Below are 115343 nucleotides of genomic sequence, written 5' to 3' on the forward strand. Positions count from 1 at the left end.
ATCATCAAGGGGCTGCGTGCGCTCCGCGACAAACGCGCCAGCCTTCCCACCAAGAAGCATGGGAACATCCCGCTGTGACCGTCCCCAACGAGCCCGCCGAAAACAATTCGCCTGTTGCCCCCCTGCTGTCTGTTGTCAAAGGCCAGCCGACGGCCGAGGAACTGGCGGCACTGACCGCCGTCGTCCTTTCCCTGGGAGGCGGGGAGCCCGCACCCGCCGGCAAGCCGTCGGTGCGGCACTGGGTGCGCCGGCAGCAGCTCCGGCTGGCCCCCACGCCCGGGCCCGGGGCATGGAAGCGAAGCCGCGGCTGATCCCCGCCACTCCTCCAACCTCGGGCGGCGTGGGCCCAGCGGTCCCACATTCCGAAGCGTTAGTCTCGTGGTGTGACTACAGACACTGCTCCCGCCGCCCGCCCGAAAACCCGCATCGATGCCGTCGCGGATCATTACACGGACACGCTCATCCGGCTCAATCCGTCCTTCGCCACCACCCTCGGCGTGCCCGGACACGAGACCGAATACCAGGACTTCTCCCCCGCCGGCATCGCTGAGTTCGCGGAGGCTGCCCGGAAGGCCCTCACCGACCTTGAGGGACTCGAGCCCGAGGACGACGTCGACGCCGTCACCCTTGATGCCATGCAGGAGCGGCTGGGCCTGCAGCTGCTGATCCATGCCTCCGGCTGGGAGTACGCGGACCTGAACAACATCGCCTCCCCCGCCCAGGACATCCGTGCCATCTTCGATCTCATGCCCACGGAAACAGAGCAGGACTGGCGGCACATCGCCGGCCGCGCACTCAACGTTCCGGGAGCTATTGCCGGCTACATCAACTCCCTGCGGCAGGCGAGGGACGCCGGCCGGGTTTCCGCAGCGCGCCAGGTAAAAATAGTCATTGAGCAGACCACAAAGTACGCCGCGGAGGACGGCTTCTTCGCGAAGCTCGCGGCGGGAGCATCCACCGCCGCCGGGCCGCTGCCCGCCGCCGTTCAGGAAGAGCTCGACGCCGGGGCTGCCGCCGCCAGGAGCGCCTACGCCGGACTGGCCGGGTTCCTGCGGACCGAGCTGTTGCCCGCCGCGCCTGAAAAGGACGCCGTGGGCCGGGCCCGGTATGCGCTGGCCTCGCGTTCCTTCCTTGGCGCAACCGTGGACCTGGAGGAAACCTATTCCTGGGGCGTGGAGGAACTCGACCGCCTCATCGCCCAGCAGGAACAAGTGGCGCACACCATCAAGGCCGGTGCCACCATCGCCGAGGCCAAGGACATCCTGAACAATGATCCCGCGCGCCAGCTCAAGGGTAAGGAGGCGCTGCGGGAGTGGATGCAGGAACTCTCCGACAAAGCCGTGGCGGAGCTGGCCGGCGTCCATTTCGACATCCCGGACGTTATGAGGAAACTCGAGTGCCTCATCGCCCCCACAGATGAGGGCGGCATCTACTACACCGGCCCGTCGGACGACTTCAGCCGTCCCGGCCGCATGTGGTGGTCCGTCCCGGCCGGTGAGGATACCTTTACCACCTGGGCCGAGACCACCACGGTGTTCCATGAAGGCGTTCCCGGCCACCACCTCCAGGTGGCCACTGCCACCTACCGCCGCGAACTACTGAACAAATGGCGGCGGAACGTCTGCTGGACCTCCGGCCATGGCGAAGGCTGGGCACTCTATGCCGAGAAGCTGATGCAGGAACTGGGCTACCTGGACGATCCCGGTGACCACATGGGCATGCTGGACATGCAGCGGATGCGCGCCGCCCGCGTGGTGTTCGACATCGGCGTCCACCTCGAACTCGAAGTCCCCGAACGCTGGGGCTCCGGCACCTGGACTGCGGACAAGGGCTACGAGTTCCTGAAACAAAACCTCCCCATCAGCGAAGGACAGCTCAACTTCGAGTTCACCCGATACCTCGGCTGGCCAGGCCAGGCACCCTCCTACAAGGTAGGCCAGCGCCTCTGGGAACAGATCCGCGCAGAACTCGAAGCCCGTCCCGGCTTCGACCTGAAAGAGTTTCACACAAGGGCTTTGAACATCGGCTCAGTCGGCCTGGACACCCTGCGGCGGGCACTGCTCTGACCTTCACTGATTGGGCCCACGCCGGCAGGGTTCCCTGGCCGAGAGCTTGCGAGGTTAGGGGGCCGGTGGGGAGCACGCTGCCGGATGGGCCCCTTGTGTCCACTTTGGGAGACATTAACCACAGCGGGGGTGGGAATACTTAACAAAGCGCCTTCACACCCTTGATTTAACGGGGATTTTTTCCTGCTGCTGCAACTTTGGCCTCGTAATATTTCTCAATGTTCGTTCGCCGTGATATATAGCCGGGCCCTAACGTAATCGGGTGAGCACTCAAACCCGCCCCTCAGAATCCGCAGGAAAGACCGGCTTCCAGCTCCCCAAGTGGGCTGGCTCGTTCGGCTTCCAGATCATCGCCGCCCTCATCGTCGGGCTTGGCCTCGGCCTGCTGGCCAAGTACACCGGCAGCACCAAAGCCAGCCCCAATGGCCTCGGCGCCACACTGCAGACCATCGGGTCCAGCTATGTGTCCCTGCTGCAGACCGCCGTCGTGCCCCTGATCTTCACCGCTGTCGTCAGCTCCATCTCCAACCTCCGCCAGGTGTCCAACGCCGCCAAGCTCGCGTGGAACACCCTGCTGTGGTTCGCCATCACCTCCCTGATCGCCGTGCTGATCGGCATCGGCCTGGGTGTCCTGCTGCAGCCCGGCGCCAACACCGGCATCACCGAGGAAGCCAAGTACTCCGGCAAGTCCGGTGACTGGTGGGCCTTCCTGGTAGGCCTCTTCCCCAAAAACTTCCTCGGACTGGGTGCCAGCTCCACCGTTGCCGAGTCCGGCGCCGTCACCACCTCTGTCAGCTTCAACGTGCTCCAGATCCTGGTGATCGCCATCGCCGTCGGTGTTGCCGCACTCAAGGTGGGCAAGGCGGCCGAGCCGTTCCTGAACCTGAACGCCTCTGCACTGGCCGTCATCCAGAAGGTGCTGTGGTGGATCATCCGCATCGCACCGCTGGGTACCGTGGGCCTCATTGGCAACGCCGTGGCTGTTTACGGCTGGGACACCATCGGCTCGCTGGGCAAATTCACCTTCGCCATCTACGTAGGCCTGGCCCTGGTCCTCTTCGCGGTCTACCCCATCCTGGTCCGCACCCACGGACTGTCGGTCAGGCAGTACTTCTCCGGCGTGTGGCCCGCCGTCCAGCTGGCCTTCGTCTCCCGCTCCTCGGTGGGCACCCTGCCCCTGACCCAGCGCGTGACCGAACGCAGCCTCGGTGTCCCCCGCGGGTACGCTTCCTTCGCCGTGCCGCTGGGCGCCACCACCAAGATGGACGGCTGCGCGGCAATCTACCCCGCCATCTCCGCCATCTTCGTCGCACAGTTCTTCGGCATCCAGCTCGACTTCAGCCAGTACCTGCTCATCGCACTGGTGTCGGTCCTGGGCTCGGCCGCAACAGCCGGCACCACCGGCGCCGTCGTGATGCTCACGCTGACCCTGTCCACGCTGGGACTGCCGCTTGCCGGCGTCGGCCTGCTCCTCGCCATCGATCCCATCCTGGACATGGGCCGCACCGCGGTGAACGTCGCCGGCCAGGCGCTCGTCCCCACCATCGTGGCCAAGCGCCAGGGCATCCTGGACGAGGAGCTGTACAACGCACCCCGCAACGGCACCCCTTTTGCTGACGACACTGCGGACACCGCCGCTGCCGCCCCATCCGACGGAACCTCCACGGACACCACAGCGCGCGAACTGGCGGACGCGAAGGCCTAAGGGTCTTGCGCTCACTACTGCGGTAGAAAAAGTCCCCGGGAATTTTCCCGGGGACTTTTTCATGCCGTCAACAGGTCAGCGGCCGCCGCCGATGACGCCGTTTTCCACCGCCTTGGTCACGGCGTCAGCCTCGGCCTGCGTCAGCTTTCCGTCCGTCACGGCCTGGTCCAGCCGCGTTTTGAGGGCTGCGGCCTTCTCTGCCTGCTTCTCAGCGCGGAGCTCGGCCAAGGCTGCGCTGACCTTGGACTCCTCGATGCCCAGGGTTCCGGACAGTGATGTGGCCAAGGCTGCGTCGCGGGTGGCGGCATCGGGCTTCGTGCCTTCCGTGGGCGGGGTTGTGGGCTTGTTCGCTTCACGGAAGGCCTGCAGCGCCTCCGTCACTTTGGCTTCCTCCACCCCGAGCTTTTCCGCCAGCGCGGATGCCTGTGCGATGCCCCGCTCCCCACCGCGGCTGCCGTGCTTGCCCATGCCTCCTCCCGCGGTGCTGGTGCTCCCGTCCGCGGATGCGCTGGAGCTGGCACTGGGTGCGGGAGCCGGTGTTGTGGTGGCGGAGGCCATGCCGGCAACTCCGATTCCGCCAACAAGGGCCAGCGCCGTGGCTGACAGGCCGAGGGTCATTTTCTTTGTGCGTGACATTTTTGTGTCTCCTGGATCCGCCGTCGGTGACGGCTGCTGATGGTTCGCCTCTTCCGAGGCACCACCAGCATCCCGGCGCAGGTTCTGGAAGAGCTGTTCGGAACCTTTCATCCAGCTGTGAAAGTGGGCCGACAAAACTTGCCCACAGTGCAAATTTGCACATAGTGTAAGAGCGTGACCCCTTCCCTCAGCCCGGCGGCCCCCTCGCCCGCAAGCCCTTCCCGGCGCGAGTTGAACAAGGCTGCCACCCGGCAGGCAATCACCGACGCCGCCCTTTCGCTGCTGCGAAGCCATGGCCCCGGAAGCTTCACCGTGGAGGACATCGCCGATGCCGCGGGAATTTCCCGGCGCACCTTCTTCAATTACTTCAGCAGCACCGACGCCGCCCTCGCTTCGGTCACCCACGGTTTCCTGGACAACGCGATCCAGCAGTTTCGGCTCCGCCCGGCCGAGGAACCGATCCTGCAGTCGGCCCAGGCAGCCCTGATGGCCCTCGCAGATCCCATGACCGTTGCCCCGCTGGCCGAGCTGTTCACCCTCACCCAACAGAGCGCCCTGATGGCCCACTCGGAACTTGAAGCGTGGGACCACTGCCGGGAACAGATCACCGCGGTGGCCAGGGAACGCGCCACCGGAACGCCCGGCGCCGACGACGAGCTCTACCTCCGTGCCTTGGCGGGCTCCGTGATTTCCTGCGGCAAAGCGGCCATGGAAGTCTGGTTCGCCCGCCGCGGTGCCGACCTCGCACCGGCGTCGCTCGCCGAACTCCGGCAACTGCTGATCGACGCCATGGCGCTCCTGGGGTCCGGTTTCACGGCAGTTCAGCCCCCTACCTCTACCCGTTCAGACTCCCGTTCCTCCTGATCAGATCGGTTTCCCTTCATGGCACTGCTCCTTTACCGCCTGGGCAAGTTCTCCTACCGCCGCCGCTGGCTGGTCATCTCGCTGTGGCTGGCCATCCTCGTGGCCGTGGGTGGCTCGGCCGCTGCCTTCCACGGCACGCTGTCCAACAACTTCCAGATTCCGGGCACCGAAACCCAGCGCATCGCGGACAAGCTGAAGGAAGAGCTTCCCTCAGCATCCGGCGGCACCGCCACCATCGTTTTTGAAGCACCCGACGCCGGGTTCACCGCCGAAAGCCGCGCCGCAGTCACCAACGCGCTGAAGAAGCTTGAGACCGTCCCGGACGTCCGCGGCACGGTGGATCCATTCGCCACCCAAGCGCAGGTGGACCAGGCCGGACAGGCCATTACCGCTGGCGAACAGCAGCTTGCGGCGGGCCAGGCACAATTGGAGGCCTCCCGCGCCGAGCTGGACGCCGGCAAGGCGCAGCTTGCAGCCGCCGAACAGCAGCTGGCTGCAGGCGGCGCCCCGGCAGCCCTCATCGAGGCACAGCTTGGCGGGCAACAAGCTGCGCTCGCGGAAGGACAGGCAAAGCTCGACGCCGGCGCCCGGGAACTGGAAGCCAGCAAGGCGAAGCTGGAACTGGGCAAGCGCCAGGCAGAAGCTTCCTCGGCCATCCGGTTCGTCTCCGAGGACGGCCGCGCCGCCGTAGCGCAGGTGCAGTTCAGCACCTCCATCAACGGCCTGAGCCCCGACGTCCGCCAGCAGGTCCAGGACATCGCCCATGAGACCTCCGCAGCCGGCGTCACCGCCTACGCCAGCAAGGAAATCACCGAGGACATTTCGGAACTCTTCGGCGCCGCAGAGGTCATCGGCATCGCCGTCGCGGCCCTGGTGCTGATCATCATGCTGGGGACGCTGATCGCCGCCGGGCTGCCGCTGCTCATGGCAGTGGTGGGCGTCGGCGTGGGCGTCGGAATCACCTTCGCCCTCTCCGGCCTCTTCGACATGAGCTCCATCTCCCCCATGCTGGCCCTCATGCTGGGCCTGGCCGTGGGAATCGACTACTCACTGTTCATCGTCAACCGGCACCGGACGCAGCTCCTTGCCGGCATGGCACAGGAGGAATCGGTAGCCCGCGCCACCGGCACGTCAGGAAACGCGGTGGTTTTCGCGGGCCTCACGGTGATCATCGCCCTGGCCGCACTGGTAGTGCCGGGCCTGCCCTTCCTCGCCGTGATGGGCCTGGCCGCGGCCGGAACCGTAGCAGTGGCCGTACTGGTGGCCATCACGCTCACCCCGGCCATGCTGTCCCTGATTGGCCGCCGCATCATCTCCCGGCGCGCCTGGGTCAAAGCAGACGCCCACAATGCCCAACCTGGCCATGAAGCGGCCGATGAAGCCCAGGACCGCGAGCGCAGCACCCGCGGCTGGGGCGGCCTCGTCACCCGGCATCCCGTGCTGGCACTCCTGGCCGGTGTACTCCTCCTGGGCACCCTCGCGCTGCCCGCCACCCAACTGCAGCTTGCACTGCCCGACGGCGGTTCCGAGCCGGTGGACTCCGAGGCTTACCAGGCCTATGACCTCACGGCGCGGAGCTTCGGCGAAGGTGTCACCGGCCCCATCGTGGCCGTGGGGGAGTTCCCGGCGGATCTGGACGAGGCCCAGGCACAGGCGCTCCAGTACGACGTCGCAGACAAGCTCCGCGCCGTGGACAACGTCGTGGCCGCCGTACCGGTCGCCCTCAGTGACGACCGCCGCACCGCAGTCTTCCAGGTCATCCCCGAAGAAGGACCGGCCAGTGCCAGCACGGTCCAGGTGGTCTCGGAACTGCGCGGCCTCAACGACGAAATCCAGTCCGAGTACAACGTGGCGATGGGCCTGACGGGGCAGACTGCCGGGAACGTGGATGTCTCCACCAAGCTCGGTGACGCCCTGCCGCCCTACCTGGCGATCGTCGTCGGGCTTTCCCTGATCCTGCTGCTGCTGGTGTTCCGCTCCATCGTTGTCCCGCTGCTCGCAACGGGCGGATTCCTGCTCTCCCTCGCCGCTGCATTCGGCGCCGTGGTGGCCGTCTACCAGTGGGGCTGGCTGGGAGGCGTGTTCGACGTCGCCAACCCAGGCGCCGTCCTGAGCTTCCTGCCCATCATCCTGATCGGCGTGCTCTTTGGACTGGCCATGGACTACCAGGTGTTCATTGCCTCCGGAATGCGCGAAGCGTACATGCACGGTTCCTCGGCCAAGCAGGCGGTCCGGATGGGATTCAGGCATGCAGCAGCAGTGGTGACGGCGGCGGCGATCATTATGGTCAGTGTCTTCGCCGGCTTCATCTTCAGCCACCTCACCATGGTGCGGCCGCTTGGCTTCGCGATGGCGTTCGGCGTGCTGCTTGATGCCTTTGTGGTGCGCATGACCATCGTTCCTGCCGTGATGTACCTGCTGGGAGAGAAGTCCTGGTGGCTCCCCCGCTGGCTGGACCGGATCCTGCCGGACGTCGATGTGGAGGGCGCCAAGCTCAGCCGGCCCGAGGCGGCCCCGGCACCAAAGGCGCTGGTCCACTAGGCTGAAACTGTGGTCCGCCTGATTCTCGCTTCCCAGTCCCCCGCCCGTACCAAACTCCTCGCCGAGGCCGGCATCAAGCATACGGTCCTGGTGTCGGACGTCGATGAGGAGGCGGTCCAGGCGCGGTACGGCGTCACCGACCCGCACGACACCGCACTGCTGCTGGCCCGGGCGAAAGCGGAGGCTGTGGCGGCGCTGCCGGAAGCGGAGGGGGCGCTGGTACTCGGGTGCGACTCCGTCTTCGAATTTGACGGCGAGGCGCATGGCAAACCGTACACCGCCGCCGTCGCCCGTGAGCGCATGCTGCGGATGAGCGGCAACGCCGGAGTCCTGCATACGGGGCACTGGCTGGTGGACTGCCGCGATACAGACCCCGACGATGGCGCAGCCCCCGGCACGGGCGCCACCCTTGGGACGGTGGCATCGGCGGAGGTTTCCTTCCTGGACATGGATGCGGCGGAGATAGACGCCTACATCGCCACCGGTGAGCCGCTGCACTGCGCCGGGTCCTTCACCATCGATGGCCTCGGCGGGGCCTTCATCCGAAAGGTCGACGGCGACCCGCACGCCGTCGTCGGCCTTTCCGTCTCCACGCTCCGCGGTTTGCTCGCCCAGGCGCAGGTGCGCATCACTGAGCTCTGGCAGGCGGCATAAAGCGGGGTCAATTCGGGGCGTCTTGTAGCTTCCCTACAAAGCACGACCTCTTTACACGCGGATTCCGCAAGTAATATCGGCGGAACCCTCAAAACCGCGCTAGGCTCCCTGAAGGAAAGAAGGAGACGCCTTGTCAGCAAATTTGGAGCAGTCCGTACGTCCCACGCAGTCGACCCTCACAAAGGTGCTGATCGCCAACCGCGGTGAAATCGCGGTACGCATCATCCGCGCCGCCCGTGATGAAGGCATCGCCTCCGTTGCTGTCTACGCCGACGCAGACCGCGACGCGCTGCACGTCCGCCTTGCTGATGAGGCCTATGCGCTCGGCGGGAACACCGCTGCCGAGTCCTACCTGGTGATGGACAAGATCATCGATGCCGCGCGCCAGTCCGGTGCCGATGCCATCCACCCCGGCTACGGATTCCTGGCCGAAAACGCACAGTTCGCTGCCCGCGTGATCGAGGCCGGCATCACGTGGATCGGCCCGTCCCCGGAGGCCATCTCCGCCCTCGGCGACAAAGTCCAGGCCCGGCACATCGCAGAGAAGGTGGGCGCACCCCAGGTCCCCGGCACCGCGGACCCCGTCACGTCCGCCGAGGAAATCCTTGACTTCGTGGACCAGTACGGGCTGCCCGTGGCCATCAAGGCAGCCTTCGGCGGTGGCGGACGCGGCATCAAGGTGGCCCGCAGCCGCGACGAGATTCCCGAACTTTTTGAATCCGCTGTCCGTGAGGCCACCGCTGCCTTCGGCCGCGGCGAGTGCTTCATCGAGCGCTTCCTGGACGCGCCCCGCCACGTGGAAACCCAGTGCCTGGCGGACGCCCACGGCAACGTTGTGGTGGTCTCCACGCGCGACTGTTCGCTGCAGCGCCGCAACCAGAAGCTCGTGGAAGAGGCGCCCGCCCCGTTCCTTACCGAGGAGCAGAACCGCCGCCTGTACGAGTCCTCCAAGGCCATCTTGAAAGAGGCCGGTTACCTGGGCGCCGGCACCTGCGAGTTCCTGGTGGGCCAGGACGGCACCATCTCCTTCCTTGAGGTGAACACCCGCCTGCAGGTGGAGCACTGCGTTTCCGAGGAAGTCACCGGCATCGACCTGGTGCGTGAGCAGTTCCGCCTGGCCCGCGGCGAGGAACTCGGCTACGACGATCCCGAGGTTCGCGGCCACTCCTTTGAATTCCGGATCACCGGCGAAGACCCGGGCCGGAACTTCCTGCCGGCACCGGGCACGCTCCGGGTCCTGAAGAACCCCACCGGCCCTGGCATCCGCATCGACTCCGGGGTGGAGCAGGGCGACGTGATCAGCGGCAACTTCGATTCAATGCTGTCCAAGCTCATTGTGACGGGTGCCAGCCGGCCGCAGGCCCTGCAGCGGGCCCGCCGCGCCCTCGAAGAGATGGTGGTCGAGGGCATCCCGACGGTGATCCCGTTCGACCTTGCCGTGGTCTCGGACCCCGCATTCGCGCCAGCCGAGGGCCCCTTCAGCGTCCACACGCGCTGGATCGAGACCGAGTTCGTGAACAATCTCCCGGCCTGGACTCCGGACGGCGCCGGCACCGATGTGGACGCCGAAGAGCGGCAGCGCGTGGTGGTTGAAGTGGGCGGCAAACGCCTTGAGGTAGTACTCCCGGCCTCGCTCGGTTCCGTGGGAACCGGCTCGGCCGGCACTGCGCCCAAAGCAGGCAAGTCGAAGAAGCGCTCCCGCTCGGGCGGTACGGCAGCAGCGACCGGCAACGCGTTGACTTCCCCCATGCAGGGCACCATCGTCAAGGTGGCCGTGGCGGAGGGCGATGTTGTGGCCGAGGGAGACCTCGTTGTGGTCCTCGAAGCGATGAAGATGGAGCAGCCGCTGACGGCACACCGCTCCGGAACCATCACCGGCCTCACCGCCACACCCGGGGAAACGGTGTCAGCCGGCGCCGTCATTGCCACCATCGAAGACTAGCAAGCGCCGGAGGCCCCCATGCTCGCACCAAGTTTTGAAGAAGAAGTGGACCGCTACCATCTGGCCGTCCCTGAAATCACCAGGGGCAACCCCGGACCTGTCAAGGAACTGTACTCCCGGCTTCACGACGTGACGCTGGCGAACCCTTTCGGCGGCATTGCCCGCGGCTGGGCGCAGGTGGAAGCCCGGCTGGACCAGGCTGCCCGCCAGTTCCAGGACGGCGAGATGCTCGGGTTCGACACCATCACGTCCTACACCGCGCGTGACACTGCTTTCCTGGTGGAGACGGAACATTTCCGCGCGCGGCTGGACGGCGCCGCCGTCGCCGAGGAGTTCGCGCTCCGCGTGACCAGCGTCTTCCGCCGCGAGGAAGGGTACTGGAAGCTTGTGCACCGCCACGCTGATCCCGCTGCCCGGCCGCAGTCCCGCCGGTCCCTGAGCCAGCCCGCCAACAGCTGACAGGTTCTGCCGGAAAAGGCACACTTAGCAGATGTTGCCTTTCCTGCTCCTGGCGTCAAGGGCCGAAGACGCCGCCGCTGAGGACGAATACGCCGCCTATCTCCGCTACGGCGGACTGGAGCCCCAGGAGCTGCGGCGCATCAGGCTGGAGGCTGCTCCCCTGCCTGAGCTGGACCTCGCGGATTACTCGGGGGTGATTGTGGGCGGCAGCCCGTTCACGTCCAGCGACCCGCCCGAGCACAAGACTCCGACGCAGCACCGGGTGGAACGTGAATTGTCCGGCCTCCTGGACCAGGTAGTTGCCCGGGACTTTCCGTTCCTCGGTGCCTGCTATGGCGTTGGCACCCTCGGAACGCACCAGGGCGCCGTGATCGACAGAACCTTCGGAGAACCACTCGGCGCCGCAGAGATTGAGCTGACCGACGCGGGCCTGGAGGATCCAGTGCTGGCCGGCATGCCCAGGAGGTTTACCGCCTTCACGGGGCACAAGGAGGCCTGCACGGTCCTGCCGCCGCACGCCGTGCTGCTGGCCCGGTCCGCCGCCTGCCCGGTCCAGATGTTCCGCGTCCGCAGGAACCTTTACGCCACCCAGTTCCACCCGGAACTGGACGTGGACGGTCTCGTCACGAGGATCGACATCTACCGCCATGCCGGCTACTTTCCGCCGGAGTCGGCGGAGGAATTAATGGCGCAGGCCCGGCAGTTCACCGTCGCCGAGCCGATGAACATCCTGAAGAATTTCGTGGCCCATTACGCCTCGGGGACATAGAAATGCCCGGCGGGTCCGTAGACCACGCCGGGCATGTCTGATCAATCAAGGGCGATATGTCAGGCCACGTTGTTCTCGTAGTCCACGTCGCGGGTTTCCTTGCTCACGAACAGGGCGATGAGGGTCAGCACGGCCATGGCGGTCAGGTAAATCCCCACCAGTACCGGGCTGCCGTCCGCCAGTTCCCAAAGCGCCACGGCAATGAACGGAGCCACCGCTGCGCCCAGGATGCTGGAGAAGTTGTAGCTCACAGCCGATCCTGTGTAGCGGACGTTGGTGGGGAACAGCTCCGGCAGCAGCGCACCCATCGGCCCGAAGGTCAGGCCCATCAGGGAGAAGCCGATGACCAGCAGGGCCATGGTGCCAATGAATCCGCCGCTGAACAGCGGGACAAAGAGCAGGCCGAAGACGAAGATCCCGCCCGTGACCGCCAGAAGCATCTTGCGCCGGCCGTACTTCTCAGCCAGCGGTCCGGAGACCAGCGTGAAGATTCCGAAGAACACGACGCCGGCGATCAGCATCCACAGGAAGTCGTTCCGGGAGTAGCCCAGGCCGGGAACGAAGGCAGCCGCGGCGGCCTCGGTCATTGGCTTTCCGGCCTTCTCGGCGGCGGCCCTGGCAGCGTCGAGGCTGGAGGGGCGGGTGCCGTAGGTCAGGGTGAACGTGGTCATCAGGTAGAAGAGCACGTACGTGGCAAGCATGATGAACGTGCCAAGGATCAGCTGGCGCCAGCTCGTCTTGAACACCCGGCCCAGGGGCAGCTTAGCCACCTCGTTGGACTCAAGGACCTTGGTGAAGGCCGGGGTTTCGATCAGTTTCAGGCGGACGTAGAGGCCGATGATGACCATAACGGCGCTCAGCAGGAACGGCACGCGCCAGCCCCAGGACTGGAAGTCAGCCGGGGACAGTGCGTAGCTGAAGACCAGGAAGATCACGTTGGCGATGATGAAGCCGATGGGGGCGCCCAACTGCGGGAAGGTGCCGTAGATGGCGCGCTTGTTGGCCGGAGCGTTCTCCGTGGCCAGCAGCGCGGCGCCGCTCCATTCGCCACCCAGGGCCAGGCCCTGGGCGAACCGCATAACCACCAGCAGTGCCGGAGCCCAGAATCCCCAGCCAGGTACCAGCGCGGTGGGCAGGCAGCCGATCAGGAACGTGGCAATACCCATGGTCAGCAGGGATGCCACCAGGGTGCCCTTGCGGCCGAACTTGTCCCCAAAGTGTCCAAAAACGATGGAGCCCAGCGGGCGGGCAATAAATGCCACCCCAAAGACGGCAAAGGAGCTCAGGAGCTGGGTGGTTTCATTTTGGTTGGGGAAGAACAGCTGCGGGAAAACCAGTACGGCCGCCGTCGCATAGACATAGAAGTCGTAGAACTCAACCGTGGTGCCGATCAGGCTGGCGACGATCACGCGGCCGCGTGAGTTCACCGGCTGCGGCGGTCCGGGCACCGTGGAGGTATTGGGGGATGACATAGGTAAACGCTTTCGTGAGAACCGGCCAGGCCGCGCCTTCAGGCCCGGCTCGAAATAGTTAGAGTTCAATATTAGTTCCCGCGGTCCAGTGAATGGACGAAAGGTCCACTATCCGGACATGTGCCGTGCGTCTCACTGTGTGGCCTTCCCCCCTGCCTCACGTCCGTCCCGGGCCGCCGATAGGCAAATGTCACAGCGCGTTAACAAACATCGTCTGTCCGTGAAACGCGGTGTCCCTACCGTGGAGGAACAACATCCCCCCGAAGGAGGTACCCCGTGACTGTTGACCGCACCGCTGATGCCGGACCCGGCAATTCCCTTGATCTGGACGAAACCGCAAGGCCCGGAACCGCCGCATCCGCCAGCGCACAGCCCGGCTCTACCCGCACCACAGACGCACCCGTACTTGAATTCCGTCCCGGCCGCTGGATCGCCAACTGGGATGCCGAGAACAAGGAGCAGTGGGAATCCGCAGGCCGCACCATTGCGCGCCGTAACCTCAACTGGTCAATCTTCGCCGAGTTCCTCGGCTTCGTGGTGTGGCAGCTCTGGTCCATCGTGGTGGTCCAGCTGCCCGCTGCAGGCTTCAACTTCTCCACTTCCGAGATTTTCTGGCTGATCTCCATGCCCAGCCTGGTCGGTGCGACCCTGCGCATCCCCTACACCTTTATGGTCCCCCGCTTCGGCGGCCGCAACTGGACCATCGTTTCCGCCCTGCTCCTCCTGATCCCCTCCATCGGCCTGGCACTGTGCGTCTCCAACCCGGAAACCCCGTTCGGTGTCATGCTGCTCGTGGCGGCCCTCGCGGGCTTCGGTGGCGGAAACTTCGCCAGCTCCATGGCCAACATCACCTTCTTTTATCCCGCCCGGGAAAAGGGCTGGGCGCTGGGCCTGAACGCCGCCGGCGGCAACATGGGTGCCGCCGTCGCACAGCTCGCTGTCCCGATCGTGATCACCCTGCTGGCCGTAGGCACCGTCAACCTGCCCATGGCCGGCTGGATGTGGGTGCCGTTCATCCTGGTGGCCGCTTTCGGCGCCTGGAAGTTCATGGACAACCTCACCAGCGCCAAGGGTGACATCGCGGGTTCGGTGGCTGCGCTGAAGGAACCACACCTGTGGATCATGGCACTGCTGTACATCGGCACCTTCGGCTCCTTCATCGGCTTCGCCGGCGTGTTCCCCAAGCTCATCAAGGACTACTTCCCGGCTTTCTCCTCGATCGGAGTAGGCACCGTGGCGCTCTCGCTGGCCTTCCTCGGCCCGCTGGTCGGCTCCCTGGCACGGCCGTATGGCGGACGCATGGCCGACAGGATGGGCGGCGCACGCATGACCGTGGCTGCCTTCGCTTCCATGGCCATCATCACCCTCACCATGATCTGGACCCTGCCGCTGAAGAACTTCTGGCTCTTCCTTGTCCTCTTCCTGATGCTCTTCACCGCCAGCGGCTTCGGCAACGGCGCAACCTACCGGATGATCCCCATCATCTTCGCCACCTCCAGCCGGGCCGCGAAGACCGGAGCCAGCACCGTGCAGACCCAGCGGCTCGCGTCCTCCGCCCTCGGCCTCATCTCGGCCATCGGCGCTTACGGCGGCTTTGTCATCCCGCAGGTGCTGAACGCCTCCAACACCGCCAGCGGATCCTACACACCGGCCTTCTACGGATTCGTCGGGGCCTACGTCCTGATGCTGGTTGTCTGCTGGGCCTTCTACATCCGCAACGCCAACCGAAATGCGATGGGACACGTCTAACATGACCAAAAGCGCCGACACGCACTGCCCTTACTGCGCCCTGCAGTGCGCCATGACGCTCACGTCTCCAGCGGAACTGGCCCCGGCTTCCCAGCCGGGGTCAGTCCCCGTGTCAGCACCGCCGGCAGCCGGGAGGCCCGGCCTTGGGGCGCCCGCCAAGGCACTCCTCGAGGTGAGCGGCCGGGACTTTCCCACTAACCGCGGCGGCCTCTGCCGCAAGGGCTGGACCTCCGCCACCCTTTTGAACCACCCGGGCCGGATTACCGAACCACTCCTGAAGGGCGCCGACGGCGTCCACCGCCCCATCAGCTGGGACCAGGCCCTGGACCTTGCGGTGTCCGCCGTTAAGGACGCCCGCGCCCGCTACGGACGGGACTCAGTGGGCGTTTTCGGCGGCGGCGGCCTCACCAACGAAAAGGCCTACATGCTGGGCAAGTTCGCCCGGCTCGCCCTGGGAACCTCTCGCATCGACTACAACGGACGGTTCTGCATGTCCTCGGCTGCGGCCGCCGGGATGCGGGCCTTCGGTGTTGACCGCGGCCTGCCCTTCCCGCTCGAAGCCCTGGACACCGCCAGCACCATCCTGATGCTGGGTTCCAACGTGGCCGAAACCATGCCGCCCTTCGTCCAGCACCTGAAGGGAACGCGCGACGCCGGCGGGCTGGTCGTGGTGGATCCGCGCCGCTCAGCCACGGCTGCCTTTACCGCCGACGGCGGCGGCCTCCACCTCCAGCCCCTCCCTGGAACCGACCTCGCCCTCCTGCTGGGCATCTCCCACGTCGTCATCCACGAGAACCTGATGGACACCACCTTTCTTGAGGAACGCACCTCGGGCTACAGCGCCGTGGCCCGCAGTGTGAACTCCTTCTGGCCGGAACGGGTGCAGTCCATCACCGGTGTCCCGGCTGAACTCATCCGTGAAACCGCACGCCGGCTCGCTGAGGGTGCGCGAAAGGGCGGCAGCTACATCCTCACCGGCCGTGGCGTGGAGCAGCATGTGGACGGCACTGATACCGCCACGGCTGCCATCAACCTCAGCCTCCTGCTCGGCCTGCCCGGATCGGCCCGCAGCGGCTACGGCACCCTCACCGGCCAGGGCAACGGCCAGGGCGGCCGGGAGCACGGCCAGAAGGCGGACCAGCTCCCCGGCTACCGCAAGATCACCGATCCCGCCGCCCGCGCCCACGTAGCCAAGGTGTGGGGCGTTTCGGAAAACCTGATCCCCGGGCCCGGCCTGCCGGCAGTCCAACTGCTTCAGTCACTGGGTAAGCCCGACGGCGTCCGCTGCCTTTTCGTCCACGCCTCCAACATCGCGGTGGCCTCCCCTGACGCCAACGCTGTCATCAACGGCTTGCGCAGCCTGGACTTCCTGATGGTCTGCGACTTCTTTATGTCCGAGACTGCGGCTGAGGCAGACCTCATACTTCCCGTTCTGCAATGGGCAGAGGAGGAAGGCACGCTGACCAACCTCGAAGGCCGCGTCCTCCGCCGCCGCCGCGCCCTCACCCCGCCCGCCGGAGCCCGCAGCGAGCTCTGGATTATGGCACGGCTGGCTGAAGCCCTCGACGCCCCGTCCACGTACAGCGAAGACCCGGAAACAGTGTTCGAGGAACTCCGGCTCGCTTCAGCCGGCGGACTCGCAGACTACTCCGGCATCGACTACGCCATGCTGGACCGCGGCGAAGCGGCCTACTGGCCCTATCCGTCGGGCAGCAAGGGAACCCCAAGGCTATTCCAGGACAAGTTCGCCCACGCCGACGGCAAAGCCGTGATGACCCCGGTGACGCCCCGCCGCCGTCGTACTCCCGCCGGGACCCCCCTTGGGGACGCCACAGCTCCGGCCGCGAAAACCATGACCCTCATCACCGGCCGCCTCCTGGAGCACTACCAGTCCGGCGCGCAGACCCGCCGCGTGGCTGAACTGCTGGAGGCCCGGCCCGAGGCCAAGCTGCAGCTCCATCCTGCCGCCGCGGCCACCATGGGCATCACCGAAGGCGTCCTCGTCTCGGTGGCCAATGAGCGCGGCGAGGTGCTGTGCCGGGCTGAGCTCAGCACAGCAATCCGCACGGACACGGTCTTCCTGCCGTTCCACTTCCCGGAACTCGAGAGCGCCAACCGTCTCACCGAGGCCGCCACGGACCCCATCTCCGGGATGCCCGAATTCAAGTTCAACAAAGTGTGGGTCCGGCCGGCTGCCACCCCCGTTTCAACCAGCGTGCTTCAAACGACGGAGGCCTCATGAGCGAGCAAGTTGTCATCGTAGGATTCGGACCGGTGGCTGCCCGGCTGGTTGATGAACTCCTGCCTGCCGTCCGCAGCGGCTCCCTGAACCTCACGGTTGTGGGCGCGGAGGCGGAAGCCGCGTACAACCGCGTGCTGGTTGCCGACCTCGGCGTGGGGCGGACCACCGCGGACGCCCTGGCGCTTTCCGACCCCGACGCCCTGGCTGCCGAGGGCGTGGACGTCCGGCTTGGCGTACGGGTCCGCCGCGTGGACCGTGCCAGGCAGCAGGTCCTCCTGTCCGACGGTGCCGTGGCGCACTACGACCGGCTGGTTTTCGCCACCGGTTCGCGTCCGGTGATTCCCAACCTGACCGGCATCAACCCGGATCCCACCTCGCCGGTCCTCCCCGCGGGAGTTACTGCGCTCCGCGACCTCCGTGATGCTCAGGTGCTGCGCCAGGCTGTGGACGGCGGCAAACGGGTGGTGGTCCTGGGCGGCGGCGTGCTCGGGCTGGAGACGGCCCTGGCCGCTGCGGAAGAAGGCGCCACCGTCACGGTGGTCCACAACGGGCCCCACCCGCTGGGCCGGAACATCGACCGCGGCGGCGGCGCCGTCCTGGCTGCGAGCCTCCGGCGCTGCGGCGTCCGGATGGCCGGCAACGCACGCTCCACCGGGGTGGAGCACAACGGGACCGACGGCGGGTTCTCGGCCCTGCTGCTTGACGACGGCTCCGCGATCGACGGCGACCTCCTGGTCATCTCGTGCGGCGTCCGTCCCCGGACGGAACTGGCAGAGGGCTGCGGGCTCTCCACCTCCGCCGGGATCCTGGTGGACCACCGGCTGCGGGCCCACCACGAACCGCACATCTTCGCCATCGGCGACTGCGCCGAAGTCCGTTGCCCCGATCCGGACTGCGCGCAGTGCCGGAACGCCAAAGGCCCGTCCGGGCTGGTCGGACCCGGGTGGCGCCAGGCCGAATGGCTGGCCGAGTACCTCACGCTCCTGGCGTCCGCTGCTCCAGAGGCAGCAGAGCTGTTGCCGGAATTGCCGGCCGAGCAGGCCGGCGTCATTGTCCTGAAGGCACGCGGCATGAACATGGCTGTGGCTGGTGACAACACTGCTGAACCGTGGGACGAGGAGATCCTCACGGCCGGTGCCGTCAACGGCCGGCCCCGGCTGCAGATCGCCCAGTGGGCGGACCCGGAACACGGCCGCTATGTGAAGATGACCACCCGCGGCGGCGTCCTGGAGGGCATCGTGGCCGTGGGTATGCCGCGGACCGCGGCCGAGCTGGTCGGCCTGTTTGAACGCGGCGCGGAACTCCCCGCCGACAGGTCGCTGCTGCTCCGCCTCGACGGGCCGGACCAGCTCCCGGGTGCGGCTGCGGATCCCCAAGGAACCGTCTGCCGGTGTGCGGGCATCAGCGGGGCGGCCATCGCGGGCGCGGTGGAGGAAGGCTGCTCAACCGTGGCCGAGGTGTCCAAGGCCACCCGGGCCGGCACTGGCTGCGGCGGCTGCCACGAGGACATCAAGGGGCTGATCGAAAAACATTTTCAGGCGGTCTCAACTTCCTGAATAGCGCCCGGGAGTTGAGCCTGCCGAAATCCCGGAAGTTTCTAGGCCGGTGCCTTCGGGATCAGAATCCAGAGCGCGATGTAAACCAGCTCGCCGATCCCCACCAGGCCAAAGATCACGAAGCCCAGCCGCACCAGGAATTTGGGGAGACCAAACCGGGCGGACAACGCCGCGCAGACTCCGCCGATCATCTTGCCGCTGCGGGGACGTATGAGGGCTGTTGTCATGACCTGTTCCCCTAAGCTTCCGTGCCGGAAGCGCCGTTGGAGCTAAGTTCCCCGTTGGCTACCGCTTCCGCATAGCGGGTAAGGTCCGGTCCGGGCTGGAAGTCGACGAACTGGTCCTTCAGTTGCTCAAAAAGGAACTTGTACACCTCGTCCTTGTCCGCGTTGGACAAAGTGGATGCTGCCTCCCGGACCGCTTCCTGCAGGGCCCTGTCGGCGTCGAGCAGGATTTTCTCCCTTGCCTGCTCATTCCATGTGACGTCCTTCAGTTCCACGAACTTCTCCTTGCGTCGATGGCTGATGCAGGGACGGCCGGGAAATTCACGATGAAGTTCCCGGCCGGTCCTCTAGGGAGTCTATGCAGGTAATACGAGAGCGGTCCAGACTCCCGTGCAGGAACCTACAGGTGGACGTGCAGGCGCCGCGCGGCCTCTGAAATGGATCCGGTCAGGGACGGGTACACGGTGAAGGTGCTGGCAACATCGTCCACGTGCAGCTTTTGCTTGACGGCGATGGAGATCGGGAAGATCAGCTCGGAAGCGTTCGGCCCCACTACCACTCCTCCGATCACTGTGCCCGATCCCTTTCGGGCGAAGATCTTCACAAAGCCGTCCTTGTGGTTGCGCATCTTGGCGCGGGCGTTGCTGCGCAGGGAAAGCTTGACCACATCGCCCTGGTACTTGCCGGAGTCGATCTCCGCTTCGGACACCCCGACGTTGGCAATCTCCGGCGAGGTGAAGATGTTGGACGCCACCTGGTGCAGCTTGAGCGGGGTGACGGTGTCGCCCATAAAGTGGGCCACGGCGATGCGTCCCTGCATGGCCGCCACAGAGGCCAGCGGCAGCACCCCGGTGCAGTCACCCGCGGCGTAAATGTTCGGCGCCGAGGTCCGGGAAACGCCGTCCACCTTGATGTGGCCGCTCTCGCTGAGCGCCACGCCGGCCTCTTCGAGTCCGATGCCGGCGGTGTTGGGAATGGAGCCCAGGCACAGCAGGCAGTGGCTGCCGGTGACCTTGGAGCCGTCGCTGAGGGTGACCACCACGCCGTCGTCCGTCCGTTCCACGGCCTCCGCACGGGAGCGGGACAGGACCCGGACGCCGCGGCGCTCGAACACTTCCTCCAGCACTACTGCGGCGTCCACATCGGAGCCCGGGAGCACCCGGTCGCGGCTGGAAATCAGCGTGACCTTGGAGCCCAGGCCGTTGTACGCGGAGGCAAACTCGGCCCCGGTTACGCCCGAACCCACCACGATTAGGTCCTGGGGCAGCTCATCCAGGTCGTAAATCTGCGTCCAGTTCAGGATCCGGTCGCCGTCCGGGCGGGCGGTGGCAAGCTCGCGCGGATGGGCGCCTACCGCAAGGAGGATGGTGTCCGCCTCGACCGTCTCGGTGCCCTCGGCCGTGAGGACCTCGATGGTGTGGTCATCCAGGAGCCTGCCGGAGCCGGCGAGGATGCGCACGCCCTGCTGGACCAGGCCGTCGTGGATGTCCTTGGACTGGCTGCGCGCCAGGTTGAGGAGGCGGTGATTGATGTGTTTGAGGTCCGCGCGCATCACGGGCACGAAGTCGCCGCCGTCGACGTCGAACTTCACGCCCAGCTCCCCCGCCTCGGCGACGCGGGTCATCAGGTCCGCCGTGGCAATCAGCGTCTTCGACGGGACGACGTCGGTCAGCACGGCTGAGCCGCCCAGACCCGCCCGTTCGATGATCGTGACCTGCGCTCCGAGCGAGGCGGCCACCATGGCGGCTTCGTATCCGCCGGGACCACCTCCCAGGATTGCGATCCGGGGTGAGCTGAAATCTGGATGCGTAGTCACAATCAATCATTCTCCCGCATCCGCAGCCGGACCACCAAAGAAAACGTTCTCTGGCGGATCCGGCCAAAGGGTGGGCGCGCGCGGAGCGGCAGGATAACTTGTACCAGTGAGTACAACAGACTTCCTGAAGACCGATCCCTTTGCTGCCGCACGCGCCGCCGCCGAGTACATTGCCGAGGAAACAGGCGTGGACAGCCACGACGTTGCCCTCGTGCTTGGCTCCGGCTGGGGCGAGGCCGCCGACCTCATCGGCGAAACCACCGCCACCCTGTCCGCCGAGGAGGTCCCCGGCTTCCACGCTCCCGCTGTTGTTGGGCATGTGGGCACCATCCGCTCGGTGCTCACCAAGGAGGGCAAGCGGGCGCTGGTCCTGGGCGCGCGGACCCACTACTACGAGGGCAAGGGCGTCCGTGCCGTAGTGCACGGCATCAGGACGGCAGCAGCTGCCGGCTGCAGCACCCTGGTGCTTACCAATGGCTGCGGCGGGCTGAACGAAAACTGGGCTCCCGGGACGCCGGTGCTGATCAGCGATCACATCAACCTCACCGCCGCCTCACCCCTGGAGGGCGCCACGTTTGTTGACCTGACAGATCTCTACTCCGCCAGGATTCGTGGACTGGCCCGCGAAGTTGATGCCACCCTGGAGGAGGGTGTCTACGCCCAGTTCCCCGGCCCGCACTACGAGACGCCGGCCGAGGTGCAGTACGCCAAGCGCATCGGGGCCGACCTGGTGGGAATGTCCACGGCTTTGGAGGCCATCGCGGGACGCCACGCCGGGATGGAAGTCTTCGGTATCTCGCTGGTCACTAATCTTGCCGCCGGCATCAGCCCGCAGCCCCTCAGCCACGAGGAAGTCCTTGAGTCAGGACAGGCTGCAGGCCCGCGCATTTCCAAACTCCTTGCCGAAATCATCGCCAAACTCTGATCCGGCGCGAGGCCGCCACGCCCTTGTTGAGCCAGCCAGGCGGCGCGGCTTCAGAAGCAGGGCAGGGGCTGGGATTATGCCGTTTCGACGGCGGGCAGCAAGAGATCGGGAGCCAATGACGATAGCGTTATGCCCATGACGTCCTCCGATGCCGATTCCCGCCTGCTCACCGAAGCCCGCGAATGGGCTGCCCAGGACCCGGACGCGGAAACTTCGGCTTCCCTCCTGGAACTCGTCCGGCTCGTTGGAGAAGGCGCCCCGGCGGCCCGGCAGGAACTCGAAGACAGCTTCCGCGGGACACTGCAGTTCGGCACCGCAGGCTTGCGGGCGGCGCTGGGCCCCGGACCCAACCGGATGAACCGGGTGGTGGTGCGCCGGGCCGCGGCCGGTCTGGCGGACTTCCTCATCACGGCAGTGGGCGAGGCGTCGCCGGGGACCCGGCCGCGCGCCGTCGTCGGCTATGACGCCCGGTACAACTCGGATATCTTCGCTGAAGAAACCGCCGCCATCTTTACCGCGGCCGGAATAGAAACCTTCCTGATGCCGGCGGCGCTGCCCACTCCCCTGCTGGCTTACGCGGTGCGGGCCCTGGAGTGCGACGGCGGCGTAATGGTCACGGCCAGCCACAACCCGCCGCAGGACAACGGCTACAAAGTGTACCTCGGCCGCCATGCCATCACGGAAAGCGGCAACGGCGCGCAGATCGTGGCGCCTTATGACGAGCAGATCGCGGCCCGCATCAACGCGGTGGGGCCGGTGAAGTCCATTGTTCTTGCCTCCAGCGGCTGGACAGTGCTCGACGGGTCCCTGGCCGCGGGTTACGAGCAGGCCACCGCGGCATTGGTCCTTCCGGAGCGCTTCCCCGCCCGTGACCTGCGCATCGTCCTCACGCCGATGCACGGCGTGGGTGGCGAAACTGCGAAGGCGGTGCTGAAGGCGGCCGGCTTCACCGACGTTACGCTCGTGGCCGAGCAGGCCGAACCGGACCCGGACTTTCCCACCGTCAGTTTCCCGAACCCGGAAGAACCCGGAGCGCTTGACCTGGCGCTGGAAACGGCGGAACGGCTCGCCGCTGACATCGTCATTGCCAATGATCCCGACGCCGACAGGGCTGCGGTTGCGGCGAAGGATCCGGATACCGGTGCCTGGCGGATGCTCCGCGGAGACGAAGTTGGCGCGCTGCTGGGAGCCCACATCGCGGCGCGGCTGGCCGCAGCTGACGGTGATGACGGCGGCCGGGACAGCAACGGTGTGTTCGCGAATTCGATCGTGTCGTCACGGCTCCTGGCCCGGATCGCCGCGGCGGCAGGCTACGCGCATGTGGAAACACTGACAGGATTCAAATGGATTTCGCGGGTGCCCGGCCTGCTGTACGGCTATGAGGAAGCCCTGGGCTACTGCGTGGCGCCTGATGTTGTGAAGGACAAGGACGGCATCTCCGCGGCGGTGCTGATCGCGGAACTCGCGGCCGCCGCCAAGGCTGACGGTAAGACCATCTTTGACACCCTGGACGAGCTGTACCTGCAGCACGGCCTGCACGCCAGCGACCAGCTCAGCATCCGGGTGGCGGACCTGGGCCTCCTGGACGCCATGATGAACCGGCTCCGGGTCAGCCCGCCGGAATCCTTCGGGTCATCCGCGGTGGAGGTATTCACGGACCTGGCGGAGGGCAGCGGACAGCTTCCTCCCACCGACGGGCTCCTCTACCTCACAAGGGACCTCACCCGGGTGATCATCCGGCCCAGCGGCACCGAGCCCAAGCTCAAGTGCTACCTCGAAGTGATTCACCACGTAGGTACCGCGGCCGAACTGCCGGAAGCCCGGCTGGCAGCGCGGGCAGCGTTGGACGAGGTGCTGCAAGACGTCAGTGAGGCCCTGGGGCTGTAGCCCCGGGCACCCGCGCTAAAAACCTTCTAAAGCTCGATCTCGACGAAACCGTCGGTGATCCGGGTGTTGAAGGTTGCAAGGCTCAGGCCCGGGGTACTGAAGCATTCGCCGGTCTCCAGGTCGTAGACCTCTTTGTGCAGCGGTGAAGCGATGGTGGGACGGGCGCCCCGTGATCCGAGGATTCCCCGCGCCATCACGTGGGCGCCGGTGGCCGGGTCCTCGTGTGCCACCGCGAAAACTTCGTTGGGTCCGGTGCGGAAGAGTGCGATCTGTCGTCCCCCGACGAGGGCTGCTTCGCCCCAGGCCGGTTCCAGGTCATCCACCAGGCAGACGCGGTGCCAGCCGGCGCCGGTTACGGCCTCGTCGATGCCGGCTGCGAGTGCCCCAAGTTCCAGTGTTGCCGTCATGTCGGCCCCTCTCCCTGTGCGTGTAGTCCTTGCGATTGGCTGCCTCTGCGGCCGTTTTCCACGCTAGGCTCCCGGTGTTTCAACGGGGTGCAGTGAATGTGTCCAGCGCGTAAAAGACACCTCACGCCGCCGGAAACGCGTTCGTGATGCAGAAGTTAAGTTGACGAAACAATTGGGAAACTGAAGCGAAACTGCGTCTCCCTAGTCTGGATGGACAGCTCGACAGAGAAGGCTGCAGGAACACACTGCGGCCCATGCGAAAGGCCCACAGTGACCGAACAGACTTCAAGCACAGAGACTCCGCGCCGCATTGTCGTCGCCGGCGGCGGCCCCGCGGCCCACCGTTTTGCGGACGCAATGCATGCCCGTGGCCTCGATGGTTGGCATGTCACGGTCCTCACTGAGGAAGCCCACCTCCCCTACGACCGCGTGGCACTCAGCAAGGCCCTGACGGAAATGGACTACGACCTCACTCTCGGCGAGGCGAGCATGTGGGACCACGAGGCCATGTCCCTGAAGACCGGCGAGCGCGTCATCAAGATCAACCACGAAGCCAAGTACGTGGAGACCGCGGCGGGCAACGTCTTCGAATACGACGAACTTGTTGTCGCGACCGGTTCGAATGCCGCCCGCCTGCCGATCCCCGGCGCCGAGCACACACACGTCTACCGGACGCTGGAAGATGTCTGGGCCATCAACAAGGCCATTGCCGAACTCACCGGGAAGCTCGGACGCAAGGTCAACGCGGTCACCATCGGTGGAGGCCTTCTCGGGCTCGAGTCCGCGGCCGGCACGGAACAGCTGGGGGCCAACCCCATCGTCATCGACGGTTCCCAGTGGCTGATGGCCACCCAGCTCGACGAAGGCGCGGGCCAGGCAATGGGCCGGCTCATCAAGGCCAAGGGCTTCGAAGTCCACGGCGGCGTCTTCCCGTCGGAAGTCTTGACCGACGACGACGGACAGGTCACCGGCGTCCTGATGGCTGACGGCCGCGTCATCGACGCAGACCTCGTCATCGTCGCCATCGGCGTCCGCCCGCGCGACGAACTGTTCCGGGCGGCCGAAGGCGAGGAGCAGCTGTTCAGCCTCGGCCAGCGCGGCGGCGTGGTCATCAACGACTACTGCGCCACGGAAGTACCCGGCATCTGGGCCATCGGTGAAGTGGCAAACTACGGAGGCATGTGCCTGGGCCTGGTGGCCCCCGCCAACACCATGGCCGAGATCGTGGCCGACCGCCTGCACGGCGGCGACGCCACCTTCCCCGGCTTTGACACCGCCACGAAGCTGAAACTCTCCGGGGTGGACGTCGCCAGCTTCGGTGACGCCTTCGCCAAGACCGAGCACGCCCTGGAAATTGTCTACGCCGACCCCGCCCGCGGCGTTTACCAGAAGATCGTCACCACCGACGATGCCAAGACCCTCCTGGGCGGCATCTTCGTGGGCGACGCTTCACCGTACATGAGCCTGCGCCCGCTGCTGGGCCGCGAACTTCCCGCCGAGCCGGGTGCGTTCCTCAGTGCCGCGGGCGGCGGTGAAGCCCCCGAAACCGAGCTGCCGGACGATGCCACTCTCTGCTCCTGCAACAACGTCACCGCTGGCAGCATCCGCGACGCCATTAACGGCTGCGGTGCCTGCGAGGGCAACGCCCCGGTGCAGGAACTGGGCGAGCTGAAGGGCTGCACCCGGGCCGGCACCCAGTGCGGCTCCTGCGTTCCCATGCTCAAGAAGCTGCTGGAAACCGAGCTGACCAAGTCCGGCGTCGAGGTCTCCAAGGCCCTCTGCGAGCACATCGAACTGTCCCGCCAGGAACTCTTCGACGCCATCCGCGTCCTGGAGCTGACCTCCTTCGAGGAGATCATGGCCAAGTACGGCACTGGCGCGGGTTGCGACATCTGCAAGCCGACCATCGCCAACATCCTGGCCAGCCAGAACAGCGCGTACGTCCTTGACGCCGGCCGCGGAACCCTGCAGGACACGAACGATCGCGCCCTGGCCAACATGCAGAAGGACGGCACCTACTCGGTGGTCCCCCGCATCGCCGGCGGCGAGATCACCCCCAAGAAGCTGGGTGTCATCGCAGCCGTCGCCGAGAAGTACAACCTCTACACCAAGATCACCGGCGGCCAGCGGATCGACATGTTCGGGGCCCGCCTGGAGCAGTTGCCGGAGATCTGGAAGGAACTGGTGGACGCCGGCTTCGAATCCGGCCAGGCATACGGCAAGAGCCTGCGCACCGTGAAGTCCTGCGTCGGTTCCACCTGGTGCCGCTTCGGCGTCCAGGACTCGGTGGCCATGGCCATCCAGCTGGAACTGCGCTACCGCGGCCTCCGGAGCCCGCACAAGCTCAAGATGGGCGTCTCCGGCTGCGCCCGTGAATGCGCGGAGGCCCGCGGCAAGGACGTCGGCGTGATCGCCACCGCCGATGGCTGGAACCTGTACGTCGGCGGCAACGGCGGTGCCACCCCGGCCCACGCCCAGCTCCTCGCCAAGGACCTGGACGATGAGACGCTGATCAAGTACATCGACCGCTACTTCATGTACTACATCCGCACCGCGGACCGCCTGCAGCGCACCGCCCGCTGGCAGGAAGAGCTCGACGGCGGCATCAAGCATGTTGAGGACGTGGTGGTCAAGGACACCCTGGGCATCGCCGAGGACCTCGAGGCGGCCATGGCGAAGCACGTGGACACCTACATCGACGAGTGGGCGGACACCCTCAAGGACCCCGAGCGCCTGCGCCGGTTCCGCTCCTTTGTCAACGCCCCCGACCAGAAGGACGACTCCATCACCTTCGTCCCGGACGAGCGCGGCCAGATGCGCCCGGCTACTCCCGAGGAGAAGGGGAAGGTCCTGATCGGGGCTTCCATTCCCGTCCGGCCCACCAGCGAGAATGAGGTATAGGCATGCAGCTCAGCATTGATCTCACCGGCCGCGAGGTCCTGGTCACCGGCTCTGACCACGCCGCACGCCAGGCGGTCCGCCGCTACGAAGCCGCCGGCGCCGTCGTCTACCGCCTCAGCACCCCGCAGGGTGCCGGCCACGATGGCCCGCTCCCCGAGCGTCCCTTCCTGGTCGCCGCGGTCGACGACGGCCAGCCGGGCTGGGAGGCCCTGCTGGGCAGGTGCCGGGAAACCGGGATTCCGGTCGCCGCCGAGCCGGCGGCCGGACCAGTGGGCCACGTCACCCTCGTGGGTGGCGGCCCTGGAACAGCCGAGTTGCTCACCGTCGGTGCCGTCAACGCCCTCCGTGACGCCGACGTCGTCTTTTATGACCGCCTGGCCCCGTGCCAGGAGCTGGCGTCCCTGACCTCGGCCGAGCTGGTGGATGTGGGCAAGAAGCCCGGGCACCACAAAGTCAGCCAGGGCGACATCGAAAAGCTGATGGTGGAAAGTGCCCTCGCAGGCAACAACGTGGTCCGGCTCAAAGGCGGTGACCCTTACGTCTTTGGCCGCGGCGGGGAGGAAGTCGCTTCCTGCGTTGCTGCCGGGGTGCCCGTACGCGTCATCTCCGGCGTCACGAGTGCCATCTCCGTTCCGGCGGCCGCCGGAATCCCGGTCACGCACCGGGAAGTCAGCCACATGTTCACCGTGGTCTCCGGGCACGCCCCGCTGACCGAAAAGGAGCACGGCCACCTGGCGGGCCTGGGCGGGACCATCGTTGTCCTGATGGGCATCGGCACCCTCCACCAGCTCGCGGCCGGACTCCGCCGGGCAGGGATGCGCGCCGATATGCCCATGGCCGTTGTTGAACGCGGTTACCGGCCGGGGCAGCGCACCACTATCGCGGATCTTGGCACCATCACCACCGCAGCCGCCGGCTGCAGCAACCCGGCTGTGCTGGTCATCGGTGAGGTGGTTCGGGTGGCGGAAGCCAACCGCGGGCACGCTGAGGCCGCCGCCGACCTGGACAGGCTGGCGGCCTCGCTGCTGGGCTCGTGAAAGGATTGACCTCCATGACTGCACTTGCACCGGCCGAAACCCCGCAGGTTGAAGAAGCGCCCGACGCCACAGAAGCTCCGCTGGAGGGTTTCCGCATCGGTGTCACCTCGCACCGGCGCTCCCAGGACCTGATCGAGGCCCTGGAACGCCGCGGCGCGGAGGTGCTGCACGCTCCCGCACTGAAAATCGCTCCCGTGCAGGAGGACATGCGCCTTATCGAGGACACCAGGGCCATCATCGCGGCCAAGCCGGACCTCTGCATCGCCACCACCGCCTACGGCATGCGCCGCTGGTGTGAAGCCGCCGACTCCTTCGGGATCGGCGACGAGCTGCTGGAAACCCTGGGTGCCTGCCGGATGTTCGTGCGCGGCCCCAAAGCCCGCGGCGCGGTACGCGCGGCAGGGCTTGCCGACGTCGGAATTAGCAGCGACGAGACCACCGCAACACTGGTGGACATGCTGCTTGCCGAGGGCGTCCGGGGTAAGACCGTAGCCGTGCAGCTGCACGGCTACACCGATGTCCGGCAGCTGGAGCGCCTGCGCATGTCCGGCGCCAACGTCCTGACGGTCACGCCCTACCGCTGGGTGAAGCCCGACGGCGCGGACAGGCTTCCCCGCCTCATCGAGGCCGCGTGCAGCGGAAACCTGGACGTCCTGACCTTCACCAGTGCGCCCGCCGTCGACGCCATGTGGAGCACTGCCCATGAGATGGGTGTCTACAAACAGCTGATCGAAAGCCTGAAGACCAACGTCACTACCGCAGTGGTGGGGCCAGTCACGGCGCAGCCCCTGCTCGACGCCGGGGTGACGCCCCTGGTTCCGGAACGGTTCCGGATGGGCGCGCTCATCCGGCTTGTATGTGAGCACCTCGCCCTGAACCACGTCCGGCGGCTGGATACCAGGTCCGGCAACATCGAACTGCGTGGACGAAGCCTGCGCATTGACGGCCAGCCCGTGGAACTGGCCCCCGCCCCGCTGCTGCTGCTCCGGGCACTGCTTGGCGCCGGGGGTGCCGTCCTGTCCCGCGAATCGCTGTCCGAACTGCTGGAACTGCGCGGATCGGTGCACGCCCTGGACATGACCGTCAGCCGGCTCCGTTCCTCACTGCCGGACGGACGGCTGGTGGAGACGGTGGTCAAACGGGGCTACCGCATCCGCGTCTAGCTGTACCTGCTTCCAGCTGTGCGGCGGCCGCAAATGTGTCGGTTGCCCGACGGATGAGAAGCACGTCACAGGTTCTGTTACCGGCCGGTAAACACTGGCGAACACAGGGCCGCTAAACGGCAACTGCAGGGAAACACGCCGGAAAAAGCAACGGCCTACGCTGGGTTCCATCACGAAGTTCCGGCCGTTTCACGGCCGCCAGCGAAAGGGCCAGCACATGTCCGCTCCGGCACCCTCCACCTCCACTGCTCCCACCACCCGCATCGTCATCGCGGGAGCTGGTCCGGCCGCGCAGGCTCTCGTCAGCCAGCTTGACCGCGCCCGGTTCACCGGCACCATCACCGTGCTGAGCAACCGGGACGACACACCGGAGGAACTGCTGGAGCTGGCGCTGCTCCCCCAGGTCTCCGTCCGCTTCGGCCAGCCCGCCAGCCACATCGACGCGGAAAACCGCACCGTCGCCACGGCGGACGGCATGGAATTCAGCTACGACCAGCTGGTCATCGCCACCGGATCAACACCGGTGGCCAGCCCGGTGGAGGGCGCCAGCCGCTGCCTTAGCTACTCCACCATTGATGACGCGGCCCGCGTCGGCGAAGCCGTCAGTGAAGTCACGAGGGAACTTGGCAGGCGCCCGCTGGGGATCCTCGTGGGCACAGGTGCTGCTGCCGGCCAGGCTGAAGCAGTGCTCCGCGCCAAGGGCGTACGCCCCATCCGCACCACCGCCCGGCCGGCCGCCGTTATGCCCCACGCTTCTGCGTCAGGCTTCGCGGCTTCCGGCGTGGTCTTCGAAGACGGCAGCAGCATGTACGGCGACCTGGTGGTCCTGGCCGAGGAGCGGGTGTCCCGGGACGGGCTCGCCGCCAGCGCCGGCCTGCGGACTGCGCCCACCGGCGGGATTGTCATCAACCAGGACTTCCGGACGTCCGTCCCCGGCATCTGGGCCATCGGTGACGCGGCGGCGTTCGACGGTGTCCGCCTGGGCCTGCTGGTTGCTGCCGCTTCCGCGGCGGGCGCCTGCGCCACCCAGCTGCTCACGGCTTCTGCTCCTGCCGCTTTGCCGGCCGCTGCCTGACGGGCGTCGGCCGGAGGAGGGCGCCCGGCCGGGCTTCCTGCTGAGGGCCGCTCCTGCTGTGGCAAGATGGTTCCCGAAACGAGTCATGGGCGTTACAACGCCCGGCCCACGGGCCCCTGGAGAGGACCATCATGAGCAACGAAGCCACCCCTTCCGTTGAAACTGCAGCCCCAGGTTCCGGCAGCATAGCGTCCCTTATCGACCACACGCTGCTGAAACCCGAAGCAGGAGAGGCTGACGTCCTCAAGGTTTGTGCGGAAGCGGCCGAATACCACTTCAAATCGGTGTGCGTTAATCCCATTTGGGTGAAAACAGTCAAGAAGGCCCTCAAGGGGACCGGCGTCCTTACCTGTTCCGTGGTGGGCTTCCCGCTGGGTGCCACCCCCACCGACGTCAAGACCTTTGAAGCCCGCGGTGCGGTGCTGGATGGTGCTGACGAGGTGGACATGGTTATCAACATTGCTGCTGCCAGGGCCGGAGACAAGGGTGCCCTGGTTGAGGACATCTCTGCGGTGGCGGAGGCTGTCCACGCCAGCGGCGCGATCCTCAAGGTCATCATCGAAACAGCGCTGCTCGACGACGCACGGAAGGTTCTTGCCTGTGAGGCGGCGGTGGAGGCCGGGGCTGATTTTGTGAAGACCTCAACAGGCTTCAACGGAGGCGGTGCCACTGCAGAGGACATCGCCCTGATGCGCCGTACTGTGGGCCCCGACCTCGGCGTGAAGGCCTCCGGCGGTGTGCGTTCCCTCGAGGATGCGCAGGCTATGATTGCTGCAGGTGCAACACGTATTGGTGCCAGCTCCGGAATTGCCATCGTCAAGGGTGAACAGGGTTCATCCTCCTACTGACAGCAGCCGAAGTCGCCACAGATTGAGGCCCCCGCGGCCAAGGAGGAATGAATGTCCAGCAAGATCACGGCTTCCAACCAGGGCCCCGCGTCTCTCGAAGGGTCGCTCCAGACCCCCCAGAATGAGAACAAGCTGGTCACCAGTGTCATTCTTTTTGTGGTCTGCATGGCCTTGTTCCTGGGCGCCATCTACTCGCTGTCCTTCCTCACGCTCGGCAACCCGTGGCCGATGGCCGTCTGCATCGGGCTCTTCGGCCTGACCTACTGGATCCCGCAGACCATCCTCGGCCGCTCCGACTCCGCCGGCGAGCACTAAGAACCGCAAATTACAGAAGAGACCCCTTGGACAACGTCCAAGGGGTCTCTTCGCGTCCACGGCGTTTCAGAACCACATCCGGGTCCAGGCCTCCGCAGCGGCCGCAACCCTGGTCCATTGGCCCTGGGCTATGGACCACCCGGCCACGCACAGCCCCACCATCGCGTAAGCACTGACCGGGATCAGCAGCAGCCATTCACGCTTAGATCCTGCACGGCCCAGCAACGGCAGGGAGAGCGCGCCGTTGGGACGCCAGACCTGGCGCAGCAGCGGCACCTTGCGCAGGAGTTTGGGCGGCCGGATGACGATCGGCCACAGCAGCGGCACGCCTCCGGTGGTAATCAGGTCCCCCACTATATGGACCACCACGCCGGTCAGCATCGAGACCGGAAGCCACGTCCACTGGTCTGGCGCGAACCAAGTGACGAGTCCGGCCATCACCAGCCCGAAAATCCAATTTGTGAGGAACCCGGACTTGGGGAAAAGCTTGAGCGCCTTGGCTGCGATGTTGATCATGAACATGCACAGCAGCCCCGCCCCCACGGAGAGTAGCCCCCAGTCCGTCTGCAGCTGGAGCTGCCCGGCCAGGGTGGCCAGCAGCACAAAGAATGCCGCCCCGAGCACGGAGTGGGTGCCCTGCCGGTGCCCGCCGCTGGCGTTCTCGATCCCGACGGCGATCACATTGGACAGCGGCGGCAGGGAATTCGCCACGGTGCTGTGCCGATGGTCCCAGTCGCACACCAGGGCGGTTCCCGCCGTCGCCATCCCGCCGATCAGGATCCCGGTGGCGTCCAGCGGGTACCAACCGAGCGTGTACGGCCCCGTCGAGGCAATAGCTACCCACGCCGCGGCTCCTGACGCGGCGTGGTGTCCTCCCATCAAGTCCTAACGGCTTACTGCCGGAGCGGCGAGTGGGGCGTCCGAGAAGATGTTGCGGATGACGCCGTTGGCCCATTCGAGGATTTCCGCGTCCTGCAGGTCCCGGCCGCCGATCTTGGCGGTCTTTGGTTTTGGGATCAGCACGGCATCGAGGGCAGGCTTGGACTGCGACCCCGGGTACATCCGGTTCAGGCGCATGACCTTGGACTCGGGAAGGGTGGCGGGCGAGAACTTGATGAAGTTGCCCTGCAGGGCCACGTCCGACAGTCCGGCTTCCCGGGCATCGACGCGGAAGCGGGCCACGGAGACCAGGTTCTGGGCCGGCAGCGGCGGCTCGCCGTACCGGTCCACGAGCTCGGCCAGGACTTCATCGATCGCCTCGTTCGTAATGGCGGAGGCAAGCTTGCGGTAGGCCTCCAGGCGCAGCCGCTCCCCCGGCACGTAGTCGTGCGGCAGGTGGGCATTAACCGGGAGTTCGATCTTCATTTCAGCGGCCTTCTCCTCGGCCTCACCGCGGAAGTCTGCCACCGCTTCGCCCACCAGGCGGATGTAAAGGTCGAAGCCCACGCCCTGAATGTGCCCGGACTGCTCGCCGCCCAGCAGGTTGCCGGCGCCGCGGATTTCCAGGTCCTTCATGGCCAGCTGCATGCCCGCGCCGAGCTCGTTGTGGGTGGCCACGGCCTTGAGCCGTTCGAGCGCCACCTCGCCCAGCGGCTTCTCGGACGGGTAGAGGAAGTAGGCGTAGGCGCGTTCACGGCCGCGGCCCACGCGGCCACGGAGCTGGTGCAGCTGGGACAGGCCGTACTTGTCCGCGCCGTCCACGATCAGGGTGTTGGCGTTCGAGATGTCCAGCCCGGTTTCGATGATGGTGGTGCACACCAGCACGTCAAAACGCTTTTCCCAGAAGTCCACGATGATTTGTTCCAGGCGGCTTTCGGACATTTGGCCGTGGGCCACCTCCACCCGTGCTTCCGGCACCAGTTCACGGATCTTGGCCGCGGTGCGCTCAATGGTGGACACCCGGTTGTGGACCAGGAACACCTGGCCTTCGCGCATCAGTTCGCGCCGGATGGCAGCGGAAGCCTGCTTGTCTGTGTACGGGCCAACGTACGTCAGGACGGGGTGGCGTTCCTCGGGCGGCGTGGCCAGCGTGGACGTCTCCCGGATGCCGGTAAGGGACATCTCCAGCGTGCGGGGAATGGGGGTGGCGCTCATGGCCAGCACGTCCACGTTGGTGCGCATCTTCTTGAGCGCTTCCTTGTGCTCCACACCGAAACGTTGCTCCTCGTCCACGATCACCAGGCCCAGGTCCTTGAATTCAAAGTCCTTGGACAGCAGCCGGTGGGTACCGATGACGACGTCGACCGTCCCGTTCTTGACGCCCTCCGCCGTCTCCTTCGCTTCCTTGCCCGCCTGGAAGCGGGACAAAGGCTTCACGCGCAGGGGGAAGCCCGAGAACCGCTCGGTGAAGGTTTCATAGTGCTGCTGGGCCAGCAGGGTGGTGGGGACGAGCACCGCCACCTGTTTGCCGTCCTGAACCGCCTTGAAGGCGGCGCGCACAGCGATCTCTGTCTTGCCGTAGCCCACGTCGCCGGAAACCAGCCGGTCCATGGGGATCTCACGTTCCATGTCCGCCTTGACCTCGTTGATGGTGGTCAGCTGGTCCGGCGTCTCCACGTAGGGGAAGGCTTCCTCGAGTTCGCGTTGCCATGGGGTGTCCGGCCCAAAGGCGTGTCCGCGCGATGCCATCCGGGCCGAGTACAGCCGGATCAGTTCCCCGGCGATCTCCTTGACGGCTTTCCGGGCCTTGGACTTGGTGCTCGCCCAGTCGGCACCGCCCATCTTGCTCAGCACGGGAGTGTCGCCGCCGACATACCGCGTCACCTGGTCCAGTTGGTCGGTGGGGACGAACAGCCGGTCCCCGGGCGCGCCGCGCTTGGACGGGGCGTATTCCAGAACCAAGTACTCGCGCACACCATCACCACCGCCGGCGACTTTTCTCTGGATCAACTCGACAAAGCGGCCAATGCCGTGCTGCTCATGCACCACGTGGTCCCCCGCCACCAGTTGCAGGGGATCCACCGCGTTGCGGCGCTTGGATGGCATGCGGCGCATGTCCTTGGTGGATCCCGCCGACGTCCGGCCCAGCAGGTCAGCTTCCGTCAGCAGGCCCAGCTTCAGCCCGTCCAGGACAAAGCCGCGTCCGACGGCGGCAGTGGTCACTTCGATGATGCCTGCCTGGGGCTCGTGGTCCAGGCTGTCCACCCGGGCACACGGAATGTCGTTCTCATGGAACAGCTCCGCCAGCCGCTGGGCAGGCCCGGGACCTTCGGTGGCCACAACAATCCGCCACTGGTCCCGGACATGCGAGCCGATGAAGTCCATCATCTCCGCCACGTCGCCTTGGTAGCCCCGCGGTTCCCGCGCATGCAGGTTCAGTACGTCAATCTCGGGCAACAGCTCCTCGTCCTGGGCGAGCGAGGTGATGGACCACCAGGAAACCCGGTGCTCCAGGGAGGAGCTGCGCGTTTCGGTCAGCGACCGGAAGCTGGCGGAATGGAGCGCAGCACTTGCCTGCGAGCTCAGGTCCAACGGGGCAGTTCCGCCGTCCGAGGCAGTGGACCAGGCAGCCTCGAGGAATTCCTCATTGGTGGCAGCGAGGTCGTGGGCACGGGTACGGACCTTCTCCGGCTCGATGATCACAGAGATGGAACCCCCAGGCAGCTGCTCCACAAAAGGAACCATCGAGTCCACCAGCACCGGGGCCAGGGACTCCATGCCCTCCACGGTGATGCCGCCGGCGATCTTTTCCAGCATGTCCGCCGCCGCGGGAAGCTGGGACTTGAGGGTGGCTGCCCGCGACATCACTGAAGGGGTGATGAGGATTTCCCGGCACGGCGGGGCGTGCAGCTCCGTGGGGTGATGGAGCCCTGGTGAGGACAGCGAGCGCTGGTCGGCGACGGCGAACCAGCGCATCTGGTCCACTTCGTCACCGAAGAATTCAACCCGGATGGGGTGGTCCTCCGTGGGTGGAAAGACGTCGATGATGCCGCCGCGGACCGCGAACTCCCCGCGGTGCGTCACCATGTCCACGCGGGCGTACGCGGCGTCTGCCAGGTTCCGCACCACCTCGGTGAAGGGCATCTCCTGGCCTACCTTTAACGTGACCGGAACCAGCTCACCCAAGCCGGCCACCACGGGCTGGACCACGGCGCGGACTGGCGCCACCACAACACGGAGCGGTCCCGCCGTCGATGTTTCCGGGTGCGCAAGGCGGCGCAGCACGGAGAGGCGGCGGCCCACGGTGTCCGAGCGCGGGGAGAGCCGTTCGTGCGGGAGTGTTTCCCAACTGGGGAACTCTGCCACGGCGTCGGCGGGGAGATAGGCCCGCAGCGCGGCGGTCAGGTCCTCTGCCTCCCGGCCGGTAGCGGTGACGGCCAGCACCACGCCCGGGCCGCCGTCGTCGTGCCCGTTGTCGCCAGCCCCTTCGGCAGCGGCCGCGATGCCGTCCGCCATTTCGGCGAGCAGTACCGGACGGAGCCCTGCCGGTGCGCTGATCTGGTAGTCCTGGCCCCTGACGTCGAAGCCGCGGGCCGCCTCGGCCCGGACTCGGGCAAAGGTCTGGTCCGGGGCGAGGGCGCGGCGCAGTCCGTCCAGCGACGGGCCTGCGCTGGATTGGCCGGCGGTGGACGGGCCGGGAAGGCTCATGGCAGAAGCTCCTGTGGTGTTCAGTGGATCGCAGGCAACGCGAAAACCCGAAATTCGCTTCGAATCCCGGGTAAACCCAGCCTACCCTCCTGCGCTGACATGGCGGGCTGATGGGCGCGGTTAGGCTGGCAGAGCCCAGGAAGGCAGGCAGGGCGGCCGTCCGGGCGCGCTGCGGCTCCGAACAGCTTAAGGACGAAGAGGAGACAGCATGACCGGAACCAGCAATACCCAGCGTTCACCCAAAACTGTCCTGGTTACCGGGGCCACCGGCTACATCGGCGGCCGGCTGGTGCCAAAGCTCCTGGAGGAGGGCCACACCGTCAAAGTACTGGTGCGCTCACCTGACAAAATCGCCCGCGTCCCGTGGCGCGACAGGGTGGAGGTCGTGGAAAGCAGCCTGGACGACGGCGACGCGTTGCAGGCGGCGCTTTCCGGCGTGGACGTCTTTTACTACCTGGTGCATTCCATGGCTGCGGGGGCAGGCTTTGAAGCCAAGGAACAGGCGATGGCACAGGCGGCGGCGGAGGCCGCAGCCGCCGCGGGGGTGGGCCGGATCATCTACCTGGGCGGTCTCCACCCCAAGGGTGTGGACCTGTCCACCCATATGCGCTCCCGCGAGGCAGTGGGCAAAGTGTTCCTGGACTGCCCGGTGGACGCCATCGTGTTCCAGGCGGGAGTGGTGATCGGTTCCGGTTCAGCCTCCTTCGAAATGATCCGCCACCTTTCCGAGACGTTGCCGCTGATGCCGGCGCCCAGCTGGGTCCGCAACCGGATCGAGGCCATCGCGGTGCGGGACGTCCTGTACTACCTCGTGTCAGCGGCATCCTTGGAAGGGTCCATCAACCGCACGTTCGACGTCGGCTGCCGCCAGGTGCTGACGTATGCCGGAATGATGAAGGAGTACGCCGCCGAAGCGGGTTTGCCATACCGGGTGGTGCTGGCACTGCCTGTCCCTGCGCCGAAGCTCGCCGGGATGTGGGTTGCACTGACCACACCCATCCCGCTGTCCATGGCCGTGCCCCTGGTCCAGTCCCTCCAGCACGACGCCGTGTCCAATGAGCACGACATCGACGAGTACATCCCGCAGCCCGACGGCGGCCTCACCGGCTACCGCACCGCCGTCGCCCTGGCCCTTGGCAAGGAACGTGACGGCCAGGTGGAGACCACGTGGGCCAACGCCGGGGTGGCCGCCGATCCCCTGCCCAGTGACCCCGACTGGGCCGGCCACAAGGTATACATTGACGAACGGACCTTCCACGGCGACGTGGACCCCGCCCACGTGTGGACGGTCATCGAGGGTATCGGCGGCCGGAACGGCTGGTACTCCCTGCCGTTGGCCTGGCAGGTCCGCGGCTGGCTGGACAAGCTCACGGGCGGCGCCGGACTGCTGCGCGGACGCCGGCACCCCCACACGCTGGCCCCCGGAGAGGTAGTTGACTGGTGGCGGGTGGAGCGGATCGACCACGGAAAGCTGCTGCGGCTCCGGGCGGAGATGCGTGCTCCGGGCAGGGCATGGCTGGAACTGTCGGTGGAGCCGGACGGGAATGGCAGCCGCTACCGCCAGCGGGCCATCTTCTTCCCCAAGGGCCTCAGCGGGCGTCTGTACTGGCTGGCCGTCCTTCCCTTCCACAGCCTGATCTTTCCGGCCATGGCAAGGAACATCACGGGGGCGGCCCGGAACATCGTGGATGCGGAACGGACAGCCCGGACCACGTAGGATGTTTGGAGCCTAATCCGATCCCACGTCCCAGGAGGACCCATGGCCTTGAGCGCAACCACCACCCTTCCGCACTCCGTCCCCAACGTTGCAGCTGTCCTGGTGGATGAAGATTTCCAGCGCCACGTCAGCCAGCTTGTCGGCGGCAGCCTCGAATCCTTTACGGTCGACGGCGACGTTGCCGGGGCGTTCAGCGCCACGTCCGTGCGGACCCTTCCCACCACCCGGCTTCCCGAGTTTGCCCGCAAGTTCGTGGGTGAACACCTCAAGGTGACGCAGGTGGAAAACTGGGACGCTCCCGCGGCGGACGGTTCCCGCCAGAGCAACATCTCGCTGAAGATCGCCGGAGCCCCCGTAGACGTTACCGCCGTCCAGCGGCTCGTGGCTGCCGACGGCGGCACGCGCGTAGAGCTTGAAGGCGAAGTAAAGTCTTCGGTGCCGTTCCTCGGCGGAAAGATTGCCGACGCCGCAGAACCCATGGTTGCCAAGGCACTGAACCTCCAGGCCAAGCAGGCACAGGCCTGGTTGGAAAGCCACTAGTCCGTGGAACTGCCCGTAGTCGCCGCTCTGGTCCTGGTCATCGCTGGCCTCTGGTCCCTGGTGGTCTGGCCGCAGTTCCTGCGCCGGGTCATGAAGGATCCCCGAGCCCGGGACGCCGCCGGCAAGGCCACGAAGTTCCTCACCGTTCACGTGGTGCTGGTCAGCATCTCCATGGTGCTGGGGGCGGCCACGGCCCTCATTGGCATCATGGGTCTGTTCGGCTAGGTTCATACCTTAAAGAAGTCCGGCCCTCCTTCCTGCGGGAAGGAGGGCCGGACTTCTTGATGCCAGGACTTTTTGTTGTCAGGACTGTTGTCAGGCGGCCTGGTTGAGCGCGTCCTCCGCCGCGACCCAGGAGATCATGGCGCACTTGACGCGGGCGGCGTACCGCGCCACTCCCTCAAATGCCGCGGCGTCACCGAGGATTTCGGGGTCGGCGGGTATTTTGCCCCGGGACCGGAGGACCTCGCGGAAGTTGTCGATCACCTCGTGCATCTCGGCCACTGTCATTCCCTCGGCCAGGTCCGTGAGGACGGAGGCGGACGCCATGGAAATGGAGCAGCCTGCGCCGTCCCAGGCAATCTGTGCCACTTTGCCGTCGGCTACGGCCAGGCGCAGGGTTACTTCGTCGCCGCAGACGGGGTTCAGCTGGTGTGACTGCCCCGTGGTGGCGCCGTCCGGTGCCTCCGTCCCGGCCAGTCCGCTGCCATGGCGGGCTTTGGAATGGTCAAGGATGATCTGCTGGTACAGGTGGTCAAGGCTCATGTCATACCTTCGATGTGCGTCTGCGTTTGATGTATTTAGGCGCGGAAGTAGGCGCGCACGCCCGCAACGGCATCCAGGAACTGGTCCACGTCATCGGTGGTGTTGTACAGGTAAGCGCTGGCCCTGGTGGTGGCCGTCAACCCCAGCCGGCGGTGCAGCGGCTGGGCGCAGTGATGGCCAACACGCACGGCGATTCCCCGCGAATCGAGGAACTGGCCCACGTCATGGGCGTGCACTCCTTCGACGTCGAACGCTGCGAGCCCTATCCGGTCCTGGCCGGCAGCGGGTCCCAGGACCCGGATTCCCGGAATGGACTCAAGGCCGGTGATCATCCGCTGGCCCAGCTCAGCCTCCCAGCGGTGGATCCGGTCCAGCCCCGTTTCGGTCAGGTAGTTCGCTGCAGCAGCCAGCGCCACAGCCTGGGAGATCCGCTGGGTTCCAGCCTCAAAGCGCTGGGGCGCGGGGAGGTATTCGGCGCGTTCCATGGTCACCGTGGTGATCATGGAACCACCTGTCAGGAACGGCGGCAGGATGTCCAGGACGTCCTGCTTTCCGTAAAGTACGCCGATTCCCGTTGGGGCAAGCATCTTATGGCCGGAAAAGACAGCGAAGTCGATGTCCAGCTCTTTGACGTCCAAGGGCATGTGGGGTGCAGACTGGCAGGCGTCCAGGACCACCAGCGCGCCCGCGTTCCGGCCCAGGGCGGCCAGTTCCCGGACGGGGTTGATGGTGCCCAGGACGTTGGAGGCGTGCGTAAAAGCCAGCACCTTGGTACGTGCGCCGACGATGTCCGGGGCGAGGTCCATGCGGAGGCTTCCGGCGTCGTCCACGGGGATGTAGCGCAGGGCCGCCCCGGTACGGAAGGCGAGTTCCTGCCAAGGTATGAGGTTCGCGTGGTGCTCCATCTCCGTCACCACGATCTCGTCGCCCGGGCTCAGCGCAAGGTCCTTCAGCCGGGCGTCGCCCCGCCCTTGGGTGGCCCAGAGGCCGGCGTTGGAGAGCGCATAGCTGAGCAGGTTCAGGCCTTCGGTGGCATTGGAGGTCCAGACGATTTCGGAGTATTCGGCGCCTACGAAGTCGGCCACGGTCTGCCGGGCGTCCTCGAATGCTTCGGTGGCCTCGACGGCAAGATGGTGGGCGCCCCGGTGCACGGCAGCATTGCGCTGCTCATAGAATTCCTGCTCGGCTTCGATGACACTCAGCGGGTTCTGGGACGTGGCTCCGGAGTCCAGATAGATCAGCGGGCGTCCGTTGACCAACTGGTCCAGGACCGGGAAGTCGTTGCGGATGCGCTGCACTTCGGCGTTATCCATGACCGGCAAGGCGCGTTCCAGTGTGGCTGGCGTTGATACTACGGCCAAAACTAACTCCTTGAGATGCCAACGGATGACACTCAATTGTCCCACAGCACGGCTGTGGCGGCCGCCTGGAGGGGCAGCCGCCACAGTCGCTCCGGGCTTCAGCCCGCGGAATGGAGGGCCGGCGACGGCTGGGGGGAGAGTCTCGGTCTCAGAAGACTCTGACGTCGCCGGCCCCGTCCAGCCCGGCCCAAAAGGACCGGAAGTTTGTCGGGACGGAGGAGCTTGTTCTGCTGTAGGCAACTCTTACGGCTTCTTTGCGCCGGTTCCTTTTGCCTCCTTAAGTAAATACTCCGGCGCCACCCTGCACACGAGTAGGGAGTACTCGAATTCGTCGTCCCAGGACTACCGGGGCAGCCTGCGGTACCCGCATTGCCGCGGCGGCAGCCGGCGGAAGGGCTGAGCCGGCATGCAGCCTCGCGGCTTGGGCAGGCGGAAGTGGCAGGCGGAGGTGTTGGGTAGGCGGCAGGTGTTGGGTAGCGCCTATTTGGGGAGGGCTGACTCGAGCTCGTCGCGGCTGCGTACACCCAGCTTTACGTACGTACGGTACAGGTGCCCTTCTACCGTGCGTACAGAGACCATCAGCCGTTGGGCGATTTCCCTGTCAGTAAGGCCCTGCACGGCCAGGCCGACGATGTCCTGCTCGCGGCGGGTGAGGTGGACGGCGGGAGCAGCAGCAATGAAGCGCCCTTCCCTGAACCGCTCCCCCAGTTCGTGGTCGCATTTCTCGCGCAGCGCCACGGCTTGCCTGGACCGCCGGCGTTCTCCGGCCTGCTCCAGGAGGGTACTCGCGCGGGCATAAGCCTCGCGAGCGAGATTGACAAAGCCTGATTCCTCGAGTGAGTTTGCCGTGTCCATCAGGGCATCCCCATCAGCGGCTTCCCAGCCAGTTGCCAGTGCCAGCATCGCCTGGGCGAATCGTCCTTCTATCGTCTGCGCGACCGACTGCACCATGGGAATGACCGATGGGTCACCCAAGTCCCAACAGATGGACAGAATTTCGAGCAGGGTTCCGGCCCTCGAAGTGGCATCATGCGTGGTGGCCAGGGTATGGAGCGTTGCCAGCCCCTTGCCGTCCCGGGACAGATATTCGGAGGCAGCGGCACCGTATGCTGAAGCCAGCAACTCGTGGGCAGGACCTCCGGCCACTGCGTCGGTGAAGTCCTCTTCAAGTCGTTTGGCCTGCGCTGCATCACCCAGCCGTGCTGCCACGTAGAAGCCCAGCGAAGACCCGAAACGGAACAGCTGCAGCGGATCATTCAACCTCAGCGCCTCCACAGCCGGCAGCAGCACCTGGTACGCCCGTTCCATCCGGCCTTGCCGCAGAAGCGAGTAGCCGCGAAGCACCTCCAGGCTTCCGTTGAAGGTGGCGGCTCCGCGCGTATGGCCAGCCGCGTAATTGTCGAGTTCGCGCTCGGCCGACTCCCATTCGCCCATCGCCAGGTAATCAATCACCAGCCGGCCCAGCACGAACTCTGTGAAAAAGAACAGGCTGTCCTCCAGCGCAGGCAGTTCCGAGGCAGCCAGGAGGGCGGAATCAAGCCCCTGTCCAGCGCGGCCGGCTGCAGCAAGGGCGTGGGCCAGAAGCGCCTCGCCAAGCGCCCTGATGGATTCGCTTCCGGCCTCCGCGGAGGCTGTGTTCCGGATTTCCCGGACCTCACTCGAGAGCGCCCCGGCATCCACAGCCGCGCCCAGCTGCAGGAGGTGCAGGACCTGCAGGAGCCCGTCCTGCCGTTTCTGGTCTCCGTCAACCCCCTGTTGAGTGTTCATGCCCTCGGCCAATGCGTTTAAGGACTGGCCGGTGGCCTGGTGTGCCGCAGCGCGGAGCAGGAGGACGGCGGGGCCCTCGGCGTCATCGGAAAGCTGACGCCAGCAGGCATCAAGAAGGTGGGCGGCCTGGCCATAGGCACCCTCGTTGTAGAGGGCGCGTGCCTGGATGGCCCTGGCCAATGGCACCAGTGCGGGATCCTGGATTTTGGCTGCAATGGAACGTGCGCTTGTGTTGCGGAACCGGCGCAGGGCCTCACGGGCAGCGTCGAGCATTTCGGGGTCCGATACCCGCAGCCCGCACTCAAAAGCCCACTCTACGGACCTGAGCTTGCCCTCCCCGCGCAGGACCGTGCCGTTCTGGTGGACCCGGATTTTTTCGAGCAGCTGCAGGCTTCGCGACACCGAGAGTGTATTCCGGATGGCGGTGGCGAAGAGGGCATTCCACATGGACAGTTCAGCCGGCACTCCTGAACTCTCGGTGATCATCTGCTGGTCAAGGAGCGAGCGGACCACAGCAGCCCCGCTGATGTCCTCGATCACCTTCCGGCCCACCGGTCCGGCAAGCGCGATGAGCTTCAGGGCCTCCTGTTCCTCCGGCCCGCGCCGGATGTGGTCCTTGGTCACTACTGCCGTGAGTTGGCCGCCGTCGGCGGGCAAGGGACCAAGCAGCATCCAGATGCCATTCCGCTTGGCCAGGACACCGGTTTCGGCAGCGTCGTGCAGCAGTGCGTCGAGGATGCGGGGATTGCCGCCTGAAGCAATCCACACTGAATCCACTGTGGCCGCCGGCACCGTTCCATCCAGGACGTGTGCGAGAACTTCCTCAATCTGTTCCCTGTTCAGGGGCCGAAGGTCCACCCGCTCGGCAAGGCCGTCGTACCAGAGCTGGTCCAGCGGCTGCGGGAGGCCCGGCCGGGGCCTGGCAGCAGCTACCACAGTTGCCCAACCTGCCGAGATCAGGTCCGCCAGTACCCCGGCAGAGGCGTCGTCCAAGTGGTGGGCATCATCCACCATCAGAAGGACCGGGGCGCCCCTGCCGCCCTTCAGCTTCTCGAAGTACGTCCACATGGAACGCAGAACCGCCACGGGTGAGACCGATTCTTCGGCGCTCAGTTCTCCGGTATACGGAGTCAGCACGCCGAAGGGCACAGTAGTCAAGGCAGAACTGCCATGAATCTGCAGGATGTTGAGCTCCCCGGAAAGCCGCTCCAGGATCGCCTCCGTCAGGGACGTCTTACCGATCCCCGGCCCCGCCATCACAAAAACCGCATGGCTGGTCCCGTTCCGGACAATGTTGCAGATGCGTTCCAAAGGCTCGCGCCGGCCGGTGACGGGGCGGTGTGCCGGTTTGTGGCCGTTAGACGAGTCCAGTCAGATCACCCCTGGAAGTTACGCCGAGCTTGGTGAAGACCTGGTACAGGTGGCCTTCCACGGTGCGGACGGACACGCCCATTTCCAGGGCGATGTCACGGTTGGACGCCCCGCGGCCGGCCAGCCGTGCAATCTGGCGCTCCCGGGCGGTGAGCAACGGGCTGCCACTGCTGGGCACGATGGGAAGATTCGCCACAGTGGCAGCCAGGATGTCCAGCCGGGCCTGGGCGGTCCGGGCGGAAATGGTATCTCCGTCCTGCCGGGCGAAGTCCACCGCCAACGCCATGCAGCGGGCCTCCACGGTGTCCAGTTCGAGGGTGGCCGCGATTTCCCCTGCTGCGAGAAGGATTTTGGCATCCTTGGTCCGGCTCCCCACTGCCAATAGCCGGGCTACTTCCGCCAGCGGTCCCTGCCGGTGATCCGAGATCTCCTCCAGGAGGCGGAAGTCGGCATCGCTGCCGTTCACGGTCGCTGCCAGCAGGCTGATCCCGGCATTTGTGTAAAGACCTGCCTCCAGGTTCCGCCGGGCGGACTGCTTCAAGCCGGCAGCGGACTCGGAATCGCCCAGCCAGCGCCCCGCAACCAGGGCGCAAAACTCGATGATGCTCTCGGTGGCAAAACTTGACTTGCCCGGTATCCGCTGGAGTTTGGCCAGGAACCTGCGCGCCTGGGCAGCATTGCCCGTCTGCGCATGGGCCAGTGCTGTGGCTGCGTAGGCGCAGCGGAGTGCATTCTGGAGCGGTTGGAGCTCCAGCTGCGCCACCGCCGAAATCAGGGGGTCCAGGGCAGCGCCACCGCGGCCGGAATAGACATAGGCGAGCCCGACGGCGAGTTCAGTGGCGGCGCTCCGGTATGGGAGGCGGTCGTATTCACCGCTGTTGTATGGGCCCAGGAGGTCGATGCATCGCCGCCACTGCCCGGCCGTCAGCAACACCAGGTAGGCCTCCCTGGTGTATTGCTCGCGCAAACCCACCACATGCGAAGCGTCCGTTAGCTGGCCCCCAAGCTGCCGCATCAGGCTCAGCGCATCCATTTCCCGTCCGGTCAGCGCCAACGCCGTCATCAGGATGACGGCGGACTGCATCCGGTGGGCGGTGTCCGGGTTCCGTGCCGGGTCTGCAGCTGCCTCCAGCTCGGGAATCATGGCCGCGTAGTCACCAACGAACGCGCGGTATTCGAACTCGCTGAGTGCCACGCGGTGTGCGGCAGTCACTGCCGGGTGGGGCCAGGCTGCGTTGTTTGCGATGGACTCCAGCCGCTCCCCGGCTTCAGCAAGAAGGGCCGGGACCTTGCCTGCCTGGTCCGGAAGCCACAACATCACCTTGGCCTTGGCCGCCACCACCTGGGCGTATTCCTCGACTCCAACATCCTCAAGTTCCGGCTGGGAGATCTCGTCCAAGGCAGCAAGTGCTTGGATGGGCAGGTCCAGCTGAAGATACGCGGCAGCCTTCTGGCGCTGGGCGGGTACCCACTCCTGGTCCGTCCGCTTCAACATGTCTGCATAGGTTAGGGCGAAGCGGGGATCAAAAAGCTGGACGGCGGCTTCCGCTGCGGCGAGGGCCAATGCCGGGCTCAACTCAGCTTCACATTCGTGCGTCCACGCGGCGAAGGCCATCAGTTCCTCGACGGTCATGTTCGCCGGCTCGGGTTCCGTACCGCCCAGAAGCTCGCTGCGCAGTTCCCGGCGCCGGGCAATGCTTAGCCATGACCGCACGACGTCGCCGATGTATTTTTCACGCAACGCAACCCAGCGATGGTCCGAATCATCGATCTCCAGCAGGCCGGCGTCCTCCATGTCCGCCACCACTTCTGCGCGGTATATGGCAGTGAGCCTGGAGAGTTCCACCCGCCTGGCGCAGGAGAGCATCTCAATGACTTCCCTGGTTTCCGGGGTCTCCCTCGACCAGCGGGACCGGACGATGTCGTCCAGGCTGGCGGCGCCGTCGAGTACCACCTTGTCCCGGAGGGTCCAAACGGAGTCGGACAAAACGAGGTTTCCCGAGAGCCGCTGTTCGGTGACAAGTGCCTTCAACAGCAGCGGGTTGCCGCCCACCATATGGTGGTAGGTGCTGACCAACGATGCAGACACCCGTTGGCCCAGCAAGGACAACAGAACCTGGCGGGTCTGCAGCTCGTTGAGGTTGTTGAGCCGGACCTCAGTCAGGCGGCGGTCGGTGAGCAGCCAATGGAAGTCGGCGGGAAGATCACTGATCTTTGGTGCAACCGCGATGATTTTGGCTGTACCGGTCAGAAGGACATTCAAGAGCACGCCCGCGCTCATGTCGTCAATGCTTCCCGAGGTGTCCAGCGTGATGATGCAGCGCCGGCCGGCTGCGTCGCTCCGGATCAGCGATGTGATCCCACGCAGAATGGCCGTGGGAGAACCCATGTAGGCCTGGGGAAGGCGCGCCAGAAGGAAGGAAAGGCAGCCGTACGGCGTGTTGGCGCCCGCGGGCCCGCTTCGGAGTTGCAGGGACCAGACGTCGGGACCGAGGTCTGAAACGGCGGCCCGGGCGAGGGAGGACTTTCCTACACCCCGCCCTCCGGTGATAACAACGCCCAGCGAGTCTTCGCTGACCAGTGCTGTTCGGACGGCTTCAAGGTTTGCGCCGCGGGCAGGCGCCGACCACTGTTGCACCCCGGACGCGCCGGAAGTTTCGGTATGCAGCCCAACATCGTGAGAAGTTGACCCACGCCCCCAGCTAAGTGGCTCGATTGACATGAACTTATCCCCTACGTCCCGCGATAGCGGGATGTAGCCCCATTGCTCCCCCGCATACGAAAAAGACTACCTGTGCCACAGACAAGGAAACAGGTAGGCGGGGCTTTAAGTTTTTATGTTGCTAGCGCTCGGACTTCGCCGGATGGAATTTCTGCTGCGCGGATGTGAGCCCCTCCCGCAGCAGCAACTCCACGGCGTCGGCGGCCTCGTCCAGCAGGAAAGGCAATTCCTTGACCTCGGCAGTGCCAAAATCACGCAGGACGTAGTCGGCCGTGTCCATTCGCCCCGGCGGCCTGCCGACCCCCACTCGGACCCGCAGATAGTCCTTGGTGCCAAGCGCTTTGGAGATGTCCCGCAGCCCGTTGTGGCCGCCTTCTCCCCCGCCGGTCTTGAGTTTCACCGTATTGAAGGGAATATCGATTTCGTCGTGTACCACCACCACATGGTCGGGGGTGATGCCATAGAAGCTTGCCAGCGCCGAGACCGGCCCGCCTGAGACATTCATGTAGCTCATGGGTTTCGCCAGCACTACCCGCGGACCGCCGATGCCGAGCCTGCCCTCGACCACCTGGGCGCGGGCCTTGTGTGTCTTGAATCCCGCGCCCACGCGTCCGGCGAGTTCGTCAAGGACCATCTGTCCGACGTTATGCCTGTTGCCCTGGTATTGCGCACCCGGGTTTCCGAGGCCAACGATCAACCAGGTGTCAGTCATGAATCAATCCTAAGGTGGGGGCGTGGTGAGGGCGGGGGGCAGACACGGCAGTGGCCGGACCCTGGGGATCCGGCCACTGTCGAAACGTGCAGGGTATTACTCTGCTGCTGCCTCGGAGGAAGCGCCAGCGGCTTCTTCGGTGTCTTCCTCGGCGGACTCGGTGGCCTCGGAGATGTTCACCACGAGGGCATCGGCATCGGCGAGGAGGACTGCGCCCTTGGGCAGGACCAGGTCGGACGCGTGGATGTGCTCGCCGGCGGTGCGGCCTTCGATGCTGACCTCGACGGCGGTGGGCAGGTGGGTTGCCTCGGCCTCAAGGGAGATGACAGTGAGTTCCTGGTTGAACACGTTGCCCGGAGCAAGCTCGCCGACGACGTGGACCGGAATGTCAACTGTCACCTTTTCGCCCTGGCGGACGGTGAGGAGGTCGAGGTGCTCGATGATCTGCTTGATCGGGTCGCGCTGGACGTCCTTGACCAGGGCCAGGTGGCTTTCGCCGTTGATGTCCAGCGACAGCAGGGCGTTGGCGGTACGGACGGCCAGGGTGGTGGCCTTCGCCGGGAGCGTCACGTGGATGGGCTCTGCGCCATGGCCGTAGATGACGGCGGGGATGAGGTTCGCCATCCGGGCGCGGCGGGCGTAGCCCTTGCCGAATTCGGTGCGTACTTCTGCTGCGAGCTTCTGCTCAGACATGGATATCTCCTTGAAAACTAAACGGTGTTCAGCAAGGGCGGAGGTCTGTTGCGACCTTCAACGCCGGGCAGCCGTGGCCGGGCCCATCTTCGAAGGGAGATTCAGACCCAGTCGATAACGGAGACTGCAGTCCGGTTTCCGTACAGACGGTTACCGGCGCTCTCCCTCGCCAAGGTATCGCTGAAGAGTCTACCAGCGCCGCCCGTGATTCATGAAAACGGGCCCCGCTCCCGGCAGCCGAACGATCGGCCACCGGGCGCAGGGCCCGACTGTAAACGAAGGGTCAGGCTTTGCCGTCGAACAGGCTGGTGACCGACCCGTCGTCGAACACTTCCCGGACGGCACGGGCGATCAGCGGAGCGATGGACAGCACGGTCAGCTGCGGGAAGCGCTGTGACGCGGTGAGCGGCAGCGTGTTGGTGACCACCACTTCCCGGGCGCCCGATTCCGAGAGGCGCTGGGCTGCCGGCTCGGAGAAGACGGCGTGCGTGGCGGCGATAATAACGTCCTTGGCGCCGGCGTTCTTGAGCACGTTGACGGCACCGGAAATGGTTCCGCCGGTATCGATCATGTCGTCGATCAGGACGCAGGTGCGTCCTTCGATCTGGCCCACCACTGTCTTCGAAACGGCCTGGTTGGGAACGGTGAGGTCCCGGCTCTTGTGCACGAACGCCAGCGGGGCGCCGCCCAGGCGTTCCGCCCACTGCTCCGCAACCCGGACGCGGCCGGTGTCCGGCGAGACCACGGTGATGTTTTCGGCGTCCACCCTGGTCCGGATGTAGTCCGCCAGCAGCGGGATGGCCATCAGGTGGTCCACGGGGCCATCAAAGAAGCCCTGGATCTGCGAGGTGTGCAGGTCCACGCTCATGATGCGGTCGGCGCCGGCGGTTTTGTACAGGTCGGCCACCAGGCGGGCCGAGATGGGCTCGCGGCCGCGTCCCTTTTTGTCCTGGCGCGCGTACGGGTAAAAGGGCGACACGACCGTAATGCGCTTGGCGGAGGCACGCTTCAGCGAGTCGATCATGATCAGCTGTTCCATGAGCCAGTTGTTCAGCGGTGCGGGGTGTGCCTGGATGACAAAGGCGTCGGTTCCGCGGACACTCTCGCCGGCGCGGACGTAGATCTCACCGTTGGCGAAGTCGTAGGCGTCTACCGGGAGGAGGTCGGTGCCGAGCTCCTTGGCGATCTCCCTGGCCAGTTCGGGGTGGGCGCGGCCTGTAGCGAGCACCAGCTTCTTTTCGCCGCGCGCCGTAATTTCGCTCATTATTGGTTGCCCTCTTCTGTAGATGCCGGGGTACTTGAGGAATCTGGGGTGGCTGCCTGGGCCAGTTCGGCCGAGCGCGTACCAGGGCGGTTGGCCGCCACCCAGCCCTCGGTGTTGCTCTGGGCGGCCACCGTCAGCGCGAGCGCGCCCGCCGGGACGTCCTTTCGGATCACGGTGCCGGCGCCGCTGTAGGCGCCGTCCCCCACGGTGACCGGGGCAACGAATACTGTGTTTGAGCCTGTCCTGACGCCCGAGCCAATGACTGTCCGGTGCTTCTTCTCGCCGTCGTAATTGGCTGTGATATTTCCGCAGCCGATGTTGGTGTCCTCGCCGATTTCGGCATCGCCGGCATAGCCGAGGTGGGACAGCTTGGAACCACGGCCGATGGTGACGTTCTTCGTTTCGTAGAACGCGCCGATCTTGCCGCTTTCGCCCAGGACAGTGCCGGGGCGCAGGTAGGTGAAGGGGCCGACGGCGGCGTCCGGGCCGATGACCGCCCCTGATCCGTGCGTCCGGACCACCTTGGCGCCTTCACCGATGGTGACGTCCGTGAGAGTGGTGTCGGGCCCTACGACGGCGTCCCTCGCCACTGTGGTGGCGCCGTGCAGTTGGGTGTTGGGCAGGATCCGGACGTCCTCGTTGAGGGTCACGGAAGAATCGATCCAGGTGGTTGCCGGATCCACAACTGTCACCCCTGCCCGCATCCAGGCCTCGACGATGCGGCGGTTCAGCTCGGCGCCCAGGGCGGAGAGCTGCACGCGGTCGTTTGCGCCTTCCACCTGCCAGCGGTCAGCGGTCACGACGGCGGCGACCCGGCCGCCCGCCTGCCTTGCCAGTCCGAGGACGTCGGTGAGGTACTTCTCGCCCTGGGAGTTGTCTGTGGTGACATGCGTGAGTGCGTCACGAAGGACGGCAGCGTCGAAGGCGTAGATGCCGGAGTTGACCTCGCCGATGAGCCGCTGGGCGTCGGAGGCGTCCTTGTGTTCAACGATGCCGGTGACGGTCCCGTCGTCGCCGCGCAGGATGCGGCCGTAGCCGGTGGCGTCGTCAAGGACTGCCGTGAGGACGGTGACAGCATTGGCTTCGCGTTCGTGCGTGGCCACGAGCTCGGCCAGCAGCTGGCCGGAGAGGAGCGGCACGTCGCCGTAGGTCACCACAACGGTTCCGGTAAGGTGCTGTTCCCCGTCCAGGGCCTGGAGGGCGACCTCCACGGCACGTCCGGTGCCGGGAATCTCGTCCTGGTCCACGATGACCGCAGCAGGATCGAGCTCTGAGAGGTGGCGGGCCACCAGGTCACGTTCATGGCGGACCACGATGGCGAGCTGGCGGGGATTGATGCTCCGTGCGGCGAGCAGCGCGTGGCCCACCATGGACCTGCCGCCAATCTCATGCAGGATCTTGGGAGTGCGCGATTTCATCCGGGTACCGGCGCCTGCCGCCAGAACGATGACCGCGGCCGGTCCGGTATTCTCGGGGATCACGTACGGGCTCTCCTTGCTAAGTTACGCTGGCGTTTTACGGTGCTCCCGCGGCCTGAAGCCGTCCCGGCACCGAATGTCATCCTACTGAACGCTCCTCGCACAGCAGTTCCGCCCATAGGATTCGAACCTATACTCCACGGCTCCAAAGGCCGGGGTGCTGCCATTACACCAGAGCGGACCGTGCCGCAGCGCGCGGCCGGGCACAAGTAGTTATTTTGCCACGGGTTCGGGGCGCCGCGCGACATGAGCCGTTCATGCCCCGTCCTTGCCCCGTTCCTCCCCCTTTTCCGGGCACGGCGGGCGGCTGCAATTCCGCGGGGGCGGGTAGTGCATGATGGAAATGTGAGCAACAACCCTCCGCGGACGCGGATGACCGGCCTTCAGCGGCGGAGCCAGCTGATCGACGTCGGGCGGGGCCTTTTCGCAGTCCGCGGACTTGACGGCACCACCATAGAGGAGATCGCCGCCTGCGCGGGAGTATCCAAGCCGGTCATCTATGAACACTTCGGATCCAAGGAAGGCCTGTACACGCAGGTAGTGGACTTCGAGTTCCGGATCCTCCTGGACGCCATTAACGCCGCCCTTACCGCGGAGGCGAAGCCGCGCGTCCTCGTGGAACGGGCCGCGCTGGCGCTGCTCACCTACATTGAGGACCGCACCGAAGGGTTCCGGATCCTGATGCGGGACGCCCCGCCGTCGCAGCCCGAGGGCGCCTTCTCCACCCTGCTCTCCCACGTCACCGCCAAAGTGGAACACATCCTCTCCGACGAGTTCGACCGCCGGGGCTTCAGCGCCCAGGACGGCGCCATGTACGCCCAGATGCTCGTCGGCATGGTCGCCATGACCGGCCAATGGTGGCAGGACAGCCGCCAGCCCGACAAACACACTGTTGCGGCCCACCTGGTAAACCTCGCCTGGAACGGCCTCACCGGTCTCAAGAAGGACCCGGAACTCAAGTCCGAGGGTTAGGTCGCCTCCTGAGGGAACCCGGCCAAGGAAACGCGGACTTACTCGCCGAGGACCTCGAGGGCCTCCAGCCATTCGAGTTCGAGGGCTTCGCGTTCTCCTGCGAGGTCCTTGAGCTTTTTGTTTTGGTCGGCCAGGGCGTCGAAGTCCGATTGTTCGGTGCTTTTGACCATTTGGTCGTGGAGCTTCTTTTCCTGCTGTTCCAGTTTGCCGAGCTGGCGTTCGATGCGGTTCTTGGCCTTGCGGGCGTCCCGCTTTTCGGCCTCGGACGGTCCGGCGGGAGTAGCCGCTGCGGTGGCGGAACCGCCGCTGGTGACTGGGTTGCCGCCGCCGGTGACCGTGGACCCGGCCAGGGCGGACTCACGCAGCTCCAGGTACTGGTCCACGCCGCGCGGCAGGGCGCGGATCTTCCCGTCGCCCAGCAGCGCCATCTGATGGTCCGTCACGCGCTCCAGGAGGTAACGGTCGTGGCTCACCACAACGAGTGTCCCCGGCCAGCCGTCCAGGACGTCCTCGACGGCGGCGAGGGTATCGGTGTCGAGGTCGTTGGTGGGCTCATCGAGCATCAGCACGTTGGGCTCCCCCACCAGCAGGCGCAGCAACTGGAGACGGCGGCGCTCACCGCCGGAAAGGTCCCGCACTGGGGTCCATTGCTTCTCATTCGTGAAGCCAAGCTGCTCCACGAGCTGGCCCGCCGTGAACTCTTTGCCGCCCACGTTGATGGACCGTTTCTCGCGCTCGATCACTTCGATAACGCGCAGGTCCGAGACGTCGTCGAGCTCTTTGACCTCCTGGGTAAGCACCGCGGTAACCACGGTCTTGCCACGCTTGAGCCTGCCCGACGTGGGCTCGATCTGGCCGTTCAGGAGCTTGAGCAGGGTGGTCTTGCCGGCGCCGTTGACGCCCACCAGGCCCAGCCTCTCACCAGGTGCCAGCCTCAGGGTGATGTTGTCGAAGAGTTTTTGCCCTTCTTCACCTCCAAGGAAGTCCAGTGAAACGTTCTCCAGGTCCAGCACATCCTTGCCCAGCCTCGCGGTTGCCATTTTGCTCAGCGCCATCGAATCCCTGGGCTCGGGCACATCGGCGATGAGGGCGTTCGCCGCTTCAATCCGGAACTTCGGTTTGGCGGTGCGGGCCGGCGCGCCGCGGCGTAGCCAGGCGAGTTCCTTCTTGACCAGCTGCTGGCGCTTGCTTTCCATCACGGTGGCCGAGCGGTCACGCTCGGCGCGGGCCAGCACGTACGCTGCGTAGCCGCCGTCGAAAGGATCCACGATGCCATCGTGGACTTCCCAGGTCTTGTTGCAGACCTCGTCAAGGAACCAGCGATCGTGGGTGACAACCAGGAAAGCACCCTGGTTCGCACGCCACCGGGTCTTCAGGTGCCGGGAGAGCCAGGCAACGCCCTCGACGTCGAGGTGGTTGGTGGGCTCGTCAAGCATGATGACGTCATGGTCCTCGATCAGGAGCTTGGCCAGGGCCACCCGCCGTTTCTGCCCGCCGGACAGGGCGTGGACGTTGGCGTGCCAGTCGACGTCGGACACGAGTCCGCCCATGATCTCCCGGATCTGCGGGTTCCGCGCCCACTCATAATCCGCCTGGTCCCCCACGATGGCGGCGCCAACCGTCAAATCGCCGTCAAGCACGTCACTCTGGTCCAGATAGCCCACGTTGACGTCGCCACGCTTGGTGACACGCCCGGAATCCGGCGTGGACCGCAGAGCCAGCAGTCGCATCAGGGTGGACTTTCCGTCACCGTTCCGGCCCACCATGCCGATCCGGTCGCCCTCTTCGAGTCCGAGGGTGATGCCGTCCAGGACGGTGCGGGTTGCGTAGGAGACCGTCAGGTTCTCGCCGCCAAGAAGGTGAGCCAAAGGGAACTGCTTTCTGCTGCTAAGTAGGAACTGAGGGTTTTACAGAAGGATGTCGGACATGATGCGGGCCCCTGGAACCGGGCCGTGGACGGCGAGGGCCGTCAGCCCGTAGCGCCGCAGGTTCTCCGCCAGGCCTTCCGCGGCGACAGGATCATCGGCCAGCAGCGCCACCGTGGGACCCGAGCCTGAGACGATGCCTGCAATGGCGCCGTGTGCTTCACCGATTCCCAGCGTATCGCGCAACGAAGGCGCCAGCTCAATGGAAGCCCGTTGGAGGTCATTGACCAGGACACGACTGAGGGCCTCGGCGTCCCCGCTGCGCAGGGCGGTGAGAATCTGCGGATCTACCCCTGTTGGTTCGGCCACGTCGATGCCTTCTGCAGCCCGCAGGCGGTCCAGCGTCCTGTACACCTCGGGCGTGGGGAGGCCGTAATCCGCCGTGACCAGGACCCAGTCCGTCTGCGCCTTGGCCAGGGCCGGGGACAGCTCATCGCCCAGGCCCAGGCCCACGGCTGTTCCGCCGAGCAGGGAGAAAGGAACGTCGGCACCCAATTCGGCGGCAAGGTGCGCCAGTTCCTCCCGGGACAGCCCACTGTTCCAAAGGGCGTCACAGGCCAGGAGCGTGGCTGCAGCGTCAGCGGAACCGCCGCCCATGCCCCCTGCCACCGGTACCCGCTTCGTGATCTCCAGATGGACGCCGGTGGCATGTTCGGAAACGTCCGCCATGATGGCTGCCGCCTTGTACGCCAGGTTGTTCTGGTCCAAGGGGATATCGACGTCGTCCAGGTCCAGGGTGCTGTCCGGGCTGAGGCTCACCGTAATCCCGGGGGCTTCGGTGCTGGTGGCCGTTACTTCCTCGTACAGGGATACAGCAAGGTAGACGCTGGCCACTGAATGGTAGCCGTCGGGCCGGAGCGGTCCGACGTCCAGGGAAACGTTGACCTTCCCCGGAGCCTTGGCACGGACAGTCCTGGCGGCAAACCGCCCTGGCTGTGCGTTCATGGCCGGGCCTCACGCGCTTCCGCGATCCTCGCGAAGGCTGCAATGTCGATCACTTCGCCCCTGGCTGTGGGGTCGACGCCGGCAGCCACCAGGCACCGTTCGGCTTCTGCAGCGCTCCCGGCCCAGCCCGCGAGGGCAGCGCGGAGCGTCTTGCGCCGCTGGGCGAAGGCAGCGTCCACCACGGCGAAAACCTGTTCACGGCCGGCGGTGGTTGCCGGCGGTTCATGGCGGACAAAGGACACCAGTCCGGAGTGGATCTTGGGTGCGGGCCAGAACACGTTCATGCCAATCACACCGGCCTTGCGCATCCGGCTGTACCACGCAGCCTTCACCGACGGCACACCATAGGTTTTGGATCCCGGCCCGGCAGCGAGGCGGTCAGCCACCTCGTCCTGGACCATGACCAGGCCATGCTGGAGGCTGGGGAAATGCTGTAAAAGATGCAGCACAACGGGCACGGCCACGTTATAGGGCAGATTGGCCACCAGGGCGGTGGGCTGGACCGGAAGTTCCGTGACTTTCATGGCATCGGCCTGCACCAGGTGGAAGCTGCCGGCAGCGGCCGGGCGCCATTCCTTCACAGTGGCTGGAAGCTTTGCGGCCAGCACGGAGTCAATTTCGACTGCCACTACCGAAGCGGCGGCGTCCAGCAGCCCGAGAGTCAAAGATCCGAGGCCAGGCCCCACCTCCAGCACGGTTTCGTCCTCGCCAATACCCGCCGCGGCCACAATCCTGCGGATAGTGTTGCCATCAATCACGAAGTTCTGGCCCAGGGTTTTAGTGGGGCGGATACCAATCTCTTCCGCCAGCCGGCGTATGTCGGAAGCACCAAAAAGCGGTGCGGGCGCGGCGGGGATGGGTTCAGTCACCTAGGTATCCTATCCCGGGCCGCACTTGCTCCCCGCCCGGTTAAGTGCTGCGGCCGGGCCCGGAGATCCGGACCCGGCCGCACTTTCCCGCGGGGGTTGAGGTCTTCTTGTGTCAGCTGGTGGCAGCCCAGCCGCAGCCCCACGGCTGCAGGCCCCGCTGCGCGTACACGCGGTTGGCGATGTCGATCTGCTGGGCCTTCGTGGCAAGGCTGGCGTTGGGAGCGTATGCGCCGCCGCCGGCTCCGAGCCAGGTCCTGATGTCGAACTGGAGGCCGCCGTAGTAGCCGTTGCCGGTGTTGATGGACCAGTTTCCGCCTGCTTCACACTGGGCAATCTTGTCCCACATGGCCTCATTCATCATGGCCGGGGCAGCGGCACCGGTGTTGGTCCCGGCAGGGGATGCAGGGGATGCAGGGGCTGCCGGGGCAGCCTTGGCTACGGGCTCGGGCTTGGCCTTGGTTCCAACCGTGATCTTCTCGGTCACGGGCTGGGCGGTCACGGTTTCGGACACCAGGGTGCGGGACGCTTCACGGCCGTCAACCAGCACGAGCTTGAAGGTCTTCTCCACCTTCCCTACGGAACCCGCCTGGGTGACTTCCTTCTCACCCTTGAGCATTTCGGCGCTCTCGATGGTCTCCGACGTGAACGGGACACTGTCGGTGGTCACCGCAGTCTGGCCGGTGTCCACCCGTGAGACCTTAATGACCATGTTGTTGACAACGTGGGCGTTGGCGGGCTGGGAAGAACGGTCATTGGCACCGAGGGTCAGGCCTGCATCTTCAAGTACCTTGCCCACCGTGGCGGCAGTTGTGGTCGCTGTCTCCACTTTGCCGTCGGCAACAATGCTGACGGACTTGGGAGTGGAGATCGACACGAAGGACCCTGCAACCGAGAGCTGGGCGTCCGCGGGCACGGAGATTGACGACGCACTCGCGACGCCGAGCTCGGTCACCAGTCCCGCAACGTCCTGGGCGGTGGTGTTCACCGTCTTTTCGGCGCCGTCCAGGCTGACCTTGACTTCCTTGGCCATGTTGACGTTGATGACCGTGCCGTTCTGGACAGTGGCATCAACGGACGGGGAAACCCGGTCGGCGGCCTTCAGCTCGACGTTGGCGCTCTTGACCACCTGTCCCACAGTTCCGCCAAAGGTCTGGACGGACGTTACCTTGCCGTCAACGTTCAGCGTGATGGTTTTGTTATTGCCCACGAAGGCTACGAGGCCAACCACCAGCGCGCACAGCACCAGGAGTTGCGTTCCAACCTTGATAAAGCTGAACTTGCCGTCCGTTGTGAAGAACTTGACCACGATTGCCCGTAACTTTAGGTCCTTCCGGGCACGGGGAGAGCGCAATAAAATGCCCGGCACCACCTGAAAAAGGGGTAGTCCGGGCACCTTCGCACCGCCACACTCCGCTAGCAGGCAGACTGGAAACAGGCCCAGCAGATCCTGCTGCAAATGAAGTGAATTTACCCGGTGGCCTTCCCCGACCCCGGCTAATAGTTTCCCACTGTAACCGTAGCGTTATAAACTGGCCAAGAATTGTGCATACCCGGTATCTCGAAGGCGGTTACCTGGTGGTGTGATCTTAATCCCAGGATCCGTACGCCCGCACCGTGTTTTGACTGATTCGGGCGCCCAGCGCTGCAAGGTCCGTACTTGTCAATTCGGCCATGGCACGCACAGTGTAGGGGACCATGTAGCTGGCGTTCGGACGGCCCCGGTGCGGATGCGGAGTCAGGAAGGGAGCGTCTGTCTCCACCAGGACCAGATCAGCATCCGCGACGGCGAGCGCGGCCCGCAGGTTCGTTGCGTTCTTGAAGGTCAGTGTGCCGGCGAAGGACATCCACCAGCCTTCCTTGTTACACGTGGCCGCCAGCTCCTCATCACCGGAAAAGCAATGGAATACCACGCGTTCAGGGGCTCCTTCTTCCTTCAGTACCTGCACAACGTCGCTATGGGCATCCCGGTCATGAATCTGCAGGGTCAGGTCCAGCCGCTTGGCGATATCGATGTGCCGGCGGAAAGAGTACCGCTGGTGCGCCAGGCCCTCACCCTCGGTGCGAAAAAAGTCAAGCCCCGTCTCGCCGATGGCCCGGACGCGGGGATGAGCCGCCAGCCGCTCAATTTCCGCCAGAGCCTCTTCCAGTTCACCGTGTTCGGCGTAGCGCGGAGCGTCGTTGGGGTGAAGCGCCACAGCTCCGAGCAACCGGTCGTCCAGATCCACTGCCTGGACCGTGAACCGCGAGGATTCCAGGTCGCAGCCCACCTGGACCGCCCCCTGGACGCCCACGGCGGCGGCGGCGTCGAGCGCTTCTTTGATCCCAACCGGCGCTTTTCCGTCCGGGAAGTCCAGGTGCGTGTGGTTGTCCATCACAGGCACCGGCAAAGGCTCTGGAGCAGGGGGGAAATCCCGTTGCGGAGAACTGCCTGCTTCCGGAGCGCCGCCGTCAGCGGAAGCACGGTAAGCGGCGGGGATCAGCGGATTGCACATCCATCAAGCCTAAACCGCCAAGTTGGCCGCATATTTGTTGGAACTCTCTGTTAGCTGCGGCAGTTGTGTTAGTAGTCTGGTACGAACACATGCGGACGCCCACCGACGGGCGAAGGCAGGGCTCTCTGTCCCGTCCAGGTGAACCCGGGCTGAAAGGTTGCCGATGGAATCCCACCGACGCAGTGCCAACGATGTGAACGCCACGAACCGCAACCTGGCGGGTTTCACTGACCCCGTCAGCCGCCTCAACGGGCACCGGCCCAACGCGATGGACAGTACATCTTTCCACGCCGCGAGCCAGCGGATCCTGGACACCATCAACACTGTGATCGACGGGAAGTCCGATGCCGCGAAGCTGGCATTAACAGTCCTGCTGGCCCAGGGCCACCTGCTCCTGGAAGATGTGCCGGGAGTGGGAAAGACACTTCTGGCCAAGACACTCGCCCGGACCATCGACTGTACGGTCAACCGGATCCAGTTCACCCCGGACCTGTTGCCCTCCGACGTCACCGGCGTTTCCATCTACAACCAGTCCTCCAGGCTCTTCGAGTTCCGCCCCGGTGCGGTGTTCGCCAACATCGTGATCGGCGACGAGATCAACCGTGCGTCAGCGAAGACCCAGTCCGCCCTGCTCGAGTGCATGGAGGAGCACCAGGTGACGGTGGACGGCAAGTCCTACCGGCTTGACGAGCCGTTCATGGTTGTGGCAACGCAAAACCCGATCGAGATGGAGGGCACGTACCCGCTGCCGGAAGCCCAGCGGGACCGCTTTATGGCACGTATCTCCATGGGCTACCCGGACAAGGACTCCGAGATCGAAATGCTCGAGACCCACCAGGCATCGTCACCCCTTGTCAAGGTATCGGCAGTGGTAACTACTGCCGACGTGGCAGCCATGATTGCCATGGTGCAGCAGGTCTACGTCTCGCAGGCAGTCAAGGAGTACACCGTGTCCGTGGGCAGGGCCACCCGGGAGAGTCCTCTGCTTCGCCTGGGAGCGAGCCCCCGGTCCATGCTGCAGCTGCTGCGGGCTGCCAAGGCCACGGCGGCCCTGGACGGCCGGGACTTTGTTCTGCCGGACGACGTCGTGGATGTTGCGGAAGCTGTGCTGGCGCACCGGATCATCCTCGATAGGAAGGCTGCCGGAGCCGGAGAAACCCCGCACAGCGTCCTCCGTGGCATCCTGTCCCGGCTGCCCGTCACACACAGGCCGGCCGACGCCGGAAACAAGGCTTCCGCGGCCACGGGCAGAACCACCCGTGTGGCAGGCCTGAGCAGGAACCACTAGGCGGGTTTCCCATGGCGCTGCTGGACAGACTGCCCCGACACCTCTTCACCCAGCGCGGCTGGGGCATGCTGGCTGCAGGGGCCGCAGCACTTGCCGCTGCCCAAGTGATGGGCCGGAGGGACCTGTTAAGCCTGGCCGTACTGCTGTTCGTGCTTCCGCTGGTCTCCCTCGCGGGGATCCGGCTGGTGAAGCCCCGCTTCCAGGTGTACCGCGAATTCAACCCCTCCCCGGTGGAAACATCCGCCCCCACTACCGTCCGGCTCGCGGTAGCGCGGACCGGGGCAGCCAGTGGCAGGGCCACCATGGAAGAAAGGCTGCCTCCCCGGTTCGGGGAGTCGCCCGCCTTCCGGTTTCCGTCCCGCTCCGCCAACGGCGGCACCAGCAGGTACGAGTACCACCTCCGCTCCGCCCAGCGCGGCCAGTTCCTGATCGGACCCGTGACTGCCGAATTCACCGACCCGTTCGGACTGTCCCTGCACCGGCAGGCAATAGACGACGGCGACACGCTCACCGTCACGCCCGCCGCCGTTGTGCTTCCCCTGACCGGGCTGGCCGGCGCCCGCGGCAACGACGGCGTCACGGCGACCAGGATCCGGGCAAATCCCAGCGACGACGACGTCATGACCCGCGAATACCGGCATGGAGATCCGATGCGCCGGGTGCACTGGGCCGCTACCGCTCGCCACGGTTCCCTGATGGTGCGGCAGGAAGAATCCGTCACCACGCCCGAGGCCACGATCATTCTGGACCACAGGTTTACCGCGTTCTCCGGCGGTTCAGGTGCGGTGCCGGCAGGAAGCGCAGGGCAGGACGGCTACTTCATGATCAGCAGCGAAACCTTCGAGTGGGCCGTAGTTGCCGCCATGTCCATCAGCGCCCACCTTGCCGATCGGAATTACGCCCTGCGCCTCCTGGACGCCCGCGGGGAACCTGCGTTCCTGCATTCGCCCTCCGCTCCCGAACCCGAGGTGGAGGAGTACAGCGGGGCATCCGGGCTCCAGTCGATCGCTGAAAGTCTCGCGGCAATTCAACTCACCGGTCCGCATGCCCGCCGCGATTCCGGACGCAAAGGCATCGTCGGCCCCCGGGAATCGCACGGACACCAGGACTTCGGACCGCCACCCTTTGAGGACAACCTTATGGACAAGTTGTCAGCGCACCGCATGCGGGGACCCGTGATTGCTGTCCTGGGCAGGATCTCACCGCTGGATGCCTTGTCCCTCGCCCCGGCCGCCGGCTACGGCACCAACGCCTTTGCCATCGTTATCACCGAGCGGCCTGCCGAATTCGAGGATGCCCTCGAGAAGTTGCGGCAGGGAGGCTGGCGGGCTGCTGCCGTACCGCCGTCAGTATCCGTGGCAGCTGCCTGGAACCAGTTCGACCAGGACGTCGCCTTGCCGGAAACGCCGGCAACGGAGGTCCGCCGGGGAGCGGAGGTGGCAGGATGACCATAGCGCCACCCCGGAATTCGGGAACGGACCGGCAACCCGTGCTGCCCGCAGGGAACTCAGCAGGACGAACCCGTGTTGGCGCCTACCCCTGGATGATGGCAGGCTCGATTGCCGTGGCAGTGGCTGGCGCCGCCCTTTCCCTGAACGGAGTCCTGAGGGGCTGGGGCTGGTACTGGCCCGTTGCCACCACCGTCCTGGTAGTCTGCCTGACCCTGGCCGCCTTGCGTTCGCTCAGAGCACAGCCCCTGCTGGTGACGGCCGGGGGGTTCCTTGCCCTGGGCGCCGTCCTGACCCTGACGTTCTTCCGAAGCTCCAGCATTGCCGGTGTCTTTCCCACCGTTGCCAGCGTCGCCGAGCTGAACCGGTTGATTCGCCGCGCCAGTGAAACAGTTCTGTCCGAAACAGCGCCCGTCGCCCCCAACGTGGGCATCGTTATGGTGATCTGCGCCGTCCTGGGCCTGGCTGTCATCCTTGTTGACGCGCTTGCCGTGCCGCTGGGCATGCCTGCCGCCACGGGTGCTGGGTTGCTGGCCATCCTCGTGGTACCTGCCATGATCAAGCCGCAGAGCGTCGGCTTTTGGGGATTCACGGCCGCCGTCGCGGGGTACCTGATGATCCTGGCATGCAGCCAGTGGTTTGTTCCGGATTCCCGCGGTCCTGTCGATTCAGCCCGCAATCCGGGCCAGGTCCGGAGGGCTGCCTTGACGGGGTCCGTGGCGCTGGTTGCCACCATGCTGGTGCCGATAGCGATCCCGGGCTTCGACCAGGGCACGTTCCCGCAGGGATCACGACTCAATCCTTGGGGCACCTCCACTGGCCTTAACCCGATGATCACCCTGGGCAACAGCCTGCGCACTCCTGCCGGCACCGGACGGATCACGTATGCCACCAATTCCAGCGCCCCGCTGTACCTGCGGTCTGTCACTGTGGACCATTTCGACGGCGACTCCTGGGGCCCGGATGACCGCAACGCCTCCCGGCGCCCCCTTGGCAGCCAGATCGATCCCGGCTACACCGTCCTTGCCGACGAACAGCAGCCGCTGGTTACGGCTATCGACGCCGGAACCTTCACCAGCCCCTATCTGCCGGCACCGTATCCGCCCGAATCAGTGCGGGGCCTGGATGGCCGGTGGACCTGGGATCCCGCCACCTTGAGCATCAAGGGGACGGATACCACCTCCCGGCGGCAGGAGTACCTCGTCACCTCCTCCGTTCCAAAGCTGACGGCCGGGCTGCTGGCCCGGTCCTCGTCAGGCGTGCAAGGCATCTCCGAGGACTTCACCAGAATTCCGGGCAACGTGCCCGATATCGTTCGGACAACGGCCAGTACGGTGGCAGGTCCCAGTGCCACGCCCTACGAGAAAGCGATGGCCATCCAGAAGTACCTTCGCTCCGCGGAGTTCACCTATTCCCTGCAATCACCGGTGCAGGGCGGATATGACGGGAACGGGCTCTCGGTCCTGGCGGACTTCCTGGACCAGAAGAGCGGCTACTGCATCCATTACGCGTCCGCGATGGCCGTGATGGCCCGGCTCGAAGGGATCCCCAGCCGGATTGCAGTGGGCTACGCCCCGGGCAGGTTGACCGGTGCCACTGTTTCCGTAGCCGGACAGGGTGCACTGCCCGAATACGAGGTGGATGCGAGGGACGCCCATGCCTGGCCGGAACTATACTTCCAGGGACTGGGATGGGTGCCTTTTGAGCCAACGCCGTCCCGTGGGGTTGTGCCTGACTACGCCACGGAGGCATCCGCCCCGTCAGCCCCGGGCGCCCTCGAGAACAATGACGACCTGGCCCCGGATGCCACGCCGGCACCTGCCCCGGCACCCAGCGCCGCTCCCCTGCCCGCCCCGGGCGGAGGCGGGGGCACGGAAGCCGGCATACAGCTCCTGCCGTTGCTTCTGGGCCTGGGCGGCGTCCTGGGGGCAGCGCTTCTCGCCGCAGCGCCGCGCCTGGCCAGGACAGGCATCCGGGCACGGCGGCTCCGACCGGCGGAACCAGGCACGGCCGCGGTGCTGGCCTGGAGCGAAATGGTGGACCTGGGGACGGACTATGGCCTGCCGCCGAAATCCAGTGAAACCCCTCGTGCCTATAGCGCGCGCCTGCGGGAATCAGGGCTGCTGGGCGAACCGGGGGGAATCGACGGTCCTGCCCATCGGGCCGCCGCCGCCTTGACCTCGAACTTCGAACGCCGCGAGTACGGCCCCCCGCCGGCAGGGGCGGACGTCCCTGCCAGCACCTACCGCACCGATTCGGGGGCAGAAGGCGCTGACCAGGAGGTAACGGGTGCCCGGATCGCGGCACTTGAAACAGCTTTGCGTGCCCATGCCCCCGCCCTGCGGCGGCTGCGCGCCTTGTGGGTGCCGCCGTCGGTGATTGGACGGCTGGGGCGCCTGCTGGCGGCGCCGTTCCGGGCAGCCGGGGCAACCGCGGCCCAGACAGCCAAAGCCGCCGCACGCTTCTGGTCAACGCGGTGGTCTGCGCGTTCCTGATCCTGGCGCGTGCGGCGGCTTAGCCCGGGGGTACCGGGGCTTACCCGGCGTAGGGGTCGGCGATGCCGATGTACTGGGTGTAGAGATATTCCTCAATGCCTTCGAGGCCGCCTTCACGCCCCAGGCCCGACTGCTTGACGCCGCCGAAGGGTGCGGCCGCGTTGGAGATGACACCGGCGTTCAGGCCGAGCATGCCGGTTTCAAGCTTTTCGCCCATTCGGATGCCCCGGTTCAGGTCCTTGGTAAAGACGTAGGCCACGAGACCGTATTCGGTGTTGTTGGCCAGCCGGACGGCGTCGTCTTCGGTGCTGAAGGTGACGATGGGCGCGACGGGTCCGAAAATTTCTTCGGCCAGGATCCGGGTGCCTTCGGTAACGCCGGAGAGGATTGTGGGCTGGTAGAAGTAGCCCGGGCCCTCCACCGGTCCGCCGCCCAGAACCGCCTTGGCACCGGACGCGACGGCGTCCGAGACCAGTTCGTGGACCTTGTCCCGGCTCTTGGCGTCGATCAGCGGGCCCACCTTGGACTCGGGTTCGGTGCCGCGGGCTGTGGTCATGTCCTTCATCTTCGCAGCGAACTTTTCCGCGAATTCAGCGGCGATGGATTCGTGGACGATGAAGCGGTTGGCCGCGGTGCAGGCCTCGCCCATGTTCCGCAGCTTCGCGAGCATGGCCCCGGCGACGGCGGCGTCCAGGTCAGCGTCCTCGAAGACGACGAACGGGGCGTTGCCGCCGAGCTCCATCGAGGTGCGCAGGACAGTTTCGGAAGCATCCGAGAGCAGGCGGCGGCCCACTTCGGTGGAGCCGGTGAAGGACAGTTTGCGAAGCCGGGAGTCCTTGATCAGTGGGCCCGTGGTGGCGCCGGCGGTCGAGGTGGGGATAACGTTCAGGACTCCAGCGGGCAGGCCCGCCTCCGTCATGACGGCGGCGAACAGCTGGGAGGTCAGAGGGGTGAGGTTCGCAGACTTCAGCACCATGGTGCAGCCTGCGGCAACGGCAGGGGCGATCTTGCGCGTGGCCATGGCCAGCGGGAAGTTCCACGGCGTGATCAGCAGGCACGGGCCCACCGGCTTCTTCGTGACCAGCAGCCGGGACTTACCGTCCGGGGACACAGAATAGCGGCCGAAGGCGCGGACGGCTTCCTCCGAGAACCAGCGCAGGAATTCGGCGCCGTAGGTGACTTCGCCCCGGGCTTCCGCCAGCGGCTTGCCCATCTCCATGGTCATCAGCAGCGCGAAGTCCTCGGCCCGCTCCGTCACGAGCTCAAAGGCGCGGCGCAGGATTTCGCCGCGCTCACGCGGGGGAACCTTCGCCCAGGACTCCTGCGCAGCCGCGGCAGCGTCCAGGGCCGAGGCACCGTCCTCGGGACCGGCGTCGGCAATGCTCAACAGCACCTTGCCCGTGGCCGGGTCCTCGACGTCGAAGGTCTTGCCTGAAGCGGCAGCCCGCCACTCACCATTGATAAGCAGGCCGGTGGGAACAGAGGCCAGAAGGGCGCTTTCGCGTTCTGCGGAAACGGCCGGCTGTGCAGTGACAGTCACGATGACTCCCTTGTCAGTAGGGTTGTTTTGCAGCCCCGGGCGGCGGCCGGAGTAGCCGCCGTCGTCATGGCTGATTAGTTGCCAGACTACTGCTGTGCCACCTGCGGGTCTACGCCTTCACGCACTACGGAAAGATGGAAGGGCTGTGCACCTGCACAGCCCTTCCCCTGCCGCTGACGGCCCGCCTTAGCGGGCGGCGAGAACGGCGGAGTAGAGCTCGCGCTTGCTCACCCGGACGTCTTCCGCCACGGCCGCAACAGCCTCCTTAAGGCGGATCCCCTGGGACATCAGTTCGTTGACCGCGGCGACGTGGTCCTCCGGAGTCCCCGGAGCCTGCTCAGGCGCGCCCGCCAGGACAACGGCGATTTCACCGCGGACCTCATTGCTCTCTGCCCATTGCAAAAGCTCCCCGAGCGAACCCCGGATCACTTCTTCGTAGGTTTTGGTCAATTCCCGGCACACCGCGACGCGTCGCTCTGGGCCGAAGCGTTCACGCAGCGCCCGCAGCATCACCTCGAGCCGGTGCGGCGCTTCGAAGAACACCATGGTCCGGCGCTCCCCCGCAAGGTCAGCAAGGCGGGACGCCCTTTCGCCTGCCTTCCGGGGCAGGAATCCCTCGAAGCAGAAACGGTCGGTGGGTAGGCCGGACAACGCCAGCGCCGTCAGGACAGCCGAGGGGCCGGGCACCGCAGTGACGGTAAGCCCGCCTGCGACTGCCCCTTCCACCAGCCGGAACCCGGGATCGGACACCGAGGGCATCCCTGCGTCGGTGACCATCACCAGGGTCTTGCCTGCCTTGACCTGTTCAAGAAGCTCAGCTGTCTTCGCTGCCTCGTTGTGCTCGTGATAGCTGATCACCCTCCCCGCGACAGTGACGCCCAGGCTTTGCACCAGCCGGTGCAGGCGGCGGGTGTCTTCAGCGGCAACGATGTCCGCTGTACCCAGCAGCTCCACCAGGCGGGCGGACGCATCACCCGTGTTACCGATCGGGGTGGCTGCCAGCACGATCCGACCTCCGGGAGGCGCTGGTACCGAACCCCGTGACGGCTGTCCTTCGGCTTCCTCCTCGGGGGTGGCAGTGCCGGAATCGGGAAAGGGGCTGGGGTTAGGGTCCACGCCACCAGCCTACTGCTGCGGGGCGCGGCCAGCCGCAAACGGTAGCATGGGGCTCGTGACGCAGACCTCGACGCGGCCGGCCGGGGCCGAACACGCCACATCCCCGGACTCCGCCAGTTCACCTACCGGAACTGTTGACCGGCCCGGGAACCCGACGGCCCGTCCGTGGGTCAGCCGGCCCGCAGAGGCCTTCACGGCCGAGTCCCTGCGCGCGCGGCTGCTGGGGTCCGTCCACAGCTGGCGGGACTACCCGCCGTCGCTGCGGCTGTGGTTCCTGTTGGTTCCCCTCCTGACTGCGGCAACCGGCGGCGTCCTGCGGTTTGTCCGGCTGGACGCGCCACACAAGCTGGTCTTTGACGAAACGTATTACGTCAAGGATGCCTACTCGTACCTGATCAGCGGTTATGAGCGCAGCTGGCCGGACAAAGCCAATGATTCCTTTAACGCAGGAAACCCCGCCCTGCTCCTGGATTCTCCTGAGTACGTTGTCCACCCCCCGGTGGGAAAGTGGATGATCGCCGCCGGCATGTGGCTCTTCGGTGCAGACAACTCCTTCGGTTGGCGCTTCGCCGCGGCCCTGACCGGAACCTTGTCCATCCTGCTCCTATCCCTGATAGCGCTCAAACTCTTCCGTTCACTTCCGCTGGCGGCTGCCGCGGGACTCCTCCTGGCCGTGGACGGCCATCACCTGGTGATGTCGCGGACATCGCTGCTGGATATCTTCCTGATGTTCTGGATCCTCGCAGCGTTCGGCGCCTTGCTGATGGACCGGGATGACGGCCGACGCCGGCTGGCCGCACGGCTGGCCAACGCTGCCGCAGCCAACGGGGGACTTTCCACGCCCGCGCAGCTGCTGTCCGGACCATGGCTGGGCATCCGCTGGTGGCGGGTCGCAGCCGGAATCTTCCTGGGGCTCGCCGTCGGGACCAAATGGTCAGGTTTATTCTTCCTGGCCGGCTTCGGCATCCTCACCGTCCTGTGGGACCTTAGCGCTCGTCGGGTGGCGGGGATCCGCGGCTGGATCAGCGGCGGCGTGATCAAGGACGGCATCCCGGCGTTCCTGAGCATGGTCCCGGTTGCCGTGCTGGTTTATACCGCCACCTGGACGGGCTGGTTCCGCTCAGAGGACGCCTACTTCCGCCGCTGGGCGCAGAGCAATCCGTCCGCTGAGTGGGGCTGGCTGCCGGATTCGATCCGGTCCCTGGCGCACTACCACCTGGAAGCGTACAAGTTCCACCAGGGCCTGGGGTCCGAGCACCCCTATGAGGCGAGCGCCTGGAGTTGGCTGCTGATGGGAAGGCCCACGTCGTTCTTCTATGAATCACCCGAACGCGGCACACCGGGCTGCGACGTAGACAAGTGCACATCCGCCATCCTGTCCGTCGGAAATCCCCTCATCTGGTGGGCGGCAGCCATATCGCTGGTAGTGCTCTTGTTCTGGTGGGCGGGACGCCGCGACTGGCGGGCAGGAGCTGTGCTGGCCGGTGTCGCCGCCGGGTACCTGCCCTGGTTCCTGTACCCGGAGCGCACCATGTTCTACTTCTACGCCGTGTCCTTCGAACCGTTCCTGGTGCTGGCCCTTGTATATTGCCTGGGCCTGATCCTGGGGAGGACGTCGGACCCGCCCTGGCGCCGCCGGTCCGGGCTGTACCTGGTGGCCTTGTTCGTAGCGGCTGCAGTGCTGCTGGCAGCCTTCTTCTATCCCGTCTGGGCCGCCGAAGTCATCCCGTACCAGGAGTGGCGGCTGCGCATGTGGATGCCTTCCTGGATCTAGGGCAGGATGGCAGGAGACCCCCGATGGAGCCGCTGCCGCGGCATGGCAGCGGAACGGAGACCCCAGTGAGGGAAGCAAGCACCGAACTGCTGGTTGAGCTTGATGCCGCCAGTAACGTCACGGATCTGCTGCTGGAGCAACAGGCCGCCAATCCGGCCCATGCCCTCTACCGGCGCAAGGGGCCAAACGGCTGGATGGACGTAACGGCACAGAAATTCCTGCAGGATGTCAGTGGCCTTGCCAAGGGCCTGATCGCCGGCGGACTCGAGCCGGGCGACCCGGTTGCCGTTATGTCCGCAACTTCCTACGAATGGACGCTGGTTGATTTCGCCATCTGGTTTGCCGGCGGCGTGACCGTTCCCATTTATGAAACGTCCTCGCCCAGCCAGGTGGAGTGGATCCTCCACGACGCCGGAGTGCGGCGTGTCTTCGCCGAGGACCGTGCCAAGGTGAGGCTTGTGACGGACGTCCTTGCCGGTTCCGCGCTGCTCCGGGACCGCCTCGTCAACGTGGTCCGGATGGATTTCGACGGCGAAGCCCCCGATCTCACGAGCCTGGCCGCGGCCGGAACGGGTGTCACCGATGCCGAGCTGGAACGGCACCGGAGCCGGGCAGGGCTGGATGACGTGGCGTCCCTGGTTTATACCTCCGGCACCACCGGCAACCCCAAAGGCTGCGAAATCACCCACGGCAACTTCGCTCTGGTGGCAAAGAACATCGTCGCGTTCCTCCCGGAACTCCTGCTCCAGGACCAGGCGCGCACCCTGATGTTCCTGCCGCTCGCCCACGTCCTGGCCCGGGCGGTCCAGGTGGTCTGCCTCACCGCCGGCGCCACCCTGGGACACACACCAGGGGCCGCCCAGCTCCTGGAGGACCTGGCCACTTTCCGGCCCACGTTCCTGCTGGTGGTTCCGCGGATTTTCGAGAAGGTCCGCGCCACCGCAGCGCACAAGGCAACAGTGGCGGGCAGGGCGCGGCTTTTCAACGCCGCGTCGGCAACAGCCATTGAGTACTCGCAGGAGGAAGACAAGCGCAGCCGGGGCAAGGGCAGCGGTCCCGGACTGCTCTGCCGGATCCGCCACGGAATCTTCGACAGACTGCTGTATCCCCGGCTTCGCCAGGCCTTCGGCGGCCACGTGGGGTACACCGTGTCAGGCGCCAGTGCCCTTGCGCCGGAAGACGCCCACTTCTTCCGTGGAGCCGGGATTCCTGTCCTCGAAGGGTACGGCCTTACTGAGACCACCGCACCGTGCACTGCCAATACTCCCGCACTCACGCGGGTGGGATCGGTGGGCATCCCCATCCCCGGCACCACTGTCCGGGTAGCCGACGACGGCGAGATCCTGGTCAAGGGCATCGGCGTCTTCCGGGGTTACCACGCCAACCAGGCGGCGAACGCCGAGGCCTTCGTGGACGGCTTCTTCCGCACCGGCGACCTCGGGGAGCTTGACTCCCAGGGCTTCCTGACCATCACAGGGCGGAAGAAGGACCTGCTGGTCACCGCCGGCGGCAAGAACATAGCGCCCGGGCCATTGGAGGAAAGGATCCGCGCTCATCAGTTGGTGGCTCACGCCGTGGTGGTGGGCGACGGAAAGCCTTTTGTCTCGGCGCTCGTAAGCCTGGACCCGGAAGGCCTGGACAACTGGCGTTCCGAGCGGGGACTGCCCGCCCTTGCCATGCGGGACGCCGTCAAGGACCCGGAGGTGGCGGCAGCAATACAGGAGGCGGTGGATCAGGCGAACCAGTTGGTGTCCACGGCAGAGTCGATCCGCAAGTTCACCGTGCTGGATGCCCGGTTCACCGTGGAGTCAGGTCACCTGACGCCTTCCCTCAAGCTGAAGCGTTCCGCCGTCGTGCATGACTACGAAGCCGAAATCGCCGAACTTTACGCCTGACCGGCTGGCTGTACGGCTACATCTGATCGGCTGGTTGTTCTGCGGCCGGTTCATCCTTGGCGAGGCCGCGGCGCCGGCGTGTTGGCCACGTGAGGATCAACGTGACGAGTGCAGTCAACAGCACCAGGCCTGCGATCACCATTCCGGCGTCGATCCAGAACTGGCCGGGGAACAGCCGGATCAGGGTGTCGTCCAGGCTGAACGTCCATGATCCGTCAGCGAAGAAGATCCGGTGGAACTCGGTAAAGAACTGCTGCCAGCCCAGCACTGCCAGGGAGCCGAGGCCCAGGATCAGGACGAGTGTGATGATGGAGCCGGCGAACAGGCCCCTGCGGACCCCCCCGGTGCTCCGCTTGCGCAGGTAGAGGACAGCAATGAGGCTCACCAGGATCAGCAGCACGCCGGCACCAAAGGTGGAGAGGATCACCAGCTTGACGTCCGCCATGTGGCTGACTTCGCCATCCTTGAACAGCTTGTCGCCGCCGCGGTGCACCAGGTCCCCCAGGTAGCGTGGGCCGGCCCAGTTGCTGAGGTAATCAACCGCGTAGGAGCCGTAGGTCATCCTGTCGTCGGTGCTGAATCCGTAGCCGTCACCGGGAAATCCCGGACGGTTGTACTCCACCCACAGGAACAGCGGGCTGGCCACGGCACGGACAGCAAGGATGAGCAGGATCAGTGGGAAGAAGAGGGCAAGCAGGACCTGCATCACCCGCGGGGCCACGGGTTTGGCGTTGGCGGCACTCTCGCGCTGGGCGTTGCGGCGCTCCACCTCCTCCTCCGGCGGACGGACCTGCAGCGCGGAGGTGGGCAGCCGTTCCTTGAACACCGGGGAGCCGTGGTGCCCGGACGCGGGTCCTGAATCCTCGACGGCGGACTCTGCTGCTTTTCGGTCGGCCCGGCTCTCCGGCTGGATGGCTTGGCGCGGCTCCGGGTCCGGGGCGGCCATGGCAGCGGTCGCCGGCGCCGTGGAAGAGCCTCCGGCGCTGGCCGCGGCTGGGCCGCCGTATGCCGCGGAGGAACCGGCGCCGGCAGTCCCGGCGTGCACCGGCGTCGTGCCTTGGGTGTCACCGGACGGGTCCTCCGGGGCTTCCGCGTCTAAATCACTGGAGCGGTCCGCGGCAGAACTCCCGGTGCCTGAGCCGGCGGGGGTCAACCACGAAAACGCCGGCTCGTCAGAATCACCTGAGGTGTCCAGGACCGGTTCCGGCTGCGGCTCGGCGCGCCTGGCGCGGGCAGGAGTTTCGTCTTTCACAGCAGCGTCACTTCCGTTGGGTTTCCGCGCCAGGTTCTTGATCCACCGGCGCGCTTCATCTGTTGACGAGCCTACCGTCCGGCCTTCCGGCTGGGCGAGGAACCACCCCGCACCGATTACAACGATTCAGGCAGCGATTTCCGAATAGCCTGCGTCTTCCCGGCGGAGGTCGCCGCGCTCCCCTGCCAGGTAGGCATGCCGTCCGCAGGTGAGGACGTACAGCCAGTAGGCTGCCAGCACCGCGGCCCCGATGCCGATCTTCGCCCAGACCGGCATCGCGCTGGGTGTGACGAACCCTTCCACCAGGCCTGAGACGAACAGCACCAGGACAAGTCCCAGGGCTACGGTGATCAGGGACCTGCCCTCCTCGGCAACCGCCCGGCCGCGTGTGCGTTGGCCCGGCGAGACCATCGCCCAGAAGATCCGGAGGCCGGCGGCGCAGGCGATAAACACCGCAGTCAGTTCCATCAGGCCATGCGGCAGGATGTAGCTGTAGAAAACATCCGACTTCCCCGCGGCCGCGAAGATGCCGGCGGCTATCCCCACTCCTTGGGCGTTGCTGAACAGGATCATCGGCACCCACACTCCGGTGATCCCCAGGGCCACAGCCTGCGCACTGATCCAGGCGTTGTTGGTCCAGACCGCGCCGGCGAAGGACGCGGCAGGATTCGCTGAGTAATAGTTGATGAACTCTTCCTCGACATACTGGCGGGCCGCCGCTTCGGACGCCACCGCCCGCAGCGCTTCCGGCGAGGTGCTGATCCAGAGTGCGTAGGCCGCGCCGACCAGGACAAAGGCTGCCCCGCATGCCAGGGTGAGCCAGGTGAGCCGGTAGAAGGCAGCGGGAAGGGCCACCACAAAAAACCGCGCCAGGTCCTCCATTACGTTGGACCGCGCACCGGTGAAGCGTGTTCGGGCCTGTGCAAGCGTGGCGGACAGCGAGGCGGACAGGCCGCTTTCCGGGGCCAGCAAGCGGATGAGGGAGAGGTGGGCGGAGGTGGACTGGTACAGCGTCAGCAGTTCATCTGCTTCCGGGCCGCTGAGCCTGCCCTTGAAGGCAAGTTCATGCAGCCGCGACCATCTGTCCGCGTTGACGGCGGAGAACGCGTCCATATCCACGGCACCAGCCTAGCGGCCCCGCACTAGACTATGAGCGTCCCGTAAGCCGCGAGGAACAGGAACAGCGTGAGTTCGATCGTCACCGGTGAGGCCGTTGTCCTGGAGTTGCGTCCGGCATCGTTTGCGGCCCGCGCGCTGGGCCTGCTCCTGGACATGGCCTTGAGCATCATTCTGCTGGTGGTCATCCTGATCGGAGTAGCGGCCGCGGGCGAGGACCTGGACGAGGCGGCACTGCGGGCCTTGGTGCTTGCCAGTGTTGTCTTCTGCCTGGTCATCGTTCCGGTGGCGGTGGAAACCCTGACCCGCGGGCTTTCGCTGGGCAAGCTCGCAGCAGGCCTGCGGGTGGTGCGGGAGGACGGCGGCGCCATCCGGTTCCGGCACGCCCTCATCCGCGGCCTGACGGGGTTCCTCGAGATCTACCTGACCTTTGGCGGGCTTGCCATTGCCGTGGCCCTGTTCAATGACAGGTCGCGCCGGCTGGGCGACCTGATGGCCGGGACCTACGCCATCCGCAGCCGTGTACCGGTTGAAGAGGCAACGCAGGTGCTGGTTCCGCCCAGACTGCGGTCCTGGGCCGGCGCTGCGGATATCGGACGGATTCCGGATGCGACGGCCCGCCGGGCATCCCAGTTCATCCGCCAGGCCGGCCGGATGGCGCCCCTGTCCAGGGCGGGCATGGCCGAGTCAATCGCCACCGAGCTCGCCGCCCATGTTGCCCCGCCCCCGCCGCCCGGGACCAGTCCCGGCGACTACCTTGCCGCCGTCGTGGCGGAGCGGCGGAGCAGGGAGCTTGCCAGGTTGTTGCAGGCACGACGGCGGAGCGCCGAGACGGGTGAGCGGCTGCACCGTCTGCCTTTCGGCAGCTAAGCGCTAGTTGTCGTATTCGCTCCACGGGATGTTCCAGTCGCCAAACCCATCATCGTGGGCCGCATAGTCGCCCTCGGTGTTGACGATCTGGACAACGTCGCCGGTTCCCATGTTGTCAAAGACCCAGGCGGCGCCGTCGGGAGCGAATCCGATGCAGCCATGTGAGACGTTGGCGTTGCCGATAAAGGGGTAGGCGGATTCCAGGGCCTGGTGGATGTAGGCTCCGCTGAGGGTGAGGCGGATGGTGTATTCCACGTCAACGTCGCCGTAGTAGGCCGGATCATCGGGTTTCAGCCCGATGCTCGAGGCCCGGAAGTGGTCGTAGCGCTTCTTTTCCATCAGTACGCCGTAGCCGCGGGCGGACGGGAACCGCTTGTCCCCCATGCTCACCGGCAGCGTCTTGACTACCTGATCGTTGACGCTCAGTGTGAAGGTATGGGCGGCCGCGTCCGCCACCGCCACCTTCTTGTCGCCGATGGAAACGTTCACCTTTTTGTTGAAGTTGGCAATCTGGCCGTTGCCCAGGTCCACGCCGAACAGCTGCATGTCCATGGTAATGGTGGAGTTCGCCGCCCAAAAGTTCTCCGCCCGGTACCGGACCATGGTGTCACTGTGCCAATGGAAGGCGCCCACCTGGCCGGCGCTGCTGGTGATGCTGATGGCCTTCTCCACGGCATCGCGGTTGACCACAGGTTCACTGAAGATGACCTGCAGCGGCTGCCCGACGCCCACCTTCATGCCGTCCAACGGGTAGATGGCCGCGTCCGCCTCATGGGAACTGGACACGGTGCTGAAGGACTGCGTGGTGCTGGTTTCGCGTCCGGCGCCGTCTTTAACCACGTACGTGTAGCTGTAGTCCGTGTTGAACTTCAGGGGGCCGGATGCCGTCCAGCCTGTCCCCGCGGCGTCGATGCTGCCCTCCACCGTTTCGCCTGCGGTGCTGGTGAGCGTCACGCGTTCAATGGTGCCGTTGGCCACCTTCAAGGACACCGGGGCGGCCGGGTTCACCTGCTTGGAACCGTTGGCGGGCGCGGCGTCGAGCTTCACGGGCGCAATGACCGGCGAGGCGATGCCGGGCGATGTCCGGACGGCGGTCCCTGCCTCGGATTCGATGGCTCCGCGGGCGATTCCCGGCGCCACTGCAGCGAAGACGCCGCCCACGGCGGCGAGGAGGCAGACAGCGATCACCACAAGAATCTTTTTGACTCTACCCGGACGGCGGGGTTGGACTTCAGGCTCCATATTTTGATCCTAGGCGCAGAAAGTAACAGCCCGGGTGCTCCCGGCACCCGGGCACTTTACTTCTTAGTAACGATAGTGCTCGGGCTTGTACGGGCCGGCGACGTCCAGATCCAGGTACTCAGCCTGGTCCTTGGTCAGCTCGGTCAACTCCACACCGAGGGCGTCCAGGTGCAGGCGGGCCACCTTTTCGTCCAGGACCTTCGGCAGGACGTAGACCTGGTTTTCGTACTCGCGCTCTCCCTCGGGCTGGTCCTTCTTGGTCCACAGCTCGATTTGGGCGATGGTCTGGTTGGCGAACGAGTTGCTCATCACGAAGGACGGGTGCCCTGTGGCGTTGCCCAAATTCAGCAGGCGGCCTTCGGAGAGGACAATGATCGACCGCTCGGCGTCAGTCCCCGCTTCGAAAACCCATTCGTGGACCTGCGGCTTGATTTCCACCTTCTTGATGCCGGGGATCCTGGCCAGTCCGGCCATGTCGATCTCGTTGTCGAAGTGGCCGATGTTGCCCACAATCGCCTTGTTCTTCATGCCCGCCATGTGCTCGGCCATGATGACATCCTTGTTGCCGGTGGTGGTGATGAAGATATCGCCTGTGGCAAGGACGGATTCAAGCTTGGCCACCTGATAGCCGTCCATCGCAGCCTGCAATGCGCAGATGGGGTCGATCTCGGTGACGATGACGCGGGAACCCTGGCCGCGCTGTGCCTCCGCGGCGCCCTTGCCGACGTCGCCATAGCCGCAGACGACGGCGACCTTGCCGCCCATGAGCACGTCCGTTGCACGGTTGATGCCATCCGGCAGTGAGTGCCGGATTCCGTACTTGTTGTCGAACTTGCTCTTGGTGACGGAGTCGTTGACGTTGATGGCGGGGAAGAGCAGCTTGCCCTGTTCAGCCAACTGGTACAGCCGGTGGACACCGGTGGTGGTTTCTTCGCTGACGCCCTTGATGGTGGCGGCCGTGCGGGTCCACTTGTGGGGGTCCGCTGCGAGTGAGCGGCGAAGCACGTCAAGGAAGATGCCGTACTCTTCGGAATCCGTGGGGCCGGCGGAGGGCACGTTGCCCACTGCCTCGAATTCCGCGCCCTTGTGCACCAGCATGGTGGCGTCTCCGCCGTCGTCCAGGATCATGTTGGGGCCAAGTTCCGGGTTGGTCTCCGCGCCCGGCCAGGTGAGGATCTGCTCGGCAGTCCACCAGTACTCTTCCAGCGTTTCGCCCTTCCAAGCGAACACGGGCACGCCCTGGGGGTCTTCCACCGTGCCCTTTCCGACCACTACAGCGGCGGCGGCCTCATCCTGCGTGGAGAAGATGTTGCAGGATGCCCAGCGGACCTCGGCACCCAGTGCCGTGAGCGTTTCAATCAGCACCGCGGTCTGCACCGTCATATGCAGGGATCCTGCGATCCGCGCACCCTTAAGCGGCTGGGTGGGTCCGAACTCCTCGCGGAGGGACATCAGGCCGGGCATTTCGTGCTCTGCCAGGCGGATCTGGTGCCTGCCGGCCTCGGCCAGCGAGATATCGGCAACCTTGTAATCAAAAGCCATGGGTCAATCCTTTACTCTGCCCGGCGGTGGCCGGGTGCTGCTTGCGGCGCCCGGTCCGGGAGCCGCGGCGTGGGTGCCTGTGGTGTGGTGCAGGGAGGGCTAAACGGCCTGGGGTGCGCCGGCGACTGGGTCGTGCTGGCCTGATCCACCCGCAGTCGCTGCTGCCAGCAGTTCGGGCGGAAGAAGGAGGGGGATGCCGTCCTCGATGGCGTAGCGGAGCTTCACTCCGGATTCGTCCGCAACGGCTGCAACAAGTTCCTCGCCGTCCTGGATCAGGGACGCCCCTGTCACGGGGCAACGCAGGATGGACAGGAGTTCTGAACTGATCTTTGGCATTACTCATGCTCCCTGGCGGGCGCGCTGGCGCCGGTAGCGGACGGAATTGCAGCTTCCAGCCTACCGCCAGATGCCCGTCAGGACGGTTCCCGCAGCACGCGGAGGTGGCCCCTGCGGGTACCTTCCGCTCCGGCCGGTGCTTCCAGTGCCGAATGTGGGCCGCGTTTGCCGGACGTTGGCTGCGTCTGGGCAGGCAGCGCGGCGGCATCGCGGACCGCATTGGCCAGGGCCAGGAGGTCATCCGGTCCCGGTTGCTGCGGACTGGAGGGCATGGCCAGGCGCAGAACCTCCCAGCCCCGCGGGACCGTGAGGGAATCAGCGTGCTGCTCGCACAGATCGTAACAATGGGGCTCGGCGTAGGTGGCCAGCGGTCCAAGGACCGCAGTGGAATCCGCGTAGACGTACGTCAGGGTAGCTACCGCTGACTGGCGGCACGCAGATCTTGAACACTGACGGATAGCTCCCACGACATCACAGACTACTCCGTGCAGGCTGCAAAACCCTGCATTGTTGCCACGGGTCGACGCGCCTTCACGGGGGCGGGCCATGTGTCGCGTAAATCCTCCCCCGGGTTTACAGTCAATGTATGCAGTCATCGAACCATGAATCAGGCTTTACGGTCCGGTTGGCTGAGCCGGATACCCGCACGGACGAGCGCACGGCGTCCTCAGGCAAAAGCTTTATGATGCGCCGCCGAAACCGCCACGGGCGGGGTCTTCGGGGCGAAGTGGTGCTCCCCACCCATCCTGGTTACCGCACACGGGCGGACCGCTTTGATGACATGGTGCTGGACTCCGCGCAACGGCTGCACGACATCTGGGGCAAGACCCTCGATGGCGTCCGCTTTGGCGTCGATGAAATCCCGCCGGACCTGGAGCAGTTGGCGGCCAATGCAGCCACTCCCCCCATGGGTTCCTACACCCCTGCCACCGGCGAGGACGGGCCGATGATCACCGTCTACCGGCGCGTGGTGGAGCAGGCATGCGGGAGCGTCGAGGAACTCCAGGACCTGGTCCATGATGTGGTGGTGGAGCACACGGCTGAGATGCTGGGTGTTGCCCCGGAAACCCTCGACCCGGTGTACCGGCGCAGGTACTGACCCCGGCATCAGCAGTTCCTTGCCCCGCTGCATCAACAGGGTCCTGTACCGGAACTGCAGGCTCAGTAACTCAGGGTGACGGGCACTGTTTCCTGGCCCGCGGCTGCCGGCAGGAAGGCCAGTGAGGAAACGTCGTTCCTTCCCTCCTGCTGCAACAACAGTGCACCGTAGGCGGCGTCGCCGGAAGCCGACACTACATAGCCAACGACGTCGGAATCCTCAACCTTTTCGGGGATGGTGATGGACGCCGTCGTTCCACCGGCGATATCGGCGGTGGACGGCGCCCGGACCTTGCCGTCGGCGGTGATGGCCGAATAGGTGATGGTGGCGCGGTTGTCGAGAGCGCCGAAAACCAGGTGGCGCTGGCCCCCCTGTGGAACGGGGACCACGTGCTGGCTGCCCAGCCTGACTCCTGATGCCGCCCACGCGACGTCTGCTGCCTGGGTGTCCTGGAGGCCGCGGGTGACCCGGCTAGCGGCCACGAACGTGACATCCGACGAGGCAACCACAGTGTAATGGCCGGCCGGGACGCCGGTCAGCGGGATTTCCGTGACGGTGCCCGCTTTGGCAGTCATGACTCCCCCATTCGGCAATGCCTTCTGGCCGTCGCGGCCGTAGAGCTTGACCTCCACCACGGCATCAGAAGGACCGGGCACAGTGAGCTGCAGGGCGGGACCTGCGTCCTCGTACCCCGATCTCCCGGTGAGCGCCGCGACCTGGTCCGGGTCCTGGATATCAACGCCAGTCATGACCTGCCGGACGGCTGGCGCGGCTCCGGGTGCGATGAAGTCCACGCCGCCAGGGGTCAGGCCCCGGAGGACACTCTGCTGGATCACGGCTGCAACAGGGCCTCCGGCGCTGCGCACGTGCACGCTCAGCTGGGCCTCCCCCGGAGCCAGGCCAGCCAGAACAACCGGCCGCGATGTACCGGGCGCCACCAGGAGTCCCCGGCTGCCGGGTGCTTGTATCTGCCCGCCGGACCCGAACAGCTCCAGGCTGACAGTGGCCGGTGTGGTGGAAGCGTTGGTAAGAAGAAGCACGGACGTACGGCCCACAGTAGTGCCCGCGCCCGCCAGCCATTGATCATTTGATGGCTGCAGGCAGTTGGCTGCAGCAGTCCCCTGCAGGTCGCCGTCCGTTGCCGTGAACTTCATGGCCGCTGCGGCCGAAGCCTTCTGGCTTGCCAGGGCGTCGGCGCTGAGGACGCTCACCTGGTCAACGGAACGGCCCGCCACCACCCCTGCCAGAATTTCCTGCGAACCGCCTGCGGCACTGGGCTGGGCCTGCTCTTTGGCGATCTCGACGGTTGTTGTTCCGCGCAGGTCCGACAGCCGGCTGGCCGGCAGCACTCCACCGGCACTGAGTACTGCGCCGGTAACCGAGCTGGCGGCAGTTTCGGACTCGGGGCTGAATTGCGGATCAGTGCCCGCTTCGGTGCCTTCAAGCAGCCGGGCCGGGCCTGGGCAGACTCCGACGCTGCTACCGGCAGGAACTGCCGACACCCCGGCCGGTACGGTACGGCTGGAAACGGGCTGCGGGAATACGGAACCGGCCGCCACCACGGCTCCTGCACCGGCGATGATGACGGCGGCGGACGCCAGGCTGGAAAACAGCGCGTTCCGCCCCTTGGCCGCCGGGCGCTTCGACGGCTCGGGGCTTTCCTTGGTTTCGTCGCCGGCGGTGCCGCTTCCCTCTGGTGCTTCCGCTGGCATGGAAGTGTTATGCATTCTGGTGTTCCTTACGCAGCGAGCCTTCGTCCCGGGAAAGACTCGTCCTCTGGCGCCGGGCAGGCATCGGGACCGCGAGCATCACCGTCAGTCCGATGACGGTGGCCTGGGCGATCCCGGACCACAGGGCCCACGGGTTTTCGTATCGCACCGTGAGGTGGCCCGCCGAGGCCGGGAGGGTGAAGGCCTGGGACCATCCCGATGTGGTGGCGGTCAGCCTGCGGCCGTCCAGCCACGCACTCCAGCCGGGATCTGCCCGTTCCGCCAGCACCACAAGCCGGCCCTCCGGCCCCTCGGGAACAGCAGCATCAACGTCGTCGTAGCCCGAAGGGACCAGCGCGATAGCGGCACCACCCGCATCGACAACCCGCACGCGGTGGGCAACATCCGCTGCTTCGAGCACGGGCTGGTTTAGCGGGGAGATCCGCCACAGCCAGCCGACGTCGGTCTGCCCCACTGCAATAAGCCCGGGTACAGCATCCATCCTGCTGGCAGTGAGCTGGGCGGCGGTGTCGGCTGCCCGAAGAACCACAAAGCCGGCGCCGAGCTGTTCCAGGTCGCTCCGGGGGTCCACGCCCTGGCCGGCCACGAGCGTTGCCACTACGCGACGGACCGCGGCAGTGACGTCGTCGTCCTCGCGCACCGTTTCTGATCCCGGACGGCCGAGGATGTTGCGCGCGGAGGCGATGGCCGAAAGGCTATCGAGCGTTGTTCCCGCGCCGCGCATCAGGGAAGCGTTATAGGTGCCGTTCTCGCCGGTGCTGATCAAGAGCGTGCGCGTCTGTTCGGGACCGGTCCCCCGGTCGGTGGCCGTGGCCGGGAGGATGCGAACGCCGGCAGCATCCACGAGGCGGGGCGTGCCCAGGGCAGCGGAAGCCGGTGGTATTTGGGCGGCAGCTACAGAGGACCGGAGGATGTTCTGCGCAGACCAGGCGGCCATTCCTGCAAGGGGTCCGGCAAGCAGGAGCACCATGCCGAATGCTGTCGCTGACTGCAGGGCCCTCTTGTGTTTTACTTTGCCGGCCGCCGCTGCGTTGGCCATTCCCAGGAGGCGTTCTGCTCCCAGGAGGCCGGCACCCAGCAGGGCGAACGCTGCTGCAGAAACCGCTGGTCCGGGGAAGGACGCCACCATGGAGTCGGCATTCATGCCGACAGCCACCCGCCCTGCAAGCCAGCCTCCGGCCAAGGCAATAGTTGCGACAATCCACAGGGACCTGGCAATACCGGCCCGGTTAGCGGGCAGGCATAGGCCCGCCACTGCCAGGAGCAGGACGGGGACGGCAAGAAGGAGGGCAAGCAACAGGGCCCACGGCACGGTGCCGGCCGCAAAATACGGCAGTCCGGCCAGCCCGTCGTTTGAACCGAATTCAAGTGGCTGGCCCAGCAGCTGCTGCCATAGCGGAGCGGCGTCGAAGCCAAGGGGGACGCCGGGATCAGCCAGCAGGGCCCGCGGCCTGTCCAGGGCTGAAAGGCCGAAAGGGATGAACAGGGCTGTGGTGGGCAGCAATGCCCACCATACAGTCCGGCCGCGGCGGCCGAGCAGGAGCCCGCAAAGAACTATCACCACTGTGGCCGGAATCAGCAGGGACGGCGCGGACGCGGTGACAACAGCCAGCGCCAGGCCGGCCGCCGCTGCTGACGTCCACGACGGCATTCCGTTGATCCCTGGTTTTATCGGGGGCCGGTCGGTGAAACGGCGGTCACCGGGAGCCGGCAGCTGGAACCGACCTTGCCCTACCGCGGAGCCGGTGGCACGCAGCAGTGCCAGGACGACCAGTGGAATCATGATGTGCGCAATAAGGGCCCCGGCCCGGCCCTGGTTGAGGGCCACCTGCAGGGCAGGGGCAGCCGCCCAGAAAAGTGCTGCTGCCAGGCGGAGCCGGCGGCGTACTGTCAGCCCGCCTGCCGCAAACCACGCTGTCAGGCCGGAGAGCGGCGTGCTGAGCAGCAGCAGCCAGGCCATGGCGGCATTGGCATCACCGCCACCCAGAAGGCCCAGGATCCAAAGGACGTAGCCGAAGGGGTCCCCGCGACCCGGAAGCCCGGCACCCAACGAGATCCACCAACTGGACGCATGGTGCCAGATGTCGCCCAGGCCGCTTGAAACGGGAATGAGTGCCCCGCCCGATACGCCGGGGGCGCCGAAGATTCCGGTCAAACCCAGAAGGGAGGTGACGGACGCAATGATTACCGCGGCCAGGGCACCATTGCCCACCCAGCCACGCTTGCTGGTGGCAAGCGCCGCGAAGTCATCTGATGCGTCGCCGCTGGGCTGGTTCGCCAAAGGGTCCTGCACAAGGTCGTCCACAGAGCTGCCGTCCGAGCCCAGGGCCTCCATCAGGGAGCGTCTATGGCTCCATACCTCACGGCGGGGTGTCTGGAGCTTCCGGATGACCGACCGACGGATCCGGCGCGTCTTCCTGGCGTTCGCCCTTGCCCTCATGATGGCGCGGGGGCGACCCAGCGCTGCAAAGGTCGCACCAAGCTGAGTGATACCGTGCGCGGGATCCTTGACGGCGATACTCAACACCAGTTTGAAAATGCTGCCGAGAAGGGCAGCCACGCCGTGCACGGGCACCATCCACAGCGGCGCGTGCTTCAGCCGCAGGTGGACCTGGGCCTTCCGCGCTGCGGCAGCGTTGCCCAGCGCGTGCGGCCGGTGCACGACGTGAAACATCCTGGCCGCCGGGACAACCACCACGCGGTGTCCCGCCAGGCGGTTGCGCCAGCAGAAATCGACGTCGTCTCCGCTGCCGGGCAGGGCGGGATCGAAACCGCCGAGTTGTTCCCAGATGTCGCGGCGCACCAGCATTCCGGCGGAATTCACGGCAAAGGTATCGGTGCGGCCGTCGTATTGCCCCTGGTCAAGTTCGTCAGCGTCGATCAGGGTCAGCCGCTCCGCCCAGCGGCTGGTGGAAAGGCCGACGTCCACCAGCTTGCGGCCCGCGTGCCAGTCCAACTGCTTGCAGCCGGCAACTGTGACGGACGGCGCTCGTTCCACTGCGAGGAGAAGTTCGGCGAGGGCTTCAGGAGCCGGCGCGGCGTCGTCGTGAAGCAGCCAGATCCACTCTGACCTGCCGTTGCCGTGATCTCCACCCCAGGGGGCGAGTTGGGCAAGGCCGGTGGATACCGCGGCGCCCATTCCACTCTTCCCGCGGTGGCTTACTACGTGTGCCCCGCCCAGGGCCTGCTCAAGGAGGACTTTGGAATCATCGCGGGACCCGGTATCGACGCCGATGACGTAGTCCGCCGGCCGGGTCTGGTCCGCCAAGGCTGCCAGGGTTCTGGGGAGATAATCACTGCCGTTGTGGGCGACCACAACGGCAGTGACGTGAACATCCTGTTGAATTAGATTGCTCGCTTCCTTAGCCGCCGGCGCTCACGCTCGGAAAGGCCGCCCCAGATGCCGAATCGTTCGTCGTTGGCCAGGGCGTACTCAAGGCACTGGGATCGCACATTGCAGGCGCCGCAGACCTTTTTGGCGTCGCGGGTGGAGCCACCCTTTTCGGGGAAGAACGCCTCGGGATCGGTTTGGGCGCACAGCGCATCCGTCTGCCAGCCGAGCTCGCCTTCGTCGCCAAAGTCCTGCTGGAAAGGCAGCCCGATCCAAACGGGCTGCGCCGGTCCGGAAGTCAGTTCCATCGGAGGATCGAGCTCGTCCTCAGGGTCCTGCCCGCCGCCCAGGAGTGCTTCATGCGCGGCAAGGAAAGCTGTGGCCTGGTCCTGCAGGAGGTCCTTATTGTTCGTGTTGAACCGCTCCGCAGCATCAGGATCCGCCGGGTCTACGTACCAATCACTGGGCACCCCCCGCGCACGGTATCTGGCCGTTGCCTGACCGGCCACGACGGCATCTTCCTGGATACGCTCTGCTTGCCCCACGGCGACCCTCCTGATGTTGCAGCTTCTGCCTGGATACGTGGACACTCGGTTGTGTGCCGGTATTTACGCAGTTGCCTTTAGTTATCTAATTACACGCGTGTAACTAGGGTGAGTCAAGCCGCTGGCCGGATAATAATCACCTGTAGCAACCAATATGGTGCACGCCACGCCCGGTAATTTTCACTGGACGGCGCGATTCCGGCCGACATCAGCGGGTCAGGCGGCGGAAAGCCTCAAAAAACCGCCTGTTGGCGCGGAAAGTACCCGGCCGCCCGATGAATAGCAAGCACGCTTAGCATCAGATGATGTGATAAGTATCACGCATTTCGCTGGGTTTTCTGCGCGGCTGGAGCCGGCTTGGTGACCTGCTGTGGTGCCGGTGGCAGGATTGAGGCATGACTACCCCGGCAATCGATCTGATGACCAGCCTTCGATCAGGCAACTCCACCGCTCCGCGCCTCACCTGGTACGGCCCTGACTCGGAGCGCGTGGAGCTGTCCGGAAAGGTGCTGGACAATTGGGTGGCCAAAACCAGCAACCTCCTCCAGGACGAACTGGACGCCGAACCGGGCATGCGCCTGGCGCTCGACCTGCCTGCCCACTGGAAGGGCATGGTCTGGGCACTTGCCGCCTGGCAGCTCGGCCTTGAAACGGTCCTGGATGGCGGCGCGGCGGACCTCCTGGCCACCACCCGGCCGGAGCCGGCAGCAGGAAAGTATGGTGCCGTCGTGGCCGTTGCGCTGCCCGCGCTGGCTATGCGCTGGGACGGCGCCCTTCCGGCAGGCTGCCTGGATTACGCAGCGGAAGTGCGCTCCCACGGAGACGTGTTTATGCAGCACGCCGAGGCCGACCCCTCGGCTTGCGCGATTGTTGGGCAGGACGGCCGCCGGCACCTGCACCAGGACCTGCTTGACGGGTTCGCAGTCCCCCACGAGGAGGGCGTGCGGTTGCACATCCCAGGGCGGGACGGACTGGAGGCAGCGCTGGCGAACGCGCTGGGCGCATGGCGGCGCGGGGGTTCTGTGGTGATAACGCACCCCGATGTCGAGCCCACCGACAAGCTGCTGGCCGCGGAACGCATCCACGGCAACTGAACGGCCGCCGTGTCGCCTGGCCTACTTCTGCGGCCGGGCCGGGTCCTCCGTGAGGGGCTCGGGCTCCGCTGCACCGGCACCATCGCCGCTGTCCCTGCTGCCATGGTGGTGGAGTTCGATGAGCTCGTGGTCGTGTGAGAACTCCGGTTCCTGGTCCAGTTCCTTGTTGAACACCAGGAACCGGTAGGCAAAGAACCTGACAACAGTGGCCACGAGGATGCCCGCTACTCCCGCGAAGAAGAGCATGTTTTTGTCGGTGACGCCCAGCCCATACTTGGCAAGGGCGGTAAAGCCTGTGGAAATCCCGATGCCTATCCCGTTGATGAGGATGAACATCAGGAACTCGCGGAGTACGTTGTCCTGCCGCCGGTGCCGGAAGGTCCAGAGGCGGTTCGCTACCCAGGAAAAGATCGTTGCCACTGACGCACCTACAAAACGGGCCTTGGCCTCGCTGTCCGTCATTGGGCCATGCATGAGGTAATACGTCATGCCGTTATCGATGACGAAAGCCACACCGCCGACGGCGCCGAACTTGGCCACTTCGCGCCAAAAAAGCGAGGCGAGCCCCCGGATGCGATCTGCAAGCGTGCTAAACATGACCCTCCATGGCCGTTGAACGATGGGCCACACGGCCAGAGGTCCATTTTAGCCCTTCAAATTCCTGTGGCGGTCCGGCAGCCACCCCTAATGCCGTGCCACAGAACCGTCCTGGAGCCCAAAAAACCACTCATGAAGGCAGGAAACGCGGGATCCGGGCTGGTCTTCGGTAGGCTGGCCCATGTGACTTTTCCAGTAATAGGTGTAGTTGGCGGCGGCCAGCTTGCGCGAATGATGGCCCCAGCCGCAACCGCACTCGGCTTCGAACTCCGCGTCCTTGCTGAAGGCGACGACGTCTCAGCCGTCTCGGCAGTGCCCTCCTCACCGGTGGGCGACTACAAGGACCTGCAGACCCTCCTGGAGTTCTCCGAGGGCCTGGACGTCATGACCTTTGACCACGAGCATGTTCCCACGGCGCATCTGCGGGCGCTGCAGGAAGCCGGCGTCAACGTCCAGCCCGGCCCCGATGCCCTGGTTCATGCGCAGGACAAGCTGGTAATGCGCTCCGCCATTGACCGGCTGGAACTTCCCAACCCCGCCTGGGCTTCGGTGGCGGACGTGGCCGCGCTTGTCAGCTTCGGGGAGGACACCGGATGGCCTGTGGTCCTGAAGACTCCCCGGGGCGGCTACGACGGCAAAGGTGTCCGGATCATTTCCTCAGCGGAGGAGGCTGCCGACACCGCTGAATGGTTTGAGGCCATGAGTCCCCTCCTGGCGGAAGCAAAAGTTGATTTCACCCGCGAGCTTTCCGCTTTGGTTGCCAGGACGCCCGACGGCGAAGCCCGGGCCTGGCCCGTGGTGCACACAATCCAGGTCGACGGGGTGTGCGACGAAGTCATAGCCCCTGCCTTGGACATTCCGGTGGAGGTTGCGGCCGCCGCAGAGGATGCTGCCTTGCGGATAGCCCAGGAACTGGGTGTGACAGGGGTCCTGGCAGTGGAACTCTTCGAAACCCCCGGCATCGGCGCAGGGTTCCTCATCAATGAACTGGCCATGCGCCCGCACAACACCGGGCACTGGACGCAGGACGGGTCGGTCACCAGCCAGTTCGAACAGCACCTTCGCGCCGTCCTTAACCTCCCGCTGGGCGCCACCGACGTGCTGGGTCCGGTAGTGGTGATGAAGAACTTCCTGGGCGGCGACAACCAGGACCTGTTTTCCGCCTTCCCGCTGGCGCTGGCCAGCGAGCCGGCGGCCAAGGTGCACTGCTACGGCAAGTCGGTGCGCCCGGGCCGGAAGATTGGCCACGTTAACCTGGTGGGCTCGTCCACAACGGAGGTTGATTCCGTTCGACGCCGGGCAGGCACCGTAGCGGGCATCATCCGGGACGGGCGGGTACCCGCCGAAGAACCGCCAGCAATTTTTGAGGAGAAAGCATGAGTCCCGAAGCCACCCCCGCCCCCGGTCCTGCCGGCAACCCGCTGGTGGGCCTGGTGATGGGATCGGACTCGGACTGGCCGGTCATGGAAGCCGCGGCTGACGCCCTGGCAGAGTTCGGCATTCCGTTCGAAGCTGACGTTGTGTCCGCCCACCGGATGCCTACCGAAATGATCCGCTATGGCCAGACAGCGCACGAGCGCGGGCTGAGGGTAATCATCGCCGGCGCCGGCGGTGCCGCCCATTTGCCGGGGATGCTGGCCAGCGTCACTCCACTCCCCGTGATCGGAGTGCCGGTTCCGCTGAAGACCCTGGACGGTATGGACTCCCTGCTCTCCATCGTTCAGATGCCTGCCGGCGTTCCCGTGGCTACGGTTTCCATCGCCGGAGCCCGTAACGCCGGGCTCCTGGCGGTCCGGATGCTCGCAGCAGGCACCGACGAGCTTGCGGCATCACTGCGCGCCGACCTCCTCGAATTCGCCGCAGACCTCAATGCCGTAGCCGCCCGCAAGGGAGCAAACCTGCGGCAGAAGGTCAGCGAGGTTTTCGCCGAAGCCAACGGTCCGCTCCGGGGCAGCCGTTAGGAAGGCGGCCATGACCAGCAGCAAGGTCCAGCAGTCCCTTTCCGGCACAGCGCTCACCGACCCGGTCCGCTACCCATCCAGCGCTTCCTTCCCGGTGCGGACCAAGCGCGGCTTCGTCCTTGTGCTTCTGACCCTCCTGGTGCCAGGCAGCGCGCAGCTTGTGGCCGGGGACCGTAAACTGGGCCGCGCGGCGTTGAGGGTGACGCTCTGTGTCTGGGCAGCCCTGGTGCTTGCGGTGCTCCTGCTGCTGCTCAACCGGACCCTTCTCATCAACATCATCACCAACCCCTTCGCCTCGCTGGCACTGGTGATCCTGCTGGTGGCACTGGCTGCCGGCTGGGCAATCCTGTTTATCAACACCCTGCGGCTCATCCGCCCGGTCCTGCTGGCGCCGCAGGCGCGGCCCGCCGTCGTCATTGCCCTGGTGTTGGCGATGGTCCTTGGCAGTGGGTCCCTTGGTTACGCTGCGTACCTGCTCAATGTGGGACGGAACGCGATCGGCAGCATCTTCTCCTCCGGCCCCGCCATCGACCCGGTGGAGGGCCGCTACAACTTCCTGATGATGGGAGGCGATGCCGGTGGGGACCGTACCGGCCGGCGCCCGGACAGCCTGTCCGTCCTCAGCGTGGACGCCACGACGGGCCAGACCGCGATCATCTCCGTACCCCGTAACTTGCAGAACGCCCAGTTCAGCGAGGACTCGCCCATGCGCACCGTCTATCCGGACGGCTACAACTGCGGGGACGACTGCCTGATTAATGCCATCAACACCGAAGTGACAAACGAATACGCCGACCTTTACCCCGGCGTGGCCGACCCCGGTGCGCAGGCAACCCTTGAGGCCGTCTCCGGAACGCTGGGCCTTACTGTCCAGGCGTACGTTTTGGTGGATATGCAAGGCTTCTCCTCTCTCATCGACGCCATGGGCGGCATCCGGATCAAGGCCGGCGGCTGGGTTCCCATGAGCGGCTTCTTCGACGATTTCACCCAAACTCACGGTATGCCCCTCGGGTGGATCCCGGCCGGAGAACAAACACTCAACGGAGACCAGGCGCTGTGGTACGGACGGTCACGCGAGTACGTGGACGACTACGCCCGCATCCAGCGCCAGCAATGCGTGCAGCAGGCCATGCTGAAGCAGCTGGATCCCGCTACGCTGCTGGCCAAGTTCGAGGACATCGCCAACGCAGGAACGAAGGTGGTGGAATCAAACATCTCCTCATCGCAGCTGGGCAGCTTTGTGGACCTCGCCATCAAGGCGAAAGGCCAGGACGTCAAACGGCTCACCATTGGCCCGCCGGACTTCGACGCCTCGTTCTCCACCGTTCCGGACTTCGATGATATTCACTCCCGTGTGGACCAGTTGCTCGCATCTGCATCCGCGCAGGGGGCGCAGTCGGCAGGAGTTCCCGACGACGTCATGGTAGTCCCGGCCGCAGGCGCCGGGCCTGTCCAGGCGGCAGGAGCCTCGCCTGCGGGCCTGCCGGCAGGCCGCACCGCGATGCAGCAGCCCGCGCCGTCGGATTTTGTCCCGGTGACCACTACTCCCGACGGTGAGCCGATTACGGAAGAGATGCTGACCCAGCTCAAGCGCGAAGGCAACGAGGAGGCCATCCGGCAGCTCGTGGCCACCAACGGCCAATGCGCGCCGTTGTAGCCAGCATCCCCATCAGACCTACCTAGGAAACGGACACTGCCTTGTACGAGATCGATAATGTCCTCCGGAATTATGCCTGGGGATCGACGACGGCGATCGCCGCCTTGCTCGGGCGGCCGGAGTCGGGCGAACCGGAAGCAGAGTTGTGGATTGGCGCGCACCCGGACTCACCATCCGTGGCCCACCTGCCCGGGGACGGGTCCACCATGACCCTCGATGCCCTGATCGCGGGCGACCCGGTGCATTTCCTCGGCGCAGACTCCGTGGCGCGGTTTGGTCCGCGGTTGCCGTTCCTTGCCAAAATTCTGGCGGCTGCCCAGCCGCTCTCCCTGCAGGTCCACCCAAGCCTGGAGCAGGCGAGGGCGGGCTTCGCACGGGAGAACGCCCAGGGCCTCGCCGCCGACGCCCCCAACCGGAATTACCGGGATGACAACCACAAGCCCGAGATGATTCTTGCCCTGACGCCGTTTGAAGCCCTGTGCGGTTTCCGCCCGGCGGGCCAGGCCCGGGAGATCCTGCAGCACGTTGCCGCAGCTTTTGACGCCGTGGAGGGCGAGCCGCCCGCGCTGATCAGCTCACTGCTGGCGGATCTTGAGGACAGCAACGAAGGCGCCGGTTTGCGGAAGGCCTTCGAGCGCTTGATCTCCGGCGGCACGTCCGTGGCTGAGGACACGGCCCTGGTGGTGGCCGCGCTGCTTTCCGGAGCGCCGCTTGCCCCCTTCGACGCCGAACTTGCGACGGCCATCAGCCTCAATGAAAAGTACCCCGGTGATCCGGGAGTCCTGATCTCGCTGCTGCTGAACCCCATCTCGCTGGAGCCGGGTGAGGCGGTCTACCTGCCGGCCGGGAACGTCCACGCGTACCTGCACGGCCTCGGCGTTGAGGTCATGGCGTCCTCTGACAACGTACTGCGGGGCGGCCTCACCCCAAAGTTCGTTGACGTCCCCGAACTGCTGCGGACCGTCGACTTCCACCCCGTGGCCGTGCCGATGCTCGAGGCCGAGCGGACGGTGATGGACCAGGAGCTTTTCCGCCCGCCTTTCGAGGAGTTCCAGCTGCAGCGGATTGAACTTACTCCCGACGCAGGACCCGTCCCGTTGGCACAGTCCGGCGCGGCAGTGGTGATTGTGGTGGCCGGGGATGTCTACCTGGATTCACCCAAGGGCGACCTCCAGCTTTCCCGGGGCGGGAGCGCTTTCCTGGCTGCCGCCGAGGCGCCCGTCAATGTTCATCCGGTAGCCGGCAGCACTGAACCCGCGCTGGCATTCGCTGTGACGACGGGCTTGCGGGAGGGTCTCGCCCGCGCCTAGCAAAAAGGGCGACGACGGCACCATGGCAGGTGCCGTCGTCGCCCTTGTCCTGAGGCTGCTAGGTGCCCCGGCGCACCTTCCGGATCAGTGGCCGGACCCTCCCGGCAGCAGTCTTCAGGAGCCGGCGTGCTGTTTGGAGTCCACGGCGTGCCAGGGGCATGGCCTGGGCATACGCCGGGTACAGCGGCGAGAGCGGCTTCTCCCAGGTTCCCAGGAGCATGTTCTCGTGCTTCGCGAACTGCTTCTTGAAGTCGGAAATGCCGTCGTTGAGGAGGCCGTTGAAGTCATAGCGTCCGCAGCCGTCCTCGCGCATGGCCTGCAGGGCTGCCCATTTCACGCCGTAATTGACGCGCTGCTTCTGCCCTTCCGCGGAGACACCGCCGTAAAGCTCGAAAGCGGTGGAACCGCTCTTGGCGAGCCAGACGAACGCCAGCAACTGCTCGCCGTCGAAGGCCCCGATAATCGGTGAGCCATCCCCCATGTTCCGGAAGATGTCCCGGTAGTACTGGTCCTCGTGGATCCCGAACCCGGCGCGTTCGGCCGTCTCGTGGTAGATCGCGAGCACCTGCTCAAGTTCGGCGTCGTTCTTTACCTTGCGGAACTCGACGTCGCTGCGCATCGCCTTGCGGATGTTCGCGCGGGTGGACTTGGACATGTCAGCCATGAGTTCGTCATCGGATTTGGTGAGGTCAAGGATCAGCGTGCGCGGGATCAGTACCGTATTGGTCGATGAATGGAATCCTGCATCTTTCACCGCAGCCGCGTATGGCGAGTCCTGGTCCCAGTCCGGTTCAATGCTGAGAGCGACTCCCCGGTGGCGGACGGCAGCGTGCCCGGCAAGGCTGGCGAGGACGGCCTGCGCATCTTCCGGCGCACACATAGGCCCCCGGGGAATGTAGACCAGTGCGCGGAAGGGCAGCGGCAGCCGCCGGATCAGCAGCTGAGCGCAGCCGATGGTGTTGTCCCCATCTTTCAAAAGCACCCGGTCAACGGACCAGCCGTGCATGGCCTTGGTCTCACCCCAGCCCCAGAGCTGTTGCGGGTGCCCCTGGAACCGGTCGACGTATTCGTCCCAAAGGGCGCGGTCAGTACAGGGCACAACAGCTGGAATCATGGCTTAAACCCTATACCAACGCATTAACGCCAAAGCCCCGGAATGCGCTGGGCGCTCTCCGGGGCTCCGTCTGGCGTGGGGCCTGGATCAGCTCTTGCGGGCGTAGGCTTCCCACTTGCTGGCCTGGTGCTCGCCGTCCACAAAACGGATGGTGCCGGACTTGGAACGCATCACGATGGACTGGGTCAGGACCTTGTCCTTGGAGTAGCGGACGCCCTTGAGCAGGTCGCCGTCGGTAATGCCGGTAGCGGCGAAGTAGCAGTTGTCGCTCGAGACGAGGTCGTTGGTGGAGAGGACCCGCTCCAGGTCGTGGCCTGCGTCGATGGCCTTCTGTTTCTCTTCGTCGCTGGTGGGCCACAGCCGGCCCTGGATGACGCCTCCCAGGGTCTTGATGGCGCAAGCGGCCACGATGCCCTCGGGGGTGCCGCCGATGCCCATTAGGGCGTCCACGCCAGTGCCCGAGCGGGCCGCTGCGATGGCGCCGGCAACGTCACCGTCCATGATGAACTTGGTGCGGGCGCCCGCCTCGCGGATTTCTTCAACCAGCGGGCGGTGACGGTCGCGGTCCAGGATCATGACGTTGAGCTGGTTGACCTTGACGCCCTTGGCCTTGGCGATCAGGTGCAGGTTCTGCTTCACGGGGAGGCGAAGGTCCACCATGTCCGCGGCTTCAGGACCGGTGACCAGCTTCTCCATGTAGAACACGGCGGAGGGGTCGAACATCGATCCGCGCTCGGCCACAGCCAGGACGGCCAGGGCGTTGTTGATGCCAAGTGCGGTGAGCCGGGTTCCATCGATGGGGTCCACTGCCACATCGCATTCCGGACCGGTGCCATCGCCCACGCGTTCGCCGTTGAAGAGCATGGGGGCTTCGTCTTTTTCGCCTTCGCCGATGACCACTACGCCGTTGAAGTGGACGGTCTGAAGGAAGGAGCGCATGGCGTCAACGGCAGCGCCGTCGGCCGTGTTCTTGTCGCCGAAGCCTACCCAGTGTCCGCCGGCGATTGCTGCCGCTTCGGTAACGCGGACGAGCTCGAGGGCAAGGTTGCGGTCCGGCTCATCGTTGCCCACCGCCAGGGAGGGTGAGATCGTGGAGTACTTCTGGGTCATGGACGCTGGTGACACGTGAACCTCTTCTTCGAGTGGCGATCATTGAACCCGCCCAGCCGGAACAGCCGCGCGGTGATTCCTCTGATATCGATCATAGTCGCGGCACCGGGTTCCGGCTGCGGGATGACGCGGCCGCGCAATGTAGTCCGAAGGTAGTTGCCGGAGCGGCAGCGGCCACGGCGGACCGAGTGTGAGTTGGGGACCGGCATGGGCGACTATAGAGGGGTGAATGAAATGCAGGAAAAGACCAGTCCCTCCCCCGAACCAGCAGGATCCGGAAGCAACAGCGGATCCAGCGCGGCCGGAGGGCAGGACCCGGTTAAGCCTGTCATTCCGGCGGCGGCAGCCAAGCGGGCCAACGCCTCCGTGATCGGGATGATCATTGCCCTGGTGCTGAGCATCGCCGCGTTCCTGCCCATCGTCCTGATGAACCCCTCCCCGAAGAGTGACGGCTACCGTCCCAATATCGACGTCAGCGCCGCGGCCCGGAATGCAACGGACGTGGCAGGATTCACGCCGGTAGCGCCGGACACCGGCAAATCCTTCCGGCCCAACTACGCCAGGTGGGAAGGTGGCACGGGAAGCGGCGTGCCTGCATGGGAGGTCGGCTATATCACGCCGAAGGAGTCCTTCATTGGACTGGTCCAGACCCGTACGGCCAACCCCACCTGGCTGCTTCAGCAAACGAAAAATGCTCCTGTTACCGGGTCCCGCAACGCGGGCGGCCGGGAATGGGAGCTCCGCGATACCGGCAAGGGCGAAAAATCAATGGTGCTGGAGTACCGCGGCACCACTGTCATCCTCACCGGCTCCGCCCCGCTGGACGAGTTCGGCACCCTGGCAGACGCCGTCGTGAAGTCCCTGGACAGCAATCCTGCCGTCACAGTTTCACCTGCGGCCACCACCGCCCCCTAAAGTAAGCAGGGTGACTACCTATCTGACTCCTGCCCTTGCCTGGCGCCGGATGCGCGAAGGAAATGAACGCTTCGTGGCCGGCCAGTCCTCCCACCCGAACCAGGACTCCTCGCGCCGGTCCTCGCTGGTGGAGAACCAGCACCCGTTCGCCGTGATTTTCGGCTGCTCGGACTCCCGGCTCGCCGCCGAGATTATTTTCGACGTCGGACTGGGTGACGTTTTTGTGGTCCGTACGGCAGGGCAGGTCATTGACGACGCCGTCCTCGGCTCGCTGGAGTACAGCGTGGGTGTGCTCGGCGTGCCGCTGATCGCCATCCTGGGACACGACAGCTGCGGTGCTGTCAGCGCCACCAAGGCGGCAGTGGACACCGGTGAGATGCCGGCGGGCTTCATTCGCGACCTGGTAGAGCGGATCACCCCGTCTGTGCTGACCTCAATTCGCCAGGACAAGCACGAGGTCAACGACATGGTGGTGGAGCACGTCAAGCAGACCGCCCAGCGGCTGGTGGACAGCTCGCGTGTGATTTCGGACGCAGTTGAAAGCGGGCGCACCGCCGTTATCGGCCTCTCGTACAGCCTGGCCGAGGGCCGCGCCAACGTTGTTTCCGGGATCGGTGAGCTCTAGGGCGGGGGTTAAAACCCGCCCGTAGCATGCTCTTCACGGTTTTCGATGGGATGCAGGATCGCCCTAAGCTAGCCCCATGACTTCCACTGAAGAGTTCCGCATTGAACATGACACGATGGGCGAAGTCCGCGTCCCCGTGAACGCACTGTACCGCGCGCAGACGCAGCGGGCAGTGGAGAATTTCCCTATCTCCGGCAAGACCCTGGAACGCGCGCACATTGAAGCGCTGGCAAGGGTCAAGAAGGCTGCTGCCCAGGCCAACGCTGAACTGGGTGTGCTCGACGGCGAGCTTGCCAAGGCCATCGCAGACGCCGCTGATGAGGTGGCCACCGGAAAGTACGACGGCGATTTCCCCATCGACGTCTTCCAGACCGGCTCCGGCACCTCCTCGAACATGAACACCAACGAGGTCATCGCCGAGCTTGCCACCCGTGCACTGAAGGCCGCCGGCAGCGACAAGGTTGTCCACCCGAACGACCACGTCAACGCCTCGCAGTCCTCCAACGACGTCTTCCCCACGTCGGTGCACGTGGCAGCGACGTCCGCCCTGATCAACGACCTCATCCCGGCTCTCGGCTACCTGGCCGAGTCCTTGGAGCGCAAGGCCGTGGAGTTCAAGGACGTCGTCAAGTCCGGCCGCACCCACCTGATGGATGCCACCCCCGTGACGCTTGGCCAGGAATTCGGCGGCTACGCTGCCCAGGTCCGCTACGGCATTGAGCGCATCAACGCTTCCCTTCCCCGCGTCGCCGAGGTTCCCCTGGGCGGCACGGCCGTGGGCACCGGCATCAACACCCCGGCCGGTTTCCCCGAACGCGTGATCGAACTGCTCGCCACGGACACCGGCCTGCCCCTGACCGAGGCCCGCGACCACTTCGAAGCGCAGGCCAACCGTGACGGCCTTATCGAGGCGTCCAGCCAGCTGCGCAACATCGCCATCTCGTTCATGAAGATCAACAACGACCTCCGCTGGATGGGCTCCGGTCCCAACACCGGCCTGGGCGAAATCGCCATTCCGGACCTGCAGCCGGGCTCTTCGATCATGCCCGGCAAGGTCAATCCGGTCATCTGCGAGGCGTCCATCATGGTGGCTGCGCAGGTTATCGGGAACGACACAGCCATCGCCTGGTCCGGGACCAACGGTGCCTTCGAGCTGAACGTCGGCATCCCGGTGATGGCGTCCAACCTGCTGGAGTCCATCCGCCTGCTGGCCAACACCAGCCGCGTCATGGCCGACAAGATGATCGACGGCATCACCGCCAACGTGGAGCGTGCCCGCTTCCTGGCTGAGGCCTCGCCGTCCATCGTTACCCCGCTGAACAAGTACATCGGCTACGAGAACGCAGCCAAGATCGCCAAGACGGCCGTGGCCGAAGGCCTCACCGTCCGCCAGGCCACCGAGAAGCTCGGCTTTGTCGGTGACGGCGAGGGCAAGGTCTCCGAAGCCGACCTCGAGAAGGCCTTGGACGTTACCACCATGACCTCCCCGGCCCACAAGGCTTAGCCCCCAGCGCCTACCACTCAAGTACGACGACGGCCGGTACCTTTCCCGCGAAGGTACCGGCTGTCGTCGTACTGTTCTCTGCCTCCTGCGCCAGGTCCTCAAAAGTTGCACTAACGTCCCGAGAGTGCAAAACTTTACTTTGTGAATGAAAGTGCAGTTATTGAGGGTGGCCTCCGCGAACGGAAGCGCGCCGCCACCCGTGCAGCCATCACTGCCGCCGCACGGGCACTGACAGCCGAACATGGCCTCAACGGCTACACGGTGGAGGAAGTATGCGAGCGCGCCGACATTTCCCGCCGCACCTTCTTCAATTACTTCCCCACCAAGGAAGACGCGATTATCGGCCACGCGGACGATGACATCCCCGTGGACGTCATCGAGGAATTCATTGAGGGCGGCGCCTCGTCGCCGCCCGGTGAAATCTCCCCAACCCTGTTCCAGGACCTGGTGCGGCTCTCCCTGCGGCTTTCCGAGGGCATGGCCGGCTCCGAGGAGGACACCCGGCAGCTCATCGGCGTGATCAAAAAAGAGCCGCAGCTGATCCTGAGGATTATCGGCGTCACGGAACAGCGCGAAGCGCAGTTCGCCCGCGACGTCGCCCGCCGGGAAGGCGTAGCCGCGGACCATCCCGTGGTGCAGATGGCCGTGGTGCTGCTTGGCACTATCGCCCGCAAGAGCAGCATGGCCTACTTCTCCGACGGCAACACACGCCCCTACCCCGACCTGCTGATGGAAAACATCACGGCCGCCAGCACGCTCTTCTCCCAGCCTCTCGCACACCCTGACACCCCCGCCGCAGAAGGACAACCATGAGTATCGCCACCAAGCCCGCAGCGGGGCCCCTGCTGCTGACGCAGAAACGCATCTGGATCATCTTCTCGGCGCTGATCGCCGGGATGCTGCTGTCCAGCCTCGACCAAACAATTGTCTCCACCGCCATGCCCACCATCGTGGGCAAGCTCGGCGGGGTGGAACACCAGGCCTGGATTACTACCGCCTACCTGCTGGCCACCACCATCGTGATGCCCATCTACGGCAAGTTCGGTGACGTCCTGGGCCGGCGAAATCTGTTTCTTATAGCCATCGCGTTGTTTACGCTCGCCTCGGTGGGCTGTGCCCTTGCCACGGATTTCTGGGGCTTCGTGGTCTTCCGGGCCATCCAGGGCCTTGGCGGCGGCGGCCTGATGATCCTCTCGCAGGCGATCATTGCGGACATAGTGCCGGCCAAGGACCGCGGCAAGTACATGGGGCCGCTGGGCGCCATCTTCGGCCTTTCTGCCGTGGCCGGCCCCCTGCTGGGTGGATTCTTCGTGGACCACCTGACCTGGGAATGGGCTTTTTACATCAACATCCCCATCGGCATCGCAGCCTTCGCCATTGCCTGGTTCACACTGACACTGCCGAACAAGAAGGCTGAAAAGCGGATCGACATCCTGGGTGTTGTGCTGCTGTCCGCAGCCACCACCTGCCTCATCTTCTTCACCGACTTTGGCGGAAAGAAGGACGAGGGCTGGGACTCCCCCCTTACCTGGGCCTTTGGCGCCGGCATGGTCCTGTCCGCCGCAGCCTTCGTAATGGTGGAGCGCCGGGCCGAGGATCCAATCATTCCCCTGAGCCTGTTCCGCAACCGGATCTTTGTCAACGCCACGGCCATCGGTTTCACCCTTGGCCTGGGCATGTTCTCCGCAATTGCTTTCGTCCCCACGTTCCTGCAGATGTCCTCCGGCACCTCTGCGGCCGAGTCCGGCCTGCTGATGCTGCCGATGATGGCGGGCCTGATGGGCACCTCCATCTACTCGGGCATCCGGATCTCCAAGACCGGAAAGTACAAGCTGTATCCCATCCTGGGGGCGGCCTTCACCATGGCTGCGATGCTTTGGATGACCACCCTCGCTGCCAGTACACCCATCTGGGTGATCTGCGTCCAGCTGTTCATCTTCGGAGCCGGCCTGGGCCTCATCATGCAGGTAGTGGTCCTTGTGGTGCAGAACTCCGTCCCCGCGGACCAGATCGGCACCGCCACCAGCACCAACAACTACTTCCGCGAGGTGGGCGCCGCAATGGGCGTTGCAGTCTTCGGTGCCATTTTTACCAACCGCCTCTCCGAGTCCCTCACCAGCGCATTCACCGGTGCAGGAGCGTCCGCGGACCAGGCGGCCCAGTCCACCAGCACCCTGGACCCACGAGCGCTGAGCCAGCTTCCGGAGCAGCTGCGCGATTCGATCGTCAACGCCTACGCCGAGTCGCTCGCCCCGGTCTTCTGGTACCTGATCCCGTTCATCGCGGTTGCCTTGATCCTGGCCGTCACGCTGAAGCAGATCCCCTTGTCGGACACTGCCGGAATGGTGGCCCGGGGCGAAGCCGTGGGCGGTGAGGAGGCCGAGCGCCTTGCCGCCGGCCTGCCGGACAATGCCAAGGACGACGACGGCGAGCTGGTCTCCCAGCGCAACTGACCGCCGTCGTACTAAAAGGATTGCCTAGTGCGGACGGTCAGGGTTCGAAGTGGGCGGCTTCGGCCGGAGCGAGGGCTCGGTGGATGCTGGTGAGGTGACCGGGCATCAGCTCAGGGAGCTCATCGACGCCGAACCAGCCCACCGCCAGCGACTCGTCGTCATTCACGCGGGCAGTCCCGGAGACGTAGCGGCAGCGGAACACCACGTCCAGGAATTCGCACACATCGCCGTTGGGGTAGGTGAACGGACCTACAGCCCCTACAGACACAAGCCGCTCCGGTTCCGCCACTACCGCCGTTTCCTCAAAGATCTCCCGCACCAGGCCTCGGGCTGGCTCCTCGCCCGGCTCCAGCATTCCGCTGACCAGCGCCCACTGTTTGTTGTCGGCCCGCTGGGCGAGCAGGACGCGCCCCGCATCATCAATCACTACGCCCCGGACCCCGGGGACCCAGAGCGGATCGTTGCCGATTTTCTTGCGGAGTTTCAGGATGTAGTCAGGCGCAGGCATCCCGCCAGCCTACCGAAACAGCCAGCCAGCTCTACCCATAAGCCAGGCAGGTCCAGGCTCACGCCGCATGTTGGGTCACGCCGGCAGCAGCATGGCCGCGGCTGCACCGGCGAGCATAAACGGTCCGAAGGGGATGGACGATTTCAGCGTCCCCCTGCGTGCAGCCAGAAGTGCGATTGACCAGAGCCCGCCGAGGAGGAAAGCCAGGAAGGTACCTGCAAACAGGTGTCCCCAGCCGAGATAACCGAGGTACATCCCCAGGACGCCAGCGAGTTTCACATCCCCGAAACCCATGCCGGGCGGATACGCGAACCGCAGGATGAAGTAGAAAAGCCACAGGATGGCGGCACCGGCCACAACCCGGAGCGCCGGTACAGCCATGAGTTCCGCGACGGGACCGGCAGTGCCCTGGCCTGTGGCGGCGCTGGCCCCGGCTCCGGCTAAGGCAGTTGCCGCAAGGAGCAGGACACCGGCCACGGCGTAGGAAGGGAAGACGATCCGGTTGGGCAGGAGGTGATGCCGGACGTCAATCACCGTGAGCCGGACGGCCATCACCGCGAAGTAGGCGCAGGCAGCAAGCACCAGCCAGAAGGCCAGCGGGGTGTGCTGCCATAATTCGCCCAATCGTTGGATCACCCTCGGATGCTACTGGATTTCCGCCCGCCGCCGCACCGCCCGCGCGTAAACTGTGGATATGGCGACGTGGGACTCCCGGCACCGGATGGATCCGGACACCACTTCAGCCGCCGCGCACCCTGCCCTTTTCCGGAACCTTTGCAGGTCCTCGCCCTGGAAATGGCAGTCCCTGCGCTTTGAGTATTGGGATGAGCCCTTCGCGGATGCGCCTAGCCCTACGGCGTCCCTGGTGCGGGCGTGGCTTCGGCGGCCGGGCGCACTTCGTCTTGAAACCGCGGACGGACTTGTCCTGCACAGCACCACGGGAATCAACGATTCCCGGGACGGACTCTATGTCAGTGCCACCCGGAAGTCCTGGCTTCTGCCACCGCACCTGGTGACGCCCGTTTACGACGAGCATGGCCTGGTGCGCAGGCGGCCGGAAGCAGCCTATGGCGAGCCAGGGTTCGGCAACGGGCGGTTCGCCGCGGCCTTGGATCCTGTGGAACTGGCCGGGAACGCCCCAGTGCCTCTGGAGTTTCCCGGCAGCAATGCGGTGGAGATACAGGAAGTCCGGCAGCAGGAGCACGAAGGACGCCCTGTCCTTGAAGCAGTTGTAATCCCCACAGCCGCGTACCATCCGGCCCATCCGGCAGCGCCGCTGTGCCTTCCCGGCAGATCCCGGATACGGGTGGACCTGGGCACCGGCGTATGTGTGGCAAGCCAGTCGCTGGAACCGGGGTCGGAGGACTACGGTCACTGGCTGCGCATCCTCGCGGTGGACGAGTACATGCTGGACGACCTCTTCCTGGCCCAGTCAATGAATCTCACAGACGTCCGGCAGCACATCCCCTGGGAGGTCCCTGCCTCACTGTGACAGGCCGCAGCAGGGCGCATCCGCTAGGCTTCGCTGATGACATCTCTGAGCGACGTTTGGCCACTTTTCGGCCTGAGGATGGCCACACCGCGGCTGGAACTCCGCCCCATCCAGGACCATGAAATTCCTGCGGCCGTTGCAGCAGCAAGGAGCGGCATCCACGAGGCGGGCAGGAGCCCGTTCAGCACTCCGTGGACTGAGCTTCCGGCAGATGAACTGGGGCCGAATATGGCCCGCTGGTACTGGCGCTGCCGGGCCGAATGCTCCCCCGAATCCTGGACCCTGCTCCTGGGCATCTGGCATGAGGGCGCCTTCATCGGCTGCCAGGACGTCGGCGCCAAGGATTTCGCCGCGCTCAAGACCGTCACCACAGGCTCCTGGCTGAAGCAGTCAATGCAGGGCCGCGGGTTCGGCAAGGAGATGCGCGCCGCCATCGCCCTCTATTCCTTCGACTGGTTGGGCGCCGAAGCAGCAGAGTCCGAAGCAGCCACGTGGAACGAAGCCTCCCTCGGCGTCTCCCGCTCCCTCGGCTACGAACTGAACGGCACCACAAGGCAAGCCTGGGGCACCAAGGTCGAAACAGTCGAGCACGTCCGGCTCACCCCGGAGACATTCAAACGCCCCGACTGGACCCTGCGGGTCGAGGGCCACGAACCTGCAGCGAAGTTCCTGAAGGTCAGTTAGTGCCCCACCGTGGCTGGTTCGTCCGTCCCCCCAGCGCTTCGCCGTTCCTTAGGTTCGCCGCGGCCGGGTTCGTCCGCCCTCAGCGCATCGCGGCGCATCGGGCTCCTGAGGTCGCCCAGCGACCGGAGGGGCCCTATGCGACGTGTCTAAAGGACGGCGAAGGGCCGTGGCCCGCAAACGGAACCACGGCCCTTGCTATCGAACCGAAACTAGCCTTCGAGCAGTTCCGTGACCAGGGCTGCGATTGGCGAGCGTTCGGAGCGGGTCAGGGTGATGTGGCCGAAGAGGGGGTGTCCTTTCAGGGTTTCGACGACGGCGGCGATTCCGTCGTGGCGTCCGACGCGGAGGTTGTCGCGCTGGGCGACGTCGTGGGTCAGGACGATCTTCGAGTTCTGGCCGATGCGGCTCATGACGGTCAGCAGGACGTTCTTTTCGAGTGACTGGGCCTCGTCAACGATCACAAAGGCGTCGTGAAGGGAGCGTCCGCGGATGTGGGTGAGGGGCATGACCTCGAGCATGCCGCGGTCCATGACCTCCTCCACGACTTCCTGGCTGACCAGTGCCCCAAGGGTGTCGAAGACCGCCTGCGCCCAGGGGTTCATCTTCTCGGACTCGGAGCCGGGCAGGTAGCCCAGTTCCTGGCCGCCCACGGCGTACAGGGGCCGGAAAACGATCACCTTGCGGTGCTCCCGGCGCTCGAGGACCGCTTCCAGGCCCGCACACAAAGCCAGGGCTGACTTGCCGGTGCCTGCCCGGCCGCCTATGGAGACGATGCCGACGGCGGGATCCATCAGCATGTCGATGGCCAGCCGCTGCTCCGCGGACCGTCCGTGCAGTCCGAATACGTCGCGGTCGCCCTTCACCAGGCGGACCTGCTTGTCCGGGCCCACCCGGCCGAGCGCGGAGCCGCGGTTGGACAGCAGGACCAGGCCGGTGTTCACGGGCAGTTCCGCTGCAGCAGGTATAAACACGGGTTCGTGGCCGTAGAGCGTGGAAATCTCCTGCTCGCTGGCCTCCACCTCGGCCACGCCGGTCCAGCCGGAGTCCTTCACCAACTCGTTGCGGTATTCGTCGGCGGTGAGCCCCATGGCTGAAGCCTTGACCCGCATGGGCAGGTCCTTGGACACCACGGTGACGTCCCGGCCTTCGTTCGCGAGGTTCTTTGCCACCGCGAGGATACGGCTGTCGTTGTCGCCGCTGCGGAACCCCAGCGGCAGCACCTCGGCGGAGATGTGGTTCAGTTCCACCATGAGGGTGCCGCCGTCGTCACCGATGGGGATCGGCTGGCTCAGGCCGCCGTGCTTGACCCGAAGATCATCGAGGAGCCGGAGCGCCTTCCGCGCAAAGTAGCCAAGTTCAGGGTCGTGCCGCTTGGCCTCAAGCTCGGTGATCACCACCACCGGCACGATCACCTCATGCTCAGCAAAGCGCAGCAGCGCGCGCGGGTCGGACAGCAGGACGGAGGTGTCGATCACGAAGGTGTGGATGTTGGCTTCCCTTCCGGAAACAGCAAAACCGGCTGCAGCATCTTTCGCTGCGCCGGTTTCTGACGTGGCTCGCATGGCGCGAGAGGTAGCTTTCCCGCCCTGGCCGAAAAGGACCTCGGGCAGTTGTTCAGAAGTAGCCACATCGACTCCAGCCCCGGGCGCATGCCCGGATTTGTTAGTGGTGAGGCGGCTCGGCCAAGAGGCCGGGTCCGGCCTCCCATACAACCGGTGCGATGTCTCGCTCCATGTACTGGCCTCCCCGATCAGCCGGCGGTTTTGCCTGCTGATGGATATAACGTAAATCCATCGGAAGTAATTTCCGCAACCATTACGCGGCGATTCCTGTTGCAGCCGTGTGAACTGTCGGTGAACCCTGAATGTCAGGTGCCGAAGCGGCGCTGCCGGCCGGCATAGTCCCGGAGGGCGCGCAGGAAGTCCACTTTGCGGAATGCCGGCCACAGCGCCTCGCAGAAGTAGAACTCGCTGTAGGCGCTCTGCCACATCAGGAACCCGGAGAGCCGTTGTTCGCCGGACGTGCGGATCACCAGGTCCGGATCCGGCTGGCCCCGGGTGTAGAGGAACCGGGAGATATCGTCCACGCACAGGTCGTCGGCGAGCTTGCCAATATCGGCGCCCTTGGCGACGGCGTCGTGCAGCAGTTCCCGCACGGCGTCAACGATTTCCCGGCGTCCGCCGTACCCCACCGCCACGTTGACATGGATTTTTTCCCGGACCGGAGTGCGTGCCGTGAGCTTGTTCAGCCGCTCCGCAAGATAGTCCGGCAGCAGTTCAGGTGCACCCATGGCGTGCACTGATATGTTCGCGTCGCCGTCAAGCCGGTCCAGGGTGTTGGCGATGATGCCCATGAGGAGGTCCAGTTCTTCGCTGGACCTGTTCATGTTGTCGGTGGACAGCATGTACAGCGTGACCACCTTGACCCCAAGTTCCTGGCACCAGCCAAGGAATTCATGGATCTTGTCTGCGCCTGCCTGATGGCCTTGGCTGGTGGGCGCGTTGAACTGCTTGGCCCAGCGCCGGTTGCCGTCAACCATCACTCCAATGTGCCGGGGGATGCGGTCGCGCGCGAGGTCCTTGAGCAGCCGGCGCTCGTAAAAGCCATAGAGGAACCCGGGCAACTCCACGCGGCCACTCACCTGACTTCCTTGATGTACGTTCGGCTTGCACATCCTAGGCTACCGTCCGCCGCGGGCGGGGACGGTCTTCTGCGCGCCACCCTAAACAGGGCCATTGTTACTCGTGGGTAACTTACTGGCCCGTAAGTTATTCTGGAGCCATGAACAGCGACACCCCGGACGGTCCGCGGAGGCCGCAGCCCAAGGACATTTCAGGCGCGGGAGCCAGCGCGGAAACGAACTCTGGCACCTCCCCCATGGACGACGCAGCCGTGCGGCTGGCAGAGCTCCTGATGATCAAGCCGAAGTGGCGCGGCTGGATTCACACCGTGACGGCTCCGCTGGCACTCGCGGCGGGGATTGTCCTTGTCCTCCTGGCCCCGACCCTTGACCGCAAGGTCACGTCGGCCATCTACGCGGCCACTGGCGTGCTGCTGTTCGGGGTCAGCGCCGTGTACCACCGGGGCAACTGGTCCCCGCGGGTAAAGATGACGCTCAAGCGGCTGGACCATACCAACATCATGCTGGTGATCGCAGGCAGCTACACGCCGCTCGCCTGGACCCTGCTGGAACGGCCCCAGGCCATCCTGCTGCTATGGGTCATCTGGTCAGGTGCAATTCTCGGCGTGTTGTTCCGGCTGCTCTGGACCCAGGCACCCCGCTGGCTGTACGTTCCGATCTACATCGCCCTCGGCTGCGGCGCACTGTTCTACCTTCCGCAGTTTTTCCAGGCCAGCGCGCCCGCCGCCGTCCTCATCTGCGTGGGCGGAGTGCTGTACATCACCGGCGCGGTTTTCTACGCCCTCAAAAAGCCCAACATCAGCTACCACCATTTTGGCTTCCACGAACTCTTCCATGCCTTGACCGTGGTGGCCTTCGCTGCGCATTTCACAGCCATAGCCCTGGCAGTGCTCAGCTAGCGCTGCCAGGGGCTGTCCGCTATCTGCCATGCGGTATCAAGGGCCGGATAAGGCCCTGGAGGAGCCCGGAAGACCTAGTGCCGGCGGTTTCCCGGATCAGCGTCCGCGCCGCCGTCGGCCGGGCCCTGGTAGGAGTCGTCGGCAGCTGAACCGGCACCGGCAGCAGGGCCCGCCGCTCCGGAATCCGCCTCTGCAGCCTCCGCCGCTTCAATGTCGGCGGCAGCGGCCGCGGCGATGCGCTCCTCCTCCACCTGGGCCCGGTAACGGACCCGGCGGATGCGGCGCACCATGTCAACGATCAGCAGGGCAGTGGCTACCACAAAGAAAGCCGTCATGATGAAGCCCAGGAGGCCCGGCGTCACCTGGTCCTCGGAGATGCCCTCACGCAAGGAGGGCGTGGGCAGGGGCGAGGGGGTGGTAGCCAGGCTGAGGAGCAGACGTTGCACGTTGAATACCTTCTATGGAACGGGTGTCAGCAGGCAGCACATTCGGCGGCCCGGATCCGGGCACATCTTCTACACGGCATAGAAATGCCTGCGCTTCTATCTTAGCCCCGCGAACAGGTCCTTCTCCGGGAGCTCGGACGGCACCCGGGACCGGATGAGTGAGTAATCTTCCCAAGGCCACGCCCGGCGCTGCATTTCCGGGGATACGGCAAAGAAGAACCCCAGCGGATCCACCTGCGTACGGTGCGCCCGCAGGGCGTCGTCGCGCACTTCGAAAAAGTCTCCGCAGTCCACCTGCGTGGTGGTGGGATGGGGGGCCGGCGGCGGAGTGTGGCCTTCGGCGTCGGACTCCAGCCATGCCGCGAGCCGCTCGGCGTAAGGGGACTGGAGGCCCGCTTCCTCAAGGGCGAAATGCAGCGCACGGAATCGTTCCGGACTGAAGGCGCGGTCGTAGTACAGTTTGCCCGGTTCCCATGGTTCGCCGGCGTCCGGATAACGGGCAGGGTCACCGGCCGCGTCAAAAGCCTCAACGGCAACCCGGTGCGCCATGATGTGGTCCGGGTGCGGATAGCCGCCGTTCTCGTCATAGCTGAGGATGACGTGGGGCTTGAAGGAACGGACCAGCCGCACCAGCGGGGCGGCCGCATGGTGCAGCGGCAGGGTTGCGAAGGACCCGGCCGGCAGGGGCGGAAGCGGATCACCTTCGGGCAGGCCCGAATCCACAAAGCCCAGCCACCGCTGCTTGATTCCCAGGATCCGGGCTGCCCGTTCCATCTCCAGGCGCCGGGCACCGGCCATGTCCCGTTTGGGATGCGGCTCGCCTTCCACCGCGGGGTTCTGGATGTCCCCGCGTGAGCCGTCCGTGCAGGTGGCCACCATCACCTCCACCCCCGACGCTGCGTACATGGCCATCGTCGCCGCACCCTTGCTGGACTCGTCGTCGGGGTGGGCATGGACGGCGAGCAGCCGGAGCGGTGCGTGGGAGTTACTGGACGCTGTCATTGAAGGACGGCTCCTTATTCTTCATTGCGGCTTGCGGCTGCTGAGCGGTTGCTGAACGCGCGGGGACTGCAGGGCCTGCTGTGCCGCCGACCGGGAAAGCTCCGCCGGAAGGGGCACTAAACTGGTCTGGTGACTTCCCCGGACCAGCCGGCCCATTCCGAGCCCGCAAACACTAGCCTAGCCAATCGTTATGGTGCTAAAAAGCGCCGGCTCTCCCCAGCCGCCACGCGCACTATCGGAGGCGCCGCACTGGCCGCAGGGATCGGTTTCATGGCCTGGGTTTCCACGTCGAATTCCCTCACCGAGGTGAGCTTCAAGGACATCGGCTATGTCACCACGGACGCCACGCTGGCCGAGGTGGACTTCCAGGTCACCCGGGAACCTGGAACCTCCGTGCAGTGCGCCATCAAGGCGCTGGATTCCAAATACGCCGTAGTGGGGTGGAAAGTTGTGGACATTCCTCCTTCGGAGGCAGATGGAACAGCCGACGGCGGGCGAACAGTCTCGCAGCGGGTCCCGGTCAGGACAGAGTCACAGTCCGTATCCGGCGTGGTGGACAGCTGCTGGATTCCCGGCGACTCAGGGCAGAAGATGTGATGCGCGCCGCTTGCTTGTTGGGTTAAATCCACAGGATTGACTACAATGGAGCAATACCTTTACCCCGCTGAGCTGGTTACTGTTCCACAAGTGGCCACCGTGGCGGGGTCTTTTGCATGTAGGACCATTAGAGGAGAAGTCCGTGTCTACCACCAACAGCGCAGCTGCAGCCTGGCTTACCCAGGAAGCTTTTGACCGCCTGAAGGCAGAGCTGGACCACCTTTCCGGCGCTGGCCGGGCGGAGATCGTCCAGAAAATTGAATCAGCCCGGCAAGAGGGTGACCTCAAGGAAAACGGCGGCTACCACGCGGCCAAGGAGGAGCAGGGCAAGATCGAGGCCCGCATCCGCCAGCTGACGGCCCTGCTTCGGGACGCCCACGTTGGCGAGTCTCCGGCAGATGACGGAATCGTGGAGCCCGGCATGATCGTCGTTGCCAGGATTGCCGGTGACGAAGAAACCTTCCTGCTCGGTTCCCGCGAGATCGCAGGCGATTCCGATCTTGACGTCTTCAGCGAGAAGTCTCCGCTGGGTGCCGCCATCCTTGGACACAAGGAAGGCGACACGTTGAGCTACACGGCGCCCAACGGCAAGGACATCAAAGTAGAGATCCTTTCCGCCAAGCCGTACGCGGCATAGTCCCGGACGCACCAAGCGCGCCGGCAGTCCCTCAGGGGCTGCCGGCGTTTCGCTTTAACGAGGGAAGGTTCCGGCGGAGGTCAGGACTTGATGCCCGTTAGACCTTCGCGGGGCCGCAGGAGCAGCGCGGCCACCACTCCCCCGGCTGCGCCGCCGAGATGGGCCTGCCAGGAAACGAATCCCGAAACCAGCGGGAGGACGCCCAGCAGGATGCTGCCGTAGCCCATAAACAGCACAACGGCCAGCAGGATCTGCCGCCAGCTGCGGTTGAAAAAGCCCCGGACCAGCAGGAAAGAGAAGAGCCCGAAGACCAGGCCGGAAGCGCCCACGGTGATGCCACCGTTCCCGATCAGCCAGACCGTCAGCCCGGATCCGAGCCAGCTCAAGGCCAACGCCGTCAGGAAAACCCGGAGCCCGGAGAGGAAGACCAGGAAGCCGAAAATTATCAGCGGCAGGCTGTTGGACAGCAAGTGGTTCAGGTTGGCATGCAGGAGCGGGAAGGTGAAGATGTCCAGCAGTCCGTCGGCGCTCCTGGGCCGCAGGCCGAACGTGCGGTTCAGCGAACGCAGCATCAGTGCGTTGAACAGTTCTATGGCGAACAGGAGAGCCACAAAGCCGCCCAGCACCAGCAGTCCGCCTTTTGCCCGGGCGGCGATGGTCCGCCGCTCCCAGCCTCCGCTTCCCGTGAGTCCGGCCATGGCCTGTCCTAGTGCACCACGATGGGCTGGAAACCCTCGGCGCGGAGCGCGCTAAGGACCTGCTGGCAGTGCTCGTGGCCCTTTGTTTCCAGGTTGACGGTGATGGAGACGTCGCCCATGCTGATCGACCCGCCCACCCGAGTATGGTCCAGCCCGGTGACGTTGGCGTCGTTCTCGGCGATGATCCGGGCGATGGTGGCAAGCGAACCTGGCCTGTCGTCCAGCATCATGCGGACGGTCATGTAACGCCCTGCGGCGGAGAGGCCCCGCTGGATGACTTTAAGCATCAGCATGGGGTCGATGTTGCCGCCCGAGAGGACCACGGCCGTGGTGCCCGGGTTCTCGATCTTGCCGTCCATGAGTGCGGCCACACCTACAGCGCCGGCAGGCTCCACCACCATCTTCGCGCGCTCCAGGAGGAAAATCAGCGCACGCGCCAGAGAGTCTTCGCTGACCGTTACGACGTCGTCCACCAGTTCACGGATGATGCTGAAGGGAAGCTGCCCCGGGCGGCCGACGGCAATGCCGTCGGCCATGGTGGACACCTTTTTCAACGGAACGAGTGCATCAGCAGCAAGCGAGGGCGGGTATGCGGCGGCATTTTCCGCCTGCACGCCGATGATACGGATCTCCCGGCCCAGTTCCCTGGCCCGGGCTTTGATGGCGACGGCGACACCCGCCAGGAGTCCCCCGCCGCCTACGCCCATCAGCACCGTGTCAACGTTGGGTACCTGCTCCAGGATTTCGAGCCCCAGCGTGCCTTGGCCTGCGACGACGTCCACGTTGTCGAACGGGTGGACGAAGACAGTTCCGGTTTCGTTGCTGTACCGCTGGGCTTCGGCGAGCGCTTCGTCGACATTGTGCCCGTGCAGGATGACTTCTGCCCCGTGGCTGCGGGTGGCAGCCAGTTTCGGCAAAGCTACACCCAGGGGCATGTAGATGCGGGCTTTGATCCCGAGGCTCTTGGCTGCCACGGCAACACCTTGGGCGTGGTTTCCTGCGGACGCGGCCACCACGCCGCGCTTTTTCTCTTCCGGGGACAGCCGCGCCATCCGCACGTAGGCGCCGCGGACCTTGAACGATCCCGCCCGCTGGAGGTTTTCGCACTTGAAGTAGACGTCCCCGCCGACGAGGGCTCCCAGCGCCCGTGATGATTCCACCGGGGTCCGCGCAATAATCCCGTCGAGCAGCTTCTGCGCCTCCAGGACATCGTCCAGCGTGACGGGAAGGGTTTCAAGGATGTTCACGGACTAATCTCCTCTGGATTTCGGCCCCGGCGCCGCGTCGTTGGAACGGGCGCCAGGTTGTTCTGCGTCGGTGCTGGCCGCGGCGTCCTTGCCGCCTTTGAGGGCGTCCGGCGGGTCGACACGCGTAATGGTGTTGTCCGGGCCGGCGCCGGCAGTCACCGAGCCTGCAGGTGATGCCAACACCTGTTCATGTTCCCACGTTCTGGCGGCGATGTAGCGAACGGCCGAATTTGCGACGGCGAGGATGGGCACCGAGAACAGCGCTCCAGGGATTCCGGCCAGGTAGGAACCGGCTGCTACCGAGAGGATCACTGCCACCGGATGCAGGGCTACCGCCTTGCCCATCACAAGTGGCTGAAGGATATGGCTCTCCAGCTGCTGGACCAGCAGCACAATACCGAGCATGACAAGGGCGTTGATGGGGCCGTTGGCTACCAGCGCGAGCAGAACAGCGATGGCGCCTGTCACCAGGGCGCCGACGATCGGGATAAACGAGCCGATAAACACGAGCACACTCAGGGGCAGCGCCAGCGGGACGCCGATAATCGCCGCCCCCAGGCCAATGCCCACCGCGTCCACAAATGCGACAAACATCTGGATGCGGGCATAGCTGACCATCGAAGCCCAGCCCTTGCGCCCGGCGCCGAATGTCGCCGCCCGCGCCTTCCGGGGCAGCAGCCGCACGAGGAACGCCCAGATCCGGTCGCCTTCGAGCAGGAAAAAGATAAGGACGAACAGGGCGAGGACCAGTCCCGCCGCGAAATGCCCTGCGCTGCTGCCAAAGGACAGTGCACCGCTGAGGATATTGCTGGTGTTGTCCTGCAGCGCGGTACTGGCCTCCTGCAGGTACTGATCGATTTGGTCGGCCGTCAGGTGGAGGGGCCCCTCGGACAACCAGTTCTGGATCTGGCGGATGCCGGTCAGCGCTTCGGACCAGAGTTCCCCGAAGCCGGCCACGAGTTGCCTGCCCACCAGCGCCAGCGATCCCCCGATCAGGCCCAGGAAGCCCACCACAGTGATGGCCACAGCCGCCCCGCCGGGCACCCGGCGCCTTTTCAGCCAGCCCACCACGGGGTTCAGGAGGCCGGCCAGGAGGGCGGCGACCATCACCGGGATGATGAGGAAACTGATTCCCCGCAGCAGCCATACCAGGGCGCCGCCCACAAGGAGGATGAGTCCCAGGCGCCAGGCCCACGATGCGGCGATGCGCACTCCGTAGGGAATGTCCTTGTCCAGTTCACGGTCCGTCAGGACGCGCAGTGGCGGAGTTCCATTTGCCGGTGCAGTGGATGGTTGCCGTACGGGTAGTTGAGGGTCGGGCGAAACGGGATCCTCGGCTGGCGTCATAGCCTAATAATTCCCCAGCCACGGCCTAATGGGAAACTGCTAGCCGGCGGCACCGGAACTGTAGTCGATCCCCCATGACATAGTGAAGGACTTCCCCGGCTGCAGCCAGCGGAGGCCCTCGCCGGAGTTGAAGGCATTGGCGGGACCGGTCATGGGTTCAACAGCCACCGCGCGGCTGCGGCCCGGGTACAGGGTACTGACATAGACGTGGACATACTGGCAGGATTCGTCCTGCCAGAGGCTCACCTGCCGTCCGTCCGGGGCGGCCAGCGTGTGCCGTGCCTTCCCCCCTTCGAACTGCAGGCCGGTCAGGGCGACGTCCACGTTCAGCGGGGCAACATGCAGACCCGCCCGGAAGTCGGTGTCACCGTGGACGGGTGCGCTGCCGCGCGGAATGAGGCGCTCGTCTGCCAGCAACTGGGTGTCAGCGGACACGGTCAACACCAGTTCCTCAACTGCGGTGTCCCCCAGCCGCAGATACGGGTGGGCCCCAAGGACAAACGGCGCGGCCTTCCTGGAATCGTTGGCCAGCGTCTGGTGGACCTCCAGGCCAAGGTCTTCGGTGAGGAGGTACTGCACCCGGTGGCGCGCCAGGAAGGGGTACCCGTGCTGGGGAAAAATGGTCGCCTCGAGCGCAACTGAATGTTCGGACTCATCAACCAGCGCGTAGGAAGCGTTGCGGAGGAGTCCGTGGCTTGCGTTGTTGCGTGCCACCTCGGTGATGGCCAGCTGCTGCTTCTTGCCGTCCAGGAACCACCTGCCGTCTTCAACGCGATTGGCCCACGGCGCAAGCGTGATCCCTGACCCGCCAGGCGGGATCTCGTCGTCGCCGTACGTTTCCGTCAGCTGGACGCCGGACCTGCTGAACAAGCGGAGTCCGGCGGCCAGTTCGGTGACCACGGCTAAGGCGTCTCCCCGGCGGAGTTCGTACTGCCTGCCGGTCGCGTAAGCCCGGTAGCCTGAAGCGACGCTGGTTTCGAGGGGTGAATCGGAAGTCATGAGCAATACCGTACAGCGCGGCCCGGCTGCCTGCACTGAACGACCTGTTGTATTTTGTTAGTTTCTATTCCTTTTTGAGCGATTCATGGAACAATAGTGGTAAATCGCAGCGACACCAACAGGACGGGTTTCATGACGGGAATTACCAGTACCAGGCTCTCCGACGGCAGGGAACTGATCTATTTTGACGACGCCCATACACCCAAAGCGCGGACCGCGGACACCACCACTGACCACCGCGCCCTGCCTCCCAGGGGCGAACCGGGTGAAGTCCGCTTCGATGCCCTCACCGATGAATGGGTGGCTGTAGCAGCCCACCGCCAAAGCCGCACCCACCTGCCGCCCGCAGACCAATGCCCGATCTGCCCCACGACCGCCAACAACCCATCGGAGATACCGGCTGACGACTACGATGTCGTCGTGTTCGAAAACCGCTTTCCGTCCCTCGGTCCGGCGCTCGGCACCGTTCCCGCGGAAGCGGCCTGGGGAACAACGGGCCCGGCTTTCGGCCGCTGCGAAGTGGTGGCGTTCACCCCGGCACACACCGGGTCCTTCAGCGGCCTGGGTGAAGCCCGCTCGCGCACAGTGATCGAGGCATTGGCGCAGCGCACGGCGGCCCTGAGCGCCCTTCCGGGTATCAAACAGGTTTTCCCTTTCGAAAACCGTGGCGCGGATATCGGCGTCACTCTCCACCATCCCCACGGCCAGATCTATGCCTACCCCTACGTGACGCCGCGCGCTGGCGTCCTGGGCGCCGCTGCCCGGAAGTTCTACGACGCGGCGGGCGGCCGTGAGACTCTCACCGGCTCGCTGCTGCGCTCGGAACGTGAGGACGGCAGCAGGATGGTCATGGAAGGCGAAAACTTCAGCGCCTACGTCCCGTTTGCGGCACGCTGGCCGCTCGAGATCCATTTGGTTCCCCACCGCCAGGTTCCCGACCTGGCGGCGCTGAGCGGGGAGGAAAAGGACGAACTGGCGCACGTCTACCTTAATCTGCTCAAGCGGTTGGATGCCCTCTACCCCACACCCACGCCGTACATCTCCGCATGGCACCAGGCCCCGCTGGACGCACTGCTGCGTCCCGCAAGCTACCTCCACCTCCAGCTGACTTCGCCGCGGCGTGCCGCCGACAAGCTGAAGTTCCTCGCGGGGTCGGAGGCCGCCATGGGAGCCTTTATCAATGACACCACCCCGGAAAGTGTGGCGGAGCGCCTGCGCAATGTCACCGTTCCAGCTTCAACACCGTCCCCGGCTGCCCTTCGGGCAGCCCTGCCCGAAGGAGCCCCTGCTTGAGTGCCGCATCTGACCCGCTGACCGCACCGGAAAGCACTGCTCTCGAAGGCCTCGCCGCCCGGTTTACCCGGGAGTTCGGCGGGGTTGCGACTGGAGTCTGGCAGGCGCCGGGGCGGGTGAACCTTATCGGGGAACACACAGACTACAACGAGGGTTTCGTCCTGCCCTTCGCCATCGACCGGACAGCCCGCGTGGCAGTGGCCGTTCGCCCTGACAACACCGTGCGGCTCCTGTCCACCTACGGCGACCAGGGCGTGGTGACCACGTCGCTGGATTCCCTGCAGCCTGGTTCAGCCAAGGGCTGGACCAAATATCCGCTGGGCGTCATGTGGGCGCTCCAGCAGCGGGGCATTGATGTTCCGGGCGTTGACCTGCTGCTGGACTCGAACGTCCCGCTGGGCGCTGGGCTCTCCTCCTCCCACGCCATCGAGTGCGCCGTCATCTCCGCGTTGAACGAACTGACCGGCGCAGGGCTGGCAGCCGAGGACATGGTCCTTGCCACACAGCAGGCCGAAAATGAATTCGTGGGTGCGCCCACGGGAATCATGGACCAGTCCGCCTCGTTGCGTGGGTCAAAAGGCCACGCCGTGTTCCTGGACTGCAGGGACCAGCACGTCAGCCTGGTTCCGTTTGAGACGGAATCGGCAGACCTGGTGATGCTGGTCATCGATACCAAAGTGTCGCATTCGCATGCGGACGGCGGCTACGCTTCGCGCCGGGCATCGTGCGAGCTGGGGGCTGAGGTTTTGGGAGTGAAGGCACTGCGTGATGTGCAGGTAGCCGACCTTGAGGAAGCCGCCGGGCTCCTGGATGAAGTGACGTTCCGCCGGGTGCGCCACGTGGTGACCGAGAATGACCGCGTCCTGCAGACTGTGGACCTTCTCGCGGGCCAGGGGCCGGCAGCGATCGGCCCCCTCCTGGACGCGAGCCACGCCTCCATGCGCGACGACTTTGAGATCTCCTGCCCCGAGCTGGACCTGGCCGTGGAGGCTTCGCGCGCCAACGGAGCCATTGGCGCGCGGATGACCGGCGGTGGCTTTGGCGGCGCCGCCATTGCGCTCACTCCGGTCGGTTCGGAGCAAAAGGTGCGCGACGCCGTCGTCCAGGCTTTCGCCGGCGCCGGCTTCACCGCACCTGACATCTTCACGGTGACGCCGGCGGCCGGCGCCACGCGGATCGCCTAGGTCCGAAACAACGGCTGAGGGCCCCACCTTCCGGTGGGGCCCTCAAAACTTTTGCGGTTTTACAGCAGGAGGCGTCCGACGGCGGGACGCCGGTGTGCGGGTTAGTCGTCCCCGCGCAGGATGGCGAGCAGGCGGATGATTTCCACGTACAGCCACACAAGGGTGACGGTGAGGCCGAAGGCCGCCGTCCAGGAGAAGCGCTGCGGAGCGCCGCTGCGGACGCCCGCTTCGATGCTGGTGAAGTCCATGATCAGCGAGAAGGCTGCCAGGCCGATGGCGAGCAGGCCGATGAAAACACCCAGCGGAATGCCGAAGATTTCGATCTCGGTACGCAGGCCGAAAGGCGACTGGACCGCGCCGGTCCACATCATCACCATGTTGATCAGCGCAAAGACCGCGTAGCCGATGACAGCGATCATAAAGAACCGCATGGCCTTCGGCGTGGCGCGGACCTTGCCGCTCTTGAACAGAACGAGGGTCACGGCGAACACGGACAGGGTGCCGATCACGGCCTGCAGGCCAACGCCCGGGAACTGCGCATCGAGGATACGGGTCAGGCCGCCGAGGAAGAGGCCTTCCAGTCCAGCGTAAGCCAGGATGAGGGCCGGCGAAGGCTGCTTCTTGAAAGTGTTGACCAGTGCCAGGACGAAGCCGCCGAGGGCGCCGACAATCATCAGCAGCGCTGCGAGCCCCATGCTGACGAACATGGTGACGGCGGCACCGGCCACCACGACGCCAAGGCAGGCCGCCGTTTTCACGATGACGTCGTCGAACGTCATCCGGCCGGTGTCAGCCGGACCCGCCGCAGGCTGGTTGTACATCTGCTGCAGCTGCGCGTCGGTCATGGGCTGCTGTCCGTAGCCCTGCTGGCCGTAGGGGGCCTGGCCGTAGGGAGCCTGGCCATACGGCTGCTGGCCGTAAGGAGCCTGGCCATAGGGAGCCTGCGGGACAGGCGGTGCCTGGGTGGCTCCACGGAAGTTCTTTCCGTTGAAGATCGGGTTGCCGCCAAGTGCCATTGCGGGATTCCTCCATTGATGGGATGTGTTTGTGAACCTTATGGTTTACGCTACCAATTTTCACGTCGCGGCACTGCTAAAAGTTCCCTGCTGCTGCGGGTGCAACCCAACCGTGACGTGCTGAAACCGAACGATGGCTGGGTGACCGGAGGTCACCGGGGGGTCGAGCCGCCCGGGAAGCACCGTGGCTCAACAAAGGTTTCCTCATGCTCTCCCACCGCTTCGGGCCCACGGTACAGCGCAGTTGTTACCTGATCGCTATGCTGACGCCTCCAATCAGGGCATTTATAGGTTCTTCCGCGCTGTAGCATAAGCCAAGCAGGGTGACGGAACTCACATGCGTGACGGGTGCAGGGCGTTATGGCATCATCCCAGCCCTGCATCCGTTCGCAGCGGTTGCATTGGCGCAGCCGAGACCGCCCCCCAAGTGGAGGTTTTCAATTTGAGAAGTACATCCCAAGGCCTGCCGGCCGGAGGACGCCGCGGGTTGCTAAGACTATTGGGAGCCATCAGCGCCTCCATCCTGGCAATCCTCCTCGTGGCGGCCCCGGCATCCCAGGCCGCTTCCCCCTCACCGACACCATCCCCGTCGAACCAAACCTTCCAGAACAACATCAGCGGATTCCTCCGCGACGATACCCGTGCACCACTGGCGGACGTGACCATCACCGCCAAGAGCGGCGACTTCACCGGTACCGCCAAGTCGTCCGCCAACGGGTCCTGGAGCATTGGGGTGCCCGAGCAGGGGACCTACACGGTGGAGCTGGACGAATCGACCCTGCCTGAGGGCATTACCCTGGCCGAGGGCCAGGAGAATCCCCGCGACGTCACGTTCAGCCAGACGTCCAATCTGTCGGTCATCTTCGCCTTCGGCAAAGGCATTGTGGTCCAGGAGCAGGACTTCGGCCAAAACCTGCTCAACCGGCTCGTGGCCGGATTGAGTTTTGGGCTGCTGCTGGCGCTGGCGTCCGTAGGCCTCTCGCTCATCTTCGGTACTACGGGACTGACCAACTTCGCCCACGGCGAGATGGTCACCCTCGGCGCAGTACTGGTGTTTGCCTTCAATGCCATCGGGCTTCCCTTCTGGCTGGCCATCATCCTCTCCCTGCTCGGCGGCGGGTTGTTCGGCTACGTCCAGGACAGGGGGCTGTGGCGGCCCCTGCGGCGCCGCGGCACCAGCCTGGTGCCCATGATGATCGTCAGCATTGGCCTTGCCCTTGCCGTCCGGTATGTCATCCAGTTCTTCTTTGGCGGCGCCACCCAACAGTTGCCGTTCGCCCAAAGCCCTGAGATCCAGCTCGGCCCGGTATCCATCTCACCCAACAACCTCTGGTCCCTGGGCATCAGTGCCGTGGTCATCGCCCTGATCGGCATCGTGCTGCTGAAAACCCGGCTGGGCAAAGCCACCCGCGCAGTGGCGGATAACCCCGCCCTCGCTGCGGCGTCTGGAATCGACGTCGACGGTGTGATCCGGCTGGTCTGGATCACCGGTGGCATGCTGGCGTCGCTCGGTGGCATCCTCTGGGCCTATTACCGTCCAGGCGTCACCTTCGACATGGGCTCCGCAATCCTGCTGCTGATCTTTGCCGGCGTAACCCTCGGGGGGCTCGGCACGGTGTTCGGCGCCCTGATCGGATCAATCATCGTCGGCATCTTTGTGGAGCTGACCACCGTGTTCGGCCTCGCTGCCGACCTCAAATACGTGGGAGCCCTGTTCATCATGATCGTTGTCCTCTTGTTCCGGCCGCAGGGAATCCTGGGCCGACGCGAGCGCGTGGGTTAGGAGACAGCCATGGACTTTGGATTCATTCTTGCCAGTGCCGCCACTGAGATTTTCAGCCCGACGACGGCCGCCTACGCCTTGGCTGCACTGGGCCTCGCGGTACATTTCGGGTACTCAGGGCTGCTCAACTTCGGCCAAGCGGGCTTCATGGCCGTGGGCGCCTACGGCTTCGCCATCTCCACCCTCAGCTTCGGCGTCCCGTTCTTCGTGGGACTGCTGATTGCCGTTATTGCCTCGGCAATTTTTGCGCTGCTGCTTGGCATCCCCACCCTGCGGCTCCGCGCCGACTACCTGGCCATTGTCACCATTGCGGCGGCCGAGATCGTGCGGTACATCGTCACCACCAACCAGCTCACCTCGGTCACCGGATCGGCCAACGGCCTGGCGGCCTTCGAAGGCGGGTTCTACTCCATGAACCCGTTCCCTGAAGGCTCCTATTTCGGCATGAACAACCGAGACTTCTTCATCCGCGTGGTGG

97 protein-coding genes and 1 tRNA gene (2 of these 98 running past the window's edge) are annotated in these 115343 nt (G+C 65.5%); 51 read left to right on the top strand and 47 right to left on the bottom strand.

Translation table 11 applies throughout. From position 1 onward, the window contains the following. The 4 genes from AC5RUQ_RS11050 to AC5RUQ_RS11065 form a co-directional block, all read left to right on the top strand. Positions 1 to 78 carry the 3' portion of an acyl-CoA carboxylase subunit beta gene (locus AC5RUQ_RS11050; RefSeq protein ID WP_493947370.1) on the top strand. 1506 nt of this gene lie to the left of the window's left edge, so 78 of the gene's 1584 nt are visible here — the last part of the coding sequence; its start codon lies off the left edge, out of view; the stop codon is at positions 76 to 78. Further along, on the top strand, positions 75 to 311 hold the full coding sequence (locus tag AC5RUQ_RS11055) for an acyl-CoA carboxylase subunit epsilon (RefSeq protein WP_493947371.1): 237 nt from the start codon (positions 75 to 77) through the stop codon (positions 309 to 311). The genes AC5RUQ_RS11050 and AC5RUQ_RS11055 overlap by 4 nt, the downstream gene beginning before the upstream one ends. Positions 312 to 383: 72 nt before the next feature. Next, positions 384 to 2066 (top strand): DUF885 domain-containing protein, encoded by a 1683-nt coding sequence (locus AC5RUQ_RS11060; RefSeq protein ID WP_493947372.1) that lies wholly within the window; start codon positions 384 to 386, stop codon positions 2064 to 2066. Positions 2067 to 2328: 262 nt separating this feature from the next. Next, positions 2329 to 3771, top strand: a complete 1443-nt coding sequence (locus tag AC5RUQ_RS11065; RefSeq protein WP_493947373.1) for a dicarboxylate/amino acid:cation symporter — start codon at positions 2329 to 2331, stop codon at positions 3769 to 3771. Positions 3772 to 3846: 75 nt separating this feature from the next. Here AC5RUQ_RS11065 and AC5RUQ_RS11070 read toward each other — a convergent pair whose 3' ends face one another. Continuing rightward, positions 3847 to 4407, bottom strand: coding sequence for a hypothetical protein (locus AC5RUQ_RS11070; RefSeq protein ID WP_493947374.1), 561 nt, complete (start codon positions 4405 to 4407; stop codon positions 3847 to 3849). A 174-nt stretch (positions 4408 to 4581) separates the two neighbouring features. On the opposite strand from AC5RUQ_RS11070, the gene AC5RUQ_RS11075 reads away from it, so the two are divergent. The 6 genes from AC5RUQ_RS11075 to AC5RUQ_RS11100 all read left to right on the top strand — a co-directional run bounded on the left by AC5RUQ_RS11075 (position 4582) and on the right by AC5RUQ_RS11100 (position 11636). Continuing rightward, a complete protein-coding gene (locus AC5RUQ_RS11075; protein ID WP_493947375.1) occupies positions 4582 to 5271 on the top strand; it encodes a TetR/AcrR family transcriptional regulator in 690 nt (229 codons plus the stop codon). Between the two features lie 18 nt (positions 5272 to 5289). After that, the gene (locus tag AC5RUQ_RS11080; RefSeq protein ID WP_493947376.1) at positions 5290 to 7812 is read left to right on the top strand and encodes an MMPL family transporter; all 2523 of its coding nucleotides are present in this window, start codon (positions 5290 to 5292) and stop codon (positions 7810 to 7812) included. A gap of 9 nt (positions 7813 to 7821) precedes the next feature. Next, positions 7822 to 8466, top strand: a complete 645-nt coding sequence (locus AC5RUQ_RS11085; protein ID WP_493947377.1) for a Maf family protein — start codon at positions 7822 to 7824, stop codon at positions 8464 to 8466. 130 nt (positions 8467 to 8596) lie between these two features. Then, positions 8597 to 10408 carry an acetyl/propionyl/methylcrotonyl-CoA carboxylase subunit alpha gene (locus AC5RUQ_RS11090; protein WP_493947378.1) on the top strand — a complete coding sequence of 604 codons (1812 nt, stop codon included), beginning with the start codon at positions 8597 to 8599 and terminating at the stop codon, positions 10406 to 10408. 18 nt (positions 10409 to 10426) lie between these two features. Continuing rightward, positions 10427 to 10867: a YybH family protein gene (locus tag AC5RUQ_RS11095; RefSeq protein WP_493947379.1), complete on the top strand. Its 441-nt coding sequence runs from the start codon at positions 10427 to 10429 to the stop codon at positions 10865 to 10867. 31 nt (positions 10868 to 10898) lie between these two features. Beyond that, a complete protein-coding gene (locus AC5RUQ_RS11100; protein ID WP_493947380.1) occupies positions 10899 to 11636 on the top strand; it encodes a glutamine amidotransferase in 738 nt (245 codons plus the stop codon). 59 nt (positions 11637 to 11695) lie between these two features. Here the strand turns inward: AC5RUQ_RS11100 and AC5RUQ_RS11105 are convergent, their stop codons facing one another. Continuing rightward, a complete protein-coding gene (locus tag AC5RUQ_RS11105; protein WP_493947381.1) occupies positions 11696 to 13108 on the bottom strand; it encodes an MFS transporter in 1413 nt (470 codons plus the stop codon). A gap of 276 nt (positions 13109 to 13384) precedes the next feature. Between AC5RUQ_RS11105 and AC5RUQ_RS11110 the strand changes: the two genes are divergently transcribed. Genes AC5RUQ_RS11110 through AC5RUQ_RS11120 form a run of 3 tightly spaced genes read left to right on the top strand, consistent with a single transcriptional unit; the run spans position 13385 to position 18655 of the window. Further along, positions 13385 to 14857 carry an MFS transporter gene (locus AC5RUQ_RS11110; protein ID WP_493947382.1) on the top strand — a complete coding sequence of 491 codons (1473 nt, stop codon included), beginning with the start codon at positions 13385 to 13387 and terminating at the stop codon, positions 14855 to 14857. 1 nt (position 14858) lies between these two features. Next, positions 14859 to 17099: a molybdopterin oxidoreductase family protein gene (locus AC5RUQ_RS11115; RefSeq protein WP_493947383.1), complete on the top strand. Its 2241-nt coding sequence runs from the start codon at positions 14859 to 14861 to the stop codon at positions 17097 to 17099. Then, the gene (locus tag AC5RUQ_RS11120; RefSeq protein WP_493947384.1) at positions 17096 to 18655 is read left to right on the top strand and encodes an FAD-dependent oxidoreductase; all 1560 of its coding nucleotides are present in this window, start codon (positions 17096 to 17098) and stop codon (positions 18653 to 18655) included. Before AC5RUQ_RS11115 ends, AC5RUQ_RS11120 begins: the two co-directional genes overlap by 4 nt. Positions 18656 to 18696: 41 nt before the next feature. Here the strand turns inward: AC5RUQ_RS11120 and AC5RUQ_RS11125 are convergent, their stop codons facing one another. From AC5RUQ_RS11125 to AC5RUQ_RS11135, 3 genes are all read right to left on the bottom strand, one after another. Beyond that, entirely contained in the window at positions 18697 to 18882 is a 186-nt protein-coding gene (locus AC5RUQ_RS11125) for a PspC domain-containing protein (RefSeq protein WP_493947385.1), read from the bottom strand. 11 nt (positions 18883 to 18893) lie between these two features. Further along, the gene (locus AC5RUQ_RS11130; protein WP_493947386.1) at positions 18894 to 19154 is read right to left on the bottom strand and encodes a hypothetical protein; all 261 of its coding nucleotides are present in this window, start codon (positions 19152 to 19154) and stop codon (positions 18894 to 18896) included. Positions 19155 to 19279: 125 nt separating this feature from the next. After that, positions 19280 to 20695, bottom strand: a complete 1416-nt coding sequence (locus tag AC5RUQ_RS11135; protein ID WP_493947387.1) for an NAD(P)H-quinone dehydrogenase — start codon at positions 20693 to 20695, stop codon at positions 19280 to 19282. Between the two features lie 106 nt (positions 20696 to 20801). Here AC5RUQ_RS11135 and AC5RUQ_RS11140 point away from each other — a divergent pair, with 106 nt between their 5' ends. Both AC5RUQ_RS11140 and AC5RUQ_RS11145 read left to right on the top strand, forming a co-directional pair. Continuing rightward, complete coding sequence (locus AC5RUQ_RS11140) at positions 20802 to 21620, top strand: purine-nucleoside phosphorylase (protein WP_493947388.1); 819 nt, start codon at positions 20802 to 20804, stop codon at positions 21618 to 21620. 135 nt (positions 21621 to 21755) lie between these two features. Beyond that, positions 21756 to 23507 (top strand): phospho-sugar mutase, encoded by a 1752-nt coding sequence (locus AC5RUQ_RS11145; protein ID WP_493947389.1) that lies wholly within the window; start codon positions 21756 to 21758, stop codon positions 23505 to 23507. A gap of 26 nt (positions 23508 to 23533) precedes the next feature. Here AC5RUQ_RS11145 and nirD read toward each other — a convergent pair whose 3' ends face one another. Continuing rightward, a complete protein-coding gene (nirD, locus tag AC5RUQ_RS11150) occupies positions 23534 to 23914 on the bottom strand; it encodes a nitrite reductase small subunit NirD (RefSeq protein ID WP_493947390.1) in 381 nt (126 codons plus the stop codon). A gap of 270 nt (positions 23915 to 24184) precedes the next feature. Between nirD and nirB the strand changes: the two genes are divergently transcribed. The 6 genes from nirB to AC5RUQ_RS11180 all read left to right on the top strand — a co-directional run bounded on the left by nirB (position 24185) and on the right by AC5RUQ_RS11180 (position 31253). Then, entirely contained in the window at positions 24185 to 26815 is a 2631-nt protein-coding gene (gene nirB, locus AC5RUQ_RS11155) for a nitrite reductase large subunit NirB (protein WP_493947391.1), read from the top strand. 2 nt (positions 26816 to 26817) lie between these two features. Further along, positions 26818 to 27852, top strand: coding sequence for a uroporphyrinogen-III C-methyltransferase (cobA, locus tag AC5RUQ_RS11160; protein WP_493947392.1), 1035 nt, complete (start codon positions 26818 to 26820; stop codon positions 27850 to 27852). A gap of 14 nt (positions 27853 to 27866) precedes the next feature. Further along, entirely contained in the window at positions 27867 to 29015 is a 1149-nt protein-coding gene (locus tag AC5RUQ_RS11165; RefSeq protein WP_493947393.1) for a uroporphyrinogen-III synthase, read from the top strand. Between the two features lie 217 nt (positions 29016 to 29232). Then, positions 29233 to 30090: an FAD-dependent oxidoreductase gene (locus tag AC5RUQ_RS11170; protein ID WP_493947394.1), complete on the top strand. Its 858-nt coding sequence runs from the start codon at positions 29233 to 29235 to the stop codon at positions 30088 to 30090. Positions 30091 to 30221: 131 nt separating this feature from the next. Next, the gene (deoC, locus tag AC5RUQ_RS11175) at positions 30222 to 30938 is read left to right on the top strand and encodes a deoxyribose-phosphate aldolase (protein WP_493947395.1); all 717 of its coding nucleotides are present in this window, start codon (positions 30222 to 30224) and stop codon (positions 30936 to 30938) included. Between the two features lie 51 nt (positions 30939 to 30989). After that, positions 30990 to 31253, top strand: a complete 264-nt coding sequence (locus AC5RUQ_RS11180; RefSeq protein WP_493947396.1) for a hypothetical protein — start codon at positions 30990 to 30992, stop codon at positions 31251 to 31253. Positions 31254 to 31319: 66 nt separating this feature from the next. Here AC5RUQ_RS11180 and AC5RUQ_RS11185 read toward each other — a convergent pair whose 3' ends face one another. Beyond that, positions 31320 to 32132: a metal-dependent hydrolase gene (locus AC5RUQ_RS11185; protein ID WP_493947397.1), complete on the bottom strand. Its 813-nt coding sequence runs from the start codon at positions 32130 to 32132 to the stop codon at positions 31320 to 31322. A gap of 6 nt (positions 32133 to 32138) precedes the next feature. Further along, the gene (gene mfd / locus AC5RUQ_RS11190; RefSeq protein WP_493947398.1) at positions 32139 to 35840 is read right to left on the bottom strand and encodes a transcription-repair coupling factor; all 3702 of its coding nucleotides are present in this window, start codon (positions 35838 to 35840) and stop codon (positions 32139 to 32141) included. A 208-nt stretch (positions 35841 to 36048) separates the two neighbouring features. Here mfd and AC5RUQ_RS11195 point away from each other — a divergent pair, with 208 nt between their 5' ends. The 3 genes from AC5RUQ_RS11195 to AC5RUQ_RS11205 are packed head-to-tail and all read left to right on the top strand — an operon-like array spanning position 36049 to position 38322. Then, complete coding sequence (locus AC5RUQ_RS11195; protein ID WP_493947399.1) at positions 36049 to 37557, top strand: SDR family oxidoreductase; 1509 nt, start codon at positions 36049 to 36051, stop codon at positions 37555 to 37557. Between the two features lie 42 nt (positions 37558 to 37599). Beyond that, positions 37600 to 38097 carry a DUF2505 domain-containing protein gene (locus AC5RUQ_RS11200; RefSeq protein WP_256246869.1) on the top strand — a complete coding sequence of 166 codons (498 nt, stop codon included), beginning with the start codon at positions 37600 to 37602 and terminating at the stop codon, positions 38095 to 38097. A gap of 3 nt (positions 38098 to 38100) precedes the next feature. Beyond that, positions 38101 to 38322 carry an SCO4848 family membrane protein gene (locus AC5RUQ_RS11205; RefSeq protein WP_493947400.1) on the top strand — a complete coding sequence of 74 codons (222 nt, stop codon included), beginning with the start codon at positions 38101 to 38103 and terminating at the stop codon, positions 38320 to 38322. Positions 38323 to 38412: 90 nt separating this feature from the next. On the opposite strand, the gene sufU is transcribed toward AC5RUQ_RS11205, so the two are convergent. The 9 genes from sufU to AC5RUQ_RS11250 form a co-directional block, all read right to left on the bottom strand. Then, positions 38413 to 38862, bottom strand: a complete 450-nt coding sequence (sufU, locus tag AC5RUQ_RS11210) for a Fe-S cluster assembly sulfur transfer protein SufU (RefSeq protein ID WP_493947401.1) — start codon at positions 38860 to 38862, stop codon at positions 38413 to 38415. 35 nt (positions 38863 to 38897) lie between these two features. Continuing rightward, the gene (locus AC5RUQ_RS11215) at positions 38898 to 40223 is read right to left on the bottom strand and encodes a SufS family cysteine desulfurase (RefSeq protein WP_493947402.1); all 1326 of its coding nucleotides are present in this window, start codon (positions 40221 to 40223) and stop codon (positions 38898 to 38900) included. A 480-nt stretch (positions 40224 to 40703) separates the two neighbouring features. Then, positions 40704 to 43301 (bottom strand): helix-turn-helix transcriptional regulator, encoded by a 2598-nt coding sequence (locus tag AC5RUQ_RS11220; RefSeq protein ID WP_493947403.1) that lies wholly within the window; start codon positions 43299 to 43301, stop codon positions 40704 to 40706. 46 nt (positions 43302 to 43347) lie between these two features. Continuing rightward, on the bottom strand, positions 43348 to 46083 hold the full coding sequence (locus AC5RUQ_RS11225) for a LuxR C-terminal-related transcriptional regulator (protein ID WP_493947404.1): 2736 nt from the start codon (positions 46081 to 46083) through the stop codon (positions 43348 to 43350). Positions 46084 to 46204: 121 nt separating this feature from the next. After that, positions 46205 to 46795: an aminoacyl-tRNA hydrolase gene (pth, locus tag AC5RUQ_RS11230; RefSeq protein ID WP_493947405.1), complete on the bottom strand. Its 591-nt coding sequence runs from the start codon at positions 46793 to 46795 to the stop codon at positions 46205 to 46207. A gap of 96 nt (positions 46796 to 46891) precedes the next feature. Further along, the gene (locus AC5RUQ_RS11235) at positions 46892 to 47488 is read right to left on the bottom strand and encodes a 50S ribosomal protein L25/general stress protein Ctc (RefSeq protein ID WP_493947406.1); all 597 of its coding nucleotides are present in this window, start codon (positions 47486 to 47488) and stop codon (positions 46892 to 46894) included. 283 nt (positions 47489 to 47771) lie between these two features. Beyond that, positions 47772 to 48752 (bottom strand): ribose-phosphate diphosphokinase, encoded by a 981-nt coding sequence (locus AC5RUQ_RS11240; RefSeq protein ID WP_163164303.1) that lies wholly within the window; start codon positions 48750 to 48752, stop codon positions 47772 to 47774. After that, positions 48752 to 50233: a bifunctional UDP-N-acetylglucosamine diphosphorylase/glucosamine-1-phosphate N-acetyltransferase GlmU gene (glmU, locus tag AC5RUQ_RS11245; RefSeq protein ID WP_493947407.1), complete on the bottom strand. Its 1482-nt coding sequence runs from the start codon at positions 50231 to 50233 to the stop codon at positions 48752 to 48754. Before glmU ends, AC5RUQ_RS11240 begins: the two co-directional genes overlap by 1 nt. Positions 50234 to 50339: 106 nt before the next feature. Beyond that, positions 50340 to 50411: transfer RNA gene (locus tag AC5RUQ_RS11250), tRNA-Gln, on the bottom strand. Between the two features lie 164 nt (positions 50412 to 50575). On the opposite strand from AC5RUQ_RS11250, the gene AC5RUQ_RS11255 reads away from it, so the two are divergent. Further along, a complete protein-coding gene (locus AC5RUQ_RS11255; RefSeq protein ID WP_163164301.1) occupies positions 50576 to 51202 on the top strand; it encodes a TetR/AcrR family transcriptional regulator in 627 nt (208 codons plus the stop codon). A gap of 38 nt (positions 51203 to 51240) precedes the next feature. Here the strand turns inward: AC5RUQ_RS11255 and AC5RUQ_RS11260 are convergent, their stop codons facing one another. From AC5RUQ_RS11260 to AC5RUQ_RS11280, 5 genes are all read right to left on the bottom strand, one after another. Continuing rightward, positions 51241 to 53070: an ABC-F family ATP-binding cassette domain-containing protein gene (locus AC5RUQ_RS11260; protein WP_493947408.1), complete on the bottom strand. Its 1830-nt coding sequence runs from the start codon at positions 53068 to 53070 to the stop codon at positions 51241 to 51243. Positions 53071 to 53109: 39 nt separating this feature from the next. Then, positions 53110 to 54072 (bottom strand): 4-(cytidine 5'-diphospho)-2-C-methyl-D-erythritol kinase, encoded by a 963-nt coding sequence (locus tag AC5RUQ_RS11265; protein ID WP_493947409.1) that lies wholly within the window; start codon positions 54070 to 54072, stop codon positions 53110 to 53112. Further along, positions 54069 to 54941, bottom strand: coding sequence for a 16S rRNA (adenine(1518)-N(6)/adenine(1519)-N(6))-dimethyltransferase RsmA (rsmA, locus tag AC5RUQ_RS11270; RefSeq protein ID WP_493947410.1), 873 nt, complete (start codon positions 54939 to 54941; stop codon positions 54069 to 54071). The genes AC5RUQ_RS11265 and rsmA overlap by 4 nt, the downstream gene beginning before the upstream one ends. A 112-nt stretch (positions 54942 to 55053) precedes the next feature. Then, the gene (locus AC5RUQ_RS11275) at positions 55054 to 56247 is read right to left on the bottom strand and encodes a resuscitation-promoting factor (RefSeq protein ID WP_493947411.1); all 1194 of its coding nucleotides are present in this window, start codon (positions 56245 to 56247) and stop codon (positions 55054 to 55056) included. 280 nt (positions 56248 to 56527) lie between these two features. After that, positions 56528 to 57433: a TatD family hydrolase gene (locus AC5RUQ_RS11280; RefSeq protein ID WP_493947412.1), complete on the bottom strand. Its 906-nt coding sequence runs from the start codon at positions 57431 to 57433 to the stop codon at positions 56528 to 56530. Positions 57434 to 57596: 163 nt separating this feature from the next. Between AC5RUQ_RS11280 and AC5RUQ_RS11285 the strand changes: the two genes are divergently transcribed. The 3 genes from AC5RUQ_RS11285 to AC5RUQ_RS11295 are packed head-to-tail and all read left to right on the top strand — an operon-like array spanning position 57597 to position 62664. Next, entirely contained in the window at positions 57597 to 58721 is a 1125-nt protein-coding gene (locus tag AC5RUQ_RS11285) for an AAA family ATPase (protein WP_493947413.1), read from the top strand. An 11-nt stretch (positions 58722 to 58732) separates the two neighbouring features. Further along, positions 58733 to 60169, top strand: a complete 1437-nt coding sequence (locus AC5RUQ_RS11290) for a DUF58 domain-containing protein (RefSeq protein WP_493947414.1) — start codon at positions 58733 to 58735, stop codon at positions 60167 to 60169. Then, entirely contained in the window at positions 60166 to 62664 is a 2499-nt protein-coding gene (locus tag AC5RUQ_RS11295) for a transglutaminase TgpA family protein (protein ID WP_493947415.1), read from the top strand. Before AC5RUQ_RS11290 ends, AC5RUQ_RS11295 begins: the two co-directional genes overlap by 4 nt. 40 nt (positions 62665 to 62704) lie before the next feature. Here AC5RUQ_RS11295 and AC5RUQ_RS11300 read toward each other — a convergent pair whose 3' ends face one another. Both AC5RUQ_RS11300 and rsmI read right to left on the bottom strand, forming a co-directional pair. Next, positions 62705 to 64204, bottom strand: coding sequence for an NAD-dependent succinate-semialdehyde dehydrogenase (locus tag AC5RUQ_RS11300; protein ID WP_493947416.1), 1500 nt, complete (start codon positions 64202 to 64204; stop codon positions 62705 to 62707). A gap of 186 nt (positions 64205 to 64390) precedes the next feature. Continuing rightward, positions 64391 to 65320, bottom strand: a complete 930-nt coding sequence (gene rsmI / locus AC5RUQ_RS11305; protein ID WP_493947417.1) for a 16S rRNA (cytidine(1402)-2'-O)-methyltransferase — start codon at positions 65318 to 65320, stop codon at positions 64391 to 64393. A gap of 46 nt (positions 65321 to 65366) precedes the next feature. Here rsmI and AC5RUQ_RS11310 point away from each other — a divergent pair, with 46 nt between their 5' ends. After that, a complete protein-coding gene (locus AC5RUQ_RS11310; RefSeq protein ID WP_493947418.1) occupies positions 65367 to 67094 on the top strand; it encodes a dolichyl-phosphate-mannose--protein mannosyltransferase in 1728 nt (575 codons plus the stop codon). A gap of 65 nt (positions 67095 to 67159) precedes the next feature. After that, positions 67160 to 68989, top strand: coding sequence for an AMP-dependent synthetase/ligase (locus AC5RUQ_RS11315; protein ID WP_493947419.1), 1830 nt, complete (start codon positions 67160 to 67162; stop codon positions 68987 to 68989). 16 nt (positions 68990 to 69005) lie between these two features. Here the strand turns inward: AC5RUQ_RS11315 and AC5RUQ_RS11320 are convergent, their stop codons facing one another. Together AC5RUQ_RS11320 and AC5RUQ_RS11325 are read right to left on the bottom strand one after the other, a co-directional pair. Then, positions 69006 to 70241 (bottom strand): TIGR01906 family membrane protein, encoded by a 1236-nt coding sequence (locus AC5RUQ_RS11320; RefSeq protein ID WP_493947420.1) that lies wholly within the window; start codon positions 70239 to 70241, stop codon positions 69006 to 69008. A 126-nt stretch (positions 70242 to 70367) separates the two neighbouring features. Beyond that, positions 70368 to 71360 (bottom strand): stage II sporulation protein M, encoded by a 993-nt coding sequence (locus AC5RUQ_RS11325; protein WP_493947421.1) that lies wholly within the window; start codon positions 71358 to 71360, stop codon positions 70368 to 70370. A gap of 66 nt (positions 71361 to 71426) precedes the next feature. On the opposite strand from AC5RUQ_RS11325, the gene AC5RUQ_RS11330 reads away from it, so the two are divergent. Further along, complete coding sequence (locus AC5RUQ_RS11330; protein WP_493947422.1) at positions 71427 to 72227, top strand: RDD family protein; 801 nt, start codon at positions 71427 to 71429, stop codon at positions 72225 to 72227. Positions 72228 to 72230: 3 nt separating this feature from the next. Here the strand turns inward: AC5RUQ_RS11330 and AC5RUQ_RS11335 are convergent, their stop codons facing one another. The 4 genes from AC5RUQ_RS11335 to AC5RUQ_RS11350 form a co-directional block, all read right to left on the bottom strand. Further along, on the bottom strand, positions 72231 to 73469 hold the full coding sequence (locus tag AC5RUQ_RS11335; RefSeq protein WP_493947423.1) for a L,D-transpeptidase: 1239 nt from the start codon (positions 73467 to 73469) through the stop codon (positions 72231 to 72233). A gap of 63 nt (positions 73470 to 73532) precedes the next feature. Next, complete coding sequence (gene ahcY, locus AC5RUQ_RS11340) at positions 73533 to 75011, bottom strand: adenosylhomocysteinase (RefSeq protein ID WP_493947424.1); 1479 nt, start codon at positions 75009 to 75011, stop codon at positions 73533 to 73535. Positions 75012 to 75110: 99 nt separating this feature from the next. Beyond that, positions 75111 to 75347 (bottom strand): Trm112 family protein, encoded by a 237-nt coding sequence (locus tag AC5RUQ_RS11345; RefSeq protein ID WP_493947425.1) that lies wholly within the window; start codon positions 75345 to 75347, stop codon positions 75111 to 75113. Positions 75348 to 75424: 77 nt separating this feature from the next. Beyond that, positions 75425 to 75814 (bottom strand): DUF3499 domain-containing protein, encoded by a 390-nt coding sequence (locus AC5RUQ_RS11350; protein ID WP_493947426.1) that lies wholly within the window; start codon positions 75812 to 75814, stop codon positions 75425 to 75427. 119 nt (positions 75815 to 75933) lie between these two features. Here AC5RUQ_RS11350 and AC5RUQ_RS11355 point away from each other — a divergent pair, with 119 nt between their 5' ends. Continuing rightward, positions 75934 to 76446: a metallopeptidase family protein gene (locus AC5RUQ_RS11355; RefSeq protein ID WP_493947427.1), complete on the top strand. Its 513-nt coding sequence runs from the start codon at positions 75934 to 75936 to the stop codon at positions 76444 to 76446. Between the two features lie 62 nt (positions 76447 to 76508). On the opposite strand, the gene AC5RUQ_RS11360 is transcribed toward AC5RUQ_RS11355, so the two are convergent. The 3 genes from AC5RUQ_RS11360 to AC5RUQ_RS11370 are packed head-to-tail and all read right to left on the bottom strand — an operon-like array spanning position 76509 to position 82052. Continuing rightward, the gene (locus AC5RUQ_RS11360) at positions 76509 to 78173 is read right to left on the bottom strand and encodes a DUF5719 family protein (RefSeq protein ID WP_493947428.1); all 1665 of its coding nucleotides are present in this window, start codon (positions 78171 to 78173) and stop codon (positions 76509 to 76511) included. Next, a complete protein-coding gene (locus AC5RUQ_RS11365; protein WP_493947429.1) occupies positions 78166 to 81492 on the bottom strand; it encodes a glycosyltransferase in 3327 nt (1108 codons plus the stop codon). Before AC5RUQ_RS11365 ends, AC5RUQ_RS11360 begins: the two co-directional genes overlap by 8 nt. 29 nt (positions 81493 to 81521) lie before the next feature. Further along, on the bottom strand, positions 81522 to 82052 hold the full coding sequence (locus AC5RUQ_RS11370; protein ID WP_493947430.1) for a WhiB family transcriptional regulator: 531 nt from the start codon (positions 82050 to 82052) through the stop codon (positions 81522 to 81524). A 395-nt stretch (positions 82053 to 82447) separates the two neighbouring features. Between AC5RUQ_RS11370 and AC5RUQ_RS11375 the strand changes: the two genes are divergently transcribed. Beyond that, on the top strand, positions 82448 to 83146 hold the full coding sequence (locus AC5RUQ_RS11375) for a TIGR03089 family protein (RefSeq protein ID WP_493947431.1): 699 nt from the start codon (positions 82448 to 82450) through the stop codon (positions 83144 to 83146). A 21-nt stretch (positions 83147 to 83167) separates the two neighbouring features. Here the strand turns inward: AC5RUQ_RS11375 and AC5RUQ_RS11380 are convergent, their stop codons facing one another. Beyond that, positions 83168 to 83743, bottom strand: a complete 576-nt coding sequence (locus tag AC5RUQ_RS11380; RefSeq protein ID WP_493947432.1) for a GtrA family protein — start codon at positions 83741 to 83743, stop codon at positions 83168 to 83170. A gap of 183 nt (positions 83744 to 83926) precedes the next feature. Here AC5RUQ_RS11380 and AC5RUQ_RS11385 point away from each other — a divergent pair, with 183 nt between their 5' ends. The 4 genes from AC5RUQ_RS11385 to manA are packed head-to-tail and all read left to right on the top strand — an operon-like array spanning position 83927 to position 88671. Then, on the top strand, positions 83927 to 85123 hold the full coding sequence (locus AC5RUQ_RS11385; protein WP_493947433.1) for a 5-(carboxyamino)imidazole ribonucleotide synthase: 1197 nt from the start codon (positions 83927 to 83929) through the stop codon (positions 85121 to 85123). Further along, a complete protein-coding gene (gene purE / locus AC5RUQ_RS11390) occupies positions 85120 to 85704 on the top strand; it encodes a 5-(carboxyamino)imidazole ribonucleotide mutase (protein WP_493947434.1) in 585 nt (194 codons plus the stop codon). Before AC5RUQ_RS11385 ends, purE begins: the two co-directional genes overlap by 4 nt. A gap of 10 nt (positions 85705 to 85714) precedes the next feature. Next, a complete protein-coding gene (locus AC5RUQ_RS11395; RefSeq protein ID WP_493947435.1) occupies positions 85715 to 87361 on the top strand; it encodes an LCP family protein in 1647 nt (548 codons plus the stop codon). A 41-nt stretch (positions 87362 to 87402) separates the two neighbouring features. After that, positions 87403 to 88671, top strand: a complete 1269-nt coding sequence (manA, locus tag AC5RUQ_RS11400) for a mannose-6-phosphate isomerase, class I (RefSeq protein WP_493947436.1) — start codon at positions 87403 to 87405, stop codon at positions 88669 to 88671. A 58-nt stretch (positions 88672 to 88729) separates the two neighbouring features. Here the strand turns inward: manA and AC5RUQ_RS11405 are convergent, their stop codons facing one another. Further along, positions 88730 to 89785 carry a lipid II:glycine glycyltransferase FemX gene (locus tag AC5RUQ_RS11405; protein ID WP_493947437.1) on the bottom strand — a complete coding sequence of 352 codons (1056 nt, stop codon included), beginning with the start codon at positions 89783 to 89785 and terminating at the stop codon, positions 88730 to 88732. Between the two features lie 87 nt (positions 89786 to 89872). After that, the gene (gene glpX, locus AC5RUQ_RS11410) at positions 89873 to 90895 is read right to left on the bottom strand and encodes a class II fructose-bisphosphatase (RefSeq protein WP_493947438.1); all 1023 of its coding nucleotides are present in this window, start codon (positions 90893 to 90895) and stop codon (positions 89873 to 89875) included. A 234-nt stretch (positions 90896 to 91129) separates the two neighbouring features. On the opposite strand from glpX, the gene AC5RUQ_RS11415 reads away from it, so the two are divergent. The 5 genes from AC5RUQ_RS11415 (at position 91130) to AC5RUQ_RS11435 (ending at position 96392) form a co-directional block, all read left to right on the top strand. Further along, positions 91130 to 91810: a DUF4245 domain-containing protein gene (locus tag AC5RUQ_RS11415; protein WP_493947699.1), complete on the top strand. Its 681-nt coding sequence runs from the start codon at positions 91130 to 91132 to the stop codon at positions 91808 to 91810. 10 nt (positions 91811 to 91820) lie between these two features. Next, complete coding sequence (locus AC5RUQ_RS11420) at positions 91821 to 92435, top strand: carbonic anhydrase (RefSeq protein ID WP_493947439.1); 615 nt, start codon at positions 91821 to 91823, stop codon at positions 92433 to 92435. A 76-nt stretch (positions 92436 to 92511) separates the two neighbouring features. Next, positions 92512 to 93939 (top strand): class II fumarate hydratase, encoded by a 1428-nt coding sequence (locus AC5RUQ_RS11425; protein ID WP_493947440.1) that lies wholly within the window; start codon positions 92512 to 92514, stop codon positions 93937 to 93939. 141 nt (positions 93940 to 94080) lie between these two features. Further along, a complete protein-coding gene (locus AC5RUQ_RS11430) occupies positions 94081 to 94752 on the top strand; it encodes a TetR/AcrR family transcriptional regulator (RefSeq protein WP_493947441.1) in 672 nt (223 codons plus the stop codon). Then, complete coding sequence (locus tag AC5RUQ_RS11435; protein ID WP_493947442.1) at positions 94749 to 96392, top strand: MDR family MFS transporter; 1644 nt, start codon at positions 94749 to 94751, stop codon at positions 96390 to 96392. The genes AC5RUQ_RS11430 and AC5RUQ_RS11435 overlap by 4 nt, the downstream gene beginning before the upstream one ends. 37 nt (positions 96393 to 96429) lie before the next feature. On the opposite strand, the gene AC5RUQ_RS11440 is transcribed toward AC5RUQ_RS11435, so the two are convergent. Together AC5RUQ_RS11440 and AC5RUQ_RS11445 are read right to left on the bottom strand one after the other, a co-directional pair. After that, the gene (locus AC5RUQ_RS11440; RefSeq protein ID WP_493947443.1) at positions 96430 to 96900 is read right to left on the bottom strand and encodes an NUDIX hydrolase; all 471 of its coding nucleotides are present in this window, start codon (positions 96898 to 96900) and stop codon (positions 96430 to 96432) included. Between the two features lie 75 nt (positions 96901 to 96975). Next, positions 96976 to 97536, bottom strand: a complete 561-nt coding sequence (locus AC5RUQ_RS11445) for a prepilin peptidase (protein ID WP_493947444.1) — start codon at positions 97534 to 97536, stop codon at positions 96976 to 96978. 58 nt (positions 97537 to 97594) lie between these two features. Between AC5RUQ_RS11445 and AC5RUQ_RS11450 the strand changes: the two genes are divergently transcribed. Further along, entirely contained in the window at positions 97595 to 98392 is a 798-nt protein-coding gene (locus AC5RUQ_RS11450; RefSeq protein ID WP_493947445.1) for a hypothetical protein, read from the top strand. 36 nt (positions 98393 to 98428) lie between these two features. Further along, positions 98429 to 99076 carry a GNAT family N-acetyltransferase gene (locus AC5RUQ_RS11455; protein WP_493947446.1) on the top strand — a complete coding sequence of 216 codons (648 nt, stop codon included), beginning with the start codon at positions 98429 to 98431 and terminating at the stop codon, positions 99074 to 99076. A gap of 209 nt (positions 99077 to 99285) precedes the next feature. Here the strand turns inward: AC5RUQ_RS11455 and phoH2 are convergent, their stop codons facing one another. Both phoH2 and AC5RUQ_RS11465 read right to left on the bottom strand, forming a co-directional pair. Further along, positions 99286 to 100704, bottom strand: coding sequence for an RNA 5'-3' helicase PhoH2 (gene phoH2 / locus AC5RUQ_RS11460; RefSeq protein ID WP_493947447.1), 1419 nt, complete (start codon positions 100702 to 100704; stop codon positions 99286 to 99288). Positions 100705 to 100943: 239 nt separating this feature from the next. Then, a complete protein-coding gene (locus AC5RUQ_RS11465; RefSeq protein WP_493947700.1) occupies positions 100944 to 101705 on the bottom strand; it encodes an isoprenyl transferase in 762 nt (253 codons plus the stop codon). A gap of 152 nt (positions 101706 to 101857) precedes the next feature. Between AC5RUQ_RS11465 and trhA the strand changes: the two genes are divergently transcribed. Next, the gene (trhA, locus tag AC5RUQ_RS11470; protein WP_493947448.1) at positions 101858 to 102616 is read left to right on the top strand and encodes a PAQR family membrane homeostasis protein TrhA; all 759 of its coding nucleotides are present in this window, start codon (positions 101858 to 101860) and stop codon (positions 102614 to 102616) included. Positions 102617 to 102690: 74 nt separating this feature from the next. Here trhA and AC5RUQ_RS11475 read toward each other — a convergent pair whose 3' ends face one another. Both AC5RUQ_RS11475 and mca read right to left on the bottom strand, forming a co-directional pair. Next, positions 102691 to 103062, bottom strand: coding sequence for a hypothetical protein (locus AC5RUQ_RS11475; protein WP_493947449.1), 372 nt, complete (start codon positions 103060 to 103062; stop codon positions 102691 to 102693). Between the two features lie 96 nt (positions 103063 to 103158). Next, the gene (mca, locus tag AC5RUQ_RS11480; RefSeq protein WP_163164263.1) at positions 103159 to 104064 is read right to left on the bottom strand and encodes a mycothiol conjugate amidase Mca; all 906 of its coding nucleotides are present in this window, start codon (positions 104062 to 104064) and stop codon (positions 103159 to 103161) included. A gap of 234 nt (positions 104065 to 104298) precedes the next feature. Between mca and AC5RUQ_RS11485 the strand changes: the two genes are divergently transcribed. After that, positions 104299 to 104661 carry a DUF4307 domain-containing protein gene (locus AC5RUQ_RS11485; RefSeq protein ID WP_493947701.1) on the top strand — a complete coding sequence of 121 codons (363 nt, stop codon included), beginning with the start codon at positions 104299 to 104301 and terminating at the stop codon, positions 104659 to 104661. A 142-nt stretch (positions 104662 to 104803) separates the two neighbouring features. Next, positions 104804 to 105298, top strand: coding sequence for a transcription elongation factor GreA (greA, locus tag AC5RUQ_RS11490; RefSeq protein WP_163164261.1), 495 nt, complete (start codon positions 104804 to 104806; stop codon positions 105296 to 105298). A gap of 80 nt (positions 105299 to 105378) precedes the next feature. Here greA and AC5RUQ_RS11495 read toward each other — a convergent pair whose 3' ends face one another. The 4 genes from AC5RUQ_RS11495 to AC5RUQ_RS11510 are packed head-to-tail and all read right to left on the bottom strand — an operon-like array spanning position 105379 to position 109589. After that, the gene (locus AC5RUQ_RS11495; protein ID WP_493947450.1) at positions 105379 to 105996 is read right to left on the bottom strand and encodes a rhomboid family intramembrane serine protease; all 618 of its coding nucleotides are present in this window, start codon (positions 105994 to 105996) and stop codon (positions 105379 to 105381) included. Between the two features lie 8 nt (positions 105997 to 106004). Then, the gene (gene ilvA / locus AC5RUQ_RS11500; RefSeq protein ID WP_493947451.1) at positions 106005 to 107243 is read right to left on the bottom strand and encodes a threonine ammonia-lyase; all 1239 of its coding nucleotides are present in this window, start codon (positions 107241 to 107243) and stop codon (positions 106005 to 106007) included. A gap of 3 nt (positions 107244 to 107246) precedes the next feature. Then, positions 107247 to 108590 (bottom strand): AI-2E family transporter, encoded by a 1344-nt coding sequence (locus AC5RUQ_RS11505; RefSeq protein WP_493947452.1) that lies wholly within the window; start codon positions 108588 to 108590, stop codon positions 107247 to 107249. Between the two features lie 39 nt (positions 108591 to 108629). Then, positions 108630 to 109589, bottom strand: coding sequence for an aldose 1-epimerase family protein (locus tag AC5RUQ_RS11510; RefSeq protein WP_493947453.1), 960 nt, complete (start codon positions 109587 to 109589; stop codon positions 108630 to 108632). Positions 109590 to 109721: 132 nt separating this feature from the next. Here AC5RUQ_RS11510 and galT point away from each other — a divergent pair, with 132 nt between their 5' ends. Together galT and galK are read left to right on the top strand one after the other, a co-directional pair. After that, positions 109722 to 110882 (top strand): galactose-1-phosphate uridylyltransferase, encoded by a 1161-nt coding sequence (gene galT, locus AC5RUQ_RS11515; RefSeq protein WP_493947454.1) that lies wholly within the window; start codon positions 109722 to 109724, stop codon positions 110880 to 110882. Beyond that, positions 110879 to 112066 carry a galactokinase gene (gene galK / locus AC5RUQ_RS11520; RefSeq protein WP_493947455.1) on the top strand — a complete coding sequence of 396 codons (1188 nt, stop codon included), beginning with the start codon at positions 110879 to 110881 and terminating at the stop codon, positions 112064 to 112066. Before galT ends, galK begins: the two co-directional genes overlap by 4 nt. A 101-nt stretch (positions 112067 to 112167) precedes the next feature. Here galK and AC5RUQ_RS11525 read toward each other — a convergent pair whose 3' ends face one another. Beyond that, positions 112168 to 113082 carry a Bax inhibitor-1/YccA family protein gene (locus AC5RUQ_RS11525; RefSeq protein WP_493947456.1) on the bottom strand — a complete coding sequence of 305 codons (915 nt, stop codon included), beginning with the start codon at positions 113080 to 113082 and terminating at the stop codon, positions 112168 to 112170. Positions 113083 to 113569: 487 nt separating this feature from the next. Between AC5RUQ_RS11525 and AC5RUQ_RS11530 the strand changes: the two genes are divergently transcribed. Beyond that, the gene (locus tag AC5RUQ_RS11530; RefSeq protein WP_493947457.1) at positions 113570 to 114865 is read left to right on the top strand and encodes a branched-chain amino acid ABC transporter permease; all 1296 of its coding nucleotides are present in this window, start codon (positions 113570 to 113572) and stop codon (positions 114863 to 114865) included. A 9-nt stretch (positions 114866 to 114874) separates the two neighbouring features. Beyond that, on the top strand, positions 114875 to 115343 hold the beginning of the coding sequence (locus tag AC5RUQ_RS11535) for a branched-chain amino acid ABC transporter permease (protein ID WP_493947458.1). The gene runs 500 nt beyond the window's last position; 469 of the gene's 969 nt are visible here — the first part of the coding sequence; the start codon lies at positions 114875 to 114877; its stop codon lies off the right edge, out of view.

The organism is Arthrobacter sp. MDT2-3, assembly GCF_059090465.1.

Bases quoted from the DNA above. Each gene is read 5' to 3' on its own strand.
- AC5RUQ_RS11070 (WP_493947374.1), bottom strand. From the start codon at position 4,407: ATGTCACGCACAAAGAAAATGACCCTCGGCCTGTCAGCCACGGCGCTG.
- AC5RUQ_RS11080 (WP_493947376.1), top strand. From the start codon at position 5,290: ATGGCACTGCTCCTTTACCGCCTGGGCAAGTTCTCCTACCGCCGCCGC.
- AC5RUQ_RS11095 (WP_493947379.1), top strand. From the start codon at position 10,427: ATGCTCGCACCAAGTTTTGAAGAAGAAGTGGACCGCTACCATCTGGCC.
- AC5RUQ_RS11100 (WP_493947380.1), top strand. From the start codon at position 10,899: ATGTTGCCTTTCCTGCTCCTGGCGTCAAGGGCCGAAGACGCCGCCGCT.
- AC5RUQ_RS11105 (WP_493947381.1), bottom strand. From the start codon at position 13,108: ATGTCATCCCCCAATACCTCCACGGTGCCCGGACCGCCGCAGCCGGTG.
- AC5RUQ_RS11115 (WP_493947383.1), top strand. From the start codon at position 14,859: ATGACCAAAAGCGCCGACACGCACTGCCCTTACTGCGCCCTGCAGTGC.
- AC5RUQ_RS11120 (WP_493947384.1), top strand. From the start codon at position 17,096: ATGAGCGAGCAAGTTGTCATCGTAGGATTCGGACCGGTGGCTGCCCGG.
- AC5RUQ_RS11125 (WP_493947385.1), bottom strand. From the start codon at position 18,882: ATGACAACAGCCCTCATACGTCCCCGCAGCGGCAAGATGATCGGCGGA.
- AC5RUQ_RS11145 (WP_493947389.1), top strand. From the start codon at position 21,756: ATGACGTCCTCCGATGCCGATTCCCGCCTGCTCACCGAAGCCCGCGAA.
- nirD (WP_493947390.1), bottom strand. From the start codon at position 23,914: ATGACGGCAACACTGGAACTTGGGGCACTCGCAGCCGGCATCGACGAG.
- cobA (WP_493947392.1), top strand. From the start codon at position 26,818: ATGCAGCTCAGCATTGATCTCACCGGCCGCGAGGTCCTGGTCACCGGC.
- AC5RUQ_RS11165 (WP_493947393.1), top strand. From the start codon at position 27,867: ATGACTGCACTTGCACCGGCCGAAACCCCGCAGGTTGAAGAAGCGCCC.
- AC5RUQ_RS11170 (WP_493947394.1), top strand. From the start codon at position 29,233: ATGTCCGCTCCGGCACCCTCCACCTCCACTGCTCCCACCACCCGCATC.
- deoC (WP_493947395.1), top strand. From the start codon at position 30,222: ATGAGCAACGAAGCCACCCCTTCCGTTGAAACTGCAGCCCCAGGTTCC.
- AC5RUQ_RS11180 (WP_493947396.1), top strand. From the start codon at position 30,990: ATGTCCAGCAAGATCACGGCTTCCAACCAGGGCCCCGCGTCTCTCGAA.
- AC5RUQ_RS11185 (WP_493947397.1), bottom strand. From the start codon at position 32,132: ATGGGAGGACACCACGCCGCGTCAGGAGCCGCGGCGTGGGTAGCTATT.
- mfd (WP_493947398.1), bottom strand. From the start codon at position 35,840: ATGAGCCTTCCCGGCCCGTCCACCGCCGGCCAATCCAGCGCAGGCCCG.
- AC5RUQ_RS11195 (WP_493947399.1), top strand. From the start codon at position 36,049: ATGACCGGAACCAGCAATACCCAGCGTTCACCCAAAACTGTCCTGGTT.
- AC5RUQ_RS11200 (WP_256246869.1), top strand. From the start codon at position 37,600: ATGGCCTTGAGCGCAACCACCACCCTTCCGCACTCCGTCCCCAACGTT.
- sufU (WP_493947401.1), bottom strand. From the start codon at position 38,862: ATGAGCCTTGACCACCTGTACCAGCAGATCATCCTTGACCATTCCAAA.
- AC5RUQ_RS11225 (WP_493947404.1), bottom strand. From the start codon at position 46,083: ATGTCAATCGAGCCACTTAGCTGGGGGCGTGGGTCAACTTCTCACGAT.
- pth (WP_493947405.1), bottom strand. From the start codon at position 46,795: ATGACTGACACCTGGTTGATCGTTGGCCTCGGAAACCCGGGTGCGCAA.
- AC5RUQ_RS11235 (WP_493947406.1), bottom strand. From the start codon at position 47,488: ATGTCTGAGCAGAAGCTCGCAGCAGAAGTACGCACCGAATTCGGCAAG.
- AC5RUQ_RS11240 (WP_163164303.1), bottom strand. From the start codon at position 48,752: ATGAGCGAAATTACGGCGCGCGGCGAAAAGAAGCTGGTGCTCGCTACA.
- AC5RUQ_RS11265 (WP_493947409.1), bottom strand. From the start codon at position 54,072: ATGAACGCACAGCCAGGGCGGTTTGCCGCCAGGACTGTCCGTGCCAAG.
- AC5RUQ_RS11280 (WP_493947412.1), bottom strand. From the start codon at position 57,433: ATGTGCAATCCGCTGATCCCCGCCGCTTACCGTGCTTCCGCTGACGGC.
- AC5RUQ_RS11285 (WP_493947413.1), top strand. From the start codon at position 57,597: ATGGAATCCCACCGACGCAGTGCCAACGATGTGAACGCCACGAACCGC.
- AC5RUQ_RS11290 (WP_493947414.1), top strand. From the start codon at position 58,733: ATGGCGCTGCTGGACAGACTGCCCCGACACCTCTTCACCCAGCGCGGC.
- AC5RUQ_RS11295 (WP_493947415.1), top strand. From the start codon at position 60,166: ATGACCATAGCGCCACCCCGGAATTCGGGAACGGACCGGCAACCCGTG.
- AC5RUQ_RS11310 (WP_493947418.1), top strand. From the start codon at position 65,367: ATGGGGCTCGTGACGCAGACCTCGACGCGGCCGGCCGGGGCCGAACAC.
- AC5RUQ_RS11335 (WP_493947423.1), bottom strand. From the start codon at position 73,469: ATGGAGCCTGAAGTCCAACCCCGCCGTCCGGGTAGAGTCAAAAAGATT.
- ahcY (WP_493947424.1), bottom strand. From the start codon at position 75,011: ATGGCTTTTGATTACAAGGTTGCCGATATCTCGCTGGCCGAGGCCGGC.
- AC5RUQ_RS11345 (WP_493947425.1), bottom strand. From the start codon at position 75,347: ATGCCAAAGATCAGTTCAGAACTCCTGTCCATCCTGCGTTGCCCCGTG.
- AC5RUQ_RS11355 (WP_493947427.1), top strand. From the start codon at position 75,934: ATGCAGTCATCGAACCATGAATCAGGCTTTACGGTCCGGTTGGCTGAG.
- AC5RUQ_RS11360 (WP_493947428.1), bottom strand. From the start codon at position 78,173: ATGCATAACACTTCCATGCCAGCGGAAGCACCAGAGGGAAGCGGCACC.
- AC5RUQ_RS11375 (WP_493947431.1), top strand. From the start codon at position 82,448: ATGACTACCCCGGCAATCGATCTGATGACCAGCCTTCGATCAGGCAAC.
- AC5RUQ_RS11380 (WP_493947432.1), bottom strand. From the start codon at position 83,743: ATGTTTAGCACGCTTGCAGATCGCATCCGGGGGCTCGCCTCGCTTTTT.
- purE (WP_493947434.1), top strand. From the start codon at position 85,120: ATGAGTCCCGAAGCCACCCCCGCCCCCGGTCCTGCCGGCAACCCGCTG.
- AC5RUQ_RS11395 (WP_493947435.1), top strand. From the start codon at position 85,715: ATGACCAGCAGCAAGGTCCAGCAGTCCCTTTCCGGCACAGCGCTCACC.
- AC5RUQ_RS11405 (WP_493947437.1), bottom strand. From the start codon at position 89,785: ATGATTCCAGCTGTTGTGCCCTGTACTGACCGCGCCCTTTGGGACGAA.
- glpX (WP_493947438.1), bottom strand. From the start codon at position 90,895: ATGACCCAGAAGTACTCCACGATCTCACCCTCCCTGGCGGTGGGCAAC.
- AC5RUQ_RS11415 (WP_493947699.1), top strand. From the start codon at position 91,130: ATGCAGGAAAAGACCAGTCCCTCCCCCGAACCAGCAGGATCCGGAAGC.
- AC5RUQ_RS11425 (WP_493947440.1), top strand. From the start codon at position 92,512: ATGACTTCCACTGAAGAGTTCCGCATTGAACATGACACGATGGGCGAA.
- AC5RUQ_RS11435 (WP_493947442.1), top strand. From the start codon at position 94,749: ATGAGTATCGCCACCAAGCCCGCAGCGGGGCCCCTGCTGCTGACGCAG.
- AC5RUQ_RS11440 (WP_493947443.1), bottom strand. From the start codon at position 96,900: ATGCCTGCGCCTGACTACATCCTGAAACTCCGCAAGAAAATCGGCAAC.
- AC5RUQ_RS11450 (WP_493947445.1), top strand. From the start codon at position 97,595: ATGGCGACGTGGGACTCCCGGCACCGGATGGATCCGGACACCACTTCA.
- AC5RUQ_RS11455 (WP_493947446.1), top strand. From the start codon at position 98,429: ATGACATCTCTGAGCGACGTTTGGCCACTTTTCGGCCTGAGGATGGCC.
- trhA (WP_493947448.1), top strand. From the start codon at position 101,858: ATGAACAGCGACACCCCGGACGGTCCGCGGAGGCCGCAGCCCAAGGAC.
- mca (WP_163164263.1), bottom strand. From the start codon at position 104,064: ATGACAGCGTCCAGTAACTCCCACGCACCGCTCCGGCTGCTCGCCGTC.
- AC5RUQ_RS11495 (WP_493947450.1), bottom strand. From the start codon at position 105,996: ATGGCCGGACTCACGGGAAGCGGAGGCTGGGAGCGGCGGACCATCGCC.
- AC5RUQ_RS11505 (WP_493947452.1), bottom strand. From the start codon at position 108,590: ATGACGCCAGCCGAGGATCCCGTTTCGCCCGACCCTCAACTACCCGTA.
- AC5RUQ_RS11510 (WP_493947453.1), bottom strand. From the start codon at position 109,589: ATGACTTCCGATTCACCCCTCGAAACCAGCGTCGCTTCAGGCTACCGG.
- galT (WP_493947454.1), top strand. From the start codon at position 109,722: ATGACGGGAATTACCAGTACCAGGCTCTCCGACGGCAGGGAACTGATC.
- AC5RUQ_RS11525 (WP_493947456.1), bottom strand. From the start codon at position 113,082: ATGGCACTTGGCGGCAACCCGATCTTCAACGGAAAGAACTTCCGTGGA.